This is a genomic window from Streptomyces fulvoviolaceus, assembly GCF_000718165.1.
Lineage (GTDB): Bacteria > Actinomycetota > Actinomycetes > Streptomycetales > Streptomycetaceae > Streptomyces > Streptomyces fulvoviolaceus.
In genome coordinates this window covers 115,344-227,435 of the sequence record NZ_JOEY01000007.1, presented here as the reverse complement: position 1 = coordinate 227,435, position 112,092 = coordinate 115,344, and the positions used below count along the sequence as shown (strand labels likewise).

102 protein-coding genes, 1 other RNA gene, 2 pseudogenes and 1 riboswitch (2 of these 106 running past the window's edge) are annotated in these 112,092 nt (G+C 70.5%); of the genes and pseudogenes, 44 read left to right on the top strand and 61 right to left on the bottom strand.

Going from position 1 to position 112,092, the window contains the following annotated elements:
• Together IG08_RS0109625 and IG08_RS0109620 are read right to left on the bottom strand one after the other, a co-directional pair.
• Window positions 1–901 carry the beginning of a glycine--tRNA ligase gene (locus tag IG08_RS0109625; protein WP_234342840.1) on the bottom strand. It extends 2,117 nt beyond the left edge of the window, so the window shows 901 of its 3,018 coding nt (coding positions 1–901); the start codon lies at window positions 899–901; its stop codon lies off the left edge, out of view.
• 106 nt (window positions 902–1,007) lie between these two features.
• Window positions 1,008–2,243 carry a cytochrome P450 gene (locus tag IG08_RS0109620; RefSeq protein WP_030598851.1) on the bottom strand — a complete coding sequence of 412 codons (1,236 nt, stop codon included), beginning with the start codon at window positions 2,241–2,243 and terminating at the stop codon, window positions 1,008–1,010.
• Between the two features lie 235 nt (window positions 2,244–2,478).
• Here IG08_RS0109620 and IG08_RS0109615 point away from each other — a divergent pair, with 235 nt between their 5' ends.
• The gene (locus IG08_RS0109615; RefSeq protein ID WP_030598848.1) at window positions 2,479–3,648 is read left to right on the top strand and encodes a steroid 3-ketoacyl-CoA thiolase; all 1,170 of its coding nucleotides are present in this window, start codon (window positions 2,479–2,481) and stop codon (window positions 3,646–3,648) included.
• Here IG08_RS0109615 and IG08_RS0109610 read toward each other — a convergent pair.
• On the bottom strand, window positions 3,632–3,889 hold the full coding sequence (locus IG08_RS0109610; RefSeq protein ID WP_030598846.1) for a DUF397 domain-containing protein: 258 nt from the start codon (window positions 3,887–3,889) through the stop codon (window positions 3,632–3,634). The two genes, IG08_RS0109615 and IG08_RS0109610, sit on opposite strands and share 17 nt — an antisense overlap.
• Window positions 3,870–4,697: a helix-turn-helix domain-containing protein gene (locus IG08_RS0109605; protein WP_030598844.1), complete on the bottom strand. Its 828-nt coding sequence runs from the start codon at window positions 4,695–4,697 to the stop codon at window positions 3,870–3,872. Before IG08_RS0109605 ends, IG08_RS0109610 begins: the two co-directional genes overlap by 20 nt.
• 92 nt (window positions 4,698–4,789) lie before the next feature.
• On the opposite strand from IG08_RS0109605, the gene IG08_RS0109600 reads away from it, so the two are divergent.
• Both IG08_RS0109600 and IG08_RS0109595 read left to right on the top strand, forming a co-directional pair.
• Window positions 4,790–5,182 carry an ATP-binding protein gene (locus tag IG08_RS0109600; protein WP_030598842.1) on the top strand — a complete coding sequence of 131 codons (393 nt, stop codon included), beginning with the start codon at window positions 4,790–4,792 and terminating at the stop codon, window positions 5,180–5,182.
• 7 nt (window positions 5,183–5,189) lie between these two features.
• A complete protein-coding gene (locus IG08_RS0109595) occupies window positions 5,190–5,816 on the top strand; it encodes a DUF6461 domain-containing protein (protein ID WP_030598840.1) in 627 nt (208 codons plus the stop codon).
• Here IG08_RS0109595 and IG08_RS0109590 read toward each other — a convergent pair.
• Window positions 5,801–8,314, bottom strand: a complete 2,514-nt coding sequence (locus IG08_RS0109590; protein WP_052424566.1) for an ATP-binding protein — start codon at window positions 8,312–8,314, stop codon at window positions 5,801–5,803. The two genes, IG08_RS0109595 and IG08_RS0109590, sit on opposite strands and share 16 nt — an antisense overlap.
• Before the next feature lie 188 nt (window positions 8,315–8,502).
• On the opposite strand from IG08_RS0109590, the gene IG08_RS0109585 reads away from it, so the two are divergent.
• The 3 genes from IG08_RS0109585 to IG08_RS0109575 are packed head-to-tail and all read left to right on the top strand — an operon-like array spanning window position 8,503 to window position 10,018.
• Window positions 8,503–8,985: a hypothetical protein gene (locus IG08_RS0109585; RefSeq protein ID WP_030598833.1), complete on the top strand. Its 483-nt coding sequence runs from the start codon at window positions 8,503–8,505 to the stop codon at window positions 8,983–8,985.
• Window positions 8,986–9,045: 60 nt separating this feature from the next.
• A complete protein-coding gene (locus IG08_RS0109580) occupies window positions 9,046–9,558 on the top strand; it encodes a hypothetical protein (protein WP_199820835.1) in 513 nt (170 codons plus the stop codon).
• Window positions 9,545–10,018 carry a pyridoxamine 5'-phosphate oxidase family protein gene (locus tag IG08_RS0109575; RefSeq protein ID WP_052424565.1) on the top strand — a complete coding sequence of 158 codons (474 nt, stop codon included), beginning with the start codon at window positions 9,545–9,547 and terminating at the stop codon, window positions 10,016–10,018. Before IG08_RS0109580 ends, IG08_RS0109575 begins: the two co-directional genes overlap by 14 nt.
• Here the strand turns inward: IG08_RS0109575 and IG08_RS61205 are convergent.
• Window positions 9,999–10,631 carry a Fic family protein gene (locus IG08_RS61205; RefSeq protein WP_052424564.1) on the bottom strand — a complete coding sequence of 211 codons (633 nt, stop codon included), beginning with the start codon at window positions 10,629–10,631 and terminating at the stop codon, window positions 9,999–10,001. The two genes, IG08_RS0109575 and IG08_RS61205, sit on opposite strands and share 20 nt — an antisense overlap.
• A complete protein-coding gene (locus tag IG08_RS61200; protein ID WP_052424563.1) occupies window positions 10,628–11,434 on the bottom strand; it encodes a hypothetical protein in 807 nt (268 codons plus the stop codon). Before IG08_RS61200 ends, IG08_RS61205 begins: the two co-directional genes overlap by 4 nt.
• 68 nt (window positions 11,435–11,502) lie before the next feature.
• On the opposite strand from IG08_RS61200, the gene IG08_RS0109560 reads away from it, so the two are divergent.
• The gene (locus IG08_RS0109560; RefSeq protein WP_030598814.1) at window positions 11,503–11,832 is read left to right on the top strand and encodes a hypothetical protein; all 330 of its coding nucleotides are present in this window, start codon (window positions 11,503–11,505) and stop codon (window positions 11,830–11,832) included.
• A gap of 14 nt (window positions 11,833–11,846) precedes the next feature.
• Here IG08_RS0109560 and IG08_RS0109555 read toward each other — a convergent pair whose 3' ends face one another.
• The 7 genes from IG08_RS0109555 to IG08_RS0109525 form a co-directional block, all read right to left on the bottom strand.
• Window positions 11,847–12,533, bottom strand: coding sequence for a YoaK family protein (locus IG08_RS0109555; protein WP_030598812.1), 687 nt, complete (start codon window positions 12,531–12,533; stop codon window positions 11,847–11,849).
• A gap of 141 nt (window positions 12,534–12,674) precedes the next feature.
• Window positions 12,675–13,094 carry an aggregation-promoting factor C-terminal-like domain-containing protein gene (locus IG08_RS0109550; RefSeq protein WP_030598809.1) on the bottom strand — a complete coding sequence of 140 codons (420 nt, stop codon included), beginning with the start codon at window positions 13,092–13,094 and terminating at the stop codon, window positions 12,675–12,677.
• Window positions 13,095–13,379: 285 nt separating this feature from the next.
• On the bottom strand, window positions 13,380–14,201 hold the full coding sequence (locus IG08_RS0109545; RefSeq protein WP_030598808.1) for an ECF transporter S component family protein: 822 nt from the start codon (window positions 14,199–14,201) through the stop codon (window positions 13,380–13,382).
• Complete coding sequence (locus tag IG08_RS0109540) at window positions 14,198–15,967, bottom strand: ABC transporter ATP-binding protein (RefSeq protein WP_030598806.1); 1,770 nt, start codon at window positions 15,965–15,967, stop codon at window positions 14,198–14,200. Before IG08_RS0109540 ends, IG08_RS0109545 begins: the two co-directional genes overlap by 4 nt.
• Window positions 15,964–17,133, bottom strand: coding sequence for an energy-coupling factor transporter transmembrane component T (locus IG08_RS0109535; protein WP_078655510.1), 1,170 nt, complete (start codon window positions 17,131–17,133; stop codon window positions 15,964–15,966). Before IG08_RS0109535 ends, IG08_RS0109540 begins: the two co-directional genes overlap by 4 nt.
• Window positions 17,126–17,764, bottom strand: coding sequence for an SCO2322 family protein (locus IG08_RS0109530; protein WP_030598801.1), 639 nt, complete (start codon window positions 17,762–17,764; stop codon window positions 17,126–17,128). The genes IG08_RS0109535 and IG08_RS0109530 overlap by 8 nt, the downstream gene beginning before the upstream one ends.
• Window positions 17,761–18,972 (bottom strand): prenyltransferase/squalene oxidase repeat-containing protein, encoded by a 1,212-nt coding sequence (locus IG08_RS0109525; RefSeq protein WP_030598800.1) that lies wholly within the window; start codon window positions 18,970–18,972, stop codon window positions 17,761–17,763. Before IG08_RS0109525 ends, IG08_RS0109530 begins: the two co-directional genes overlap by 4 nt.
• 136 nt (window positions 18,973–19,108) lie before the next feature.
• Window positions 19,109–19,174, bottom strand: a riboswitch (cobalamin riboswitch).
• A gap of 90 nt (window positions 19,175–19,264) precedes the next feature.
• Here IG08_RS0109525 and IG08_RS0109520 point away from each other — a divergent pair.
• Entirely contained in the window at window positions 19,265–19,924 is a 660-nt protein-coding gene (locus IG08_RS0109520) for a phosphotransferase (protein WP_030598798.1), read from the top strand.
• Here the strand turns inward: IG08_RS0109520 and IG08_RS0109515 are convergent.
• Entirely contained in the window at window positions 19,918–20,367 is a 450-nt protein-coding gene (locus IG08_RS0109515) for a nuclear transport factor 2 family protein (RefSeq protein ID WP_030598795.1), read from the bottom strand. The genes IG08_RS0109520 and IG08_RS0109515 overlap by 7 nt on opposite strands.
• A gap of 43 nt (window positions 20,368–20,410) precedes the next feature.
• Window positions 20,411–21,436, bottom strand: a complete 1,026-nt coding sequence (locus IG08_RS0109510) for an MBL fold metallo-hydrolase (RefSeq protein WP_030598792.1) — start codon at window positions 21,434–21,436, stop codon at window positions 20,411–20,413.
• A gap of 177 nt (window positions 21,437–21,613) precedes the next feature.
• Between IG08_RS0109510 and IG08_RS0109505 the strand changes: the two genes are divergently transcribed.
• Window positions 21,614–23,071 (top strand): aldehyde dehydrogenase, encoded by a 1,458-nt coding sequence (locus IG08_RS0109505; RefSeq protein WP_030598789.1) that lies wholly within the window; start codon window positions 21,614–21,616, stop codon window positions 23,069–23,071.
• A 6-nt stretch (window positions 23,072–23,077) separates the two neighbouring features.
• Window positions 23,078–23,311 (top strand): ferredoxin, encoded by a 234-nt coding sequence (locus tag IG08_RS0109500; RefSeq protein ID WP_030598787.1) that lies wholly within the window; start codon window positions 23,078–23,080, stop codon window positions 23,309–23,311.
• Between the two features lie 269 nt (window positions 23,312–23,580).
• Here IG08_RS0109500 and IG08_RS0109495 read toward each other — a convergent pair whose 3' ends face one another.
• Window positions 23,581–24,045 (bottom strand): Lrp/AsnC family transcriptional regulator, encoded by a 465-nt coding sequence (locus tag IG08_RS0109495; protein WP_030598783.1) that lies wholly within the window; start codon window positions 24,043–24,045, stop codon window positions 23,581–23,583.
• A gap of 79 nt (window positions 24,046–24,124) precedes the next feature.
• Here IG08_RS0109495 and IG08_RS0109490 point away from each other — a divergent pair, with 79 nt between their 5' ends.
• Window positions 24,125–25,162 carry a Glu/Leu/Phe/Val dehydrogenase dimerization domain-containing protein gene (locus IG08_RS0109490; RefSeq protein WP_030598780.1) on the top strand — a complete coding sequence of 346 codons (1,038 nt, stop codon included), beginning with the start codon at window positions 24,125–24,127 and terminating at the stop codon, window positions 25,160–25,162.
• On the opposite strand, the gene IG08_RS0109485 is transcribed toward IG08_RS0109490, so the two are convergent.
• On the bottom strand, window positions 25,137–25,787 hold the full coding sequence (locus tag IG08_RS0109485; RefSeq protein ID WP_030598778.1) for a TetR family transcriptional regulator: 651 nt from the start codon (window positions 25,785–25,787) through the stop codon (window positions 25,137–25,139). The genes IG08_RS0109490 and IG08_RS0109485 overlap by 26 nt on opposite strands.
• 208 nt (window positions 25,788–25,995) lie before the next feature.
• Between IG08_RS0109485 and IG08_RS0109480 the strand changes: the two genes are divergently transcribed.
• Genes IG08_RS0109480 through IG08_RS0109470 form a run of 3 tightly spaced genes read left to right on the top strand, consistent with a single transcriptional unit; the run spans window position 25,996 to window position 29,182 of the window.
• Entirely contained in the window at window positions 25,996–27,387 is a 1,392-nt protein-coding gene (locus IG08_RS0109480; protein WP_030598777.1) for a glycosyltransferase family 4 protein, read from the top strand.
• Entirely contained in the window at window positions 27,381–28,115 is a 735-nt protein-coding gene (locus IG08_RS0109475; protein ID WP_030598774.1) for a class I SAM-dependent methyltransferase, read from the top strand. The genes IG08_RS0109480 and IG08_RS0109475 overlap by 7 nt, the downstream gene beginning before the upstream one ends.
• Window positions 28,112–29,182 carry a prenyltransferase/squalene oxidase repeat-containing protein gene (locus IG08_RS0109470; protein ID WP_030598772.1) on the top strand — a complete coding sequence of 357 codons (1,071 nt, stop codon included), beginning with the start codon at window positions 28,112–28,114 and terminating at the stop codon, window positions 29,180–29,182. Before IG08_RS0109475 ends, IG08_RS0109470 begins: the two co-directional genes overlap by 4 nt.
• Window positions 29,183–29,234: 52 nt before the next feature.
• On the opposite strand, the gene IG08_RS0109465 is transcribed toward IG08_RS0109470, so the two are convergent.
• Entirely contained in the window at window positions 29,235–29,528 is a 294-nt protein-coding gene (locus tag IG08_RS0109465; RefSeq protein ID WP_030598771.1) for a hypothetical protein, read from the bottom strand.
• Between the two features lie 420 nt (window positions 29,529–29,948).
• On the opposite strand from IG08_RS0109465, the gene IG08_RS62430 reads away from it, so the two are divergent.
• The 3 genes from IG08_RS62430 to IG08_RS0109445 all read left to right on the top strand — a co-directional run bounded on the left by IG08_RS62430 (window position 29,949) and on the right by IG08_RS0109445 (window position 31,776).
• On the top strand, window positions 29,949–30,077 hold the full coding sequence (locus IG08_RS62430; RefSeq protein ID WP_261724952.1) for a hypothetical protein: 129 nt from the start codon (window positions 29,949–29,951) through the stop codon (window positions 30,075–30,077).
• On the top strand, window positions 30,074–31,303 hold the full coding sequence (locus IG08_RS0109455; RefSeq protein WP_030598770.1) for an MFS transporter: 1,230 nt from the start codon (window positions 30,074–30,076) through the stop codon (window positions 31,301–31,303). Before IG08_RS62430 ends, IG08_RS0109455 begins: the two co-directional genes overlap by 4 nt.
• A 146-nt stretch (window positions 31,304–31,449) precedes the next feature.
• Window positions 31,450–31,776, top strand: coding sequence for an ArsR/SmtB family transcription factor (locus IG08_RS0109445; protein ID WP_030598769.1), 327 nt, complete (start codon window positions 31,450–31,452; stop codon window positions 31,774–31,776).
• A gap of 2 nt (window positions 31,777–31,778) precedes the next feature.
• Here the strand turns inward: IG08_RS0109445 and IG08_RS0109440 are convergent, their stop codons facing one another.
• The 5 genes and pseudogenes from IG08_RS0109440 to IG08_RS54020 form a co-directional block, all read right to left on the bottom strand.
• A complete protein-coding gene (locus IG08_RS0109440; protein WP_030598767.1) occupies window positions 31,779–32,789 on the bottom strand; it encodes an LLM class F420-dependent oxidoreductase in 1,011 nt (336 codons plus the stop codon).
• A gap of 101 nt (window positions 32,790–32,890) precedes the next feature.
• Window positions 32,891–33,745 carry a DUF5336 domain-containing protein gene (locus tag IG08_RS0109435; protein WP_052424562.1) on the bottom strand — a complete coding sequence of 285 codons (855 nt, stop codon included), beginning with the start codon at window positions 33,743–33,745 and terminating at the stop codon, window positions 32,891–32,893.
• Between the two features lie 162 nt (window positions 33,746–33,907).
• The gene (locus IG08_RS0109430) at window positions 33,908–34,831 is read right to left on the bottom strand and encodes an N-acetylmuramoyl-L-alanine amidase (RefSeq protein WP_030598762.1); all 924 of its coding nucleotides are present in this window, start codon (window positions 34,829–34,831) and stop codon (window positions 33,908–33,910) included.
• Between the two features lie 22 nt (window positions 34,832–34,853).
• Entirely contained in the window at window positions 34,854–35,507 is a 654-nt protein-coding gene (locus tag IG08_RS0109425) for a class I SAM-dependent methyltransferase (RefSeq protein ID WP_030598759.1), read from the bottom strand.
• Window positions 35,508–35,703: 196 nt separating this feature from the next.
• Window positions 35,704–37,391, bottom strand: a pseudogene (locus tag IG08_RS54020) (MFS transporter).
• A gap of 237 nt (window positions 37,392–37,628) precedes the next feature.
• On the opposite strand from IG08_RS54020, the gene IG08_RS0109415 reads away from it, so the two are divergent.
• The 3 genes from IG08_RS0109415 to IG08_RS0109405 are packed head-to-tail and all read left to right on the top strand — an operon-like array spanning window position 37,629 to window position 40,528.
• Window positions 37,629–39,113 carry an MFS transporter gene (locus IG08_RS0109415; protein ID WP_063757757.1) on the top strand — a complete coding sequence of 495 codons (1,485 nt, stop codon included), beginning with the start codon at window positions 37,629–37,631 and terminating at the stop codon, window positions 39,111–39,113.
• 51 nt (window positions 39,114–39,164) lie between these two features.
• On the top strand, window positions 39,165–39,704 hold the full coding sequence (locus IG08_RS0109410; RefSeq protein WP_030598754.1) for a SigE family RNA polymerase sigma factor: 540 nt from the start codon (window positions 39,165–39,167) through the stop codon (window positions 39,702–39,704).
• On the top strand, window positions 39,704–40,528 hold the full coding sequence (locus IG08_RS0109405; RefSeq protein WP_199820834.1) for a hypothetical protein: 825 nt from the start codon (window positions 39,704–39,706) through the stop codon (window positions 40,526–40,528). Before IG08_RS0109410 ends, IG08_RS0109405 begins: the two co-directional genes overlap by 1 nt.
• On the opposite strand, the gene IG08_RS0109400 is transcribed toward IG08_RS0109405, so the two are convergent.
• Window positions 40,525–41,157, bottom strand: a complete 633-nt coding sequence (locus IG08_RS0109400; protein WP_030598747.1) for a response regulator transcription factor — start codon at window positions 41,155–41,157, stop codon at window positions 40,525–40,527. The two genes, IG08_RS0109405 and IG08_RS0109400, sit on opposite strands and share 4 nt — an antisense overlap.
• A gap of 312 nt (window positions 41,158–41,469) precedes the next feature.
• On the opposite strand from IG08_RS0109400, the gene tnpB reads away from it, so the two are divergent.
• The 4 genes from tnpB to IG08_RS0109380 all read left to right on the top strand — a co-directional run bounded on the left by tnpB (window position 41,470) and on the right by IG08_RS0109380 (window position 46,449).
• The gene (gene tnpB / locus IG08_RS0109395) at window positions 41,470–42,897 is read left to right on the top strand and encodes an IS607 family element RNA-guided endonuclease TnpB (protein WP_030598745.1); all 1,428 of its coding nucleotides are present in this window, start codon (window positions 41,470–41,472) and stop codon (window positions 42,895–42,897) included.
• Between the two features lie 604 nt (window positions 42,898–43,501).
• Complete coding sequence (locus IG08_RS0109390) at window positions 43,502–44,377, top strand: MaoC/PaaZ C-terminal domain-containing protein (protein ID WP_030598742.1); 876 nt, start codon at window positions 43,502–43,504, stop codon at window positions 44,375–44,377.
• A gap of 29 nt (window positions 44,378–44,406) precedes the next feature.
• Window positions 44,407–45,483, top strand: coding sequence for a Zn-dependent alcohol dehydrogenase (locus tag IG08_RS0109385; protein WP_030598739.1), 1,077 nt, complete (start codon window positions 44,407–44,409; stop codon window positions 45,481–45,483).
• 27 nt (window positions 45,484–45,510) lie between these two features.
• Entirely contained in the window at window positions 45,511–46,449 is a 939-nt protein-coding gene (locus IG08_RS0109380; protein WP_030598737.1) for a 3-oxoacyl-ACP reductase, read from the top strand.
• A gap of 54 nt (window positions 46,450–46,503) precedes the next feature.
• On the opposite strand, the gene IG08_RS60610 is transcribed toward IG08_RS0109380, so the two are convergent.
• Both IG08_RS60610 and IG08_RS0109370 read right to left on the bottom strand, forming a co-directional pair.
• Window positions 46,504–46,659 carry a hypothetical protein gene (locus tag IG08_RS60610; RefSeq protein WP_199820833.1) on the bottom strand — a complete coding sequence of 52 codons (156 nt, stop codon included), beginning with the start codon at window positions 46,657–46,659 and terminating at the stop codon, window positions 46,504–46,506.
• 95 nt (window positions 46,660–46,754) lie between these two features.
• Window positions 46,755–47,966: a hypothetical protein gene (locus IG08_RS0109370; protein WP_030598735.1), complete on the bottom strand. Its 1,212-nt coding sequence runs from the start codon at window positions 47,964–47,966 to the stop codon at window positions 46,755–46,757.
• A gap of 207 nt (window positions 47,967–48,173) precedes the next feature.
• On the opposite strand from IG08_RS0109370, the gene IG08_RS0109365 reads away from it, so the two are divergent.
• Genes IG08_RS0109365 through IG08_RS0109355 form a run of 3 tightly spaced genes read left to right on the top strand, consistent with a single transcriptional unit; the run spans window position 48,174 to window position 51,034 of the window.
• Window positions 48,174–49,031, top strand: a complete 858-nt coding sequence (locus tag IG08_RS0109365; RefSeq protein WP_030598733.1) for a Nif3-like dinuclear metal center hexameric protein — start codon at window positions 48,174–48,176, stop codon at window positions 49,029–49,031.
• Window positions 49,028–49,771, top strand: coding sequence for a zinc ribbon domain-containing protein (locus tag IG08_RS0109360; protein ID WP_199820840.1), 744 nt, complete (start codon window positions 49,028–49,030; stop codon window positions 49,769–49,771). The genes IG08_RS0109365 and IG08_RS0109360 overlap by 4 nt, the downstream gene beginning before the upstream one ends.
• Before the next feature lie 12 nt (window positions 49,772–49,783).
• Window positions 49,784–51,034, top strand: coding sequence for a bifunctional RNase H/acid phosphatase (locus IG08_RS0109355; RefSeq protein WP_030598728.1), 1,251 nt, complete (start codon window positions 49,784–49,786; stop codon window positions 51,032–51,034).
• Here IG08_RS0109355 and eda read toward each other — a convergent pair.
• A complete protein-coding gene (gene eda / locus IG08_RS0109350) occupies window positions 51,009–51,653 on the bottom strand; it encodes a bifunctional 4-hydroxy-2-oxoglutarate aldolase/2-dehydro-3-deoxy-phosphogluconate aldolase (RefSeq protein WP_030598726.1) in 645 nt (214 codons plus the stop codon). The genes IG08_RS0109355 and eda overlap by 26 nt on opposite strands.
• 70 nt (window positions 51,654–51,723) lie before the next feature.
• The gene (gene yaaA / locus IG08_RS0109345) at window positions 51,724–52,506 is read right to left on the bottom strand and encodes a peroxide stress protein YaaA (RefSeq protein ID WP_030598723.1); all 783 of its coding nucleotides are present in this window, start codon (window positions 52,504–52,506) and stop codon (window positions 51,724–51,726) included.
• A gap of 75 nt (window positions 52,507–52,581) precedes the next feature.
• Here yaaA and IG08_RS0109340 point away from each other — a divergent pair, with 75 nt between their 5' ends.
• The 5 genes and pseudogenes from IG08_RS0109340 (at window position 52,582) to rnpB (ending at window position 56,897) form a co-directional block, all read left to right on the top strand.
• The gene (locus IG08_RS0109340; protein WP_030598720.1) at window positions 52,582–54,015 is read left to right on the top strand and encodes an RNB domain-containing ribonuclease; all 1,434 of its coding nucleotides are present in this window, start codon (window positions 52,582–52,584) and stop codon (window positions 54,013–54,015) included.
• Window positions 54,016–54,109: 94 nt separating this feature from the next.
• Window positions 54,110–54,688, top strand: coding sequence for a Uma2 family endonuclease (locus IG08_RS0109335; protein ID WP_030598718.1), 579 nt, complete (start codon window positions 54,110–54,112; stop codon window positions 54,686–54,688).
• Between the two features lie 45 nt (window positions 54,689–54,733).
• Window positions 54,734–55,558: a helix-turn-helix domain-containing protein gene (locus IG08_RS0109330; protein ID WP_030598714.1), complete on the top strand. Its 825-nt coding sequence runs from the start codon at window positions 54,734–54,736 to the stop codon at window positions 55,556–55,558.
• An 18-nt stretch (window positions 55,559–55,576) separates the two neighbouring features.
• A pseudogene (locus IG08_RS62980) lies at window positions 55,577–56,359 on the top strand (DMT family transporter); the annotation flags it as partial.
• 133 nt (window positions 56,360–56,492) lie between these two features.
• An RNA gene (rnpB, locus tag IG08_RS55735) (RNase P RNA component class A) lies at window positions 56,493–56,897 on the top strand.
• Window positions 56,898–57,667: 770 nt separating this feature from the next.
• Here rnpB and IG08_RS0109315 read toward each other — a convergent pair.
• The 7 genes from IG08_RS0109315 to IG08_RS0109285 are packed head-to-tail and all read right to left on the bottom strand — an operon-like array spanning window position 57,668 to window position 64,213.
• Window positions 57,668–58,342 carry a 4-carboxy-4-hydroxy-2-oxoadipate aldolase/oxaloacetate decarboxylase gene (locus tag IG08_RS0109315; protein WP_030598708.1) on the bottom strand — a complete coding sequence of 225 codons (675 nt, stop codon included), beginning with the start codon at window positions 58,340–58,342 and terminating at the stop codon, window positions 57,668–57,670.
• A gap of 9 nt (window positions 58,343–58,351) precedes the next feature.
• Window positions 58,352–59,557 carry an aspartate transaminase gene (locus tag IG08_RS0109310; RefSeq protein ID WP_030598705.1) on the bottom strand — a complete coding sequence of 402 codons (1,206 nt, stop codon included), beginning with the start codon at window positions 59,555–59,557 and terminating at the stop codon, window positions 58,352–58,354.
• Entirely contained in the window at window positions 59,557–60,300 is a 744-nt protein-coding gene (locus tag IG08_RS0109305) for an SDR family oxidoreductase (RefSeq protein WP_030598703.1), read from the bottom strand. The genes IG08_RS0109310 and IG08_RS0109305 overlap by 1 nt, the downstream gene beginning before the upstream one ends.
• Window positions 60,301–60,330: 30 nt before the next feature.
• Entirely contained in the window at window positions 60,331–61,647 is a 1,317-nt protein-coding gene (locus IG08_RS0109300; RefSeq protein WP_030598701.1) for an MFS transporter, read from the bottom strand.
• Window positions 61,644–62,696 carry a 5-oxoprolinase subunit C family protein gene (locus tag IG08_RS0109295; protein WP_052424560.1) on the bottom strand — a complete coding sequence of 351 codons (1,053 nt, stop codon included), beginning with the start codon at window positions 62,694–62,696 and terminating at the stop codon, window positions 61,644–61,646. Before IG08_RS0109295 ends, IG08_RS0109300 begins: the two co-directional genes overlap by 4 nt.
• Entirely contained in the window at window positions 62,689–63,429 is a 741-nt protein-coding gene (locus tag IG08_RS0109290) for a 5-oxoprolinase subunit B family protein (RefSeq protein WP_030598695.1), read from the bottom strand. Before IG08_RS0109290 ends, IG08_RS0109295 begins: the two co-directional genes overlap by 8 nt.
• A 1-nt stretch (window position 63,430) precedes the next feature.
• On the bottom strand, window positions 63,431–64,213 hold the full coding sequence (locus IG08_RS0109285; protein ID WP_030598692.1) for a LamB/YcsF family protein: 783 nt from the start codon (window positions 64,211–64,213) through the stop codon (window positions 63,431–63,433).
• 273 nt (window positions 64,214–64,486) lie between these two features.
• Between IG08_RS0109285 and nac the strand changes: the two genes are divergently transcribed.
• From nac to IG08_RS0109265, 4 genes are all read left to right on the top strand, one after another.
• Entirely contained in the window at window positions 64,487–65,404 is a 918-nt protein-coding gene (gene nac / locus IG08_RS0109280; RefSeq protein WP_030598690.1) for a nitrogen assimilation transcriptional regulator NAC, read from the top strand.
• 99 nt (window positions 65,405–65,503) lie between these two features.
• Window positions 65,504–66,490 (top strand): 2-hydroxyacid dehydrogenase, encoded by a 987-nt coding sequence (locus IG08_RS0109275; RefSeq protein ID WP_030598688.1) that lies wholly within the window; start codon window positions 65,504–65,506, stop codon window positions 66,488–66,490.
• Window positions 66,491–67,672: 1,182 nt separating this feature from the next.
• A complete protein-coding gene (locus tag IG08_RS0109270; protein ID WP_199820831.1) occupies window positions 67,673–69,124 on the top strand; it encodes an AAA family ATPase in 1,452 nt (483 codons plus the stop codon).
• A gap of 18 nt (window positions 69,125–69,142) precedes the next feature.
• Window positions 69,143–69,331, top strand: a complete 189-nt coding sequence (locus tag IG08_RS0109265; protein ID WP_030598685.1) for a hypothetical protein — start codon at window positions 69,143–69,145, stop codon at window positions 69,329–69,331.
• 174 nt (window positions 69,332–69,505) lie between these two features.
• Here the strand turns inward: IG08_RS0109265 and IG08_RS0109260 are convergent, their stop codons facing one another.
• The 5 genes from IG08_RS0109260 to IG08_RS0109240 form a co-directional block, all read right to left on the bottom strand.
• The gene (locus tag IG08_RS0109260) at window positions 69,506–70,576 is read right to left on the bottom strand and encodes a LacI family DNA-binding transcriptional regulator (protein ID WP_030598683.1); all 1,071 of its coding nucleotides are present in this window, start codon (window positions 70,574–70,576) and stop codon (window positions 69,506–69,508) included.
• A 47-nt stretch (window positions 70,577–70,623) separates the two neighbouring features.
• A complete protein-coding gene (locus tag IG08_RS0109255; RefSeq protein ID WP_030598681.1) occupies window positions 70,624–71,568 on the bottom strand; it encodes a carbohydrate ABC transporter permease in 945 nt (314 codons plus the stop codon).
• Between the two features lie 11 nt (window positions 71,569–71,579).
• The gene (locus IG08_RS0109250) at window positions 71,580–72,488 is read right to left on the bottom strand and encodes a carbohydrate ABC transporter permease (protein WP_030598678.1); all 909 of its coding nucleotides are present in this window, start codon (window positions 72,486–72,488) and stop codon (window positions 71,580–71,582) included.
• A gap of 97 nt (window positions 72,489–72,585) precedes the next feature.
• On the bottom strand, window positions 72,586–74,010 hold the full coding sequence (gene ngcE / locus IG08_RS0109245) for an N-acetylglucosamine/diacetylchitobiose ABC transporter substrate-binding protein (protein ID WP_030598676.1): 1,425 nt from the start codon (window positions 74,008–74,010) through the stop codon (window positions 72,586–72,588).
• 90 nt (window positions 74,011–74,100) lie between these two features.
• Entirely contained in the window at window positions 74,101–75,111 is a 1,011-nt protein-coding gene (locus tag IG08_RS0109240; protein ID WP_234342837.1) for a hydroxyacid dehydrogenase, read from the bottom strand.
• Window positions 75,112–75,448: 337 nt separating this feature from the next.
• Between IG08_RS0109240 and IG08_RS62425 the strand changes: the two genes are divergently transcribed.
• From IG08_RS62425 to IG08_RS0109225, 3 genes are all read left to right on the top strand, one after another.
• Entirely contained in the window at window positions 75,449–78,328 is a 2,880-nt protein-coding gene (locus IG08_RS62425) for a polysaccharide lyase family 8 super-sandwich domain-containing protein (protein ID WP_063757755.1), read from the top strand.
• A 65-nt stretch (window positions 78,329–78,393) separates the two neighbouring features.
• On the top strand, window positions 78,394–80,145 hold the full coding sequence (locus tag IG08_RS0109230) for a DUF2264 domain-containing protein (protein WP_158812199.1): 1,752 nt from the start codon (window positions 78,394–78,396) through the stop codon (window positions 80,143–80,145).
• Between the two features lie 55 nt (window positions 80,146–80,200).
• A complete protein-coding gene (locus tag IG08_RS0109225) occupies window positions 80,201–80,875 on the top strand; it encodes a ThuA domain-containing protein (RefSeq protein ID WP_030598665.1) in 675 nt (224 codons plus the stop codon).
• Window positions 80,876–80,945: 70 nt separating this feature from the next.
• Here the strand turns inward: IG08_RS0109225 and IG08_RS0109220 are convergent, their stop codons facing one another.
• The 12 genes from IG08_RS0109220 to IG08_RS0109165 all read right to left on the bottom strand — a co-directional run bounded on the left by IG08_RS0109220 (window position 80,946) and on the right by IG08_RS0109165 (window position 92,584).
• Window positions 80,946–82,007 carry an acetamidase/formamidase family protein gene (locus IG08_RS0109220; RefSeq protein WP_030598663.1) on the bottom strand — a complete coding sequence of 354 codons (1,062 nt, stop codon included), beginning with the start codon at window positions 82,005–82,007 and terminating at the stop codon, window positions 80,946–80,948.
• Window positions 82,004–82,756 (bottom strand): cysteine hydrolase family protein, encoded by a 753-nt coding sequence (locus IG08_RS0109215; RefSeq protein WP_030598661.1) that lies wholly within the window; start codon window positions 82,754–82,756, stop codon window positions 82,004–82,006. Before IG08_RS0109215 ends, IG08_RS0109220 begins: the two co-directional genes overlap by 4 nt.
• A complete protein-coding gene (locus IG08_RS0109210) occupies window positions 82,749–84,272 on the bottom strand; it encodes an amidase (protein WP_043453678.1) in 1,524 nt (507 codons plus the stop codon). Before IG08_RS0109210 ends, IG08_RS0109215 begins: the two co-directional genes overlap by 8 nt.
• Entirely contained in the window at window positions 84,269–84,697 is a 429-nt protein-coding gene (locus tag IG08_RS0109205) for a cupin domain-containing protein (RefSeq protein ID WP_030598658.1), read from the bottom strand. Before IG08_RS0109205 ends, IG08_RS0109210 begins: the two co-directional genes overlap by 4 nt.
• A 47-nt stretch (window positions 84,698–84,744) precedes the next feature.
• Window positions 84,745–85,518, bottom strand: a complete 774-nt coding sequence (locus IG08_RS0109200; protein WP_030598656.1) for a creatininase family protein — start codon at window positions 85,516–85,518, stop codon at window positions 84,745–84,747.
• Between the two features lie 2 nt (window positions 85,519–85,520).
• Window positions 85,521–86,918, bottom strand: a complete 1,398-nt coding sequence (locus tag IG08_RS0109195) for an FAD-binding oxidoreductase (RefSeq protein ID WP_106980900.1) — start codon at window positions 86,916–86,918, stop codon at window positions 85,521–85,523.
• Window positions 86,918–88,087 carry a substrate-binding domain-containing protein gene (locus tag IG08_RS0109190; RefSeq protein ID WP_030598652.1) on the bottom strand — a complete coding sequence of 390 codons (1,170 nt, stop codon included), beginning with the start codon at window positions 88,085–88,087 and terminating at the stop codon, window positions 86,918–86,920. Before IG08_RS0109190 ends, IG08_RS0109195 begins: the two co-directional genes overlap by 1 nt.
• A gap of 55 nt (window positions 88,088–88,142) precedes the next feature.
• Entirely contained in the window at window positions 88,143–89,153 is a 1,011-nt protein-coding gene (locus tag IG08_RS0109185) for an ABC transporter permease (RefSeq protein WP_078655508.1), read from the bottom strand.
• Window positions 89,150–89,896: an ABC transporter ATP-binding protein gene (locus tag IG08_RS0109180; protein WP_030598648.1), complete on the bottom strand. Its 747-nt coding sequence runs from the start codon at window positions 89,894–89,896 to the stop codon at window positions 89,150–89,152. Before IG08_RS0109180 ends, IG08_RS0109185 begins: the two co-directional genes overlap by 4 nt.
• A 101-nt stretch (window positions 89,897–89,997) precedes the next feature.
• A complete protein-coding gene (locus IG08_RS0109175) occupies window positions 89,998–91,200 on the bottom strand; it encodes an amidohydrolase family protein (RefSeq protein WP_030598647.1) in 1,203 nt (400 codons plus the stop codon).
• Complete coding sequence (locus IG08_RS54015; protein WP_052424559.1) at window positions 91,197–92,084, bottom strand: MBL fold metallo-hydrolase; 888 nt, start codon at window positions 92,082–92,084, stop codon at window positions 91,197–91,199. The genes IG08_RS0109175 and IG08_RS54015 overlap by 4 nt, the downstream gene beginning before the upstream one ends.
• Window positions 92,081–92,584, bottom strand: a complete 504-nt coding sequence (locus IG08_RS0109165) for a flavin reductase family protein (protein WP_078655506.1) — start codon at window positions 92,582–92,584, stop codon at window positions 92,081–92,083. The genes IG08_RS54015 and IG08_RS0109165 overlap by 4 nt, the downstream gene beginning before the upstream one ends.
• Before the next feature lie 105 nt (window positions 92,585–92,689).
• Here IG08_RS0109165 and IG08_RS0109160 point away from each other — a divergent pair, with 105 nt between their 5' ends.
• Window positions 92,690–93,283 (top strand): helix-turn-helix domain-containing protein, encoded by a 594-nt coding sequence (locus IG08_RS0109160; protein WP_052424558.1) that lies wholly within the window; start codon window positions 92,690–92,692, stop codon window positions 93,281–93,283.
• A 51-nt stretch (window positions 93,284–93,334) separates the two neighbouring features.
• On the top strand, window positions 93,335–93,589 hold the full coding sequence (locus IG08_RS62975) for a helix-turn-helix domain-containing protein (RefSeq protein ID WP_390898569.1): 255 nt from the start codon (window positions 93,335–93,337) through the stop codon (window positions 93,587–93,589).
• Window positions 93,590–93,675: 86 nt separating this feature from the next.
• On the opposite strand, the gene IG08_RS0109155 is transcribed toward IG08_RS62975, so the two are convergent.
• The 3 genes from IG08_RS0109155 to IG08_RS0109145 form a co-directional block, all read right to left on the bottom strand.
• Window positions 93,676–95,040, bottom strand: a complete 1,365-nt coding sequence (locus tag IG08_RS0109155; protein ID WP_030598640.1) for a nucleobase:cation symporter-2 family protein — start codon at window positions 95,038–95,040, stop codon at window positions 93,676–93,678.
• A 15-nt stretch (window positions 95,041–95,055) separates the two neighbouring features.
• Window positions 95,056–96,078, bottom strand: a complete 1,023-nt coding sequence (locus IG08_RS0109150; RefSeq protein ID WP_052424557.1) for an isopenicillin N synthase family dioxygenase — start codon at window positions 96,076–96,078, stop codon at window positions 95,056–95,058.
• Between the two features lie 226 nt (window positions 96,079–96,304).
• On the bottom strand, window positions 96,305–96,772 hold the full coding sequence (locus IG08_RS0109145) for a hypothetical protein (RefSeq protein WP_158812198.1): 468 nt from the start codon (window positions 96,770–96,772) through the stop codon (window positions 96,305–96,307).
• A gap of 867 nt (window positions 96,773–97,639) precedes the next feature.
• On the opposite strand from IG08_RS0109145, the gene IG08_RS0109140 reads away from it, so the two are divergent.
• The 3 genes from IG08_RS0109140 to IG08_RS0109130 are packed head-to-tail and all read left to right on the top strand — an operon-like array spanning window position 97,640 to window position 101,501.
• On the top strand, window positions 97,640–98,524 hold the full coding sequence (locus tag IG08_RS0109140; protein ID WP_030598634.1) for an FAD binding domain-containing protein: 885 nt from the start codon (window positions 97,640–97,642) through the stop codon (window positions 98,522–98,524).
• Window positions 98,521–99,063 (top strand): (2Fe-2S)-binding protein, encoded by a 543-nt coding sequence (locus tag IG08_RS0109135; protein ID WP_078655505.1) that lies wholly within the window; start codon window positions 98,521–98,523, stop codon window positions 99,061–99,063. The genes IG08_RS0109140 and IG08_RS0109135 overlap by 4 nt, the downstream gene beginning before the upstream one ends.
• Window positions 99,063–101,501: a xanthine dehydrogenase family protein molybdopterin-binding subunit gene (locus IG08_RS0109130; protein ID WP_030598629.1), complete on the top strand. Its 2,439-nt coding sequence runs from the start codon at window positions 99,063–99,065 to the stop codon at window positions 101,499–101,501. The genes IG08_RS0109135 and IG08_RS0109130 overlap by 1 nt, the downstream gene beginning before the upstream one ends.
• Window positions 101,502–101,528: 27 nt before the next feature.
• Here IG08_RS0109130 and IG08_RS0109125 read toward each other — a convergent pair whose 3' ends face one another.
• The 5 genes from IG08_RS0109125 to IG08_RS0109105 all read right to left on the bottom strand — a co-directional run.
• Complete coding sequence (locus IG08_RS0109125; protein WP_234342836.1) at window positions 101,529–104,441, bottom strand: SpoIIE family protein phosphatase; 2,913 nt, start codon at window positions 104,439–104,441, stop codon at window positions 101,529–101,531.
• A 293-nt stretch (window positions 104,442–104,734) separates the two neighbouring features.
• Window positions 104,735–105,643: a restriction endonuclease gene (locus IG08_RS55725; RefSeq protein ID WP_078655518.1), complete on the bottom strand. Its 909-nt coding sequence runs from the start codon at window positions 105,641–105,643 to the stop codon at window positions 104,735–104,737.
• Between the two features lie 444 nt (window positions 105,644–106,087).
• Window positions 106,088–106,987 (bottom strand): replication-relaxation family protein, encoded by a 900-nt coding sequence (locus IG08_RS0109115; protein ID WP_030598622.1) that lies wholly within the window; start codon window positions 106,985–106,987, stop codon window positions 106,088–106,090.
• 583 nt (window positions 106,988–107,570) lie between these two features.
• Entirely contained in the window at window positions 107,571–108,839 is a 1,269-nt protein-coding gene (locus IG08_RS0109110) for a TIGR02679 family protein (protein WP_052424573.1), read from the bottom strand.
• A protein-coding gene (locus tag IG08_RS0109105; RefSeq protein WP_078655504.1) for a TIGR02680 family protein crosses the window boundary here: on the bottom strand, window positions 108,836–112,092 show its 3' portion. The gene runs 949 nt beyond the window's last position; the window shows 3,257 of its 4,206 coding nt (coding positions 950–4,206); its start codon lies off the right edge, out of view; the stop codon is at window positions 108,836–108,838. The genes IG08_RS0109110 and IG08_RS0109105 overlap by 4 nt, the downstream gene beginning before the upstream one ends.

Sequence of the window (112,092 nt, the reverse complement as noted above, 5' to 3'; positions counted from 1 at the left end):
GCGTCACCCCGAGCGGGTGCTCCAGAGTCGCGCGGCGCTGCTCCCACAGCTTTGCCGACTCGTGGGTGAGGCCACGCATCAGCGAGAACGCCTTGGCACGCTCGGTGGTGCTGATCGCACCCCGCGCGTCGAGCACGTTGAAGGTGTGGCTGCACTTGAGCACGTAGGTGTAGGCCGGTACGGGCAGTTCGAGATCCAGCATGCGGCGCGCCTCGGCCGCGTACGCCTCGAAGAGCCGCTGGTTGGTCTCGATGTCGGCGTCGTCGAGGTAGTAACGGCTCATCTCGTACTCGTTCTGGCCGAACACCTCGCCGTAGGTGATGCCCGGCGCGTAGACGATGTCCTTGAAGTGGGACACGCCCTGGAGGTTCATCAGGATGCGTTCGAGACCGTAGGTGATCTCCACCGACACGGGAGACAGGGCGACTCCGCCGACCTGCTGGAAGTACGTGAACTGGGTGATCTCCATCCCGTCCAGCCAGACCTCCCAGCCCAGGCCCCAGGCGCCGAGCGCGGGCGAGGCCCAGTTGTCCTCGACGAACCGCACGTCGTGCGCGTTCAGGTCGATGCCGAGCGCCCGGAGACTGCCCAGGTACAGCTCCTGCGGGTTGCCCGGGTCGGGCTTGAGGATCACCTGGAACTGCGTGTGGGTCTGGAGCCGGTTCGGGTTCTCGCCGTAGCGCGAGTCGTCCGGCCGCACGCTCGGCTCCACGTAGGCGACGCTCCACGGCTCGGGACCGATCACCCTCAGCGCTGTGGACGGGTTGGCCGTACCGGATCCCACCTCCGTGTTCAACGGCTGCGTGATCATGCACCCGTTGTCGCTCCAGTACTTCTGCAGGGTGAGGATGGCGTCCTGCATGGTCAGCGCCGTTTTGCCGTTATTCATGGTGATCGTCATGATGCCATACCCCAACTGCCCCTGACGTGCAGTTATTTGGCGCGGAACGGGCCGACGGCGCCGGGAAGCCGTCGGCCCGAGTAACCGGGGGTACGTGGGGCCTACGTCAACTCACGCTGACCTGAAGTTCCTTGACGCCGTTGATCCAGGCCGACCGCAGCCGACGCGGGTCGCCCGCCGGCTTAAGTCCCGGCATCGCGTCGGCGATGGCGTTGAAGATGAGGTCGATCTCCAGGACCGCCAGGGACTTGCCGAGGCAGTAGTGGGGGCCTCCGCCGCCGAAGCCGAGGTGGGGGTTGGGGTCGCGGGTGATGTCGAAGGTGTCGGGGTTCTCGAAGACCTCGGGGTCGTGGTTGGCGGCGGCGTAGAAGATGCCGACCCGGTCGCCCTTCTTGATCTGCTTGCCGCCGAGTTCGGTGTCCTGGGTGGCGGTGCGTTGGAAGGAGTTGACCGGCGTCGCCCAGCGGACGATCTCCTCCGCCGCCGTCGCCGGGCGTTCTGCCTTGTACAGCTCCCACTGGTCGGGGTGGGTCAGGAAGGCGTGCATGCCGTGGGTGATGGCGTTGCGGGTGGTCTCGTTGCCGGCCACCGCCAGCATCAGGACGAAGAAGCCGAACTCGTCGGAGTTCAGGTTGCCTTCGTCCTCGGCGGCGACCAACGTCGTCACGATGTCCTTCGCGGGGCACTGCTTGCGGGCGGCTGCCATGTTCATCGCGTAGGCGATGACCTCCATCGCCGACTCCTGGCCGACCTCCTCGGAGATGCAGAGCTCAGGATCGTCGTACGCGATCATCTTGTTGGACCAGTCGAAGATCTTGGCGCGGTCGTCCTGGGGGATGCCGATCAGTTCGGCGATGGCCTGGAGGGGGAGTTCGCAGGCGACCTGGGTGACGAAGTCGAAGGAGCCGGTGCGGGCGCGGGCCTCCGCGACGATCGCGTGGGCGCGGTTGCGCAGCCGTTCCTCCAGGGCGCGGATGGCCCGTGGCGTGAAGACGCGCTGGACGATGCCGCGGACGCGGGTGTGTTCCGGCGGGTCCATGTTCAGCAGGATCAGGCGCTGGGCGTCTATCGCGTCCCGCTCTATGTGCTCGTTGAAGCGGATGATCGCGGTGTTGAGGTACGACGAGAAGATCTCCGGGTGGGTGGAGACGTACTTGACGTCCGCGTGCCGGGTGACCGCCCAGTACCCCTCGTCCTGGAAGCCGGCGATGTTCTCCGGCTGGGGGATCCAGCGGACCGGTTCGGCCCGGCGCAGTTCGGCGAACTCCGGGAGCGGTACGCGCGCTTGCAGCAGATCGGGGTCGGTGAAGTCGAACCCGTCGGGGAGCGCTGGACAGGTCATAGGCAACTCACTCCAGCTTTCTGACGGTCCATCAGGAACAGAGCTGCCGTGAAGGTAGTAACGGGTTCTATAAGTAGCAAGGGGCGCGACACCCTCAATTGCCTGCACGACCCTTGCGGTCTCGGGCGGCGGGTCAGCAGACTGCATGTGGAACTAGAACACGTACTAGTTCCGCGTGGCGGGCCGGGCCGGGACGCCCCCGCGCCGCGCGGGTACCGGAGGAGAGGAACTCCCCATGGCCGCGGAACCCGTGATCGTCGAGGCCGTACGCACCCCCATCGGCAGGCGCGGTGGCGCGCTCGCCAATCTGCATCCCGCCTATCTCCTGGGCGAGACCTATCGTGAACTCCTGGGCCGCACCGGCATCCCCGCCGACGCGGTCGAACAGATCGTCGGCGGCACGGTGACCCAGGCCGGCGAACAGTCCGCCAACCCTGCGCGCACCGCCTGGTTGACCATGGGGCTGCCGTACGAGACGGCGGCGACGACGGTCAACTGTCAGTGTGGCTCCTCGCAGCAGGCCTCCCACATGGTGGCCAACATGGTCGCCGCGGGCGTCATCGACGTCGGTATCTCGTGCGGAGTCGAGGCGATGACGCGTGTGCCGCTGGGGTCCGCGTCCAAGCACGGGCCCGGGAAGCCGTTCCCCGACGAGTGGAACGTGGATCTGCCCAATCAGTTCGAGGCGGCGGAGCGAATCGCCCGCCATCGGGGGCTGACGCGCGAGAACGTCGACTCGCTCGGGCTCATCTCGCAGGAACGGGCCGCCGTCGCCTGGGCCGAGGAGCGGTTCAAGAGGGAGACGTTCGCCGTCCAGGTGCCGACCACGGAGGACGAGCAGCGGGCCGGGCAGGGCATGTGGCGGCTCGTCGACCGGGACGAGGGGCTGCGGGACACGTCCATGGAGGCGCTGGCCCGGCTGAAGCCCATCATGCCGACCGCCGTCCATACGGCGGGCAACTCGTCCCAGATCAGCGACGGTTCGGCCGCGATCATGTGGGCCTCGAAGCGGATGGCGCGGGCGCTGAAGCTGCGGCCGCGGGCGCGGATCGTGGCTCAGGCGCTGGTCGGTTCCGACCCGCACTTCCACCTCGACGGGCCGATCGACGCGACGCGGGCCGTGCTCGGCAAGGCGGGCATGTCCCTGAAGGACATCGACCTCGTCGAGATCAACGAGGCCTTCGCCTCAGTGGTGTTGAGCTGGGCGCAGGTCTTCGAGCAGGACCTGGAGAAGGTCAACGTCAACGGCGGTGCGATCGCGCTCGGGCACCCGGTGGGGTCCACCGGGGCCCGGCTCATCACGACGGCACTTCATGAACTGGAGCGTGCGGACAAGGAGTTCGCGCTGGTGACGATGTGCGCGGGTGGTGGCTTGGCCACCGGGACGATCATTCAGCGGCTGTAGTCGTCGTCCAGCTGACGAAGGTGGTGAACGCGGCGGGGTCGAGGGTGAGGATCGGTCCCGCCGGGGTCTTTGAGTCGCGGACTGCGACGGTGGCCGCGGTCTCGGCGATCTCGATGCAGTCGCCGCCCTGGTCACTGCTGTACGTCGACTTGCGCCATGCGAGTTGGCCGAGCGGCGCGCATTCGACACACTCGCCGCCCTGGTCACTGCTGTAGCTGGACTTACGCCAGTTGCTCTCCATAGCGGTCCTCCATTACGCGCCGGATCAACTCCGCCGAGTCTTTGAGGGATAGAGCGGCGGCCCGGAGATGATCGTAACGGAGTGAGTAGTCCTTGACGGTGTCCGGATTCGCGGTCGGATGCCCGCTGCCGTACCCCTCGGTGTAAACGATGGTTGGATCGCTCGCGAAGCGGTAGAGGTTGAACGAGCCTGTCAGCCCCGCGTGCGCTCCCGCCGAGAACGGCAGCACCTGGACGTTGATCCTGGGGTTCGTCTCGAAGTCCAACAGATGGGCCAGTTGGCCGCGCATGGTTTCCCGGCCGCCGATCTCCTGGTACAGGGCAGCCTCGCTGATCACCATCCAGAAGACCGGCGGCTCCTCCTTCTCGAAGATGCGCTGACGGGCCAGTCGTACGGCGGTGCGGTCATCGAGGTCGGTCTGGTCCAGCGTGCCGAGGGTGGCACGTGCGTAGGCGTGGGTCTGGAGAAGGCCGTGGACCATGGTCGCCTGAAACGTACAGATCTCGACCGCCCGCGCCTCCAACTCCGCCACCTGCTGAAACCAGGCGGGCAGTTGACTTCGCATCACCAACTCGACGAGCCGCGACAACGCCCCGCCCGTCCCCAGCGCCGCATCGGCCCGCTCGCTGAAGTCCTGTGTGGGTAGCTTCCGGGCCGTTTCGATCTGCCCGACCATCGAACCGGTGTAGTTGACGATGTCCCCGAGCTGCCGTTGCGTCAGCTCGGCGGCCTCGCGGTACCGGCGCAGCTCATAGCCGTAGTAGTCGAGCGGCGAGGCGCCGGGGTCGAGGGCGTGGATGTTGGTCACGCGGGGTCCCCTCTCGGGCAACTCGGTCCACTGCGGAACCTGTTGTGTTGGTTCGGTAGCCCAGCGTAGTCACGCCAGGTCACCCTCGTCCTGTGAACGCATACATTCCCCAGTACCGCCTGACCCTCACCGCAGGCGCCCACTCCGCTCGCCACATCCGCCGTATCGTCCGCTCGCTGCTGGACGAGTGGGAGCTGCAAGAGCTGTCCGACGCCGTGGAGTTGGGCGTGACGGAGCTGGTCACCAATGTCGTACGACATGTCCCGGACCGGCGGTGTGCGTTGCTGGTGCTGCGGCTCGCGGGGGCGGTGCGGGTGGAGGTGGCGGACGGGGTGCCCGAACTGCCGTACACGACACCCCAGTTGTCCGCGGAGGCGGAGGGCGGTCGCGGGCTCGTGCTGCTGGACGCGGTCGTCGACAAGTGGGGGGTGGGGGCGAGATCGGGCGGCGGCAAGACTGTCTGGTTCGAGTGCGGGACCCCATGATGACGGCATGACCGACGGACTTCGGTGGGTGTTCGAGGCATACCCCTTCGGCTGCAGCCTGCTCTTCTGCGAAGGTCTCACGCCGGAGGAGGTGCTCGTGCGACTCGGCGCCCGGCGCGAGTCCGTCTGCCCGCTGACCCGGACCGAGGCCCAGGTGGTCGAGGTCCGCAACGCGGCGGACGAGCCCTTCGACCTCGACCACCTGGAAGACCTGGACGTGGCGGCGGTGGAGGAGCTGGGGTTCCTGCGGCGCGAGACCGACGCCGTCGTCCGGGCCGGGGCGATCCAGGGGTGGTCCTTCGCGATCCAGGCCTCCACCTCGTACGTCTCCGCCCGGAACTACCTTTTCGACCTCTCGCGGGGCACGCGTGTCGTCGTCGCCGGCATGGACGTCAACGCCACGCAGCGGGTGGCGTACGCGGTCGACGGGCAGGTCCTGTCCGCCTTCGACCCCGGCATTCCCGTGTACGACGACGGCACCGACCCTCCGGCACTGGGCTGGCCCTCCGACGGTGAGGGAATGACCCCGCTTCAGGTGCTGGGGCAGCTGGAGACGCGGTTCGGGCTGTGGGTGCCCAAGGACTCGGAGGGCGAGCGGCTGCCGGCGGCCGCCTTTTCTCAGCGCGGGACCTGAGCGTCTCGCGGGACCTGAGCGTCCAGGTCGCGGAGTCGGGCCCGGAGAGTGGCCGTGGTGACCTGTGGGTCCCAGGTGCGGTCGTGGCCGTGGGCGGTGAGGATGTCCAGGGCGTCCTGCCAGTGGCGAGATGCGTGGTCGGGCCGGCCGAGGGCGTGGTGGGCGTGGGCCAGGCCGTCGTGGGCGCGGGCCCGGTCGGCGGGATGGCCGAGTTCGGTGGCCAGGGAGAGTGCGGTGCGGTGGCAGGCGAGGGCCTCCTGGTGGCGGCCGAGGGCCTGGTGGGACCGGCCCAGTCCGTCACTGGCCTCGATCTCGCCGCTGCGGTCACCGATGGTCCGGGCGATGTGCCACGCCTGCTCGTAGTGCGCCATCGCCTCCTTGTGGAGGCCTTGGGCCCGGCAGACGTCTCCCAGGCCGGCCCGTACGTACAGTTCGCCGCTGCGGTCACCCGCTGTGCAGGCGAGGTCGAGCGCCTGGCGAAGACAGTGCTCGGCCTCCTCGTACCGGCCGAGGGCCCGGTGGACATGACCGACACCGGCCAGGGCGAACAACTCGCCGGCGCGGTTCCCGGTGGCGCGCGCGAGGTCGAGCCCCCGCCCGTAGGAATCGCCGGACTCCGCGTAGTGGCCGCGTGCGCGATGGACGTAGCCGAAGCCGAACAGCGCGGACAGTTCGCCGGCACGGTCGCCCGAGGTGCGCGCGAGATCCAGCCCGCGCCGGAAACAGCGCAGGGCCTGCTCGTACCGGCCGATCATGTAGTGGATCTCGCCGAGGCGGTTCAACGCGTCCCGTTCGCCGGTGGGGTTGCTCGTGGTCGAGGCGACGTGGACGGCGCGTTGGTGGAGGGTGACGGTGTCCTCGTAGCGGCCGCGGGCGCGCAGGTGGCGGTGCAGGGTGGCGGACTGGTGCAGCGTGTGGTGTGGCCTGCGGTGAGCGGTCGCGGCGAGCAGGTTGTCCAGTTCGGTGTCCAGCCAGGTCTCCGCCTGTCCGGGATCCGCGAAGTAGGGGGTGGGCGTGGTGGCCGTCGGGGTGCCGGGGCGCTCGTCCGTCTCGTACGGGTACACGGCGTTCATCGCGACCGACGAGGTGTGGGCGTAGTGGCCGAGCAGGCGGTCGAGGGTGGCGTGGCGCTCCGGCTCGGTGTCCTCGGCGGTGGCTGTGGTTCTGGCGTGCGCGCGGACGAGATCGTGGAAGCGGTAGCGGCCCGGGGCCGGTTCGGTGAGCAGGTGGGAGTCGACGAGGTCGTCGAGCAGCCGGACGGTCTGCGCCACGGAGCCGGTGTCGGCGAGGGCCGTGGCCGCGAAGGCGTCGACATCGATGCCGGGGTGCAGGCTCAACAGCCGGTAGACGCGCCGCTGTTCGGGTGTGAGATGCCGGTAGGACAGATCGAGGGCCGCGTTCACACTGCGCCGGCCGTCTCGCGGTTCCGTCAGCCGGTAGTGGTGGCCGGCCAGCCGCTCGGCCAGATCGGCCAGGGTCCAGGCGGGTCGGGAGTTCAGCCGGGCGGCGGCGATGCGCAGGGCCAGCGGGAGCCGTCCGCACAACTCGACCACCTCCGCCAGGCGTTCGGACGCTTCGGCGGCCAGGCGTGTGGCATCGAGGGGATGGGTGAACAGGGTGATCGCATCGGAGGGCGGGAGGACATCCAGGGACACGTGCCGGGCGTCGGTGATGCCGATGAGGCGTCGACGGCTGGTGATCAGGACCGAACAGCCCGGTGCGGCCGGGATCAATGGGGTGATCTGGGACTCCCGGTCGGCGTCGTCCAGCACGATCAGCATGCGTCTGCCGGTGAGCCGGGTGCGGTAGAGGGCGGAGCGCTCGTCCAGCCCGGGCGGGATCCGTTCGCTCGCGATCCCGAGGGCGCGCAGCATGGCCTCCAGCGCGATGGCGGGGTCCATCGGCTCGACGTCGTCCGTGTGCCCGTGCAGATCGACGAACAGCTGGCCGTCGGGAAAGGCGGGGGCGAGTCGGTGGGCGGCGTGCACGGCGAGCGCGGTCTTGCCGACGCCCGCCATTCCGTCGAGCGCGTGGAGCGTCAGGGCCGCCGGATCCCGGTCGGGCACGGGGGAGAGAATCCGGGCGAGTTCGGTCTGGCGGCCCGTGAAAGCCGGGGAATCCGAGGGGAGTTGAGCGGGAACGACGGGAAAACCGGCTGGGGGGAGGCCCGCGGGAGGTGAGGGCGTGCTCGGCGAGGGGGGACGGTGGGTCGTGCGTTCCTCGCTGATCCGCCGGTGAGCCTCCAGCCAGTCGCGGTGCTCCTGCCCCGAGCGCCCGCAGGCTCGTACGAAGGCCGACACGAGCTCCGCCCGGGGCAGCGACCAGCGCGTCAGCGCACCGGCCAGGGTGCTGCGCGACAGCACGTCACCGTGAGCGGCCGCACGTTCCTCCAGCTGCCGGTAGGTCAGCCCCGTTGCTTCCTTCAGGTGCCGCAGCGACGCGACGAACGTGGCGGCATCGTGTGCCCCGTGAGGGGCGAACTCCCCCAGGTCCCCCATGGGGGTCATTCTCGCCAGGGCGGTGTTCCCTGGCAGTGCGGAATCCGGACATCAATCCGGACGCGTCGGTGACCAGGAGGAACAAGGGGCGCTCTGTCCGGGACAGCCCCCTGAGGTTGTCCCGGCCCACTTCGGCTCCACAGACTCCTTGCTCGACCACTCCGTCGGCCGAGGGGGAAGAACCGCTCGTGAAGAACCTGCTTCGCAGAACATGTCTCGCCCTGACCCTGGGTCTGGGCGTGTCGCTCGCCGCGCCGGGCCTCTCGACCGCCGCGCAGGACGCCTCCGGGTCCGAGACGGGCGCGGCCGCCTGCCCGGTGTCGGGGCAACGGGTCAAGACGGCGACCAGCAGCGCCGTCTTCCTCGTCGGACCGTCCAACCGCCTGTACTGGATCACCAACGAGGCGACCTATTTCCGACTGTGGGACAGCTGGAACGGTATCGCCACCGTCCCCGACAGCGCCCTCTCGTGCTGGGAGGACTCCTATCCGCTGACCTACTCGCTCCTCGCCAAGACGAGCACCAGTCCCCGGGTCTACATCTGGGACGACTCGTACGACGACTACCGCTGGATCACCAGTGAGGCCGTCTTCAACAAGTACGGCTTCTCCTGGTCGAAGATCATCACGTCGTCGTCGGTGCCCGCCTACGGCCCGAACTGGTCGAGCTGAGCGCACGCGGGGCCGGGACGCCGATGAGTTTCTCCTGTCGTCGCCGTCATCACTACCGTCATGCGGCTGTACGAGGTGGAGGTGTCCGTCATGGACGGAGCGGCACGGCAGGAAGCTCTGGGGCGGTTGGACGTCCTGGTCGGGGAGTGGGTGGTGGAGGCCGGGCTTCCCGGTGTGGACGTGCCTGCGGGACGCAGTGTGTTCGAGTGGGCCCTGGACGGGAGTTTCCTGGTTCAGCGCAACGAGGTGCCGGTTCCCGAGGCCCCGGACAGCATGGCGATCATCGCCGTGGACCCGGAGACGGGCGCGTACACGCAGCACTACTTCGACTCGCGGGGCGTCGTACGGGTGTACGCGATGACCTTCGCCGACGGGGTGTGGGAGCTGCTGCGGGAGGAGGCGGACTTCTCGCCGCTGTCGTTCCGGCAGCGGTTCACGGGGCGGGTGAGTGCGGACGGCGACACCATCCGGGGCGGCTGGGAGCTGGCGAAGGACGGGGCGGCCGCGTGGGAGAAGGACTTCGAGCTGACGTATCGCAGGAAGCACTCAGGGGGCACTGATGAAACCCGGTGAGATCGCGTGGGACATCGTGGAGGCGAGCCGGTACCTGGTGCTCTCCACCGCCGACCGGGACGGACGGCCGTGGGGGTCCCCGGTGTACTTCGCGCATGCCGACTGCCGTGAGTTCTTCTGGGTGTCCTCGCCGGAGGCGACTCACTCGCGGAACATCGCGGTGCGGCCCGAGGTGGGGATCGTCGTCTTCGACTCGGCGGTGGAGATCGGTACCGGGCAGGGGGTGTACATGGCCGCTGTGGCCGAGGCGGTGGCGGACGGGGCGGAGGCCGAGCGGGGGCTCGACGTCTTCTCCCGCCGCTCGGTCCGGCACGGCGGCCGCGTCTGGACGGCCGACGATGTTCGGGGCGACAGCGGTATCAGGCTGTACCGCGCGGTGGCCGAGGACCACTCGATGCTGGCCAAGGACGGGCAACCGGATCACCGGGTCCCGGTCGACCTCACCGGCCGGCGCGTCTGACGGTGCCCGTGATGAGTACGGCCAGCATGTCGGCCAGCGCGAGCGCTCCCTCGGGGTCGTCGGCGCGGCGCTGTACGCGTCGTACGGGGGCGACCTGGTCGAGGGTGACTCCGGCGCGGGCCAGGACGAAGGTCAGGGTCAGGAAGGCGGAGCGGGCGTTGCCGTCGGCGAAGGGGTGGAAGAAGCAGACGTCGAGGTGGGCGCGGGCGGCCCGGGCGGTGAGGGGGAGGGCGGGGTCCTCGGCCTCGGCCAGGCAGGCGTCGAGGCGGGCGGGGAGGTCCGGGGCGGTGCCGTAGCGCTCGCGGCCTTGCTTGGCGTAGGCAGGGTGGCGGCGGCAGGGGGCGTCCTGCACGCCCAGGACGTGACGCTGCCAGGTGCTGAGCAGGGCGAAGGTCAGCGGGGTGCCGGATGCGGCGTCGGTGCGGGCCCGGGCGAGGGCCGCGAGGAGGCCTTCGGCTCGCTGGGGGGAGCGGGCGTGGTCGCGGGTGCGGATGTCGTGGGCGGCACCGTCCCGGACGGGGCGGCCCACGGGGAGGGGGACCGTGCGGGCCCGGTGCCAGGGCACCGTGGCCCGCACGGTGAGCCACGTCCGCAGATGGTCCGGGGCGGTCACTCGTCGACGTACGACTGGACGTGGGCGGAGGTGTACCGGTAGCCGTCGATGTCGACCGGGGGCTCCGCGTCCGTCTCCAGCGAGGCGGCCAGCTGCTCCGCCACGTCGTTCACCAGCTGCTCCTTCGGTGCGATCCAGCTCTCGAAACGGCCGCCGATCGCCTCCTCCACCAGGTCCCGAGCGGTCTGCGGGTCCACGTCCCAGCGGGTGAGGAACCAGGTCAGGACCTGTCGGCAGTGGGCGTACCAGGCGTCTCCGGAGCCGGTGCGGTCCAGGACCTGGAGGATCAGGTGGTGGGTGGCGTGTTCCCAGGCGTCCCGGCGGTCCTCCGCGGACAGGGCGCTCAGGGGGTGGCGGTCGAACCACCTGGACAGGTACTCCAGCCACTCCCGCCACTCGCGCAGGGAGGAGGCGACCCGTTCCAGGGTCTCCTCGGGGGTGGTCATCGAGTGCAGGGTGCAGCACCAGGCGCCGACCGGTCCGCCGCCGAGGTCCCCCTCGTCGTGCGCCCAGCACCAGCCGGTGCTCCAGTGGCCGTACCGCTCGACGAGTGCCCGGGTCATGGCCTTCCGCCAGTCCCAGCCCTCGCTGTAGGACCAGTCGCAGAGCTTGTAGTACTCCGCGAGGGCCTCGTCGCGGTCGGTCGTACGCTTTCGCGCCGGCGGTACCGGCACCCGGCTCGCCGGGCCCAGCGCCCGGACGGCATCGAGCGCGCCGGCGCTGTCGAAGGGGTGCAGCCGGGGGTCGACCTCGGGCCAGGTGAGGTCGTAGGGGAGCAGTTCCGGAAGCGATTCCTGAGGCATCGAACGAAGGTTCCATGACAGACTGCGCTGCCCTCAACCGAATTACCGGCCGGCCCAGGAGCGGAGCGATGGGTGTCGACGTGCTGCTGATGCGGGTCCATCAGCCCGGAACGAGCCCCAGGCGGCGCCGACTTACGGAGGTGGCCGCCTTCGTGGACGACACGGACGCCTTCGCCCGCCTGTGCACGGGCAGCGGCCTGCCGATGCTGGGCCGCGTCGACCCGTACGGATCCCTGAGGCTGACGTCGGTGGAGATGGACCAGCTGACCGGCGAACTCGGTGTCCTTCAGGGGCGCGTCACCGACGCCACGGACCGGCGGATCCTCGCGGAGGTCTCGGAGCTCGGCCTCAGGTGTGCGGCGAACGGGTCAACGGAGCTGTATTTCGAGGGGGATTGAGGGGAGCCGGGTGACTACTCCCGTCCGGACGCCACGACTGCCAGTACTCCCACCAGCGCCGCCGCGACCAGCAGCGGAATGGCCAGCCCGTGATGGAGCACCAGCCATGCCCCGAGCACGGCACCCGCGACCATCGCCACGACGGACGCCGTACGCCGCGGAGAACGCGTCCCCGGGCCCCCGCCCGCGCGGGAGTCCGAGGCGAGGCCCGTCAGGGTCATGGTGAGGACGGTGGTCGTGAGGTCGGGGATGCCGAGTTTGCGGACCGTGGCGTTGCGCAGGCCCATCGCGAAGGCCGTGACGGCGATGAGGGTGTAGACGGTGGCCGTGGCGTCGGGGGCGGCGAAGGCCACGACGGCGCAGGCGCCCACGAGGACCGCCTCGGCGGCGAGCGTGAGCCGGGCCCACGTCCGGCGCGAGCCCCCGCCGAGCCGTACGGCGACCCGTCCGCCCGCCGCCGCGCCCACGACGAAGGAGCCCAGCGAGGTCAGCGTGTGCGCTACCGAGAAGCCCGGCGCCCCGGCCGCGGCGAAGCCGAGGACCACTACGTTGCCGGTCATGTTCGCCGTGAAGACGTGCTCGAGGCCGAGATAGCTCACCGCGTCGATCAGCCCGCTCACCACGGTCAGCCCCAGCAGGACCGCCACCAGCCGCAGCCCGCGGTCCTCCCGGGACCTCGCCTGCGTGCTCTCCGTACTCATGCGGCCTCCGGTCGGCGGGACGGGCGCGGGTGTGGATGAGGATGCGCCCAAGTCCATCACGGCCGGCTCCGGGTACGACGAAGGCGGCGGCCCCCGTCATCGGGGACCGCCGCCTTCGCGTCAGCGTGTGCGGGGCCGGGCTCAGTACCAGCCGTTGGCCTGCCAGAACGCCCACGCGGCCGTCGGGCTGCCGTAGCGGTCGTTCATGTAGTCCAGACCCCACTCGATCTGGGTCTTGGCGTTGGTCTTCCAGTCGGAGCCGGCGGCGGCCATCTTGGAGCCGGGGAGAGCCTGGACCAGGCCGTAGGCGCCGGAGGAGGCGTTGGTGGCGTCGACGTCCCAGCCGCTCTCGTGCTCGACGATCTTGCTGAAGGCGTTGTACTGAGCGGTGTTCGGGATCATCTGCTTCGCGATGGCCTTGGCCTCGGCGACGGAGTTGGTGGTGGCCGCCTGAGCGGGCGCCGCGGTCAGGACCAGGCCGGCGGTGGCGGCAGCCATCGCGACGGTGGTGATGGCCTTCTTCGGGGAAGAGATGCGGCGGACGATGCGGGAGACGGACACGGAGAACCTTTTCTTCGGGGACGGGGGCGTCGCCTGCAGACCCGGGGGGCATGCGTCGGCGCCGAGGCCCGTGGGCTTGTCGGCGCCGTGCGACGTTGTCCAGAGAAACAGGCTCGACAGGTGTCCGCAATGACCCCCTTTACTAGTTGTGGTCGAATCGAGGGGAAAGGTCGCTTCTGTGACCTGGCTCTCAAAGTGCAGGTCAGAGGGGGTGGAGTGTGGGCCTTATGTCTGAAATGTTCCTACTGTTCCGCTTAGTAGGTGACATGGGCCATGTGGGCCGGTTCACCGTGTGGGCGCCTCGAAAGTGACCTGGGTCTCGAAGGCCGCCCGCCGGGTCGCCCGCCGCAGCGCCCTGAGGATCGCCGGGCCGAGGAGGAAGGTCAGTGCGACGGTGCTCAGGGCCCGGCCCAGGTCCCAGCCCAGCGAGGTGGCCAGGCAGTAGACGACGAAGCGGGCCAGGTTGGCCGGGACCGAGCCGTCCGGGTCGAAGGCGATGTTCGAGGCGTTGCCGCCCATGAAGGGCCAGCCGGCGAGGTTGGTGAGCGCGCCGTAGGCGAAGGCGGCGAAGAAGCCGTAGCCGGAGAGGAGCGCCAGCTCCCCCCGGCCACGCAGCCGGTCCGGCCCCGGCAGCAGGCCCGCGCCCATCGCGAACCAGCCCATGGCCAGCATCTGGAACGGCATCCACGGCCCCACCCCGCCCGTGAGCAGCGCCGACGCGAACATCGACACCCCGCCGAGCACGAAGCCGAACCCCGGTCCGAGGACCCGGCCGCTCAGCACCATCAGGAAGAACATCGGCTCGATGCCGGCCGTCCCGGCGCCGATCGGCCGCAGCGCCGCTCCTGTCGCCGCCAGCACCCCGAGCATCGCCACCGCTTTCGGGCCGAGCCCCGATTCGGAGATCGTCGCCGCCACGACCGGGACGAGCAGGATCAGCAGCCCCGCGAACAGCCACGGGGCGTCCTGCGCGTGCGCGCTGACCTGGGAGTCGGGCGGCGCGAGGAAGGGCCAGCCGAGGGCGGCGACCCCTACGGCGCTGACCAGGGCGAGCGCGGCGATGGAGCGGGGGCCGAGGCGGATGGGTCGGGCCTGAGCGGTCTTCACGGCAGCGCCTTCCTCACCTGCGCCACCGTGAGCCACTTCTGCGGCGCCAGGATCTTCGTCACCTGCGGGGCGAAGGACGGGGAGGCCACGACCACGTCCGCCGTCGGGCCGTCGGCGATCACCTCGCCGTCGGCGAGGAGGACGACCCGGTGGGCGAGCTCGGCGGCCAGTTCCACGTCGTGCGTCGCCAGGACGATGGCGTGCCCCTCGGCGGCGAGGCCCCGCAGGACGGTGACCAGGCGGGCTTTCGCCGCGTAGTCCAGGCCGCGGGTCGGCTCGTCGAGGAGCAGGAGGGGAGGGCGGGCCGTCAGGACCACGGCCAGGGCGAGGGTGAGGCGCTGCCCCTCGGACAGGTCCCGGGGGTGGATCTCGTCGGTGATCCCGGGCAGCAGCTCCGAGACCAGGCCCCGGCAGGTGCCGGGCGCCGCGCCCGCGTCCCGGTCGGCGGCCTCGCACTCGCCGGCGACCGTGTCGGCGTACAGCAGATCGCGCGGCTCCTGCGGTACGAGACCCACGCGCCGTACGACCTCGCGGGGCGCCGTGCGATGCGGTGCGGCTCCGCCGACCGTCGCTGATCCGGCGGAGGGTGCGATCAGTCCGACCAGGGCCGCGAGCAGGGTGGACTTTCCGGCGCCGTTGCGGCCCATGAGGGCGATGGTTTCGCCGGGGGCGATGGTGAGGTCTGCGTGGCGTAGGGCCTGGACGCGGTCGCGGGTGACGGTGAGGGCGTGTACTTCGGCGGCGTAGGGGGAGGTCGGGGTGGCGGGGGTGGGCTTGCGCCGGAACCAGTGTGAACGGCTTCGGCCGGGCGACGGAGCGCCCAATAGCTCGGGAGTTGCGGGCTGTTGGCGGCTGCGGGCCGTTTGTGGCTGGTCGCGCCCCGCGGCGGAGCCGCTGATTGATACAGCCCCGCGCCCCTGGAGGGCGTCTGCCGCCGGCCTGTCGATCCGTTCCGCCAGTCGTTCGCGCAGCCCCGCCGCCCGCCGCCTTGCGTCCCGCACCGTCAGTGGCAGCGGGGACCAGCCGGCCAGCCGGCCCAGGCCCACCACCGGCGGGTACACCGGAGATACGGCCATGATCTCGGCCGGGGTGCCGAGGACCGGGGCCGCGCCGGGCGAGGGGAGGAGGGCGACCTGGTCGGCGTACTGGATGACGCGCTCCAGGCGGTGTTCGGCCATGAGGACCGTCGTGCCGAGGTCGTGGACGAGGCGCTGGAGGACCGCGAGGACCTCCTCCGCGGCCGCCGGGTCGAGCGCGGAGGTCGGCTCGTCGAGGACGAGGACCCGCGGGTGCGGGGTGAGGACCGAGCCGATCGCGACCCGTTGCTGCTGGCCGCCGGAGAGCGTGGCGATCGGGCGGGCGCGGAGGTCGGTGAGGCCGAGGAGGTCCAGGGTCTCCTCGACGCGGCGGCGCATCACGTCCGGGGCGAGGCCCAACGACTCCATTCCGTAGGCGAGTTCGTCCTCGACGGTGTCCGTGACGAAGTGGGAGAGCGGGTCCTGGCCCACCGTCCCCACCACGTCGGCGAGTTCGCGCGGCTTGTGCGTACGGGTGTCGCGGCCTGCCACCGTGACGCGGCCGCGCAGGGTGCCGCCGGTGAAGTGCGGCACGAGACCGCTCACCGCGCCGAGGACCGTGGACTTGCCGACCCCCGACGGGCCGACGAGCAGCACGAGTTCACCCTCCGGGACCTCGAAGTCCACGCCCTGGACGCTGGGTTGGGCGGCGCCGTCGTAGGTCACCGAGACGTTCTCGAAGCGGATCACGACGGCTCCTTGGGGGCGGGGGCGAGGAAGGCGGGCAGCAGGCCGAGGAGTACGGCGGCCGCGGGCCGGAGGGGGAGAGTTGGGGCGACGAGCGGGACGACTCCTGGGTGCAGGGCTTCGGGGTCGTACACGGAGGCGAGGGCCATGAGTACGGCGACCGCCGCGCCGGAACCCGCCACCAGCCAGGCCCGTACGCCCCAGCGGTCCGGGCGGTACCGGGTGCGCAGCGAACGGCGGCCGCCCAGGCGGAGTCCGGCCAGGGCGGCGGCGAGTCCGGCGAGGAGTACGGGGAGGCCGTAGGTGCCTCCCTCCGCCGTCAGTACTCCGTACGTTCCCGCGCAGACGCCGAGCAGGCCGCCGAGGGTGAGGGCGGCGGTCGTACGGCGGACGGGGGCGGGGACGTCGGCGGTACGGCCGTAACCGCGGGCGTCCATCGCTGCGGCGAGCGCGACGGAGCGTTCCAGCGCGCCCTCCAGGACCGGGAGGCCCACTTGCAGCAGACCGCGAACTCCGCTGTCCGGGCGGCCTCTCAGGCGGCGGGCGGCGCGCAGGCGGTGGACGTCGGCGATGAGATTCGGGGCGAAGGTGAGTGCCACCACCACCGCCACGCCCATCTCGTACAGGGCGCCCGGGAGGGACTTGAGGAGCCTTGCCGGGTTCGCGAGGGCGTTCGCCGCGCCTACGCAGATGAGGAGCGTGGCCAGCTTCAGGCCGTCGTAGAGCGCGAAGAGGAGACCCTCGGCCGTGACCTTTCCGCCCAGGCGGATGCCCTGCGCCCAGGGGGGGAGGGGGACTTCGGGGAGGGTGACGATCACGTGGGTGCCGGGAATGGGGGAACCGAGGGCGATGGCGAAGGCGAGGCGGATGAGGAGGACGGCGAGGGCGAGTTTGACGAAGGCGGAGTAGGAGCGGGACCAGGGGGTGTCGGGCCGGCAGGTGACTACGACGTAGGCGGAGGTGGCGATGAGGAGGGCGAGGAGGAGGGGGTTGGTGGTGCGGGTGGCCGCGGTGCCGAGGGAGAGGGACCAGAGCCACCAGGCGCCGGGGTGCAAGGGCGCGCGGGGTTGGCGTGGGCCCAGGGGCGCTTCGCCCGCCCGCCCTTGCGGGGTGGCGCTCTCTTCGGGGCGTGAGTCGTCCCGGCGGCACGACTGCCCGCAGCTACGCATTTCGGCGCCGCCGCGCCTGCCAAACGGCTGCCGCGCCCAGTGCTGCCACCGCCGCCGCCCCCGCGAGCAGCCCCACCGACGGGCCGCTGTCGTTCGTGTCCTTCGTCCCGGTGGCCGTCGGCTTCTTGCCTGCGGCCACCGGCTCGCCGCACCCCGTCCGCGGATACCCCGCGATCGCGCACAGTAGGGCGTTGGTGTCGTAGCGGAGGGGCTTTGCCACTGTCGCCAGGGCCTCCGCAGTAGTCGCGTCGTCGGCCACCACCGCGCACGCAGTGCGCCGCGCGGGCGGGGTCTCGCCGGACGGGGCATCGGGCGTCGTGCCGAAGTCGATGACCAACCCGACCCGCTTCCTGCCGTCCTGCGCGGGCGTCTTCGCGCAGATCGTCGTGAACGTCGCCGTGCCGCGTGGCTGTGTCGCGTCGCCGGAGTCCTCGCTGACCGCGAAGCGGAAGCCCTGGACGTCGCCGTCGGAGGGGCGGGTGATCGACGGGCCCTGGTTCGCGTAGGTCCACCGGTCGCCGTTCCGCTCCCAGAAGGACCAGTAGCGGTAACCGGCGGCCTGCGCCTGGCCCGCAGTGCCCGTCAGGACGAGCACGGCCAGGAGCAGCGAGGCGGCACGGCGGCGGATCACGGCTGCTGCTTCTTGTTGCGGCCGCTGATCAGGAAACCGACACCGATGCCGGCGACGAGGCCGACGCCGATGATGTACCAGACGTTGTTGCCGGAATCACCGGAGTCGTCGCTCTTCTCGGCGGCCGCCGTCTGCGGGGCCGGTCCCGTCGCGTTGAGCTGCGTCACGAGGTTCGCGCCGCCGAAGTCGCGGGGGTCGGTGCCCGTGGCGTGGGCTGCGAAGACCAGCTGGGCGTACGCGGCGGGGCCGCCCTTCTTCGCCCAGTCCGCGGAGTTCTGCTCCAGCCACTGCAGGGGCTTCTTCGCCTGCGCGGCCCCACCCTGGGCGGCGAGCGCGACGACGGCGTCGGCGGTGTTGCCGTAGTCGGGCTGGTCCGGGGCGCCGGCGAGGGGCGCGATCACGTAGCCGTCCTTCGCGACCGCCTTCGCCAGGTACGCGGCGCCGTTGGCGGCCGCCTGCTGCGGGGCCGGGTAGCCGCCGTCGGCGCAGGCCGCCGGTTCCGCCGTCTTGCCGGGCTTCACGACGAAGCCCTTGCCGAGCGCGCCGAGGACACCCGCCGCCGTCGCGTCCTCGTTCGCGTTGGTGGCCAGGTTTCCCTTCCCGTCCGGCTGGTAGGCGAAGGCGCCCGCGTCGTCGCCCTTGCACGGCAGGGTGAGCTTCAGCAGGGCGTCGTACGGGGACTGGCCGTCCGTCAGCACCTCCGCAGGCTTCTCCCCTACGGCGGTCAGCGCCCCGATGACGACGGACGTCGAGTTGGTGTCGCTGGCCCCGCCCGCGTTGTAGCCCCAGCCGCCGTCCTTGTTCTGCACGGACTTCAGCCAGGCCACCGCCTTGCCGGTCTCCGTGTCGTGACCGCCGAGCGCGGTGAGGGCCTGGACCGCGGCGCCCGTGCTGTTGGTGTCGACCATGAGCCTGGCGTCGCAGGCCCCCGAGGCATCGGCGCGGAAGGCGGCGAACGCCCCGTTCGCGCACTGCTGGCCGGTCAGCCAGTCCACCGCCTTCGCCGCCGGCTTCACACCCACGGTGTCCTGCGCGAGCAGCGCGAGCGACTGACGCCAGACGCCGTCGTACGTCGGGTCCGTGCTGCCGTACAGCCCGGAGGGGATCACCACGGAGGGCGACGGTGACGGACTGGCGGCGACGGCGGGTGCGGCCGCCCCGATCGCGGTGGCGGCGGCCAGGACCGCGGCGCTGCGGCGGACGTTCATGATCGGCGGGTGCCTCTCCCTGAAGGGAGCCGGACAGCACGGGAGAACCCCCCGGGCGGCTCGGCTCCGTATACCTCGACGGTGCCGTACACCGGCCGGATGCCGGTGCGCGTGAGCCGGTCACGATTCCGTGCGAGGCAATCCGGCTTGCCACTGCGTGACTTACGGCTGCGGGTCAGCGCCGGATTTGCACCGGCTTCCCCCCGTACGGGTGTGATGACGACGCGGCCACTCTACCGGCCCGTAGGGAACGACCTGAGGGCCGCCTGTGCGCCCGGGTAGGTTCGGGCCCATGGGGATCACGGGGAGTACGGGGAGACTGATCGGCTCGGGGCGTGCGTCCGACGTGTACGAGATCGACGAGGCGTGGGTGCTGCGGCGGGCCCGGGACGGGTACGGGGACGCGCTGGCCGAGGCGGCCGTGATGGAGCAGGTGCGCGGGCACGGGTACCCGGTGCCGCGGGTGCGGCTCGACGACTCCTCGCGGACCGAGCTGGTGATGGAGCGGCTGCACGGGCCGACGATGCTGGCCGCGTGCGGCGCCGGGCGGATCGGCGCGCGGGAGGCGGGGGAGGTCGTCGCCGGGCTGCTGCGGCGGCTGCACGCCGTCCCCGGGCGCGTGATCCACCTCGACCTGCACCCGGACAACGTGATGCTCACCCCCGACGGCCCGTACGTCATCGACTGGGCCAACGCCGAAGAGGGCGACCCGGGGCTCGACTGGGGCATGTCGGCGGTGATCCTCGCGCAGGTCGCCGTGGGCGACGAACCGATCGCCGAGCCGGCCCGCGCGATGCTGACCGGGCTGCTCGCGGACCCTTCGCACCTGACGGAGGAGGGGCTGGCGGAGGCGCGGCGCCGGCGGGCGGCCAATGTGACGATGAGTGCGCGGGAGACCGAACTCCTCGGTGAAGCGGAGGAGTTGATCCGGTCCGTGGCCCTGCCTCACTGACGGGGCGTAGGCCCGCCGAACGGCAGGTGCAGGACCCGCGACGCCAGCAGCCACGCGCCGTCGGCCGAGCGGCGGAACGTGTCCTCGTAGTGCCCGACCTGGATCGGTGGACCCGACGGGACCGGGGCCGTGCCGCCGTCGTGGCCGTCGATGCGGTACGTCGTGAAGTACGACGTCGCCGTCGCCGTGTCCGAAGAGGCCACCGTGACAAGGACGTTGGACATCAGGCGGCGGGAGAGGCGGTCGTCGGGACGGGAGCCGAAGTACTTCCGCAGCGCGTCCCGGCCCACGAAGCGCCGCCCGTCCACCGGCCACTCCCAACTGCCGTCCTCGGTGAACAGCTCGGCCACAGAGCCTGGTTCACCGAGGTCGAGGCGGTGGACGAAGTCGAGGATCAGGCGCTCACAGGCGCGTTCGGCGAGGAGTCGCTCCAAAGGGTCCATGTGATCGTTGGTATCAGCGGCGCCCCGTGACGCGCGACCCGATTCACACCGCCACGTACGTCACCGGATCGCTCCCCGCCACCGCCTCCGCCCGCCCCAGCTTCACCAGCCGCCGCAGATGTGCCTCGGCCTCCGAGACGGCGATGTTCCTTGATCCGTAAGGGATCTGGGCCCAGGGGCGGTTCCACTCCATGCGCTCGGCGAGCTGCCAGGGGGTGAGGGGCTCGGCCAGGAGGGAGCGGAGGTCGGTGAGCCGTTCCTCGTGGTGCGTGAGCAACTCCTCCACGCGCGCGGCCGCGTCGGTGAACACGTACTGGTGGGCGGGGAGGACCTCGGCGGGGGCGAGACGGCCGATCCGTTCCAGGGAGTCGAGGTAGTCGCCGAGCGGGTCGGTGACGGTCGCGTCGTCGGGGTCCTCGTACAGGCCGATGTGCGGCGTGATCTTGGGGAGCAGATGGTCGCCGGAGAACAGGCGTCCGTGGCCCGGGAGTTGGGCCGGGTGCTCCTCCTCCAGGTGCAGACAGACGTGGCCCGGCGTGTGGCCCGGGGTCCAGATCGCGCGCAGGCGGCGGCCCGCGAGGTCGAGGAGTTCGCCGGGGACGATCTCGCGGTCGGGGAGGGCGGGGGCGAAGCCGGGGAGGGTGCGGCGGCGGACGGTGCGCAGGGGCGCGATGTGGTCCTCGGGGGCGCCGGCGGCCATGAGCTTGGCCGTCATGTAGGCGAACCAGCGCTCGGGTCGGGTCTCACGAGTGCGCCGTACGATCGCGCCGTCCGCCTCGTGCATCGCGATCCAGGCGCCGGACGCGTCGCGGACCTTGCCCGACAGACCGTGGTGGTCGGGGTGGTGGTGGGTGATGACCACGCCGTGGATCTCGGTGGGCGAGGTGCCGCAGCCCGCCAGTCCGTCGGCCAGGGTGTCCCAGGACGCCGGGTCGTCCCAGCCGGTGTCGATCAGCACCGGTCCGCGGTCGGTGTCGACGACGTACACGAGCGTGTGGCCGAGCGGGTTGTCCGGGATGGGGACCTGGATGGACCGGACGCCGCCCCCGTGCTCGTACACCTGCGTCATGGGCTCCCCAATCGCCGCGTTCCCGTCACTATAACTAGAACGGGTTTCGATGGGAGCCCGAGTCATCCGTCCGCCCGGTCAAGTCGTGTGAGGCCCGTGGACTCCTCCGGGAGGAGCTGGTATCAGTGCCGTATCTGATGAACCGTCAGAGACAGTCGCTCCGGGGAGGCAGTCGCCATGACCGAGCTCGTGGAACACGGACAGCTGTTCATCGGCGGGGAGTTGACCGACCCCTTGGGCAAGGACGTCATCGAGGTCATCTCCCCGCACACCGAGGAGGTCTTCGGCCGGGTGCCGCACGCCTCGACGGCGGACGTGGACCGGGCGGTCGCCGTCGCGCGCACCGCGTTCGACGAGGGGCCCTGGCCGCGGATGTCGCTCGACGAGCGGATCGAGGTCGTCACGCGCATCAAGGACGGGATCCTCGCCCGCCACGAGGAGATCGCCCGCGTGATCTCCTCCGAGAACGGGTCGCCGTACTCCTGGAGTGTCCTCGCGCAGGCCCTCGGCGCGATGATGGTGTGGGACGCGGCGATCACGGTCGCGCGGAACTTCACCTACGAGGAGACGCGTGACGGAGTGCTCGGCCGCATCCTCGTCCGGCGTGAACCGGTCGGGGTCGTCGCCGCCGTAGTCCCTTGGAACGTCCCGCAGTTCGTGGCCGCGGCCAAGCTCGCGCCGGCGCTGCTCACGGGGTGCACGGTCGTGCTCAAGCCCTCGCCCGAGTCGCCCCTCGACGCCTACATCCTCGCCGACATCACGCGCGAGGCCGGGCTGCCGGAGGGCGTGCTGTCGATCCTGCCCGCCGACCGCGAGGTCAGCGAGTACCTGGTCGGGCACCCGGGCGTCGACAAGGTGTCCTTCACCGGGTCGGTGGCGGCGGGCAGGCGCGTCATGGAGGTCGCCTCCCGCAACCTCACCCGCGTGACCCTGGAGTTGGGCGGCAAGTCGGCGGCGGTCGTGCTGCCGGACGCGGACGTCGAGACGACGGTGGCGGGTGTCGTCCCGGCGGCCTGGATGAACAACGGGCAGGCCTGTGTGGCCCAGACCCGCATCCTGCTGCCGCGTTCCCGCTACGACGAGTTCGCCGAGGCCTTCGCGGCGGCGGCGGGCGCGCTGGTGGTGGGCGACCCGCTCGACCCTGCCACCCAAGTGGGCCCCCTGGTCGCCGAGCGCCAGCAGCGGCGCAACCTCGACTACATCCGTATCGGTCAGGAGGAGGGCGCGAAGATCCTCACCGGTGGCGGGCGTCCGGCGGGGCTGGAGCGCGGCTGGTATGTCGAGCCGACGCTCTTCGGGGACGTCGACAACTCGATGCGGATAGCGAGGGAGGAGATCTTCGGCCCGGTGATCTGCCTGCTGCCCTACGGCGAGGAGTCCGAGGCGCTGAAGATCGCGAACGACTCCGACTACGGGCTGAGCGGCAGCGTGTGGACGGCGGACGTCGGGCACGGCATCGAGATCGCGCGGCAGGTCCGTACCGGTACGTACTCGGTGAACACCTTCAGCCTCGACATGCTCGGCCCCTTCGGCGGCTACAAGAACTCGGGGCTGGGAAGGGAGTTCGGGCCGGAGGGCTTCGGCGAGTACCTGGAGCACAAGATGATCCATCTGCCGGCCGGCTGGGAGGCGTGAGCGGCGATGGGTGACCGCTGGCAGGTCGAGGTCGACCGCTCCCTCTGCATCGGCTCCGCCCAGTGCGTCCACCACGCCCCGGACGGCTTCCGCCTCGACACGGGCCGCCAGTCCCACCCCGTCGACCCGGAGGCCGACGCCAACGAGAAGGTGCTGGCGGCGGCGGAGAACTGCCCGGTCGAGGCGATCATGATCACGCTGCTGGGGAGCGGGGAGCCGGTGTTTCCGCCGGAGGAGTAGCCCATGGCTCGGCGCCGCAAAAAATCCCGATTCAGGGGGTTATTTCTGCGGACGAAAGTTCTATTCTGGAAGTGGCCTACGGGGCGAGTGAGGGAGTCCAACCGGAGTAGCCGACTTTGGCGTGATGCTCAGGCATCCGCTGAGGCCGACGTCGACGGTCGGGCTGAGAGGCCGGAAGGCAGCAGTCGGGCCGGAAGGCGACCCCCAGTACCTGATCCGGACCATGCCGGCGAAGGGAACCCGTCTCGTAGGTTTTTCATGTCCGAGAGCTATGGCGTCGGTGGCAGCGGGTCCAGTATCGGGTTCGTCAGGTGCTGGAAGATCATCGACGTGCGGAAGCCCAGGATTTCGCGGCGGTTGGTGAAGCGCTCCAGCAGGAACGCGTGAAGGTGTTCGATGTCCTGGGCCGTGACGTGGACGAGGAAGTCGTCGCTGCCCGCCATCGTGTAGACCGACAGCACCTCGGGCAGTTCGGACACGGAACGCTCGAACCCCGCCACAACGTCCCGGTTCAGCGGCCGGACCTGCACCGACACCATCGCCTGCACCCGGCGGCCCAGCGCGGGCAGATCGACCTGCGCGTGATAGCCCCGGATCACCCCACGCTGCCGTAGGAGGCGGATCCGCTCCAGGCAGGTCGACGGCGCGATGCCGACCTTCTCCGCGATCGCCCGGTTCGATTGCCGCGCATCCTCCTGCAGATGCCGCAGGATCGCCGTATCAAGTTCGTCCACGATCGCCTTCCTCCGAGTGCTGCCGAATTTTGTTCGGGATCATCGCGACGGGCCGGAACTTCAACCTACCGTCCGGCCCATGACGCAAACACTCGAACACGAAGAGGTGGCCGTCCGAAGCGGCCGGCGTTCGGGGCTGACCCTGGTCGTCGCCCTCCACTCCCGCACCCTGGGCCCCGCCGTCGGCGGCTGCCGGATGCGGCGCTACGACAGTTGGTACGACGGTCTCGCGGACGCCCTGCGCCTGTCCGAGGCGATGACCCACAAGTGCGCCGCCGCCGGTCTCGACTTCGGCGGCGGCAAGAGCGTGATCGTCCTCGACCGGGACACCGACCTCACCCCCGCCCTGCGCGAGGCGGCGCTCGCCGACCTGGGGGAGCTCATCGCCTCCTTCGAGGGCTCCTACCGCACCGGACCGGACATCGGCACCAGCCCCGCCGACATGGCCACGCTGCGCCGCTGGACGCCGTACGTCTTCTGCCTGCCCGAGGAGCACGGCGGCACCGGCGACTCCGGCATCCCCACGGCCACCGGCGTGTTCGCCGCCCTGCGCGCGGGCGCACGGCACGTGTTCGGGACCGGGTCACTCGAGGGGCGCACTGTCGTGGTCAGTGGCTACGGCTCCGTCGGCAGCCGGGTCGCCGCCGGGCTGGCGGCGGACGGCGCCCGGGTGCTGGTCTCCGATGTGGAGGAGGGCAAGCGGGACGCCGCCCGGCGGGCCGGGCTCGAATGGGTCGAGCCCGACAAGGCGTTGGGCACATCGGCGGACGTCCTGGTGCCGGCGGCCGTCGGGGGAGTGCTGACCCCGGAGACGGCCGCCGGGATCGACGCGCGTCTCGTCGTAGGGCCGGCCAACAACCAGCTCACCGACGACCGGGTCGCCGACGCGCTCGCGGCCCGCGGGATCATCTGGATCCCTGACTTCGTCGCCGGTGCGGGAGGCGTCGTCTACACCCTCACCCGCGAGATCGAGCACCTGACGCACGAGGAGGCGGTACGACGGGTGGAGGGCATCGGCGACACCGTGAGCCGGCTCCTCGACACCGGCACGACCCCGCTGCACGAGGCGAAGAACCTGGTGGCGGACCGGCTCAGCGCGGCTCTTTCGGTTCCGTGAGGTCGATCAGCCGGCACACCGTCTCGATGTCGATCTTCACCTGAGCGATGGAGGCCCGGCCCGAGAGCCAGGTGATCAGGGCCGAGTGCCAGGTGTGCTCGATGACGCGGACCGCGGAGAGCTGCTCGGGGGTGGGATTCTCCAGGCCCATCGCGTCCAGGACGATCGCCGTGGTCTGGTGGGAGACCTGGTCGACCTCGGGGCTCACACTGCGGTCCGCGAAGGTGAGGGCGCGGACCATCGCGTCGGCCAGATGCGGCTCGCGCTGCAGTGCGCGGAAGGCGCGCATCAGCGTCTCCGCCACCCGCTCGGCCGCCGTGTCCCCCTGCGGCGGCTTCTTGCGCAGCGTGCCGTGCATGTGTTCCAGCTGGTCCTGCATGGTGGCGACGAGCAGATGGATCTTGGACGGGAAGTAGCGGTAGAGGGTGCCGAGCGCCACCTGCGAGGACTCCGCGACCTCCCGCATCTGCACCGCGTCGAACCCGCCCCGGCTGGCCAGCTGCGCGCTCGCGTGCAGGATGCGGCGGCGCCGCGCCTCCTGCCGCTCGGTGAGGGGCGCGGAGTCCGGTCGCGCGCTACTGGCATCCACCTTGGCCACCTTGTTCACCCTGGTTTCCGCGGGCATGGGTCCCGTTCCGTGACAGTCCGTGAGGGCTTGCGATCACTCAGCATGGCAGGGTGCCGGTCGTGGCGTGAATCACCTGATCCACCGCTCACAGGGGCCTTACCTGCCGGTAGATTCAGAGCCTCCTGAACGATCAAGTCTGAAACTTGTTCTAGATTACCGTCACGGCGTAATCTCGCGGGACAGTGCAGGCAGAAGGGGGCTCAGAGTGACCGCTGAGGCCAGTCAGGCGGGGTCTTCCGAGGACCTGGCCGCCGACGGCGAGCGACCGCTCCGTATCGCGCTCCTCACCTACAAAGGGAACCCGTTCTGCGGTGGCCAGGGTGTCTACGTACGGCACCTCTCCCGCGAACTCGCCCGCCTCGGCCACCGTGTCGAGGTCATCGGCTCCCAGCCCTATCCCGTCCTCGACGAGGGGCACGACGACCGCCTGAGCCTCACCGAACTCCCGAGCCTCGACCTCTACCGCTCCCCGGACCCCTTCCGCACCCCGAAGCGCGACGAGTACCGCGACTGGATCGACGCGCTGGAAGTGGCGACCATGTGGACGGGCGGGTTCCCGGAACCGCTGACCTTCTCCCTGCGGGCCCGCCGCCATCTCCGCGCCCGGCGCGGTGAGTTCGACGTCGTCCACGACAACCAGACGCTGGGGTACGGCCTGTTGGGCGACGTCGGCGCCCCGCTGGTCACCACCATCCACCACCCCATCACCGTGGACCGGCAGTTGGAGCTGGACGCGGCCGAGGGCCGGGTCCAGCGGCTGGCCAAACGGCGCTGGTACGCCTTCACCCGCATGCAGAAGCGCGTCGCGCGCCGCCTGCCCTCCGTGCTCACCGTCTCCGGCACCTCCCGCCAGGAGATCATCGACCACCTCGGTGTCCGCGACGACCGCATCCACGTCGTCCACATCGGCGCCGACACGGATCTCTTCTCGCCGGATCCGTCCGTGCCCGTCGTACCGGGCCGGATCGTGACGACCTCCAGTGCGGACGTCCCGCTCAAGGGCCTGGTCTTCCTCGTCGAGGCGCTGGCCAAGGTCCGCACCGAGCAGCCCGAGGCCCACCTCGTCGTCGTCGGCAAGCGGCCCGAGGAGGGGCCGGTCGCCCAGACGATCGAGCGCTACGGCCTCGAAGGCGCCGTCGAGTTCGTGAAGGGCATCTCGGACGCCGCACTGGTCGACCTGGTCCGCTCGGCCCAGGTCGCCTGTGTGCCGTCCCTGTACGAGGGGTTCTCGCTGCCGGCGGCGGAGGCGATGGCGACGGGCACGCCGTTGGTCGCCACGACGGGCGGGGCGATCCCGGAGGTCGCCGGCCGCGACGGAGAGACGTGCCTGGCGGTACCGCCGGGCGACCCGGGCGCGCTGGCGGCCGGCCTGAGCCGACTGCTGGGCGACCCCGAGCTGCGTGCGCGCCTCGGTGCGGCGGGACGTGAGCGGGTGCTGGAGCGCTTCACCTGGGCGCGGGCCGCCGAGGGCACGGTCTCCCGTTACCGCGAGGCGATCGGCCTCCCCGAGGGCGCGGCTCCCGGCCCCTCCGTGGTCCCGACACCCACCTCCGCCGCCCCCACAAGCAACTATTCCGAAAGCAGGGCCACGTGCTGACCGTCGACTTCTCCCGGTTCCCGCTCGCCCCGGGCGACCGTGTCCTGGACCTCGGGTGCGGTGCCGGCCGGCACGCGTTCGAGTGCTATCGGCGCGGCGCCCAGGTCGTGGCGTTGGACCAGAACGGCGAGGAGATCCGCGAGGTCGCGAAGTGGTTCGCGGCGATGAAGGAGGCGGGGGAGGCCCCCGAGGGCGCCACCGCCACGGCGATGGAGGGCGACGCGCTCGCGCTCCCCTTCCCCGACGAGTCCTTCGACGTCGTCATCATCTCCGAGGTCATGGAGCACATCCCGGACGACAAGGGCGTACTCGCCGAGATGGTACGGGTGTTGAAGCCCGGCGGCCGGATCGCGATCACCGTTCCGCGCTACGGCCCGGAGAAGGTCTGCTGGGCGCTGTCCGACGCCTACCACGAGGTCGAGGGCGGCCACATCCGCATCTACAAGGCCGACGAGCTCCTCGCGAAGATGAGGGAATCCGGACTCAAGCCCTACGGCACGCATCACGCGCACGGGCTGCACTCGCCGTACTGGTGGCTGAAGTGCGCGTTCGGCGTAGACAACGACAAGGCGCTGCCGGTGCGGGCGTACCACAAGCTGCTGGTCTGGGACATCATGAAGAAACCGCTGGCCACGCGGGTCGCCGAACAGGCGCTGAACCCGCTGATCGGCAAGAGCTTCGTGGCGTACGCGACCAAGCCGCATCTGCCTGCCGTGGATGCGCGGTGACCACTCCCCGCACCGAACACCTCGTCCTGCCCGGAGTCCTCACCGCCGAGCAGGCCGTCGCGACCGTCGCCGGCATCCTCGCCGTACAGCGGGAGGACGGTGCGCTTCCGTGGTTCCGGGGACACCACCTGGACCCCTGGGACCACACCGAGGCCGCGATGGCGCTGGACGCGGCGGGTGAGCACGAGGCCGCCGAGCGGGCGTACGAGTGGCTGGCCCGTCACCAGAACGAGGACGGGTCCTGGTACGCGGCATACCAGGACGGGGACTTCACGGACGTCACCGACCGGGGGCGCGAGACGAACTTCGTCGCCTACATAGCCGTAGGCGTCTGGCACCACTACCTCTCGACGGGCGACGACACGTTCCTCGACCGCATGTGGCCGGCGGTCTACGCGGCGATCGAGTTCGTGCTCCGGCTGCAGCAGTCGGGCGGGCAGATCGGCTGGAAGCGTGAGGACGACGGTACGGACACGTCGGACGCGCTGCTGACGGGGTCCTCCTCGGTCCACCACGCGCTGCGGTGTGCGCTGGCGATCGCCGAGCAGCGTGAAGAGCCGCAGCCGGACTGGGAGTTGGCGGTCGGGGCGCTGCGGCACGCGATCCGCCGGCACCCGGAGCGGTTCCTGGACAAGGACCGCTACTCGATGGACTGGTACTACCCGGTGCTGGGCGGCGCGTTGACCGGCACGGAGGCCAAGTCCCGTATAGAGGCGGACTGGGACCGCTTCGTGGTCCCCGGCCTCGGGGTCCGCTGCGTCATCCCCAACCCGTGGGTCACGGGCGGCGAGTCGGCCGAACTCGCCCTGGCCCTCTGGGCGATGGGCGAGTCCGACCGTGCGCTGGAGATCCTCCAGTCGATCCAGCACCTGCGCGACGCGGAGTCGGGCCTGTACTGGACGGGCTACGTCTTCGAGGACGGAGCGATCTGGCCGCGCGAGCTGACCACGTGGACGGCCGGCTCCCTTCTGCTCGCCGTGGCGGCGCTGGGCGGCCACGAGGCGACGTGCACGGTGTTCGGCGGCGACCACCTGCCCCGCGGCCTCGACCCGGACTGCTGCGCCTGAGAACCTGGTCGGTTTCGGTGCGCCCCTGGGGGCTGCAGTGGACCTCGGTTGTTCAGTGTCGGTGTGCGCGGTTGGCTATTGCATGGCCTATGAACAGGTAGACGACTGCTGCCAGGCCGTAGCCGGCTACCACTCGCGCCCATGCTTCGTCGAAGGTGAACAGGTCGTAGGACCAGCCGGCGAGCCAGCGAGCCGCGTCGTGGATGAACTGCACGAAGTCGTTCCCGCGGTTCGCGTCCAGCAGGTACATCAGGATCCACAGGCCCAGAATGAGGGCCATGATGTCGGCGACGATCGCTATGACCGTCCCGGCGGAATTGGCACCACGGCGAGTTTCAGTGGACATGTTGTTCGAATGGCCCCGAATCCCTGACTGAAACCTGCCAGTGCGTCGAGCGCGTTCCGGGTGACTTCTTCGGGCGTACGGCCGTCGGTGGCGACGGCAGCCGTGGCGGCAGTTGGGCGTGGCGGCGGTCTCCGCGCTCGGCCCCGCCGCCGACGGCACAGCGGTGCGGCGCACCTCCGCCGTGCGCGTACAAGGAGTACGTCATCACCTGCGACGACGGTGCGCGGCTGTACGTCCACGAGTAGTTCAGCACCGACCGCATCCGTCCGCTGCCGGACGCGGGACGGCCCGGCCCGCTGCCGCGCACCGGCCAGGCTCTAACCCTCCCTGGTCCAACGGCTTCCGCCCTGCTAACATCCCGACTTATTCGATGTTTCACGAACAACGAAGATGCTTGTGACGACGAGGAGTCCCACCTGCATGAGCACCCCTCCCCGCGACGCCGCCGACGTGATCACCCCCGACCGCACCCTGCGCGATGCGGTGTTCGCCCTCGTGGCCCGCCCGGCCCCGACGACTGCGACCTCCTGGGCGGTGATGGCGACATGACCGATGTCTCCTCCACTCCGACCGCCACCGTCTCCGAGACCGCGGGACCCTCGCCGAGAACGGTCTCCCTGCTGGCCTTCGCCACCATGTTCGTGATCGGCACGGACACCTTCCTCGTCGCCCCGCTGCTGCCCACCCTGGCCGACACCTTCCACGTCTCCGGTGGCGTCTCGGGCTGGATGGTCAGCGCCTACGCGCTCGGCTACGCCCTGTTCGCCCTCGTCGCCGGACCGCTGTCCGACGGCCGGGACCGGCGCCGGGTGCTGCTGGGCGGGCTCGTCGCCTTCACCATGACGACCGCGCTGTGCGGCTTCGCCCAGGGCTTCTGGACGATGATCCTCTTCCGGTTCCTGGCCGGGGTGAGCGCCGCGATCGTCTCCCCGCAGATCTGGGCCTCCATCCCGGTCCTGGTCCGGCCGGAGCTGATCGTGCGCACCATGGGCTTCGCCACTGCCGGCCTGTCCATCGCGCAGTTCGCCGGCATCCCGCTCGGCAGCTGGCTCGCGGCCGTCTCCTGGCACCTGCCGTTCTGGGTGATCGGCGGCGTCTCGGCCCTGCTGTGGCTGCTGCTGGCCCGCTTCTTCCCGTCGGTGCCCGGCCGCCCCGGCGCCGCGGGCACGGGAGCGCGCCACATCACGCGCACCTACGGCACCGTCCTCGGCCCCGGCCGGCTGCGCTGGTACCTGCTCGGCTACCTGGTCTTCCAGACCGGCAACTTCGAGGCCATCTCCTTCTTCGGCTCCTGGTTCACCAAGGACTTCGCGCTGGGCGTCGGATCCGTCGGCACGGCGATGATGGCCGTCGGCGCGGGCAACGTCGTCGGCTCGCTGTTCGGCAGCAGGCTCGTCCAACGCCTGGGCCTGTACCGGTCGTTGCTGTTCGCCGTCCTCGCCATGGGCGCCCTGTACTGCGTGGTGCCGCTCTCCCCGGACCTCGCCACCGCACTCGTCCTGCTGGCGCTGGTCATGATGGTCGCCGGGTTCGTCTTCCCGGTGTTCATGAGCATCCTCCAGCAGCAGACCGAGACCGCCCGCGGCACCGTCTCCTCCCTCGCCAACGCCGCCATGTACGTCGGCACGACCATCGGCGGCGCGGTCGGCGGCGTCCTGCTCGCCAAGGTCGACGGCTTCTGGGGCATCGCCGCGTTCACCGTCGCCGCCTACCTGGTCTCGCTGGGCGTGTACACGGCGGCCGGGGCGTTCCGCCGGCAGGAGACCGCCGTATGAGCACGGCCGTCCCGTTCGATCGCTACGGCACACCGGACGAGCCCTACGTCACCAACCTGCCGGTGCCCCACGCATGTTCTATCATCGTAGAACCTTGAAAGAAGGTGCGTCGGGGGATCAAACGGACAGAGACGAGGAGGGTGGGCATGCGCGCGGAACTCTTCCACCCCGACCGGGACGAGATCTCCCTGGACCGGGTGCTGCACGCGCTGAGCGATCCGATCCGGCGGGACGTCGCCCGGGTGCTGCACGAGGAGGGCTCGCGGGTCTGCGGGCAACTGGACTACCCCATCGCCAAGTCCACGCTCTCCCACCATCTGAAGGTGCTCCGCGAGTCCGGCGTCATGCACACCGAGGTCCGCGGCACCACCCGCGTCATCACCCTCCGCCGCGACGACATCGACACCCGCTTCCCCGGCCTCCTGGACGCGGTCCAGGTGACGACCCCGGCCCCGGCCCTCACTGACGCCTGAGTTCAGGAGTTCAGCTCCGCCAGCACCCGCAGACTGTGCGGGTCGGGAGCCAGCGCCAGCAGGTCCGTCACCGGGCCCTTGCGCCACAACTCCAGCCGCTCGGCGATGCGTTCACGCGGGCCGACCAGCGAGATCTCGTCGGCGAACGCGTCCGGCACGGCCAGTACGGCCTCCTCCCGGCGGCCTTCGAGGAACAGTCGCTGGATCCTCCGTGCCTGCTCCTCGTACCCCATGCGCGCCATCAGGTCGGCATGGAAGTTGCGGGCCGCGTGGCCCATGCCGCCGATGTAGAAGCCGAGCATCGTCTTGACGGGCAGCAGCCCTTCGGCGATGTCGTCGCAGACCCGCACCTGGGCCATGGGGGCGATCAGGAAGCCCTCGGGCGCACCTTCGACCGAAGGGCCGTACACCTCCGGCCGGGTCGGCGACCAGTACAGCGGCAGCCAGCCGTCGGCGATTCGGGTGGTCTGGGCGACGTTCTTCGGGCCCTCTGCGCCGAGCAGGATCGGCAGGTCGGGGCGGAGGGGATGGGTGATCGGCTTGAGTGCCTTGCCGAGGCCCGTGCCGTCCGCGCCGCGATAGGGGTGGGAGTGGAAGCGGCCGTCGACTTCGACCGGGGCTTCCCGCCTGAGGACCTGCCGTACGACCTCGACGTACTCCCGGGTCGCGGTCAGCGGCGACTTCGGGAACGGACGGCCGTACCAGCCCTCGACGACCTGCGGTCCGGACAGCCCGAGGCCGAGCATCACGCGCCCGCCGGAGAGGTGGTCGAGCGTCAGCGCGTGCATCGCGGTGGTGGTGGGTGAGCGGGCCGCCATCTGCGCAACCGCCGTACCCAGCTTGATGGTTGAGGTCTGGGCGGCGATCCAGGTGAGGGGAGTGAAGACGTCGGAACCCCACGACTCCGCGGTCCACACGGAGTGGTAGCCGAGCCGCTCGGCCTCCCGGGCCAGCGGCAGGTGATCGGGGGAGGGGCCGCGGCCCCAGTAACCGAGCGCAAGGCCGAGTCGCACAGCGCCTCCTGACGGGATGTCAGACACGGGAGGGCTGCGACTGTACGACAACGGCCCCTCGCCCGGAAGGGCGAGGGGCCGTTGTCAGGGCCTGGCGGACGTCAGCCGCGCTGGATGCCGCTCGTGTCCTGCAGCACACCACGACGGCCGTCCTGCGTCTGGGCGACGAGGGCCGGGCCGCGCTGCTCGACGGCCAGGTACCAGGTGCCCGGCGCGAGTTCGGCGATCGGCGTCGGCGTACCGTCCTCCGCGAACAGCGGCCGCGGCACCGGCACGGCGAACCAGAACGGCGCGAACTCCGGGGCGGCCGGCTGTGGGGCGGCCGGCTGCGGGGCCGGAGCCTGGGCCTGCGGCTGCGCACCGAAGGGCTGACCGGCCTGCGGCTGACCGCCGTACGGCTGACCGGGCTGCGGCTGCCCCGGCTGCGGGGCGCCCGGGTAGCCGTAACCGGCGGGCGGCTGGGCGCCGTAGGGCTGGGGCTGCGGGGGCTTGGGGGCCGGGATGAGGGCGGCCTTGAGGGCCGGGACGAGCGGGGTGGCTACCGCGGCACCGGCCATGACCAGGGTGGCGACGAGCGCGAGGATCAGGCCGAGACCGGCGCTGACGCCGTTGTCCGAACCGGAGCCGACGTTGTCCGTGCCGCCGAGCGGGTCGAAGATGTTCCCGAGTGCGCTCCAAGCGGCGAAGACCGTGAACGCGATGCCGAACTGGCCGAGGTCGAGGCCGGCCACCTTGGGGACCTGCGGCAGGCCGTGGGAGACGACGACGAGTGCGGCGCCGATGATGCCCGCGAGGACGACACTCAGCAGGACCGGCCCGCTTCCCCAGGAGTTGGGGAGTTCAACGCTGTCGGAGGCCCCGTCGATCGCATAGATGTCGAGGAACGACGCGATCAACAGCAACACCGCTGCTCCGATCACCACGCCGTCGCCTCTAGTGAGTGAGCGGATATTCACTTCAGTCGGTCCTTCGCAGGTCGTCTCGTCGTCGGTCAGGAGGCGTCGCCGTCACCATGTCGCCCTCAGGCCCCGGTGTGAAGCGCGGGGGTGGCCCCTCATAGTAAGGACGACACTATCGTCCGCCCGAACAGGGTGTCCGCCCGGATCAGCCGCTGATCACTACCCGCGCAGGAAACTCACAATTCCCTCAGAGACCCCTTGTGCCGCTTTCTGTCGCCACGCGCCGCTGGTGAGCAATGCCGCGTCCTTGCTGTCGCGCATGTTGCCGCACTCGATGAACACCTTGGGAACCGTTGACAGATTGAGGCCGCCCAGGTCCGTACGCGTGACCAGTCCTGTTCCGTCACCGATGTAGTTGGAGGGCGCACTGCCCGTCGCGCGCACGAAGTTGCCCGCGATGCGCTCGCCGAGCTCGGCCGAGGGGGCGACGATCTTGCGGGTGTCGGCGGCGCCCTTGTGGACGCTGCCCGGCAGGATGACGTGGAAGCCGCGCTGGTCAGCCCCCGCGCCGTCCGCGTGGATGGACACGACGGCGTCCGCGTGCGCCTTGTTGCCGATTCGGGCCCGCTCGTCCACGCAGGGGCCGTAGGTCCGGTCGCCGTCCTGCGTCAGCTTCACCGTCGCGCCCTGCTTCTCCAGCAGTGTGCGCAGCCGGTGGGCGACGTCCAGCGTGAACTTGGCTTCCGCGTAACCGGAGTTGGTGGACGTGCCGGTCGTGTCGCACTCCTTCCAGTTCGTACCGATGTTCACCTTGCGGTTGATCTCGGCCGTGTGCTGGAAGTTGGTGGGGTTGTGCCCCGGATCGATGACGACGACCTTGCCCTTGAGGGAGCCGGAGCCGGAGGCGGTGGGCGTCGGGCTCGGCTTCTTGTCGTCCTCGGTCGAGTCGTCACTCGTCGAAGAGACTGTCGGTGTCCCCACGGCCGCCGTGTCCGAACCGTTCCCGTTCGCCGACGCGCCCACCCCCTCGTACACCAGCCACCCGAGCAACACCCCCGGCACGAGCGCGGCGGCGATCCATGTGAGGCGGCGACGGGGACGGCGGGGCTGGGGAGGATCGAAGTCCGGACCTACGTACGACATGTCAGCGACTCTAGACGCGCCCTCAGATCCCCGCCCCCGTCCGCCGCAGCACCCGCAGCGAGTCGGTCACCGAGATCTCCGTGAAGGCGCCGGACGCGAGGGCCCGGAGGTAGACGCGGTACGGGGCCTGGCCGGTGAACTCGTCGGCCGGGTCCGGGTGCACGTCGTGGATGAGGAGCAGGCCGCCCTCGGCCACATGGGGGGCCCAGCCCTCGTAGTCGGCGTTCGCGTGCTCGTCGGTGTGGCCGCCGTCGATGAAGACCAGGCCGAGGGGGGAGTGCCAGATCTTCGCGATCTGCGGGGAACGGCCCACCAGGGCGACCACGTGGTCCTCCAGCCCGGCCCGGTGCAGCGTGCGGCGGAACGTCGGCAGCGTGTCCATCAGGCCCAGCTCGGGATCCACCGTCTCCGGGTCGTGGTACTCCCAGCCCGGCTGCTGCTCCTCGCTGCCCCGGTGGTGGTCGACGGTGAGCGCGGTGACGCCGGCCTCGTGGGCCGCGTCGGCGAGCAGGATCGCGGAGCGGCCGCAGTAGGTGCCGACCTCCAGGAGCGGGAGCCCGAGGCGCCCGGCCTCCACGGCCGCCGCGTACAGGGCCAGGCCCTCGTCCGTGGGCATGAACCCCTTCGCGGCCTCGAAGGCTGCCAGGATCTCGGGCTTGGGGGCGGCCGCGGGCATGGGGGTTCCTCCCGGTCGTACGACGCTTTCCGCGCCCCATGCTGCCGCACTCCCCGTCGGCTGGGCGACAGGGGGTGCGGCAGCACCCTCAAGGGGCGCGGGACTGTATCGATCTGCGGCTCCGCCGCGTGGGCGCGACCAGCCACGACGAAGCCGCAAGACGCCATCCGGCACCACATGGCACCCCCGCGGAGCGCTACGCAGTCACCGTCTCCCCGGGCAACGACAGATCCAGGTCCACCGCCCGCTCCGCACCGGAGTGCGTGGCAGAAGAGGCAAGCGGCGCATGCCCCGTGGCCCGTGCGGCCAGCACATACGCGCCCTGGGCCGGGACGGCGAGGGCGTATGTGCCGTCCTCCTCGGAGAGCGTCGCGCCCGCCTGGCGGCCGCGGCGTCCAGGACGCGGCCGCGGAAGCCGCGCAAGGCCTCCTCGGCACGCTCCAGGTTGGCGTCCTCCTCGCTGCTGGCGCGCAGCTGCGGAGCCCGGTTCGGCTTGGGCAGGAACAGGGCCAGCAACAGGCCGATCGCCACCGCGCCGGTCGCGATAAGGAAGGAGACGCGGAAGCCGTGCATGGTGGGGATCTCGACGCCGCCGACGTTGTTCGCCGTGTTGGCCAGCACCATGCCGATGACGGCGCTGGAGACGGACGTACCGATCGAACGCATCAGGGTGTTGAGGCCGTTCGCCGCACCCGTCTCCGACGCCGGCACCGCGCCGACGATCAGCGCGGGCAGCGAGGAGTAGGCGAGGCCGATGCCGGCGCCCAGGAGCACCGCGATGACGAGGCTCTGCCAGGCGGCGCTCATGAGGCCGAGGCCGGCGCCGTAGCCGATCGCGATGATCAGCAGGCCGAGGATCAGGGTGAACTTGGGGCCGTACTTCGCGGAGAGGCGGGCGTAGACGGGCGCGGTGAACATCATCGTCAGGCCGAGCGGCGCGACGATCAGACCCGCGACGACCATCGACTGACCGAGGCCGTAGCCGGTGCTCTTCGGCAGCTGGAGGAGCTGAGGGAGGACCAGGGAGACGACGTAGAAGCTGACGCCGACCATGATCGAGGCGAGGTTGGTGAAGAGGACGGCGGGGCGGGCCGTGGTGCGCAGGTCCACCAGCGGGGCCTTCACCCGCAGCTCCATCACGCCCCACAGGAGGAGGACGACCGCGGCGGCGGCGAACAGGCCGAGCGTGGTGCCGGAGGTCCAGCCCCAGTCGCTGCCCTTGGTGATCGGCAGGAGGAAGAGGACGAGACCGGCGGAGAGGCCTATCGCGCCCAGGACGTCGAAGGTGCCCTCGGCGCGCGCCGGAGACTCCGGTACGACGAAGAGGGTGAGCGCGATGGCGAAGACGCCGACGCCCGCGGTGCCGTAGAAGAGGGCGTGCCAGTCGGCGTGCTGCGCGACCAGGGCCGCGACGGGCAGCGCGAGGCCGCCGCCGACGCCGATCGAGGAGCTCATCAGGGCCATCGCCGAGCCGAGCTTCTCGCGGGGCAGCATGTCGCGCATCAGGCCGATGCCGAGGGGGATCGCGCCCATCGCGAAGCCCTGGAGCGTACGGCCGGCGATCATCGTGAGCAGATCGCTGGTGACCGCGCTGACCAGCGCGCCCACCACCATCACGGCGAGGCTGAAGATCAGCATGCGCCGCTTGCCGTACAGGTCGCCGAGGCGGCCCATGATCGGCGTGGCCACGGCGCCGGAGAGCAGGGTCGAGGTCAGGACCCAGGTGGCGTTGCTGGGCGCGGTGTCCAGCAGCTGCGGCAGGTCCTTGATGACCGGGACGAGCAGGGTCTGCATCACCGCGACCACGATGCCCGCGAAGGCGAGCACCGGGACGACGGCTCCGCTCGCTCTGCGGTCGGGCCGGTCGGTCGGCGTGTGCGTCATGAAGTAAGGCCTCCAGGCCTGAAAAAAGGGGGGCTGTGCCGGTGGTGCCGTGCGGGAGCTGTGTGCGGTACCAGATACGTGCAGGTTGAACCCGTGCGCCTGGGCAACTATTCCGATGCTTTGGCGTACTAACGATTTCTTTATCTTCTCTTGGGGAAACGGGGTCTTCTCCTGGGGAACCAGGTCCGGCGGTCTACGCCGAAATCCCGATGCAAGGGGCACCGGCCGGTTGAGACCATGACGCCCATGCTCGAAGCCGCTGACACCACCCGCCGGTCCCGTCCGCGTACCGTGCCGCCCACCTGGCTGGTGGTGGCACTGGCGTGTGCCGGACAGTTCCTCGTCGTGCTCGACGTGTCCGTGGTGAACGTGGCCCTGCCGTCGATGCGCGCCGACCTGGCAATGAGCGCTTCCGGGCTGCAATGGGTGGTGAACGCCTACGCCATCGCCTTCGCCGGCTTCATGCTGCTCGGCGGCCGGGCCGGCGACCTCTACGGCCGCAAGCGGATGTTCCTGGTCGGGCTCGGCCTGTTCACGGTGGCCTCGCTGGCCGGCGGGCTGGCCCAGGAGGGCTGGGAACTGCTGCTCGCGCGGGCCGCGCAGGGGCTGGGGGCGGCGGTGCTCGCGCCCTCGACGCTCACGATCCTCACGGCCGCCGTCCCGGAGGGGGCCGCACGCGCGCGTGCCATTGCGACCTGGACGGCGGTCGGCGCGGGCGGCGGCGCGGCCGGCGGGCTCGTCGGCGGTGCGTTGGTGGAGACGCTGTCCTGGCGGTGGGTGCTGCTGATCAACGTGCCGATCGGGGCCGCGGTGCTGCTCGGCTCCGTACTGCTGCTCTCCGAGAGCCGGGCGGGGGACGGGCGGCGTCTCGACCTGCCGGGTGCGCTGCTGGTGACGGCGGGACTGGCCACCCTGGCCTACGGCATCTCGCAGACCGAGGCGGAGGGGTGGACGGCCGCGGCCACCCTGGTTCCGCTGTGCGCCGGGCCCGGGCTGATCGGCCTCTTCCTGCTCGTCGAGTCCCGTACGGCGGCCCCGCTGATGCCGCTCGGACTGCTCAGGGTGCGGTCGGTGGCGTCGGCGAACGTGGCGATGTTCCTGTGCGGCTCCGCGATGTTCTGCATGTGGTACTTCATGACGCTGTACGCCCAGAACGTCCTCGGCTACTCCCCGCTGGACGCGGGGCTCGCGCTGGTGCCCAGCTCCCTGGCGGTGGTGCTGGGGTCGAAGCTCGCGCCGCGGTTCATGCGGGTGGCCGGGGCGCGCCGGGTGGCCGCCCTGGGCACGGTGGTCGCGGTGGTCGGGTTCGGGTGGCAGTCGACGATGACGGCGGACGGGGGTTACGTCGTCGGGATCATGATTCCCGGGATCCTGATGATGCTGGGGGCCGGGCTCGCCGCCACCCCGCTCGCCGCGCTGGCCACGTCGGGGGCGGCGCCGGGGGAGGCCGGGCTGGTGTCCGGGCTGGTCAACACCTCCCGCACGATGGGCGGTTCGCTGGGGCTCGCGGTGCTGTCGACGATCGCGGCGGCCCGTACGGCGGGGAGCGGTACGCCCGAGGCGCTGACGGAGGGGTACGCGCTGGCGTTCCGGGTGGGGACGGGGGTGCTGTTGGGTGGGGTGGTGTTGATGCTGGTGTGGCTGCCGCGGCAGCCGGGGGAGCAGCGGGTGCGGCGGTCGCAGCGGTCGCAGCGAGGAATTTCTTCGAAGTCGGAGAAGTGAGGCAACGGTCCGGGCGGTTCATGGACTCCTTTAGACATCTAGGAGGTGCCCATGGGGGATCGCAAGGAGGCTCGGGACGACGAGTTCCAGAGCTTTGTCATCGGCCGCTGGCCACGGTTGATGCGGACGGCATTTCTCCTCACGGGGGAGCAGCACGCCGCGGAGGATCTGGTCCAGTCGACGCTCGAACAGGTCTATGTGGCCTGGCGCAAGGTCGGCTCGGCGGACGATCCGGAGGCGTATGTACGGCGCGTGATGATCAACGCGCATGCGCGCAGGCACCGACGGCGCCTCAAGGAGTTCCTGGCGCCCAAGGACGACTCGGGAATCGTGCGGGAGGTCGCCGACACCGGTGACCGCATCTCCCAGGCCGAGGACCGCAGCGCCCTGTTGAAGGCGCTCGCCCACCTGCCGCCGAGGCAGCGGGAGGCGGTGGTCCTGCGGTACTGGGAGGACCTGTCCGAGACCCAGACGGCCGAGGCGATGGGCTGTTCGGTGGGCTCGGTGAAGAGCAACGCGGCCAAGGGGATCGCGAAACTTCGCGCCATACCCGGCCTGGCCGACATGGTGACGCAGGGAGGGCGGAAGTGATGAGCGCGGACCGAGAGACGAGCCACGACATGACGAACAGCGACATCTCCCTCCTGCTGGCCGACGCCGCGGACGAGGTCGAGATCGGCATAGCCCCCTACCAGGCGGTGATCCGCGGCGGACGCCGTCGCCGGGCACGGCGCTGGGCGGTGGCGGCGGCCACGGCACTCGTGCTCGCCGGGTCGTCGGCGACGTTGGCGGTGGCGGGGCTGCCGGGCGGGGACGGGGGGCGGGTGGCACCGGCGGCGACCCAGCCGTCGCAGACGCCGAAGGCGGACGTGTCCGCACCTCAGCGGACCACGCTCGCGACCGGAACCGACCAGGGCACGAAGTGGCAGGTCACCCTCGACGTGTGGTCGCCGCCTGGCAACGAGGCGGAGGCCGAGGCCCAGATGAGCGCGATGGCCCTGTACGGCGAGAACCCGCCGGACGCCGACAAGGCCTCCGACCTGATCGGCAAGATCACGTACTTCGTGCACCGCACCTACGGCGAGAAGAGCTCGCCGGTCATGGAGAACACGGTCCCCAAGTCGGACACCCTGTCCGGCACTGACCTCATGTCCGGGGCGCTGCCGCTCAAGCCCGGCGGCGACAAGGCCGAACGCCTCCTGATCGGCTACGTCGCCAAGACCGCCCAGCGCGTCACCTGCACCTGGAAGGACGGCACGGCGACCCAGGTGGAGAGGGAGCCTTCGAACACCACTGTCAGCACTGACGAGCCGGCGATCCGGTCGGCCGACGGATCCCCCTACGACTGGTTCGTGTGCGTCGCGCCGAAGGGCACGGCGTACAAGTCGGCGGAGGTGACGCTGCCCGGCGCCTAGAGCCACCCCTGCTGCCGGGCCTCCCGCATCGCCTCCATGCGGTTGCGGGTGCCCGTCTTGCCGATGGCCGAGGAGAGGTAGTTGCGGACGGTGGACTCCGAGAGGTGGAGCTTGTCGGCAATGTCGGCGACCGTCGCACCGTCCGCGGAGGCGTTGAGGACGTCGCTCTCACGGGCGGTGAGGGGGTTGGGTCCGGCGCTGAGCGCGGCCGCGGCGAGGGCGGGGTCGATCACGGTCTCGCCGGTGAGGACCCGGCGGATCGCGGCGGCGAGTTCCTCCACGGGGCCGTCCTTGACGAGGAATCCGGCGGCTCCGGCCTCCATGGCCCGGCGCAGATACCCGGGCCGGCCGAAGGTGGTCAGGATCAGCACCCGGCAGTCGGGCGCCTCGTCGCGCAGCTGGGCGGCGGCGTCGAGGCCGCTCATACCCGGCAGTTCGATGTCGAGGAGCGCCACGTCCGGGCGGTGGGTGAGGGCTGTGTCCACGATCACGTCCCCGGCCGCGATCTGGGCCACCACCTGGATGTCCGGCTCCATCCCGAGCAGCAGGGCGAGTGCCCCGCGCATCATCCCCTGGTCCTCGGCGAGCAGAACCCTGATGGACTTGGCGGGCCGGTGGTCCCGGGGCATCTCGTTCACGGCCCCAGCGTAGGTCGCACAGGCTCGGTCGGCGTTCCGTGCGACGTAGGGCGGCGCGGACAGACATTCGGTCAGGCAGGCCGGTTCGTCGCAGTGGGGCCGTGCCTCTCCGCCCCTTTGGTCATCTGGGACCGTCGGCCGAGGCGGTGTCCTGCGAGATTCCCGACGCAACGGGTGAGAACAGGAGTCCGTGCATCGAATGCGTGACCTTCATGAGCGGTGCTCGTTGGGTGCGGTGAGGGGATCTTCGAAGCGGGGGGCTGCAGAGTGGGTGGGAAGTTCAGGTCGCGACCTGGTTGCGTGATGCAGGCCTACAAGTTCGCTCTCGATCCGAACGCCGGGCAGGAGCAGGCGCTGCGTTCGCACTGCGGTGCTGCCCGGGCCGCCTTCAACTGGGCCGTGTCGTGGGTGACGGCCTCGTGGTGGCAGCGCAAGGCGGAAGCCTCGTACGGCATCGTTGAGGAGGAGTTGACGCCGTGGCGGCCGTGGTCACTGCCCCTGCTGCGCAAGGAGTTCAACCGAGTCAAGACCACCGACCCGAGATTCGCCGGCTGGTGGCAGGAGAACTCCAAGGAGGCCTACAACACCGGGCTGGCGAACGCGGCTTCCGCGTTCGACAACTACGCCAAGTCCAAGCAGGGCAAACGCAAGGGTGCCAGGGTGGGCGTCCCGCGCCGCAAGCCGAAGCGGAAGGCCCGCCCGGCCTGCCGGTTCACCACCGGCACGATCCGCGTCGAACGTGACGGTCGGCACGTCACCCTGCCCCGGCTGGGCACGATCCGTACGCATGAACCCACAGCCAAGCTTTTGGTCCGCATCCAGGCCGGGACGGCGCGCATCCTCTCCGTAACCGTCCGGCATGAGCGCGGGCACTGGTTCGTCTCTCTCCAGGTCGAGACCGCCCGGGAGATCACCCGTGTCGACCGGCCGGACACTGCGGTCGGGATCGACCTGGGCGTGAAACACCTGGCGGTCCTGGCCGACAGTTCCGGAGAGATCCGCTACGAGCCCAACCCGAAGTACCTGGACGGCGCCCTCAAGCTGCTGCGGGTCCACTCCCGCCGAGCCTCCCGGAGGCAGGGACCGGACCGCAGAACAGGGCAGAAGCCGTCGAAACGCTGGGAGAAGGCCAACGCCGAGCGGAACAAGATCCACCACCGCGTGGCGAACCTGCGCACCGACGCGCTGCACAAGCTGACCACCCGTGTACGCGCCGAGTACGGCACGGTGGTGGTCGAAGACCTCAACGTCGCGGGCATGCTCCGCAACCAGCGGCTCGCCCGCCGCGTGGCCGATGCCGGGTTCGGAGAGATCCGGCGCCAGCTCACCTATAAGGGCCGACGCAACGCCTGCCCCACTATCGTGGCCAACCGCTGGTACCCCAGCTCCAAGACCTGCTCGAACTGCGGCGCGGTGAAAGCCAAGCTGCCGCTGCACGTCCGAGTCTTCACCTGCGACGCCTGCGGCCTGGTCCTCGACCGCGACGAGAACGCAGCCCGCAACCTGGTCGCCCTCGCGGCGGCCTGCACCACTGGTACCGGAGTGGCCGGAGACCAGGACACGCCACGCGTGTCGAAACCCCGCGGAGCCGACCGTAAGACCCGCCGCCAACGCCCCGACCGGAACACCGGACGAGGCGGGCGGGCAGGTGGCGCAAGCCTGCCGCACCAGCGGCGGAAGGAAACGGGAGACCGTCGTCAGGACACCGAAGCGCCACCCGCGCTGCGGTGACACCGTCACGGACCTTCTCGGTAGAAAGGCCGGGAACGTTGAGAGACGCTCAAGTTTTCAGCGACGGAGTTGAAGGTGAGCAGCCCCTGGGGGCGTCACCCTGGAAGAGATTTCAAGAAGGCGCCTAGTTCCAGTAACAGAGTGAAGGCGGTGGGATGGGGCGGGGTTTCCCGGGACCGTCCCGGCCTTCCGCAGCCCGTCACTCGGCCTTGAGGCGGACCTTGTTGGCCCCGTGCTCCCTGTAGCACCGTCGTTGATCCCACGAATCCCGGACCGCCCCCGGGGTGCTCCTCCAAGCGGCACTAGACCTTGCGCAATCAGGACGCTTACCCGCTCCTCTGTGTCATGGCTCCCACGCTACGGATCCCGCCTGCCCGCCCGGCAGATCCGCTTGTACGGACTCCGGCAGGACAAATGTCACGGGCCTCGCCCTCGACCGGCCAACCGACCTGACACCCCGTCAGGAGCCTTCACAAGTAAGGACTGCTGGGCTATACAGAGGGCGCCGGACTGGAACGCGTTCTAGATCGGCCCGCTAGCGACCTCGGTGCGGCCGACGGTGCGGACGGCCGTACCGAGGTCTCCGATCCTTCAGGGAGCCGCATTGCCCATCGACGAAGCCGTGGCCCTCGCCGCCGAGCCCCGGTCCGGCGAGATCTCCTGGAACTCCAAGGACGTCCAGCTCTACCACCTCGGTATCGGAGCAGCTGCAAATCCTGACAAACGCAGCCCCGCCACCGACCCCGACGAGCTGCGCTACACCCTGGAGTCCCGGCTGCACGTCCTGCCGAGCTTCGCCACCGTCGCGGGCAACGGCTCGCCCGGCGTGATCAGCGGCCTGTCCATGCCGGGCGTGGAGGTCGACCTCGCCAAGGTCCTGCACGGCGGCCAGTCGCTGACCGTCCACCGGCCCCTCCCCGTGCAGGGCACCGCGACCGCCACCGGCCGTATCGCCGCCGTGTACGACAAGGGCAAGGCCGCCGTCCTCGTCATGCGCACCGAAGTCGCGGACGCCGAGGGCCCGTTGTGGACGAACGACGCCCAGATCTTCGTACGGGGAGAGGGCGGCTGGGGCGGCGACCGGGGTCCGTCCACCCGCCTTGAACCACCCACCGGCGAGCCCGACCGGACCGTCGAGCGCCCGGTCCGCGAGGACCAGGCCCTGCTCTACCGCCTCTCCGGCGACTGGAACCCGCTGCACGCCGACCCGGAGTTCGCCAAGGTCGCCGGGTTCGAGCGGCCCATCCTGCACGGACTGTGCACCTACGGGATGACCCTCAAGGCGGTCGTCGACACGCTGCTCGGCGGGGACGTGACCCGGGTGCGGTCGTACGACACACGGTTCGCCGGAGTCGTGTACCCGGGGGAGACCCTGCGCATCCGCATGTGGGACCGAGGGGGCTCGGTCCGGGTCGCCGTGAGCGCGGTCGAGCGGGACGACGCGCCCGTGCTCGCCGACACCATCGTCGAACACTCCTGAGTCAGCCCGTTGTCGAGGGGAGCCGCACCATGCGCGCAGCCGTACTGCACGAGATCGGCCAGGACAAGCTGGAGGTCCTCGACGACGTCGAGGCGGTGGGCTTCGGCCCAGGCAGGGTGAGGGTCCGGGTGAGGGCCGCCGGGCTGTGCCACTCGGACCTGTCCGCGATGGCCGGCGTCCTGCCGCAGCCGGCGCCCTTCGTACCAGGGCACGAAGGCGCGGGCGAGATCCTCGAAGTCGGGGAGGGAGTGAGCAACCTGAAGCCCGGCGACCGGGTGGTCGTGTGCTGGCTGCCCGCCTGCGGTGCCTGTCCTGCCTGTAGGCGCGGCCAGACCGAGCTGTGTCTGGCCGGGTTCATGAACGCGGGGACGCCCAACTTCAAGCGCCCCGGCGGCGACGTCTTCGGCATGGCCGGCACCGGGACGTACACCGAGGAGGTCGTCGCCGACGCGGGGTGCGCGGTGCCGATCCCGGACGACGTGCCCTTCGACATAGCCGCCCTCATCGGCTGCGGGGTCACCACGGGCCTGGGCGCCGCCCTGAACACCGCTGACGTGGAGGCCGGTTCGTCGGTCGCCGTCATCGGCTGCGGCGGCGTCGGCATCTCCGCGATCCAGGGCGCGCGGCTCAAGGGCGCCGCCGAGATCGTCGCCGTCGACCCGGTTGCCTCGCGCCGTGAGGCCGCGCTCGAGTTCGGCGCCACCCGCGCGGTCGCGCCGGACGAACTGCCCGACGCCAAGCAGCAGGTCACCGCCGGCGAGGGCTTCGACTACGTCTTCGAGGTCGTCGGCAAGTCCGCGACCGCCCGCACGGCCTACGACAACACCCGGCGCGGCGGCACCCTGGTCGTCGTCGGCGCGGGCGCCATGGACGACCTCCTTCAGCTCAACATGTTCGAGCTGTTCTTCGACGAGAAGCGGATCCTGCCCTCCCTCTACGGCGGCGGGGACGTCCTGCGCTCCTACGAGCGGACCATCGCCCTGTGGCGGGCCGGCCGCGTCGACCTGGAGGGCCTGATCACCCACCGGGTGCCGCTGAGCGAGATCAACGAGGCGCTCGACCAGATGCGCACCGGGACCTCGCTGCGCACCTGCATCGAGATCTGAGGGATCTGAGGGATCTGAGGGAGTCGTATGTCACTGCCACTGGAGGGGCTCTCCGCGATCGTCACCGGCGCCGGCCGCGGACTCGGCCGGGCGGAGGCGCTCGAACTCGCCCGGCTGGGCGCGGCCGTCGTCGTCAACGACTACGGCCAGCCGGGCCGGGACGGGTCCGGCGTGGCCTCCGCCGGACCCGCCGAGCAGGTCGCCGACGAGATCCGGGCCACGGGCGGGAAGGCGCTCGCCCACACCGGGGACGTCGCCGATTTCCAACAGGCCCGTAGGCTCGTGGAGTTGGCGATCGCCGAGTTCGGCAGCCTGGACATCCTGGTCAACAACGCGGGCATCCTGCGCGACCGCATGGTCTTCTCCATGACCGAGGGCGAGTGGGACGCGGTGATCCGGGTCCACCTCAAGGGCCACTTCAACACGACCCGTTTCGCGGCCGAGCACTGGCGCGAGCGGTCGAAGGCGGCCGGCGGGCCGGTGTTCGGGCGGATCGTGAACACCTCGTCGGAGGCGTTCCTCGCGGGCTCCGCCGGACAGCCCAACTACGCGGCCGCGAAAGGGGGAATCGTCGGGCTCACCACGTCGACGGCCCTCGCGCTCGCCAAGTACGGCGTGACCGCCAACGCCATCTGCCCGCGCGCCCGCACCCGGATGACCGAGGACGTCTTCGCGGGATTCGAGCAGCCGGACGAGGGACTCGACCCGCTCGCCCCGGAGCATGTCGCCCCGCTCGTCGGCTACTTGGCCTCACCCGCCGCCGCAAACGTCAACGGCCAGCTGCTCGTCGTACACGGAGGGATGGTGGCCGTCGTCGAACGGCCGCGGGTACAGGCGAAGTTCGACAGCAAGCAGGACGCGTTCACGTACGACGAGCTGGATGCCGTCCTGACCCCGCACTACGCGCGGCGGCCGTCGGGAGAGACGTTCGGCGCGGCGGAGGTCCTGGGACTCAAGCGCGGGTAGGTACGTGGAAGGGGCCCGCGCGTCCACTGACACGCGGGCCCCTTCGACATACCGTCAGGCAGCCGTCTCGGCTTCCTCGACCGGCTTGCGGTGACGGCCGCGAGGGGCCGTCTCACCGTCGTGGACCGAGACCGGACCCCGGTGCCGGCCTTGGCCGGCGTCTTCCTGGGTCTCGGTGCGCAGCGGCTGCATGGTGGTTGCGTCGCTCATCGGAAGGTTCACCCCGTCAACATGATCTTTCTAACAGCCGGGCGAGTTTAACCGGGCTGCGGAGGGGTGAATCCAGACGGCCACGCCAACCGCCACTACTTCGTTACAAGATTGCCCAGAGGTGCTTGCTGCAAAGGCACAGGACGGGGTGCGACAGGCTCCGGAGGATCCGATTCCGGCGACTTGGCGGCCGTCCCGCCGTCCCCGGCCGGATCCTCCGGGCCTGCGTCCCCCGACCCCGTGGCCCCCGTATCCCCCGTTTCCCCCGGCCCCCCGGCTTCCCCCGAAGGTGCCGCCATCCGTGCCACCCCGCACGGTGCCGCCGCTGTGGCGTACGGCAGTTGGAGCACCCCGTCCTTCGTCCACAGCCCGGCGCCCGCCAACCACCCTTCGGGCGCCGGGAGATGGTGGACCTGTCGTTCGGCGGGCCGCCACACGCCCACCCAGCTGCCGAACGGGCCGTCGACGCGCAGCGCCACCGCACAGCTCTCCGGCATCAGCACCTGCCCCGGCTGGATCGCGAACGGCGTCACCGCGCAGTCGGGCACCCGCAGGCACTCCGGGAAGCGCACCGGCAGCGTGCTGCCGAGCACGCCCCAGCCGAGCCGGTCGTGCCCCGGCGAGGGCGCGTCCGAGCGGATCAGCAGCAGCCCGCTGTCCGGGTCGGCGAGCAGCAGCCGGTCGTTGCTGCCGGACGCGATCTGCAGCAGCGCGGAGACCTCACCGGCCCGTTCCAGGTCCACCACGATCGCCTTGGTGCACCCGCCGACCTCCCGGTCCAGGGCCAGCATCCGTCCCGTGCGGTCCAGCCACACCCCGCCCGAACAGCGCCCCGGGATCTCCGCCAGGTGCTCGGGCCCGAAGGCCCCGCCCGCCACCTGCCACACGGCACTGGAACGCCGGCCCACGGCGAGGGCGTACGCCGTCTCGCCGCCCGGCGCCGGCGGCAGCAGCCGTAGGACCGTGCCCTCGTCGGGGCACTCGACGGCGCCCAGCGGCAGCTCGCCCGTGTCGGGTCCGGTCGGGTAGAGCAGGGAGAAGTTGTGCCGCCCGTCCGCGAACCGGCGGATCAGCACCCGCCCGTCGCCCATCGGCTGCACCTCGGTACCGGGCTCCTCGGGCTGGTTGCCGGGCAGCGGCACCGCGTACGGCTCGGGGCCGTCCAGCGTCCAGCGCTCCGGGAACCAGGAGTCGCCGGACGGCGCGAGGCGGGCGGCGTAGGAGCCGTCGACGGTGATCACGCATCCTGCCTCCGAGGGCCACCCCTCTTCGTCCGCCGTCGTGGGCTCGATCGCACAGGCCGTCATCGTTCGGTCACCTCCGGCGACGAAACTAGTTTTCGCACGCACACGCGTGGGACCGGCCGCATCCTCTTCACACATAAGGGTGGCCAAGAATCGATTCGCCTGAGGAAACGGGGGCGGGTGTGCTGAGCGGCACCGCAAGTGGTGCCCCGGGTGGCCCCGGAAGCGGTGGCGGTTCATCGGCACAGGCCAGCCAGGTAGCCTTTAGCCGTGCCCCGTCTGTCTGAAGTCATTGCCGCGCTGGAGAACCTGTGGCCCGCCGAGCGGGCCGAGTCCTGGGACGCGGTCGGCACTGTCGTGGGCGACCCCGACCAGGAGGTCGACAGGGTTCTCTTCGCCGTCGACCCGGTCCAGGAGATCGTCGACGAGGCGGTGAAGCTGGGCGCCGGCCTGCTGGTCACCCACCACCCGCTCTACCTGCGTGGTACGACGACGGTCGCGGCGACGCACTTCAAGGGCAGGGTCGTCCACACCCTCATCAAGAACGACATCGCGCTGCACGTCGCCCACACGAACGCGGACACCGCCGACCCGGGTGTCTCCGACGCCCTCGCGGGCGCGCTGGACCTTCGTGTCGTACGACCGCTGGTGCCGGACCCGTTGGACAGGGAAGGTCGCCGGGGCCTCGGCCGTATCTGCGAGCTGGACCATCCGCTGTCCCTCGGTGAGTTCGCTCGGAAAGCCGCCGCACGCCTGCCCGCCACCGCGCAGGGCATCCGGGTGGCGGGTGACCCCGGGGCGACGATCCGTACGGTCGCTGTCAGCGGCGGCTCCGGCGACAGCCTCTTCGACCAGGTTCGCGCGTCCGGCGTCGACGCCTTCCTCACCGCGGACCTGCGTCACCACCCGGCCTCCGAGGCCGTCGCCCAAAGCCCCCTCGCGCTGCTCGACGCGGCGCACTGGGCCACCGAGTGGCCCTGGTGCGAGCTGGCCGCAGCCCAGCTCGACGAGATCTCCGACCGCAAGGGATGGGGCCTGAGGGTCCACGTCTCCAAGACGGTCACCGACCCCTGGACCGCCCACGCGGCGTCCACCATCGCCACCGAAACACTGGGAGCCCCCAACTGAACGCCGCGCCCGCCGACCAGATCCGACTCCTCGACGTCCAGGCCCTCGACGTACGCCTGCAGCAGCTCGCGCACCGGCGGAGGTCCCTGCCCGAGCACGCCGAGATCGAGACGCTGACCAAGGACCTGACCCAGCTGCGCGACCTCCTGGTGGCCGCGCAGACCGAGGAGAGCGACACCACCCGCGAGCAGACCAAGGCGGAGCAGGACGTCGACCAGGTGCGCCAGCGCGCCGCCCGCGACCAGCAGCGCCTGGACTCGGGTGCCGTGACCTCCCCCAAGGACCTGGAGAACCTCCAGCGCGAGATCACCTCCCTCGCCAAGCGGCAGGGTGACCTGGAGGACGTCGTCCTGGAGGTCATGGAGCGCATCGAGTCCGTGCAGGAGCGGGTCGTCGAGCTCACCGGGCGCGTCTCGTCCGTCCAGTCGAAGATCGACGACGCGACCGCGCGCCGTGACGCCGCGGTCGAGGAGATCGACGGCGAGGTGGCCACCGTGACGAAGGAGCGTGAGGTCATCGCCGGCACGATCCCCGCGGACCTGCTCAAGCTCTACGACAAGCTGCGCGAGCAGCAGGGCGGCATCGGTGCGGCCAAGCTGTACCAGCGCACCTGCCAGGGCTGCCGCCAGGAGCTGGCGATCACCGACATCAACGAGATCCGCGCGGCCGCACCGGACACGGTTGTCCGCTGCGAGCAGTGCCGCCGCATCCTGGTGCGCACGTCCGAGTCCGGCCTCTAGGAGCCTGCTGCCGTGCGGGAGTTCATCGTCGAGGCCGACGGCGGGTCACGGGGCAACCCGGGGCCCGCGGGCTACGGATCCGTGGTGATCGACGCGGCGACGGGGGAGACCCTGGCCGAGGCGGCCGAGTACATCGGCGTCGCCACGAACAACGTGGCCGAGTACCGGGGGTTGGTGGCCGGCCTGCGCGCCGCGCATCAGCTGGACCCCGCCGCGTCGGTCCATGTCCGCATGGACTCCAAGCTCGTCGTCGAGCAGATGTCGGGCCGCTGGAAGATCAAGCACCCGGACATGAAGCCGTTGGCGACGGAGGCGGCCCGTATCTTCCCGCCGGACCAGGTCACCTACGAGTGGATCCCCCGGGAGAAGAACAAGCACGCGGACCGGTTGGCCAACGAGGCGATGGACGCGGGGAAGCGGGGGGAGCAGTGGTCGGCGTCGGAGTCGACGGCGGAGCTGGACGCGCGCGCGGCCAGGGCGGCGGCTCCTGAACCGTCCGGCCCACCGGGCGACGCGGCCGCAGGCGCGGCGCGGGCACGCGCGGCGCTGGCTTCTTCGTCCGGTGGAACCAAGAAGGCCGAGGCCGACGTACGCGCAGCGAGCGTCGTCGCGAGCCCCGGCTGGGCCCCCGCCGACATGGGCGCGCCGGCAACCTTCGTACTGCTGCGGCACGGTGAGACCCCGCTGACCCCCCAGAAGCGGTTCTCGGGCAGCGGCGGCACCAACCCCTCCCTCTCCGACGTCGGCCGGGACCAGGCCGAGCGGGTCGCCGCGGCACTGGCCAGGCGCGGCACGATCCAGCACATCGTCGCCTCCCCCCTCGCCCGTACCCGCGAGACCGCCGCGGCCGTAGCCGCCCGTCTCGGCATCGAGGTCACCGTCGAAGAGGGCCTGCGCGAGACCGACTTCGGCGCGTGGGAGGGCCTCACCTTCGGCGAGGTCAGGGAGCGTTACCCCGACGACCTGAAAACCTGGCTGTCCGACCCGGAGGCCGAACCGACCGGTGGCGGCGAGAGTTTCGCGGCCACCGGGACCCGTATCGCCGCCACCCGCGACAAGCTGGTCGCCGCGTACGCGGGCCGCACCGTCCTGCTCGTCACGCACGTGACCCCGATCAAGACGTTCGTACGGCTAGCCCTCGGCGCCCCGCCCGAGTCCCTGTTCCGCATGGAACTGTCGGCGGCCTCGCTGTCGGCGGTGGCGTACTACGCGGACGGCAACGCGAGCGTACGGCTGCTCAACGACACGTCGCACCTGCGCTGAGCCCCGCGGCCGCACGGGCCAGCGCCTCGATCCGGCCCCAGTCGCGCGCGGCGATCGCGTCCGCCGGGAGCATCCAAGTCCCGCCCACGCAGCCGACGTTGGGGAGGGCCAGATACTCGGGCGCGTTGCCGGGACCGATCCCCCCGGTCGGACAGAACCGGGCCTGCGGCAACGGACCGGCCAACGACTTCAGATACGCCGTACCGCCCGCGGCCTGCGCCGGGAAGAACTTCATCTCCCGCACCCCACGCTCCAGCAGCGCCACGACCTCCGACGTCGTCGACACCCCCGGCAGGAACGGCAACCCCGACGCCCGCATCGCCTCCAGCAGTACGTCCGTCCAGCCGGGGCTCACGAGAAAACGCGCCCCGGCCGCCACGCACTCCGTCACCTGCTCCGGCGTGATGACCGTGCCCGCCCCGACCACCGCGCCCGGCACCCCGTCGGCGATCGCCCGGATCGCCTCCAGCGCGACGGGCGTCCGCAGCGTCACCTCGATCGCGGGCAGCCCGCCGGCGACCAGCGCCCGGGCGAGCGGTACGGCGTCGGCCGCGTCGTCGAGGACGACGACGGGGACGACGGGCGCGAGGTCAAGCAGAGATGAGGCCATGGCGTCCATGACCTCATCCTGCCCAAGCGGTGCACTGTGCGCAAAGAGCGTTGCATCCTATGCAACGGGCGTGACGCCTCTAGTGGATCTCATCCACCAGCACGTCCAGCGACCACGCCTTCCCGGCCCCCTTCGGAGGCTCGACCTCCACCACGTACCCGAGGTCCCGCAGCGCCTCGACCAGCTCGGCCGGGCCCTTCGGTGCGATTCCGGATGTCAGCAGGCTCCGCACGATCCGCCCCTTGGTCGCCTTGTTGAAGTGGCTGACCACCTTGCGGGTGGGCGCGTGCAGCACCCGCACGCTCGCCGTCCGCCCGGCCACCTCGCCCTTCGGCTTCCAGGCGGACGCGTACGCGGAGGACCGCAGGTCCAGCACGAGCCCGGCCCCGGCCGCCTCGGGAAGCGCCGCCGCCATCGCCGTACGCCAGAACGCGCCCAGCGCCCCGAGCCCGGGCAGCTTCACGCCCATCGAGCAGCGATAGGAGGGGATCTTGTCGGTCACCCGGACCGCTCCCCACAACCCGGAGAAGACGAGTAGCGAGCGGGCGGCGCGCTTCTTCGCGGCGGCGTCCAGGGACGCCAGGTCGAGGGCGTCGTACAGCACACCCGTGTAGATCTCCCCGGCGGGCCGCGCCCCGGCCGTCCGCAGCTCCGTGTTCTTCGCGACCTCGCCCCGCAGGCCCTCGCTCAACCCGAGCACCTCGCGCGCCTTGTCCTCGTCGCCGACACACAGCTCGACGAGTTCGCCGAGGATCGCCTCACGGGCGGCGCTGAGTTCCGGCAGCGACAGCGACTCCAGCTTCAGCGGGGCGCCACGGCCGGAGGATGCCTTGCCTTCGGAAGGCGGCAGCAGGACAAGCACGGATGATCTCCTTCGGTAGAGCTCTGCGACAGCGTACGGCGTGCCACCCGCCCGCCCCCGCCCTACGCTCGCTGTATGCCCCGCCGCCACATCCGCGTGACCGGCGCCCCCGAAGCCCTTCTCCGGGCGGCCCTCACCGCGCTGCGTACCGAACTAGGTGTGCCCGAGAGCTTCCCGGCCGAGGCGATGGCCGAGGGGGAGCGAGCGGCACGGATGTCTTTCGGGACGGTGTATGACGCCACCGACATCCCCTTCTTCACCATCGACCCGCCCACCTCCACCGACCTGGACCAGGCGATGCACCTGTCCCGGCAGGGCGCCGGCTACCGCGTGCGGTACGCGATCGCGGACGTCGCCGCCTTCGTCGTACCCGGCGGAGCGCTGGACGAGGAGACGCACCGCCGGGTGATGACCCTCTACTTCCCGGACGAGAAGACCCCGCTGCACCCCACCCTCCTCAGCGAGGGCGCCGCGAGCCTGCTCCCGGACCAGGTGCGCCCGGCGGCCCTCTGGACGATCGACCTCGACGCGGACGGCCGTACGCGCGACGTCGACGTCCGCCGCGCCCTCGTCCGCAGCCGGGCCAAGCTCGACTACGAGGGCGCGCAGAAGGAAATCGACGGCAAGACGGCTGAGGAGCCGCTCGCGCTGCTCGCAGAGGTCGGGCAGTTGCGCGAGGCGCTGGAGGTCGAGCGAGGCGGAATCTCCCTCAACGTCCCCGAGCAGGAGATCGTAGAGCGGGACGGTACGTACGAGCTGACCTACCGCGCCCCTCTCCCCGCCGACGGCTGGAACGCCCAGATCTCCCTGCTGACGGGGATGGCGGCGGCGGATCTGATGCTGGCGAGTGGCACGGGTGTGCTCCGCACCCTCCCCGCCGCACCGGACGGCGCGGTAGGCCGCCTCCGCCGTATTGCCCACGCCCTGCACATCGACTGGCCGCACCACGTCTCGTACGCGGCCCTCATCCGCTCCCTCGACCCGCACCGCCCCCACCACGCGGCCTTCCTCCAGGAGTGCACGACCCTCCTGCGCGGCGCCGGCTACACCGTCTTCCGGGACGGGGTCCTGCCGGACATCACCACGCACGCCGCGGTCGCCGCGCCGTACGCCCACTGCACGGCCCCGCTGCGTCGCCTGGTCGACCGGTACGCGTCGGAGATCTGCCTCGCGGCCGCCGCCGACGTCGCGCCGCCCGACTGGGTGCTCGCCGCCCTCGACGCGCTGCCCCACGAGATGGCCGGGGGCGGTCGGCTCGCGGGCACGGTCGAGCGCGAGTGCGTCGACATCGTCGAGGCCGCGCTGCTGAAGGACCGGGTGGGGGAGGAGTTCGACGCGTGCGTGGTGGAGGTGGAGGAGCGCCAACCGGACGTGGGGACCGTGCAGTTGGAGTCGCCGGCGGTCATCGGTCGGATCGAGGGGGAGCATCTGCCGCTGGGGGAGCGGCTGCGGGTGCGGCTCACGCAGGCCGATCCGGGAGCGGCGAAAGTGCGCTTCGCGCCTGCGTGATGGTGTGCCACGATCGAGGGAACGGGTCCCGATCTCTTGGACAGGTGATCTTCCGATGTCTCAGTCTGGCGAGCGACCGAAGGAGGGGCGTGACATGACTGCCATGGCCCACGAGCCGCTCACGCAGGCAGAGGTTCTGCTGGAGGGTTTTCTCGCCCTGGACACCCCTGAGGGTTTCCGGGCCGAGCTGATCGAGGGGGAGATCGTTGTGACGCCGCCGCCGGACGGGGATCACGAGGACTACATCAGTCTGATCGTGGACGACGTGATCAGGAAGTCGCGAACCCGCATGCAGTTCTCCGGGAACAAAGGCCTGAAGCTGAAGAGCGGGGGCGGCTTTCCCAAGGATCACGCAATCCCCGACGGTACGTTCGCCCCTAGGGAACTGCGGCTCTACAGGGGCGCCGACTCCTGGATGCCCTGCGAGGGCGTCGCCGTGGTGTTGGAAGTGACCTCCACCAAGCCCAAGGCCGACCGCGAGGCCAAACGCCGCTGCTACGCCCGCGGCGGCATCCCCCTCTACCTGCTTGTCGACCGTGAGGCTTCCTCGATCACGCTGTTCAGCGACCCGGAGAGGGACGACTACCGCGAGCAGTGCACCCGCCCCCTCGGCAAACCGCTCACCCTCCCGGAACCCTTCGCCTTCGAGCTGGAGACCGCGGACTTTCTCTGAGCCCCCCGGCGTTGCACCCTGCGGACGACGGACAGGGGGCGCCGCGTGGAACAGGCATTGTGGACCAGGGCGCGGCTCGGCCGGTGCGGGCCGCCGCTCGACCTGCTCACCGCCCGCTTCGACAAGCATGTCTACGCCCCGCACGCCCACGACGAGTTCACCATCGGCGTGTGCGTCGGCGGCTCCGAGCTCATCGACTACCGCGGCGGCCACATCCGTACGGGCCCGGGCTCCATCGTCGTCCTCGGCCCGGGCGAGATGCACACCGGCGGCCCCGGCAACGCCACCGACGGCTACGCCTACCGCGCCCTGTACGCCGGGCCCCCGCTACTGACCGACGGCACCCTCGCCGGCGGCCTCCCACACTTCCGCGAACCCCTCCTCGACGACCCCGAACTGGCCGCCGCCCTCCGCCTCACCCACACCGAACTCAGCGCCTGCCCCGACCCGTTGGAGACCGAGTCCCGCCTCCCATGGCTACTGACGGCGCTGGCCCGCCGCCACTCCACGGCCCGAGCCGCCTGCGACCTGGTCCCCGGCGCCGACCGCATCGCCCAGGCGATCCGCGACCGCCTCGCCGACGAACTCCTGGACCCACCCTCCCTCGCCGACCTCGCCGCCGACCTGGGCCTGTCCCGCTACCAGCTCCTGCGCGCCTTCCGTACGACGATGGGGATACCGCCGTACGCCTGGCTGGCGCAGTACCGGGTGGGCCGGGCGCGTGGGTTGCTGGAACGCGGCTTGAGGCCGGCGGAGGTCGCGGGCCTGGTGGGCTTCGCCGACCAGGCGCACCTGACGCGGTGGTTCCGGCGGGTGCTGGGGGTGACGCCGGCGGCGTACCGCAACAGCGTTCAAGACGGGCGCCGTTGATGTGGTGAGCATGGCCGCATGACTGCACGCGGCTGGTTCCTGTTCTCCCTGATGGGAGTGGTCTGGGGCATCCCCTACCTGCTGATCAAGGTGGCGATGGAAGCGGACCTGTCCCCGTCGATGGTGGTGTTCACACGCTGCGCGCTGGGCGCCGTACTCCTGCTCCCCTTCGCGATACGGCAGGGCGGTCTGACGGGGGCGGTCCGGACCCACTGGAAGGCGATGCTGGCCTTCGCGGTCATCGAGATCATGGGCCCCTGGTACACGCTGACGGACGCCGAACGGCACCTGTCGAGCTCCACAGCGGGGCTGCTGATCGCGGGCGTACCGATCGTGGGGGTGGTCCTGGCCCGCTTCTTCGGCGATACGGAGAAGCTGGGCGTGCGGAGGGTGACCGGTTTGGGACTGGGGCTGGCCGGGGTGGGCGTCCTCACGGTCCCGCACCTGACCGGCGGGGACGTGAAGTCGATGGCCGAGGTACTCGTGACAGTGCTGGGCTACGCGACGGCCCCGCTGATAGCCGCCCGCCACCTGAAGGATGTCCCGTCGCTCCAGCTAACGGCGCCGTGCTTGGCGCTGGCGGCGGTGGTGTACGCCCCCGCGGCGGCGGTGACCTGGCCTTCCACTGTCCCCTCGGCCGAGGTGTTGGCCTCCCTGGCCGGCCTGGGCGTGATCTGCACCGCGCTCGCCTTCATCGCCTTCCTGGAGCTGATCAAGGAGGTCGGCCCGACCCGGGCGACGGTGTTCACGTACGTCAATCCGGCGGTGGCGGTGGCAGCGGGCGCCGTGTTCCTGGACGAGCCGCTGACTCTGGGGATCGGGGCGGCCTTCGCCCTGATCCTGGCGGGCTCGGTGCTGGCCACGGCGGGCCCGGCCCGCGCAACGGCGGAACCAGTCTGCCCCGATCGCCCGGTAACATGGTCGACACGGCAGACGAGCCGGGCGGACGGCCGCGTGGAGTCCCCTCTAGGAGGGCTCCCCGAGGAACGTCCGGGCTCCACAGGGCAGGGTGATGGCTAACGGCCACCCGGGGTGACCCGCGGGACAGTGCCACAGAAAACAAACCGCCCGGCGCTTCGGCGCTGGGTAAGGGTGAAACGGTGGTGTAAGAGACCACCAGTGCCCAGGGCGACCTGGGCAGCTAGGTAAACCCCACCCGGAGCAAGGTCAAAAGGAAACACCCCGGTGTTTCTGCGCGGACGTTCGAGGGCTGCCCGCCCGAGTCCGTGGGTAGACCGCACGAGGCCGGCGGCAACGCCGGCCCTAGATGGATGGCCGTCTCCCCGGCCGCCGCGAGGCGACCGGGCGACAGAACCCGGCGTACAGCCCGACTCGTCTGCCGCTACCTGCGGCTTTGCCTTGGGAAGGGCCTCTGATCTGCGACGGAGGCCCTTTCCGGTCTTTCGGGGGCTTGTCGTGTTAGGCGGCGAAACGTTCCTCGGAAGTCCCTCAGGCAGAGCTGAAAGTCCCTGAAAAGTCCCTGGAGCGGAGGGGCGGATGACGCCTCTGAGCTGGTTCGGGTCGATGGGAGTTCACGCTGTCGCTCTACCCCGCAGTTTGTAACTGCCGTGAGGTAGGAGGTGGTCTGCGGTGGAGTGTTCGTGGTCTGGGGCCGGTGCACTCGTAATGCGTAGGTCTCGGGTTCGAATCCCGAAGGCGGCTCCATGGGAAACCGCAGGTCAGGCCTCTGACCTGCGGTTTCTTTATTGGGTTGGCCTTGGAATGTGCGTGCCGAGGGCTTCTCCGGGCTGTGCATGGAATGCGTAGGCCAGCGGTTTCACTCCTTGGGTTCGGTGGGGGTGTGCTGGCTCCCAATAGTGCTGCTGACGTGCGGTTTTCTGAAGCGCTACTGATGCGCTGGTCAGTATCGGCAGGGGGAGGGGTGGCCAACGGGTGGCCATCCGTGCAGCGGCGGTGCACGGAGCGGGTCGGGGGTTGCGTTGGCGGAGGTTGCGATGGGCTTACCGCTGTTGTGGGGGCTCAACAATGCGGCTGGTCTGCGTGCATGGTTCGTGGCGCCCGGCGGGGATCAGGAACAGACCGTTCCGCGGCCCGGCCTCTGCCCATGTCTGTCTCAGTCGCGTTCCGGTCAGCCGGTCGCCAGGAGCACTACGCGTCGATGGCCAGCCCCTTTGCTTCCAGCACGGCGGCCAGGTTGCTCACCTCGATCGTGCTCTTTCCGGAGCGGTAGGCGGCGATGTAGGCGTCCTCGGCCTCGATCCGCTCCTGCGACTTGCGGATGACGTCCGCCACGTCCTCGCGCCGTACGACCACCACGCCGTCGGCGTCCGCGCGCACCACGTCTCCGGGGTGAACGATCTCGCCGCCGATCAGCACCGGCTCGGCCATCGGCCCGACGGTCTCCTTGACGGTGCCCTTCATGCAGACGCTGTAGGAGAACACCGGGAAGCCGAGTGCGCGCAGGTCCTGCGTGTCGCGGACCCCGGTGTCGGTGACCAGGCCGCCAAGTCCCTTGGCCACGCAGGCGTTTGCGAGGACGTCGCCGAAGGATCCGGCCTCCGCGTACTCGCCGGCCGAGACCACGATGACGTCGCCGGGCTGCGCGTGGGCGATGGCCACCTGCAGCATGATGTTGTCGCGGGGCGCGCAGCGCACGGTGAACGCGGGGCCGCACAGGGACATGCCGGGGTCGACCGGTTTGATCGTCGAGTCGAGTGCGCCGAGGCGGCCCTGTGCCTCGTGGATGGTGGCGGCGGAGTATGCGCTCAGCTGCTTGACGAGCGCCGGGTCCGGCCGGTCGAACTTGGTGTTGACGCGGATCATGTCGCTCCTTCAGTACAGGGCCGCGCAGGCGCGGGCGATGCGCTCGCAGGCCTCGGTGAGGACGTCGGTCGAGGTGGCGAAGGAGATGCGGAAGTAGCCCGGTGCGCCGTACGCGCCGCCGTGGATCACCGCTACCTGCTGCGACTCCAGCAGGTAGCGGGTGAACTCCTCGTCCGTGCCGATCACTTCGCCTGTGGGGGTCTGCTTTCCGAGTACATCCGCGCAGTTGACGAAGGCGTAGAAGCCGCCGCTGGGTGGGGTGCAGGACAGGCCCCGGATGTCGTTGATCAGCTTCAGTGTCACGTCGCGGCGGCTGCGGTAGACGGCGACACACTCGCGTACGAAAGCCTGGTCGCCGGTGAGCGCGGCGGCGGCGGCGGCCTGGCTGACCGACGACGGGCACGACGAGATCTGCGACTGCAGGGTGTTGATCGCGGCCACCAGCGAGGCGGAGCCGACTCCGTAGCCGATACGCCAGCCGGTCATGGCGTAACTCTTGGAGACGCCGTTGGTGAGGAACACCCGGTCGGTCAGGCGTGGTTCGGCGGCGGCGAGGCTGGGGACCTGGCCCGGTTCGTACCAGATCTCGTCGTAGATCTCGTCCGTCAGGACCTGGACGTGCGGGTGGGCGAGCAACACGTCGGCCAGGGCTTTGAGTTCGCCGATGGTGTAGGCGGCGCCGGTGGGATTGCTCGGGGTGTTGAGGATCACCCAGCGCGTCCGGTCGGTGATCGACGCCTCCAGGCGCTGCGGGGTCAGCTTGAAGCCGTCCGCTTCCGGGCAGTCGACGACGACCGGCGTGCCGTCGTTGGCGAGGACCATGTCCGGATAGGACACCCAGTAGGGAACGGGGATGATCACCTCGTCGCCCGCGTCCAGCGTGGCCATCAGCGCGAGGAAGATGACCTGCTTCGCTCCGCCGCCGACGGTGATCCGGTCGTCGGAGCAGGGGAGTCCGTGGCGCTCCGCCAGCTTGTGCGTGATGGCGGCGCGCAACGCTGGTGTTCCGTTGACCGGGGTGTACTTGGTCTCGCCCTGCCGGATCGCCTCGATCGCGGCTGCCTTCACATGGTCGGGGGTGTCGAAGTCCGGTTCGCCGACGGTGAGATCGAGGATGGCGAGACCCTGGGCCTTGAGCTCGCGTACGCGCTGGGCGGCCGCGGTGCTCGGTGACGGCTTGATGCGCCGTACGCGCTGGGCGGTCGTCGTCCCCATCAGTCGGCCCGCCTTTCGAAGTTGAGGCCGCCCGGCACCTGGAACGTCGGCAGGATCTCCACATGCCCGATGTTCACGTGGCGCGGTGAGTCGATGGCGAACTCGATGGCGTCGGCGATGTCCTCCGGCTTCAGCGACTCGTAGCCGTCGTAGAACTGCCGCTGTGCCTCCTCCATGTCGCCGAGGAGACGGCCGAAGATCTCCGTCTCCACCCGGCCCGGGCAGATCTCGGTGACGCGGATCCGGCGGCCGTATCCGTCGACGCGGAGCTGACGGGAGAGCGTGTGCACGGCCGCCTTGGTGGCGTGGTAGATCGTGTTGCCGCCGAAGTTGTAGACGCCGGCGATCGAGCTGATGTTGACGATGTGCCCGAGGTCGCGTTCCACCATCCCCGGCATGACCAGGCGTACGAGGTGCAGCACGGCCTGGATGTTGACGGCGATCTGCTCGTCGACGGCGAACTCGTCGGCGGTGAGGATGTTCCCGGTGCGGGAGACCCCGGCGTTGTTGACCAGGACGTCGACCTTCAGGCCCCGCAGGGTCTCGGTGAGGGCGGCGGTGTCGGTGATGTCGATCGCGTGCGGGGTGCAGCCCGTACGCCGGGCGAGGTCGTCGAGGCGCTCGGCGTTACGGGCGACGGCGTGGACCTGGAGCCCTTGTTTGGCGAGCCGCTCGACGACCACCGCTCCGATTCCGGTGGAGGCACCGGTCACCAGAGCAGTCCTGTAGTCGGAAAAGGGCATGTGGATGTACTCCTAGAGAGATGTGGGGGGTTATGCGTCGCGCAGCGGCAGGTGTGCCCTGTCCTGCACCCGGGACACCGCGATGAGCGTGCCGAGGGCGGTGAGGACCGCGTAGAAGGCGGGCATGTTGGTGTTGCCGGTCTTGTCGATGAGGTACGTCATCAGCAGGGGTGCCGTGCCGCCGAAGAGGGCGGCGGAGACGTTGTAGCCGAGCCCGTAGGCGGAGTAGCGCACCCGGGTCGGGAAGAGCTCGACGAGCAGGATGTGGATGACGCCGGTGTGGCCGGCGAAGACGACCGCCATGATGCAGGCGCCGAGGATGGCGAGCGGGACGCTGCCGGTGCCGATGAGCAGGTAACAGGGGATGCCCACGACGGCCATGGCGATCGCGGCGCCCGAGAGGACCTTCTTGCGCCCGACGCGGTCGGAGAGGCGGCCCATGTAAGGGATCGCCATACAGATGGCCACCAGGCTGGTCGCGGTCACGAGCAGGCCCTGCACCTTGCTGAAGTGCAGCTCGGTGTTCATGAAGGTCGGCATGTAGCTGAACAGGACGTAGTAGCCGGAGCCGTTCATGAGCGGGATGAACAGGGCGAGCAGCATCGCGCGGCGGTGTTCGGCGGAGGAGAAGGCCTCCTTGAGCGGGTTCTTCGACAGGCCGCCCTCTTCCTTCAGGCGGTTGAAGTTGGGGGTGTCGCTGATCCGCTTGCGGATGTAGATGCCGGTGATGCCGAGCGGGACGGCGAGCAGGAACGGGATACGCCAGCCCCACGACTCCATGCGGTCCGCGCCCAGGCCGCTGGTCATGGCGGCGGCGATCAGCGTGCCGGTGAGCAGGGAGAGGAACGAGGCGATCTGGGCGTAGCTCGTGTAGAGGCCGCGCTTGCCCTCGGGGGCGTGCTCGGCGAGGAAGCTCATCGCGCCGGAGGCCTCGCCGCCGACCGAGAAGCCCTGGGCGACGCGGAGCAGGATGAGCAGGGCGGGGGCCGCGATGCCGATGCTCGCGTAGGTCGGCAGGACGCCGATCGCCGCCGTGGCGACGCTGATCAGCATGATGACGAAGACGAGCATGCGCTGGCGGCCGATGCGGTCGCCGAGGTGGCCGCAGATGATCCCGCCGAGGGGGCGGAAGAAGAACGAGACGGCGTAGCCGAGGAAGACGAACTGGACGGCGGTCGCGTTGTCGGTGTTCGGGAAGAAGACGACGGCGAGGGTGCCGGCCATGAAGCCGAAGATGCCGTTGTCGTAGAGCTCGGCGAAGATGCCGACGCATCCGGCGAGGGTGACTTTTCGCGCTGTTCTCGGATCGACGGTGCCTGGCACCGGCTGAGCGGCCACGGTACTCATGACGTTCTCCTGTCTGCTGGCAGGTGATGAGGAGTGGGGACGGGGCTGACGGTGCGTGCGGGGCTTGTGGGGATGCGCAGGACGTCGAAGACGGTGCGCACCCGGTTCTTGAGGGCGTGGACGGCGCCGCGCTGGGCGCGGTGGGCGGCCACCGCCTCGGCGACGGTCCGGCGCCGGAAGCGGACGGACTGGCCCGGTCCGACCTGGCCGAGGGCCGACAGGCCGGTGGCGGTCACGACCGCGAGCACGGGATAGCCGGCGGTGACGCCGCGGCCGCGGTGCAGGACGAGCAGTTCATCGCCCGCGGGGACCTCGACGGCTCCGACGGGGACGCCGCGCGAGAGGACCTCGCCGGTGGCGACTCGCCTGGGGACGTCACCGGGGGAAGAACCGGCCATCCGCAGTCCGATGTGGTTGCTCTGCGGGCTCACCGTGAACTCCGAACGGAAGAGCCTGTCGGCCGTGTCACCGAACTCGGTGAGGTCGGGGCCGTCGGTCACGTCGATCGTCCACAGCGTGGGGAAGTGGTGGGCCGGTGCGCGCAGCCGGAACAGCGGGATGCGGAACTCCGGGTGGTCGACGGGCGGGCAGTGCCGCTGGAGGCCGAGCTCGTCGCCGTCGCGCAGGGAGCGGCCGAAGCCGAGGATCGTGTCGGGGGCGCAACTGCCTTGCAGGGAAGGGGCGTTCACCGAGCCGAGCACGGCCAGATAGACGCGGATGCCATGCCGGATGCCGCTGATGCGGATCGTCTCGCCGGACCGTACGGAGAGGGGTTCCCATTGCGGTCGTACGACGCCGTCGACGGTCAGGTCGGCGGGCGCGCCGGTGACCGCGACGAGTACGTCGGTCGAGGGCGTACAGCTGAAGTCCAGTGCGGTGATCTCCAGCAGCGGCGCGCCCTCGTCGTTGCCGCAGAGCACGTTGGCGACGCGGGCGGAGTGCTGGTCGAGGGCGCCGTTGACGGGGAGGCCGTAGCGGGAGCGTCCGAAGCGGCCCAGGTCCTGCACCGACGCCATGCCGGCCCGATGGATGGTGAGGGTGTCAGCCATGCGTCGCCGCCAGGGGTCGGCCCGCGTGGTCGTCCCACTGCTCGGGTGCGATCGGTACGAAGCGGAAGGTGTCGCCGGGCCGGTACGCCGTCAGCGGGTCGGCGTCGAGGTCCTCGAGGACGCGCAGGGGAGTGCGACCGAGCAGGGGCCAGCCGCCGGGCGACGGCATCGGGCAGATCACGGCCTGCCGCCCGGCCACCGCGACCGATCCGGGCAGCACGTGTGTCCGCGGCGACGCCAGCCTCGGCACCGGCCTGGGGAACGCCGGGCCGTCCATCATGGGAGCGCCGGCCGGTGCGCCGAGGCAGCGGACGGTGAGGTCCGCACCGCAGTGCAGCTCCACGACCTCCCGCTCGCTCACCCCCAACTGCTCGGCGACGACGGGCAGATCGGGGCCGAACTCGCCGCCGTACACCACCGGGACGACGAACCGCCGCGTGCTGGAGGGCCGTACCGGACCCGTGCCGAGCCGGTCGGCCTCGTGCCGCAGGACGCGTCGTACCGTCGCGTGGTCGGTGTCGGTGCAGTCGAACTCGACGAGCAGCGAGTCGTACGTGGGCACGATGCCGTGCACTCCGTCGAGGCGTATGGCGTCGAGCGCGTCGGCCAGGGCGTGCACGACCTGCCAGGCGCGCTCGGCGTCCATGCCGACGGCCTTGGCCACGACGGCCGAGTCGCCGCAGTCCACGATGACGACGCTGCCGCCGTCCGGAGTGACCTCGCTGCCGTCCATGTCAGGCGGCCTTGTGGTCGAGTACGTCGACCAGGGCGGCGATCTTGACACCCGCGGCGAGCAGGTCCTCGCGCACGCGGTGGGCGAGGGCGATGGCACCCGGGGTGTCGCCGTGCAGCAGTACGGTGTCGCAGTCGACGGGGAGGTCACGGCCGCCGACGCTGCGGATGACGCCCTCGGTCACCATGCGGATCGTGCGCTCGGCGATCTCCTTCTCGTCGTGGATGACCGCGCCGGGCTCGCTTCTCGGCACCAGCGTGCCGTCGTCGCGGTAGGCCCGGTCGGCGATCCCGACGATGCCCACCCGCAGGTCGCGGGCGCGGGCGGCGTCGGCGAGTTCGCCGTCCTGCGCCAGCACGATCAGCGACGGGTCCAGCGAGGCGACCGCGTCGGTCACGGCCTGCGCGTAGTCGGGCCGGGTCGCGACCAGGTTGCCGAGCCGGCCGTGCGGTGCCACATGGCGTACGCGGGTGCCGTGCGCGGCGGCGAACGCCTGGAGCGCGCCCACCTGGTAGAGCACGTCGGTGCGGACCTCGTCCGGTGTCAGGTCCATCGCGCGGCGGCCGAACCCGACGAGATCCGGGAAGCTGGGGTGGGCGCCCACGGCCACGCCGCGTTCCACGCAGTGGCGGACGGTGGCGTCCATGATGCGCGGGTCGCCTGCGTGGAAGCCGCACGCGATGTTGGCCGAAGTCAGCACGTCGAGGAGGGCCTCGTCATCGCCCATGGTGTAGGTGCCGAACCCCTCGCCGAGGTCGGCCACGAGATCAACCATGTGCGTCATGACGTCCTCCGGATACCGGGTGAATGAAGAAGAAAACGGCGCCCGTAAAGGGGAATTAACTACGTCGTTACAATTCCCGTGGGACAAGCGGTCCGTGCGGTCGAGTGACCGGGGAAATCGCGTTTCGGTGAACGTAATCGGAAGGCGCGGGGGCGGCAAATATGCGTTGTGTGTGACGCAATCGCCGTTGGCTATGACCCGGTGCGCGCACGCCAAGGTCCGCCGGACGGCCTCGCGCCTACCATGAGGCTCCGCCCCGTGGAAGGCCCGCACATGGACACCAGGCGTCTCTACTCGTTCGTAAAGATCGTGGATGCCGGGAGCATCACGCGCGCGGCCGACATCCTGCACATCGCGCAGCCGGCGCTCAGTCAGCAACTCTCGGCGCTGGAAGCCCAGTTCAAGCAGCAGCTGTTGATCCGCAGCAAGCGCGGCATCGCCCCGACCGAGGCCGGCCGCGCGCTGTACCGTCACGCGCAGCTCATTCTGCGCCAGATCGACCTCGCGCACGCTGCGGTCGACGTCTCCGGACGGGCACCCGCGGGCAGCGTCTCGGTGGGGCTTGCCCCCTACAGCATGGGCGCGGCGCTCGCGCTGCCGCTGCTCAGGAGCGTGCGCGAGCGCTACCCCGACATCCTGCTGCACATCAACGAGAACTTCGGCGGCGTGATCAGCGAGGCGATCATGACCGGCCGTATGGACATGGCGTTCATCTACGGGGCCGGGCCGCTGCGGGGCGTGCAGTTCGAGCCGCTGCGCACCGAGGACCTGTTCCTGATCGCCGCGCCGGGCGGAGTCGTGCCACCCGGCGACGGCGACGTCCCCCTCGAAGAGCTGGCCGGTGTCGGCCTGTTGCTGCCCAGCCGCATCCACACCATCAGGCAGGTCGTCGACGCCGCGTTCCAGCACGCCTCGCTCGAACCCAAGGTGGTCGGTGAGATCGAGTCGGTCCTGACCTTGGTCAGCGCGGTGGGCGCCGACCTCGGGGCGACGGTCCTGCCCTGGTCCGCGGCGCGCGCGATCCTCGACGTGCGGAATCTGGTGGTACGGCGGATCGCCGACCCGGCGATCCAGGTCAAACTGTCCCTGTGTACCTCCGACCATCAACCGTTGTCGGAGCCCGCGCTCGCCGTGCACGACCTGTTCCATGAATTGATCACGGAATTCGGTGAAGGTGACACCTCAACGTAATGCATTCCAGTTTTCGATGGCGTCATGTAAAACGCCTATTTGCCCCCCGGATGCGTGCTGACTAGCTTTTTCGCGAATCGACGTCACCGGGAGAAACAGATGAAGCAGCGTGTGCTCACCACCCGGGCGGACCTCCCCGGCGGGGGTCTCGCCCGCCTGGAATCCCAGGCCCAGGTCGTGGGTTGGGCGGGCACGGGCAGTCCCGGTCCGGCGGATCTGGCCGTACTGGCGAGGGGCGTGAGCGCGATCCTGGCCCTGGGCAACGACCGGGTGGACGCCGCACTGCTGGACGCGGCCGGGCCCACGCTGCGCGTCATGGCGCTGGCGAGCATGGGCTACGACGTGGTCGACCGGGACGCGGCGGCCGAACGCGGTGTCGTGGTCACCCACACCCCCGGCGTTCTCGCCGAGACCACCGCCGACCTCACTTTCGCGCTCATCCTCATGGCGCGCAGACGGCTCGGCGCGGCACGCGACTCACTGGCCGCCGGTCGGTGGGACCTGTTCCGGATGGACGACTACCTGGGCCTGGACGTGCACGGTGCCACGCTCGGCGTGATCGGCTACGGCCAGATCGGACGAGCGGTGGCGCGCCGTGCGCAGGGCTTCGGCATGCGGCTCCTCCACCACGACCCGAGTGCACCCGACGACACCCTCTCCAGGTCCGTGGACCTACCCGCCCTCCTCGCCGAGGCCGACGTCGTTTCGCTGCACGTCCCCCTCACCCCGCAGACGCGTCACCTCATCGGCGCTGCCGAACTGGCGGCCATGAAGCCCACCGCCACCCTCGTCAGCACCTCGCGCGGTGGCGTCGTCGACGAGGACGCCCTGGTACGGGCACTGCGCGCCGGGGCCATCCACTCGGCGGGTCTGGACGTCTTCGAACGCGAACCCATGGGACGTGACCTCTCCCCGCTGGCCGGGGAGCCCCATGTGATCACGCTTCCGCACATCGGTTCGGCCACCGAGACCACGCGGGCCGCAATGGTGGACCTCGCGGTGGACAACATCCGGGACGTACTCACCGGAGGGCCGGCGCGCACTCCGCTGCCGGGCAGCTCGGCCACCCCGGGCTTGCGCCGCTGATGGAGAGCTTCGCATGCCGGGCAAGGGACCGAGCCAAGCTCTCATGAGGCGCTTCCCGAGCTGGGCGTCACTCTGAATGGTCTGTCGAAGACCGACAACTGCTATGTGTAAGTGCTGAGGTGCAGCGTTGGTGGCCCGGGGCGGCCAAGGGGTGGCCGGACGCCTTTGGACGGTGCAGCACCAGGTACCAGCGTCGATTACGGCGCATGCGGTCTGATCAGGCCAAACAGCATCCCGCAGCACCATCCGCCACCAGTCGGCATGATCACTCGTGGCCTCGTAATGCGTAGGTCTCGGGTTCGAATCCCGAAGGCGGCTCCAGCTGAGACCAGGTCAGATGCTCTCTGACCTGGTCTTTTGTGTTGCTCCCTGATGGTTGGTCAGCTTGCGGGGTGGACGTCCGAGGAGGGGAGCGCAAGGGGAGCGCATCGGGATTCGGTGATCCAGGTCTGTGACCTGGTCTTTTGTAGTGGGTGGTGATTCCGCTGTTGAATTCCTGCGGGAGTCCGCAAGCCGGAGGCTGGGGTCCGTCGTCGAAACAGCCAATAAGCAGGCCGCGCATCGGTTCCTGTGTGCGAGCAACGATGAGTGCGGAGCTTCTCCCCGACCGCAGCTGCCCTGAACCCTGAGTCCATGAAGATCCAGCGACCAGGAGCTCCTGTTGGGGTCCCACAAGTACTCGGCTGTGTTCCGAATTGATGCCGTCGCGCTGTACCGCCCCAATCCTGGGTGCCCGGTGGCGGCCGCGACCAAAGGCCTGGGGGTGGATCACGAGACGCTGCGCCTGTAGATCAGGCCGTCGAGGGGCCTGGACGCTGGTGATGAAGGGGGGAGGCGGACAGAGACGCCGAGATCGCCGCTCTGGGCAGGCGTGCGAGCTGGAACTGGAGCGCTAGATTCTGTGCCGGGCGGCCAAGTGCTCCGCGGGACACCAGGAGGACAAACCCGCCGAGGAGTGCGGCACGTACCTCCGCCCGGAGACCTGGGGCAAGCTTCCGGAGGCCGACGCGGACCGTGCGACACTCGCCGCGCTGAACGTCTCACAGCCCCCGGGTCGAGTCACGGGGGAGGTGGCAGCGTGTGCTAAGTCAGGACTGGAACCGGCACCTGTGGCGACCAATAAACCAAGATATAATAACTGCACCTATATATGTCAGGGGTGCTGTGGACAAGCCTGCTGAGATGTTCGACCGTGACTTCGAGTGGGCCGAGCTGACTCGGTTCGCCGCCTTGCCCGGTCCGCGGGCCACGCTCGGAGTGGTCTCCGGCCGTCGCCGTCAGGGCAAGACCTTCCTGCTCGACGCGGTCACCCGTGCCGGTGGCGGTTTCATGTTCACCGCCACCGAGACCACCGAGGCGGACGCCCTGCGCCAGTTCGGCGAGGCCCTGGCTCGGTATCGCGGTCAGCCCACCCCGTTCCGCTTCACGCACTGGGACGAGGCGGTCACCGAGCTCATGCGGATCGCCGACGCGGGCGGTCCCACCGTGGCGGTCATCGACGAATTCCCCTTCCTCGCCAAGGCCTCCCCCTCCCTGCCCTCGATCATCCAGCGCGCCCTGGACCCCGCCGCCCAGCACACCAACACCCCCGTACGCCTGCTGTTGTGCGGCTCCGCACTGTCATTCATGGGCAAGCTCCTGTCCGGCAACGCCCCGCTGCGCGGCCGCGCCGGCCTCGAACTCGTCGTCCCCACCTTGGACTTCCGCCTCGCCGCCGAGTTCTGGCAGATCACCGACCCGCGCACTGCCCTGCTCACCAACGCCATCGTCGGTGGCACCCCCGCCTACCGCCGTGAGTTCACCCAGGGCGACACCCCCGCCGACCCGGACGACTTCGACGCCTGGGTCACCCGCGCCGTCCTCAACCCGGCCCGCCCCCTGTTCCGCGAAGCCCGCTACCTGCTCGCCGAGGAACCCGAACTCCACGACACCGCGCTCTACCACTCCGTACTGGCCGCCATTGCCGCGGGCAACGCCGCACGCGGCGGCATCGCCGACTACCTCGGCCGCAAATCCACCGACCTCGCCCACCCGCTCGGCGTTCTCCAGGACGTTGGCATGATCACCCACGAAGCGGACGCCTTTCGCCGCAACCGTTCCGCCTACCGCATCGCCGAACCGCTCGTCACCTTCTACCACGCGGTCATGCGTCCGTCCTGGGGCGATCTGGAACGCCCCGGGCGGGCGCCCGATGTATGGCGGCGCGCTCAGTCCACCTTCCGCAGCAAGGTCGTCGGCCCGCACTTCGAGCAGGTCTGCCGGGAATGGGCCCGCTGGCACGCCGCGCCCGACACCCACGGCGGCCAGGTCACGCGGGTCGCCAGCGGCATCGTCAACGACCCCGCCGCCAAGACCAGCCACGAAGTCGACGTCGCCGTCCACGGCGAGACCGACGGCGGCCGCGAAACGCTGCTTTCCATCGGCGAAGCACAGTGGAACGACACGATGGGGGTCGGCCACCTGGAACGCCTCCGGCACATCCGCACCCTCCTGACCACACGCGGCACGGCCATCGAGGCAACGCGGCTGCACTGCTTCAGCGGCACCGGATTCACCGACGAACTGCATCACCTCGCCAAGGACGACCCCACGGTCCAACTGATCGACCTGCCCCGCCTCTACCAAGGCGAATGACCGTCTGCCGTCGCCTTCATGTTCGGCGTCAAGCGGAGCTTCACCCACGTCGCCATGGTCATGGGGCTCACCGCGCTCATCACCTTGACCGTGCTGCTCGGCAACCAGTTGAATCTGCCGTTCAGCGGCCTCCTCGCCGTCGACGCCTTGTCCTGCGCCCCCGTACTTCCTGGGCGTGTAGCGCTCGACGACATGCCGCCCCGCTAGCCGATCGGCTGCCGCTGACGTGTGCCGGGGCCACTCGCTCCCTGATGTGAGTTCAAGCTGGCGGTACCCGGCCAGGGGGAGCACCGCGGCGCCCGCGGCCCTGCTCCGCCACTCGGCCGAGGTCCCGCAGGCTGCCCCGGATCTTCCGGCGCGGGTGCCGGTCCAGATGCCTGCCTACGGTCTCGCGCGGGCGGAGCGCACGCTCTGGCGCATGACCAGGTGCGTGCCCAGCATGACGTTCTGGTCGCTGTACATCGGGTCGTCGCGGTGCAGCGCCATCCGCACCGCGGTGCGGCCCAGTTCGTCGAACGGCACGTGCACCGAGTTCAGCGGTGCGTGGAGATCGGCGCAGATCGGCTCGTCGTTGTAGCCGATGAGCGACAGGTCGTCCGGCAGCGACAGACCGCCCTCACGTGCGGCGGTCATGGCGCCGGCCGCGAGGTAGTCGTCGAAACAGAAGGCCGCGGTGTACGGCAGGCGCCCGGCGGCCAGATGGGACCGCACGGTCTCGTAGCCGAACGTCCGGTCGGTCCCTCCGAGGTGGAGGAGGCCTGGATCCGGAGCGATGCCGTGGTCCTCGTGCGCGCGGCGGTAGCCGGCGAGGCGCAGGTCGGTCGTGGTGTGGTTGGGCGTGCCGCCGAGGAGGGCGATGCGCTGGTGGCCGAGGGACAGCAGGTGGCTGACGGCTGCGTGGGCGCCGCCTTCATGGTCGTAGTTCACGACCGTGATCGGCAGGTCGGGCGCCGGGGCGGGCCGTCCGCAGAGCACCAGCCTGGAGCCGCTGGCGTCGAGGACCCGGGCGAAGCGGGAGATGCGCTCGGCGTAGTGGGGTGTGACGACCGTCCCGCCGATGAGTACGACGGCCTCGGTGTTGTGCTGGCGCAGCGTCTCCAGCAGCGCGATCTCCCGGTCCGGGTTGCTTCTGGTGGAACAGACGGTGCAGAGCCGGCCTTCGTTGACGGCCTGTTCTTCGATACCGCTGGCGACCCGGTTGTGGAACTGCCAGGACAGCGCGGGAAGCAGGATCGCCACGGTGCGCGAGTGCGGGGCCGACAGGGCGCGCGCCTGGGCGTTGACCACATAGTCCAGCTCTTTGATGGCCCGCTGGATGCGCGCCTGGGCCGCGGAGGACACCGGGCGGCTTCCCGTCAGAACCCGGGAGACGGTCGCCGGGGAGACTCCGGCTTTTGCAGCGACGTCACGGATGGTGGCGGCTCGTGGAGGCGCGTCCTGAGGGTCGTGCATGTGTGGAGTATACGGTTGCCTGTGTGTTTCCTCGGAGGGCAACGGGCTCACTTGAGCATCCCTACGGTGAGACCGGCCTGGATGCGTCGCTGGAGTGCGAGATAGAGGCCGATCACGGGGACCGCCGCGATGACGAGTCCGGCGAACAGAGCGCTCCAGTCCGCCTCGTAACCCTGCTGGCTGGCAAGGTTCGCCAGACCCTGGGACAGCACGTACTTGTCGCGGTCGGTGTTGAGCGCGACCGGCAGCAGGTACTGGTTCCACATGCCGAGGAAGTTGAAGATGCCGACCGACAGCAGGCCCGGCTTGGCCATGGGCAGCATGACCCGGAAGAAGATGGCCTCCTGCGAGGCGCCGTCGATGAGGGCGGCCTCGGCCACCGCTGTGGGAAGCGTCCGGAAGAAGCTGGTCAGGAAGAAGACGGTGAACGGCAGCGCGTACGCCGTGTAGACGAGGATCATGCCGTGGTAACTGCCGAGCAGGCCGAGGTTCTTGACGACGAAGAAGAGCGGGACCAGGGCCAGTACGACGGGGAATGCCATTCCGGCGACGAACGCGTAGTAGATCAGTCGGCATCCGGGGAAGGTGAACCGGGCCAGCACATAGGCGACCATGGAGCCCAGGACCATCGTGAGGACCAGCGAACCGAGCACGACGATGAGGGTGTTGACGAAGTAGTCGCCGATGCTCGCCCTGGACCAGGCGCGGGTGAAGTTGTCGGCGTGCCAAGTGCTGGGCAGTTGCCAGGGGTTGCCGAACAGTTCCCGGTTGTCCTTGAACGCGCTGATCAGGGCCCAGAGCAGGGGCACGGTGGAAAGCAGGGCCCAGAGGACGAGCAGGGCGTGGGTCGCCCCCGTGGCCGCGGGAGCGCCAACGCGCTTGATAAGCGGGGGAGTTGGCGGCGTGGTGGGCTTCGGGGCCCGATCGTGCTCTTGGCGCGTGGGGCTCGGCAGGCTCGCGTCGGCCTGCGTGGGATGAGTCGAAGTCTTCATCGTGGTGGGCCTCAGAACTCGATCGTGTTCTTGTCGCGGGAGCCGCGGAAGGTGAGCGCCGTCAGCAGCAGGCTGAGCAGGCTCAGCATCACGCCGATTGCCGTGGCGTAGCCGAACTTGCCGTTCCCGAACGCGGACAGGTACAGGTACTGGGAGAGCACCATGGTGGAGTTGTCCGGGCCGCCGGTCGGAGTGAGGACCATGAACAGGGCGAACGCGTCGAGCGCGTGGATGCCCAGATAGATCCAGGCGACCTGGACGGACTCCCGCAGCAGCGGCAGGGTGATGCGGGTCAGCGTCTGGAAGCGTCCGGCGCCGTCCAGTTCGGCGGCCTCGAAGATGTCCCTCGGGATGGACTGCATCGCGGCGCTGAACAGCACGACGTAGAAACCGACACCCGCCCAGACCATCACCGCGATCAGCGACCACAGAGCGACGGCCGGGTCACCGAGCCAGGTGTGTGCCAGCCCGCCCAGACCGATCGCGTCCAGTCCGCCGTTGAGCAGCCCGATCTGCGGGTTGTAGATGAACTGCCACAGGATCGCCGTGATCACCACGGGGAGGATGTGCGGAAGGAAGTAGACCCGGCGGTAGAGGGCCGAGCCCCGGACTCCCGCCACCTTGCCGTCCGAGCCGCCCACGTTGAGCATGGCGGCGAAGAACAGCCCGAGCGCGATCGTGACCAGCGGAACCACCAGCAGGAGCAGCCCGTTGTGCCCCAGGGCCTGCCAGAAGTCCGGGTCCTGGAAGAGGCGTTGGAAGTTGTCGAAGCCGACGAAGGGCTTGTCGGCGGTGAACCCCGACCAACTGGTCAGGGAGATCGAGAACGCCTGCGCGTAGGGGGAGACCACCAGCGCCCCGTACAAGGCGAGCGGCAGTGCGAGGAAGAGAAGGATGATGCGGGTCTTTCCGTGGTTCACGAACGACTCCGGGGATGAGGGAGACGGGGTCCGCCGCTCGTGCGGGGCGAGGAACGGCGGATCCTCCGTGTCTGCGGCATGATCCGCCGGACAGGTCCTAGATCTTGAACTTCGTGATGGAGGGGTCGGCGGCGATGTCGTCGGCCTTGGCCTGCATCGTGGAGAGGAACTCGGCCGCGTCGATGCGCCCGGCGAGCAAGTTGGCGAACTCGGACTTCAGCGTGGTGGCCATGTCGGCGTACCAGCTCATGAACCGGTAGTTGAACAGGTCGTCCCCGGCCGCGGTGACGGCCTTCAGCACCGAGCCCAGCGCGGTGGAACCGAAGTCGTTGTCGCCCGTGGCCCCCTTGACGATGGTGAGGGCGTGGGTCGTCTCGGTGAAGTTGGACGCGGCTTCCTTGGAGAGCATGATGCGCAGGAACTCCTTGCCGCCGCGGAGGTTCTTGGCCTTGGCCGGTACGACGAAGATCTCTCCGGCGACCGCGTGCAGCGCGCTCTGGGGCAGGGCACCGTCGGCCGTGAGCGGGGGGACCGGGCCGAAGACCATGTCGAACCCGTCCGGGGTGATCGCCTTCATCTCGTTCTCGACGTACGAACCGGCGTGGTACAGCGCGGCCTTGCCCTGCACCCAAGCGGTCTGCGCCTGGGTGTGGTCCAGCCCCTCGCTGCCCTTGAGGAAGTACCCGGACGAGGCCAGCCCCGCGATCGCCTCGGCGGCGGCCTTGACCGGTTCGGCCTGCCACGCCTTGGCTTCCAGGTTGTCGATCGCCTTGATCACGTCGACGCCGCCCTGCTTGGCCGCGAGGGCCATGAGCGGGCTGAAGAAGTAGTCGGGCGCCGTCGTGCCGCCGTACGCGAAGGGGGCGATGCCCGCTTTCTTGATCTTGGCGGCCAGCTCGGTCAGGCCGTCCCAGGTGGTCGGCCAGGTCCAGCCGTGTTTGTCGAACAGCGTCTGGGAGTACCAGAAGCCGTTGACGGTGAAGACGTACGGAAGGCCCATCACCTTGCCGTCGAACGTGGTCACGTCCAGCGTGCTCGGCAGCAGCGTGTCCTCGACCGTGGTGTCCGGGTCGTCGGCCGAGGGGGCCTTCAGCAGGTCGGCCAGCTCGGCCAGTTGGTCGTCGGCGACCAGCGTGCCCATCGCGATCTTCTTGGCGCCGCTGTTGTCGATGACGTCCGGCGGGTTGCCGGCGACGAACCGCGGCTGCAACTCGGTCTGGATCTCGGTGATGCCGGAGTGGCTGATCTTCGCCTTGGGGTACTTCTCGGAGTACAGCTCTTCGTCGAACTTGGCGTATTCGTCGCTGTAACCGCCCTTGAAGACGACGACGTCCAGCGCGGCGCTCTCGTCGATGCCGAACGGGTTGGTGGCGGTGGCCTTGCCCTTGGCCGAGCCGGATTCGGCGTCGCCATCGGCGGAGGCACAGGCGGCCAGCAGGCCGGAGCCGGAAACGGCGAAAGCGGCGACGGCTGTCGCTCTCAGCAGGGATCGTCTGGAGAACGTCGGGGGCTGGGTGTTCACTGGTGCTCCTTTGTGCGGCGGGGTTCGCTGTGCGATGGGTTGGTACGGGCTTCGTTGTGGACGGGGCGATACGGGGAAGGCCGTTTCGGCTCAGGCGAGAAGCGCCAACTGGTCGGCGTGGATGCCCCCGTGCAGGGGCTCGTCGGCGTTGAGGCGTTCGATCTCGGTGACGGCGAACTCACCGAGCCGGCGTATCTCGGTGCCCATCGCCCCGGCCACATGGGGCGTGACCATGACGTTGGGCAGGGACAGCAGCGGGTGGCCGGCGGGCAGCGGCTCGGGGTCGGTCACGTCCAGGACAGCGTCGATCCGGCCGTCCACGCAGTGGCGGAACAGCGCCTCGGTGTCGATCAGTTGTCCACGTGCGGTGTTGATCAGGACGGCACCGTCGCGCAGCAGGGCGAGCCGGCGGTCGTCGAGCAGGTGATGGGTCTCGGGCAGGGCCGGGGCGTGCAGGCTGACGATGTCGCTGTCGCCCAGCAGGTCGTCCAGGTCGACCAGCTCCACCTGTCCGGCCGGATGCAGTCCGGCCGCCGCTCGCGCGTCCAGGGTCGGGTCACTGACCAGTAGCCGGAAGCCGTGCGGGGCGAGCAGCTCCAGCACGAGACGTCCGGTGCGGGACGCGCCGACGATCCCGACGACGCGCTCATGATTGCCGGTGTCGTCGGCGAGCTTGTTCTTGTACCGGCCCTGTGCGTAGTCGTGGGCCAGCCGGAAGGCACGCTTCCCCGCGAGCAGGATCGCGCCGACGGTGTACTGCGCGACGGGAAAGGCGTTGGCAGAGGCCGCCGAGGACACGAGGATTCCGCGCCGCCAGACCTCGGGTGTGAGGTGGTGCTTGACCGATCCGGCAGCGTGCACGATCGCGCGCAGCCGGGGAGCCGCGTCGAGGACGGCCTGGTCGATGAGAGGGCAGCCCCAGCCGGTGAGCAGCACGTCCACGTCCGCCAGCTGGCTGCGGGAGACCGGGGTCGCGAAGTCGACGATGATGCCGGGCTGGACGTCCACGCTCTTGTCCAGCCGAGCGGTGAGCTCTTCGGTGAGGGCGAGCGCGGCTACCTCTGGCTGCATCGCGATGGCGACGGTCGTGCGACGGCTCACCGGTTCACTGCTCCTTGGGGGTTCGGGATGGTGGGTTGTTTCACGGCGTGGGGTTGCTTCATGGCGTGCAACCGGTTTCACATGAGGTGGCCGTCAAGCTATTGAGCGTTGAGGTGATCCGTCAAGGGGCTCTCTGCAGAAATGGGCTTCCGGTGGTCAGAAAGCTGTGAGTCCGGGCGAGTTGAGGCCATAGGGGTTGCCCCCATGGATGAAACCGGTTTACCGTCCCCGCCCAACTGCCCCACCCGACAGGCGGGGGAGCCGGCCAACCACCCGACGACGGGCGCCCGCGTCCGTATGACCGCGCGCCCCGCACAGGGTGCGGAGGGGATCCCCGATGCTCACTCGCCGACAGTTGCTGCACCTCGCCACCGCCACGGCCGGCATCACCCTGGGCATGGCCGCGATCGGCTCACCGCCGGCCTTCGCCGCCGACGAGTACGACACCCTTCGCCTGCGCTGGATCGACAGGACCCTGCTGGGTACCGGCTACGACGCCACGCAGGAGCCGTTCGCCACCCTGTTCACTCGCACGGGCAGCACCGCGTCCGGCTTTCTGTCCGGCATGAACCCGTCGACGGCCTCGCTCTGGGACGACCTGCCGATCGGCAGCGTCAGCGCCAACGTCACCTCCAGCTACGTACGTCTGAAGTGGATGGCCCAGGCATGGGCCTTCGACGGCACAGGGCTGACGGGCGACGCCGATCTCCTCGACGCCGTCCTGACCGGCCTCGACTGGATGTACGCCAACGCGTACACGCCGACGACCACCACCTACGACAACTGGTGGGACTGGCAGATCGGCGCCTCGCGGCTCTCGCTCGACACCGCTTGCCTGGTGTATGCCGAGCTCAGCAGCTCCCAACTCGCCAACTACCTGGCGGCGATAGACGCCTTCGTGCCGGACACCGCGGTCGCCTCCTACAGCGGGGTCAGCACCGGAGCCAACCGTGTCGACCTGTGCCGCGTGCTCATCCTCCGCGGCATCCTCGCCAAGAGCTCGGCGAAGATCGCCACCGGCGTCGCCGGTCTCTCCGCCGTGTTCCCGCTGGTCCGCAGCGGCGACGGTCTCTACGCCGACGGCTCGTTCGTCCAGCACACCAACGTGCCCTACACCGGGTCCTACGGCTCCGTCCTGATCAGCGGACTGGCCGGGCTGCTCTCGCTCCTGGCGGGATCGACCTGGGAGGTGACCGACGACAACCGGCAGCTGCTCTTCGACGCGGTCACCGACGCGTTCGCCCCGTTCCTGTTCAACGGGCTGATGATGGACGGCGTGTCCGGGCGGGCGATCAGTCGCGGCGTCAAGACCGTGGACAATCCGCTGGGCATCCAGCAGGACGACCACGTACGCGGCCATCTCATCATCGGCAGCATCCTGATGCTGGCGGACGCGGCCTCCACCGACGAGGCCGCCACCTGGAAGGCGATGGCCAAGGGCTGGCTGGAGCGCGACTACTGGGCCCCGTTCCTGGAGGACTCCTACCAGACACTGCCCGTGCTGGCCCTGGGCAAGTCCGTCCTCGACGACACCGCCGTCACCGCGACCGCCGAGCCGGTCGCCTCCCGGGTCTTCGGCAGCATGGACCGGGCCACCCACCGCCGCGCCTCCTGGGCCCTGGCCGTCTCCATGTGCTCCGCGAGAACCGCGTTCTACGAGTGCATCAACGGCGAGAACCTGCGCGGCTGGCACACGGGCTCCGGGATGACCTACTGGTGGGGCGGCACCTACGGCAACGGCCAGTACTCGGACGCCTATTGGCCGACCGTCGACCCCTACCGCCTGCCCGGTACCACCGTCTCCCGCATCCCGCTGACGGACGGACAGGGAACCCCCAGGCCCACCCCGCCCACGGGAGCCGTCTGGGCCGGCGGCGCCACCGACGGAACGTACAGCGCGCTCGGCCAGGACACCCGCGGCCTCGGCTCCACCCTGGCTGCCAAGAAGTCCTGGTTCTGCCTCGACGACCAGGTCGTCTGCCTCGGCGCCGGGATCACCGCCGGCGACGGATACGCGGTCGAGACCACCGTCGACAACCGCAACCTGGGCTCCACCGCCTCCAACGCGCTGACCGTCGACGGCACCGCCCAGTCGACCACACTGGGCTGGTCCGGCACCTTCTCCGCTGCCTCCTGGGCGTCGATCACCGGGGTCGCCGGCTATGTCTTCCCAGGCGGGGCCACCCTGAAGGCGCTGCGCGAGGCGCGTACGGGAGCTTGGAGCGACATCAACACCGAGAGCTCCACGACATCCCTGACCCGCCGTTACCTGACCCTGTGGGTCGACCACGGCACCGACCCCGCCGGCGCCTCCTACAGCTACATCCTCCTGCCCGGCGCCACGCCGGCCCTCACCGCCGCGCGCGCGGCCTCCCCGACGATCACCGTCCTGGCCAACACGGCCTCCGTCCAGGCGGTCACCGACACCGCCACCGGCGTGACCGCCGCCAACTTCTTCGCCGCCGGCACCGCGGGCCCGATCACCGTCTCGGCCCCCTGCTCCGTCCTCGTACGGGAGTCCGCCGGCACGCTGTCCGTCAGCGTCGCCGACCCCACCCGCGCCGCCGCGACCGTCACCGTCACCATCGCCCGCAGCGGATACACCACGGCCACCGCGGACGACGGCGTCAGCGTCGTCGGCCTCGCTCCCCTCACCCTGGTCGTGGAGGTCGGCGGCACGCAGGGCGCCTCCCACACCGTCACGTTCGGCACCGGCGGCACGTACACGGCACTCGCCCCGACCGCCGACGCCTACGTCCGCGACGGCTCCTACGCCGACACCAACTACGGCAGCACCACCGACCTGGTCGTCAAGAACGCAGGCACCGGCTACCACCGCCGGTCCTTCCTCAAGTTCGACCTGTCCGCCCTGGCGGGCACACCCAGGCGCGCGGTGCTGTGGGTGCGCGGGGCCACCTCCGACTCCACCGGCACCCAGGCCACCCTCACCGGGTACGCGGTGAGCAGCGACAGTTGGACGGAGACCGGCCTGACCTGGAACAACCAGCCGACGCTCGGCGACGCGCTGTCCTCCGGTTCGATCGGCAACGCCAAGGACTGGATCCCGATCGAGGTCACCGGCCACGTGCAGACCCAGTACGCGGGCGACGGAACGGCGACCGTGGCCCTCGTCGAGAGCGCGGCCGGTGTCGCCGTTCTCCTTGCCGGCCGGAGCAGCTCGGCGAACCAGCCGTTCCTGCAGGTCATCACCGGTTGAGCAAGTTTTTATGAAACACATGAAACCGATTGCACACCCCGTAGTCGATCTCTACGATGACGGCCATGCCCACCCCGTCACAGCTGTTCGGCCCAGCCCCCACCACCAGGGAAGGCTGGGCCGACGCGCTGCTCGCCCTTGCCGCACCCGCCACGCGCACGGCGGCTGCCGGTCCCGGACGGATGGCGGTGCACGCGAGCATGAGCGACCACCGGGCGGTCTGGTTCGAACTCGTCGCCCGCCCCCTGTGGGGACTCGCTGCGCACGCCGCCGGCGGCCTGTCCGGCGCGGACCGGCAGTGGGAGGAGGCGCGCCACGCGCTGACCTCCGCCGTCGACCCCGAACACCCGTGGTACGTCGGACGGCCCGCCGACACCGACCAGCGCCTCGTCGAATCCGCAGCCGTCGGGTACGCGCTCGCCGTCGCACGGCACCAGCTCTGGGATCCGCTCACCGAACGGCAACGACAGCAGCTCGCCGACTGGCTGTCGGCGGCGGCTTCGGCGACGCCGTGGGACAACAACTGGTGCTTCTTCCCGGTGCTTGCCGCCGTCGGGCTGCGCTCGGTGGGCGTGCCCGTGGACGAGACACGGCTGGCCGCGCACCTGGACCGCATCGAGGACTTCGCCCTGTCCGACGGCTGGTACGCCGACGGGCCCGGCACACCGGAGCGCCCCGGCTCGCGTGACCACTACGTCCCGTTCGGATTCCACTTCTACGGACTGCTGCTGGCCTCGCTGAAAGCGGTCGACGAGGAGCGGAGCCGGCGCTACCGGCAGCGTGCCGCCGAGTTCGCCGGGCAGTTCCAGCACTGGTTCGCCACCGACGGAGCCGCCCTGCCCTTCGGACGCAGCCTCGGCTACCGGTTCGCCCAGGGCGCCTTCTGGTCGGTCCTCGCCGCGGCGGACCAGCCCGCCGTCGGCTGGAGCACCGCACGCACGCTGGCCCAGCGCAACCTCGCCTGGTGGTGGCAGCGGCCGGTCCTCGCCGAGGACGGCTCCCTGACCGTCGGCTACGCCTACCCGAACACCGGCGTCGTCGAGCAGTACCTGGCCGGCGGCTCCCCGTACTGGGGCACGAAGGTCTTCGCGAGCCTCGCCGCGACCGAGGACCATCCGTTCTGGACGGCGACGCCCGCGCCGGTACCGCCTCCCGGAATCAGCAGACAGCCCGCCGCCGCGATGATTCTCGCGCGGGACACGGCGGGGGACGTCGTCGCGCTCGCCGGGCAGAACGCGCCCGCCTGGAACCCCCGCGGCGGGACCGCCAAGTACGCGAAGTTCGCCTACTCCACGCTCGCCGCCTTCAGTGTGCCCACGGGCGAACCGACCCTGGAACAAGGGGGTTTCGACAGCGCGCTGGCCCTGTCCGACGACGGCGAAGGCTGGCGCACGCGTTCCGCCGGAGAGTCCCGGATCGACGGCGAGACGCTCGTCGTGCGCTGGCAGCCATGGCCGGACGTGACCGTCGAGACCCGGCTGCGGCACACGGACGGCGGGCACCTGCGCGAGCACCGCATCATCACCGGTCGCCGGCTGTACACGGCCGAAGGCGCCTTCTGCGTCCCGAAGACCGGCCTCGGAGCGACACCCCACAACTTCACGGAGCACCCCGGCTTGGCCAGGGCGACGGCCGACACCGCCGTAAGCGAGATCGTCTGCCTCGCCGACGACCCATCACCCCGCGAAGGCGTCGTCGTACTGCCGCTGCCGGGCTCGCATCTCCTGCACCCGCGCACAGCCCTGCCGACACTGCGCGGCGTACTCGATCCCGGCGAGCACGTCCTGCGCTGCCGGGTGTCCCTCACCCGCCGCTGACCACAGCGCCATCCGGAGGGTGGCGTCGACGACCGTTCCCCACACTGGAGCAAACATGTCCGCCAGCAAGATCCTCGTGTACACGGCGACCGCCGCGTACCGGCACGCGTCCATACCCTCCGGCGTGGCCGCGTTCGGCGAACTCGGCGCTGAACACGGGTTCAAGGTCCACGCCACCGAGGAGCCCCTGCGCTCCCTGGACGGCTATGACGCCGTCGTGTTCCTGTCGACCAGCGGCGAGGTTCTCGACGAACCGGGCCGGTCGGCGCTGTTGGAACACGTCGCGGGCGGTGGCGGATTCCTGGGGGTCCACTCCGCCGCCTGCACCGAGTACGAGTGGCCCGCCTACGGTGAACTCCTCGGCGCCCGGTTCGCCGGGCATCCGCCGGTGCAGCCTGCCGTCCTCACGGTCGACCGCTCGCACCCGGCCACCGCACACCTTCCGCGGCAGTGGCACTGGACCGACGAGTGGTACGACTTCCGGGCGCCCCGCGACGTCACGGTGCTGGCCACCGTGGACGAGACGACCTACACCGGCGGCGGCATGGGGGCCGATCACCCCCTCGTCTGGTACCGGCACCACGGCCGTGGGCGCAGCTTCTACACCGCACTCGGCCATGCGCCCGAGGCCTACGCCGATCCAGCCTTCAGGGCGCATCTCCTCGGCGCCCTGCAATGGGCGGCCGCCTGGCCGGAGGGCGATGCTCCGGGAGTTGACGAGAGGCCCTGACCTCGTGTCGGCGTGCCCATCGTCACCGCGCCACCGCCGGCACCGAGCCGGCTCGGCTGCCCACTCGGCGTCAGAAGGTCAGGTCCGCCTTGGAAATGCGGCAGTGGACGCCCTTGACGATGTCGACCACCTGGGAGACCTGGAAGTCGGCGGCCGCGCTGAGATAGGCGAGGGCAACCGGTCCGGGAACGGAGAAGCGCTCGTAGAGGAGGGTGAGGGCGTCGCGTACGGCATGGCGCATGGCCTCGTCGAGGTCGATGTCGAGGCCCATGACGATGTGCTCGGTGTCGGTCTCTGCGAAGGGGGCGCGCAGGCGGGATGCGAGTCGGCGCAGAGCGGGGTCGCGGTGGACGGTGAGGCGGAGGGTCGCGCGCAAAGGGGCTTCGAAGGCGGTGAGGGCCACTTCGCCGTCGCCCTGGGAGAAGTGCGGGTCGCCGGCGTAGAAGAGGGCGCCCTCGACGGCAACGGGCAGGAAGAGGCGGGCGCCGACGCCGAGGTGGCGTATGTCGAGATTGCCTCCGTGCGGGCCGGGAGGCACCGAGTGGACCGGGGCAACGGTGGCGGGGGAGGTGCCCATGATGCCGAGGAAGGGACGGAGCGGGAAGCGGATGTCGCGACCGTCGCCCACGGGGAGGCGGCCACGGCCGTCGTTGTCGACGGTGGCGACCAGGCTGACCGGGTGGGGGTCGGGGCCCTGAGGGTATTCGCCGGGGAGCGCGCCCTTGCCGTGGCGGTTGCTGATCACTCCGTAGGGGGCGCGGCGGCGCAGGCGGAGGACCTCCACTTCGAGTACGTCGCCGGGCTCGGCCCCCTGGATGTGGACGGGTCCTGTGACAACGTGCGGGCCGTGGGCGGCGGGGTCGTGAAGGCGGGTGGAAGCGGCGAGTTCGGCCGTGTCGTGGAGGATGCCGTGGATACCGGCCGCGGCGAAGAAGGCGGCCGGGTCTCGGCCCTGGTCGGCGAGGATGCCCTCGTGGCTGATGGTGTCGAGGGTGACGCTCGTGCCGGAAGGGACCGAAAGGGCCGGCTTGGAGCGGGCGTTGGGGAGCAGACCCCAGTGCACTGCGGCTGGGTCTGCGGGGAGGTAGTGGTCGCCGTCGACGGGGCCCCGGTGGGGTTGGAGGAGGGTCACAGGGCTTCCTGGAGGTCGGCGGCGGTGAGGGTGAAGCCGAAGCACTGGCGGACGTTGTAGACGGCGGCGTCCATGCAGTACGCGGGTGAGGTGGTGGCCACCGCGTCCTCCAGCATCAGCACGTCGTAGCCGAGGCTCGCCGCGTCCATGAGGGTGGCGAGGACGCACTGGTCGGCGTTGACTCCGGCGAACAGGAGTGTGTCGGCGCGGAGATTGCGCAGGACGCTGTCGAGTTCGGTGTCCTGGAAGCCGCTCATGCGGTACTTGGCGATGTGCAGGTCGCCGGGTGCCGCGAAGAGGGGTGCGGTGATGTCGGCGGACGCGCTGTCGCGTTCCAGAACCCTTGCCCCGGTGGGCAGTTGGGAGCCGAGGCCGCCTCCGGTTCCATCCTGGTCGTAGACGTGGAGGACGCCGGGCGGGAGGTTCGCGCGGTCGGGGCGGTTGCCCCAGTTGAGCCAGACGACGGGGACGTCGGCCGCCCGGAGCGCGGGGAGGAGCCGCTGGAGTACGGGGATGGGGGTGCGGGCCGGGGACACGTCCACGCCGATCGAGGCCAGCCAGCCGTCGGGCGAGCAGAAGTCGTTCTGCATGTCGATGACGACGATCGCAGCCCTGGCCAGGTCGAACGTCAGGATTTGAGGCTGAGCCTCCACGGTGACCGGGCGGGCCGGGCGTTGCGCGCGGCGGAGGTCGACGTGTGTGGCGTCCGCGCGCCAGGAATTGCGGGAGTTGGGGCCGATTTCATGCATGGGCCAGCTCCAGGAGGGCGTGGTCCGCACCCGGTGCGCCGATCGCGCAGAGGCCGACCGGGAGGTCGCGGACCCGCAGGCGGGGCATGGTGACGGCGGGCAGCCCGGCGAGCGAGGCAAGGCAGGTGAGGCGGAGGGTCGCGGCTCGTACGGTCTCGACCTCGGCCGGTGTCGCATCGGCGCGGGGGGCCGGGCTGCTCGTGGTGGGGAGAAGGAGCGCCGTGCCGGGCGGGAGGACTTCGACGACGACCGAACGGGCGGACAGGAGCTCGAAGGTGGCGTCACGCATTTCACCCTCCGTGACCTGACTCCCCCCGGCGAACCGGGTCTCGATGTCGGCCTCCAGCGCGCCTGGGTGCTTCTCGATCCACTCCCCGTGCGCGGCCCACGCCTCGGCCGCCTGGACCGTACGGAAGGCGGGCAGCCACTCCTCCAGGTGTGGGGCCATGCCGGTGTCGGTCCGTACGAGCTCCAGGCCGGTGCGGAGGGAGAGCGCCCGGCATGCCGCCTCGAAGGATGCCTGGACCTCGGGTTCGGCGAGCGCGGTGAGGGCGTCGTCGACCAGAAGCGTGGTCATCGGGGCTTCGCCGTCCCGGGGCAGGAGCACCTTTGCCGCTGTACGCAGCAGGTCCGGGTCCCGGGCAAGCAGTCCCGCCGTGTCGAAGGACGGGGCCAGCGGGAGCAGGCCGCCGGTGGGGACGGCTCCGTGGGTGGGGCGCCAGCCGTAGAGGCCGCAGTAGGAGGCGGGGACCCGGATCGAGCCCGCGGTGTCCGTGGCCAGCCCCAGATCCGCCCAACCGCGGGCGACCGCCGCCGCCGGGCCGCTGCTGGAGCCGCCGGTGATGCGGCCGGGGGCGGCGGGGTTGACGGGGGTGCCGTAGTGGATGTTGGTTCCGGCGAGACTGAAGGCGAGTTCGTCGGTCTGGGCGATCCCGGCGAGCTGGGCGCCGGCGCTGAGCAATTCCCGTACGGCGTCGGCGTGTTGGGGCTCCACTGGCGCTTCGGCCAGCCACTGCGGGTTGCCCCCGCCGATCCGCTGTCCGGCAACGGCGAAGAGGTCCTTGACGGCAGTACGTACACCGGCGAGCGGCCCCGCCTCCGCCCCGGTGGCCAGCGGCTCTCCCACGACCTGCCACACCGCGGGGTCCGGAGTCTCGTCCGCCACCGGATCCGGCACCGCGCTGACGTGCGCGGCCGCGATCCGCCAGCCCTCGCCCGTCAGCCGCCACACCTGTGTCTGCATCCCGCGCGACCCGTCGGCGCGCAGCGTTTCGGCGGTCAGTACGGCGACGTCCTCGGCGATCCGCACCTCATGGACGCGCTCGACCGTACGGGCCGGGGCTCCCCCGCCGCGGCCGCGACGGAAGTCCGAGATGGCCGCGTGCCCGCTCAGCACCATGGAACCCTCGGCGCGCACCGTGTCCGGGGCGTCCAGGAACCAGTGGTCGAGGCCCGCCACGTCATTGGCGCCGAGGGCCTGTTCGTACGACCAGAAGGCGTCGAGGAGTTCGCTCATCGGGCGGCTCCGAGGACGGCCAGGTCCGCGTCGTCGAGCACCGCGAAGGGGCCGCGCTGGATCAGGTCGGCGAAGCCCTCGTCGGGGGACATGACCGTGAGGGTGTAGAGCCGCTCGGTGGCCGAGGTGTTGGTGATCCGGTGCTTGGAGCCGAGGGGCAGGACGAGGACATCACCCGGTGCGAGGTCGCGTTCGTGCTCGTCGCTGACCGCGCGGCCCTCGCCCGCGAGTACCACGAAGGTCTCCACGGACTCGGGGTGCCAGTTGAGCGGCTGGGCGCCGCCCGGCTCCCACACCTCGAAGACGACGGTGGTCGGTGAGCCGTCGGCCGGTCCGGTGAGGACGGCGAGCTTGACCGTGTCGCCCGCGGTGATGTGGTGGGCGGCGATCGTGCTGAGCGGCTTGTGGAGCGGAGGGATGGCCATGGCGGGTGTCCTCGACGTCAGGCGGAAGGCGGTCAGGCAGCAGGCGGTCAGGCGGAAGGCAGGAAGCGGGCGCATTCGCGCAGTGCGGCCGCGTTGTTGGCGATGGCGGTGTCGACGAGCTTGCGGCCGAGTTCGGGGGTGGCTCCGGTGGGGTCGCCGATGACGCCGTTGCCCGTACCGAAGTCGTCGCTCGTCCAGCCGAAGGAGACGGACTTGCCGAAGCCGATGTGCTCGTAGGCGGTCAGGTGCTCGGGGACACTCCGCTCGGCCAGCGACATGTCCACCGTCTCCGGGTGGAGGTGGAGCATCGCCGCGGTCTCGTTCAGCCCGCCGTGCACCCCCAGACCCAGCTCGCCGGACGGGGACGCGCCGCCCTGGTCCGCGGGGAGCGCGGCGTGCAGAAGAAAGGTGAACAGACCGTATTTGGTGCGGAGTTCACGTAGAGCGACTCCCAGCAGCGCACTGTTGCCGCCGTGTGCGTTGAGGAACGCGAGCCGCCGGACGGGTCCCTTGGCGAGGGATCGTCCGAGGTCGTCCAGTACCGCGAAGAGCGTCGAGGCGCTGAGCCACAGTGTCCCGGGCGACCAGGCGTGTTCGTCGGACTTGGTGTACGCGAGGCCCGGCAGCAGTGTGATGTCGCAGCTGTCGGAGGCGGCCAGAGCCGCGCCCCGCGCTATCGCCTCCGCCATGAAGTAGTCCGTGGCGACGGGCAGATGGGGCCCGTGCTGCTCGATCGCGCCGACGGGAAGGACGGCGACGGTGTCGGCGGACAGGTCGGTGACCGACGGCCCGCTGAGGTCGGTGAAGCGGGTGAAGGTCATGGTCAGTGCGCTCCCAGAAGGTGGCCGGGGTTGAGCAGCCCCAGCGGGTCGGCCGTGCGGGCGGCGGCGCGGGCGAGGTCGAGGCGCCGGTCGACGTACCAGTTGTGGACGTCATGGACGCCGACGCCCAGTGCCTCAAGGGCGGCGATCCCCTCGTACACGGTGGCTTCGTCCTGGTAGTGCGCCATCAGCATGCCGACGGTCCCCGAGCGCATCCCCTCCAGGTGCAGCACCGTCCCGGGGAAGACGGCCTTGACCGCTGCCGGGTCGCCGAGCAGTACGTCGCCGCCGATCTCCAGGTGGAAGTAGCCGTCCTGGGCCTTCATCAGGTGGTACGTGGGGTGGTTGAAGGAGAGCGAGGAGATGAGAGCCGGGCCGCGCGGTGCGGGACGTACCTCGGTCACCCGGCCGCCGTGTTTCTCGATGATCGCCCGGGCGTCGTCCCCGGCCTGCTCCTCGATGATCGCGCGGACGCTGAGCGCGGCCGGGTCCAGGGCCGGGTCGGTCTCGAAGGTCTCGACGAGGCCGGGCTCGTCGAGGGAGACCAGGCGCGGGGCGGGCTCCAGGCGTACGAGGTCGCTGAGCGCGGCGGTGGCGGAGGTCCACGTGTCGAAGGAGGCGAAAAGGCCGGTCCAGACACGGGCCGGCTGAAGTGCGACGGTCGCGGTTGTGGTGATGCCGGTGGTGCCGTAGGCGTGGATGTACGGGAGGGCCTCCTCGCCGCGTACGGTGAAAGGCTCGGCCTCTTCCGTGCACGGGACGACGGTCAACTCCCGTACAAAGCCGTCCCCGTTGGTGCCGTTGGCCAGCGATCCCGTGCCGCCGTTCCCACCGCAGAGGAAACCGCCGAGCGACGTCCCGAAGGTGGAGGGGAACATCCACAGCTCCTGGCCCAGCGTGCGCGCGTGCGCCTCCAGGTCGGACATCTTTGCGCCTGCCTCGGCCCTGATCCACCCGTCGCCCGCGCCCAGGATGCGTCCGCATCCGGTGAGGTCGAGGACGGCGCCGCCGTGGAGCGGGATCGCCTGGCCGTAGTTGCCGGTGCCCTTGCCGCGCGGGGTGAGCGGGATGCGCAGGCGGTGGGCGAGGGCGACGAGGGGCTGGATCTGCTCGTACGACGACGGGCGCAGCACCACCTCGGCGCGACCGGCAGGGAGCTTGGCGGCGAGGATCGGCGACATGTGCGCCCAGTCGCGGGACGCCTTTTCGAGAGCGGAGTCCTCGCGTACGACGGCATCCTCACCCAGCAGTGCGGCAGCCTCCGTGCAGAATTCCTCGATGCCGGGGGTGTGGTGCGCAGTACCTGTTCCGGCGTCCCATACCGCCTCGTCCGCGACCAGTTCGGTCATCCGGCGCAGTTCGGCGGCGGAGAGGGTCGTGCCCTTGGGGTCGATGGCCATTACTTCATTCCGATCTCGGTGTCGATGAATTCGTTGGTCACCAGGTCATCGGCGCTCAGCCCGGCCGGGATCTTGACGCCGCTCTCGGTGAGGATCGGCCCGAAGGTCTTCAGGGAGTCGGTCACCCGCGTCTTGTCGAAGCTCGCGATCGATCCGTCGGCCTCGTTGCCGAGGATGCCGAGCTCGACCATCTCCTTGGCGGCGTACTGGCCGGTGCCCTTGGAGTAGACCCAGCTCGTGCCGTACTGCTTGACGATGTCGTCGATGAGCGTGACCGCGGTGTCCGGCGCGGCGGCGAAGTCGGCGGCCGACTGCTGGATGACGGGAACCAGCTTCTTCAGGCAGGGGCTGAGCTTCTTCAGCGCACCGGTGCGGACGGAGAGTGCCTCCGGGTAGACGGTGTAGCCGACATCGGAAAGCAGCTGGAACTTGACCGGCTTCTTCCAGGCGGCGACCTCGTGCTCGTAGAGGTACGGCTCCGCGGTGGCGAAGCCCTGCTGCGCGATGGAGGGGTCGGCGACGAAACGGGACGGGGCGCTGTCGTAACTCCCGTCCAGCTGGCTCTTCTTGATGAGCCCCTTCGCCACCAACATCGGGGCGAAGACCTCGCCGTCGCGGTACACGACCTTGGCGCCGCTCTTGCCGATGTCGGCGACGGTCTTCCAGTCCGGGTGGGTCTCGGGATCCCACATCAGGACCTGCGGACTCTTCTTCATCAGCGCGGCGACCGCGGTGACGGGCTGCTTGCCCGCCGACTGGATGGCACTGTCGGTGGTGACCATGCCGAGGGTGATGGACTGGTCGATGTACATCTGCGAGGCGGGGGTCTGGTACCCGACGGCCGAACCGCCCGCCCGTACCTGGATCTTGACGCCGGTGTCCTTGCCGCCGAGGACGAGGGGGCCGGTGACCCGCTTCTTGTCGGTGTCGACGGTGTAGCCGGGGCCGACGAGGTTGTAGATCGGACCGTGTTCGGCCTCGGGCTCCCAGTCGGCCTGGACGACGACGGTGGCGGGACAGACCTTGTCGAGGCGCTGGGCGGCGGGAGCGGGCTTGAGGTCGGCGGACGAACCGGCGGCGGTGGTGGCGCCGGCTCCGCAGCCGGTGGCGGCGAGAAGGAGCGAGGCGCTCAGTCCCGCAACAAGGCTTCTTCTGGCGGAAATTGGCATGACTGTCTCCCGGAAGGGGCTCTGACGAGGAAGCGGAGAGGGGGGTGGGGCCGGCTCAACTGCGGCCGGACGCGTGCCAGGAGCCGATGGCGAGTCGGGACAGGAACGTGAAGAGCGCGAAGACGGCGACCCCGAAGAGGGAGGCGAGGATGATCGCGGCGAAGAGGTCCTCGGACTGGAGCCGTGAGCGGTAGACGTCGAGGAGGGTGCCGATGCCGGCCGCGCCCTGCTTGAAGAACATGTCGCCGACGATCGCGCCGATGACGGAGAGCCCGGAGGAGGTACGCAGCCCGGTGAAGACGGCGGGGAGCGCCGCGGGCAGTTCCAGCTTGCGCAGGCGGTCCCAGCGGCTCGCCTTCTGGAGGGTGAAGAGGTCGTGGTGTGCGCGGTCCACGGACTGCAGCCCGAAGAGGGTGTTGGCGATCATCGGGAAGAGGGCGATGAGGACGCAGACCACGACCCGGCTGGTGAAGCCGAAGCCGAACCAGAGGCCGATGAGGGGGACGATGGCGAGGATCGGGACGGTCTGCAGGATGACGGCGTAGGGATAGAGGGAGCGCTCCAGCCAGCGGGCCCGGCTCATCACCACGGCCCCGGTGATGCCGAGGGCGGCGGCGATGGCGAGCCCGGCGAGAGCGACCTGCGCGGTGAGGGCGAGGGCCTGGAGCATGGGTTGCAGGTGGGTCCAGTCGAGGACGGCGACCTGGAGGACCTGATGCGGGGGCGGCACGAGGAAGCGGCGGGCGGGGGCGAGAAGCAGGTAACTCACCGCGTACCAGAGGCCGAAGGCGACGGCGAGCGAGCCGATGGGGGCGAACAGGGCGACGGGGCCCCGGCGTGTGCGGACGGATGATTCGGCGGTCGGGAAAGTCTCGACGGTGGCGGCATCGGACCGGTGCACGGGGGTCTTCGCCTCGTGGGCCGGAGCGGCAGCGCCAGGACCGGTGACGGCCGGTTCGGAAGCGGCAGACGGTTCGCCGCTCGGGCCGACCGCGACCGGGGCGGCAGTGGTCGCGTGGGCAGTCGGCGCGTCGGCGGGCGTGGCAGCCGGGGTGTTCGTGGTCACTGGGCGTCTCCTCGCAGGGCCTCGGAGACCGCGCCCGCGATCGCGGCGAACTCCGGTGCGTAGCGCAGCGAAGCGGGCCTGGGGTGGGCGAACGGGACCTCGAACTCGGCGGTGATGCGTCCGGGCCGGGCCGACATCACCACGACCCGGTTGGCCAGGAAGACCGCCTCGGTCACCGAGTGCGTGATGAAGAGACCCGCGAATCCCGTCTCGGCGAAGATCCGCTGGAGTTCCTCCTGCATACGAAGCCGGGTCATCTCGTCCAGCGCGCCGAAGGGTTCGTCGAAGAGGAAGAGCGCGGGGCTCATCATCAGCGCGCGGGCCAGCGACACCCGCATCCGCATCCCGCCCGAGAGCTGCCTGGGCAACTGCTTCTCGAAGCCGTCGAGGCCGACGAGACGGATGGCGTCCATGGCGCGCTCGTGCCGTTCGGCCTTGGGACGGCCGGCCAGTTCGGCCGGCAGCGCCACATTGGCGAGGACGCTGCGCCAGGGCAGCAGGGTGGCGTCCTGGAAGACGTACCCGACGTCGCCGCCCGGGGTGCTGATCTCGCCCGCGCTGGGGGCATCGAGGCCGGCGGCGAGCCGCAGCAGGGTGGACTTGCCGCATCCGGAGGGGCCCACGACCGCCACGAACTCCCCTGCCCCGACGCGGAGATCCACACTCGAGAGCGCGGTGGTTCCGCTGTCGAAACGCTTGTCGACGGCTACGAAGCTCAGCGCCGTCTGCACTGCTGTCGCCACGTCGGCTCCTTCCTTGAGGGCTGTGATGCATTCACTGATGTTCGTAGCATCAACATTTATTGTTTCGGAGGGATGTCCCGGGCGTTTACGCCCTGGACCAGTCAGAGCGCTTCGCGGACCACCGTGGTGCGGCTCACCGCTCGCCCGCCCTTGAAGACGATCCGGTCCGGGTACGAGGCGCCGACAGCCCCGGAGAGCGAGTCGGCCCGTACGGCGAGGAGGTCGGCGATCGCACCCTCGTACGGCCCTGCGGCGGGCAGCCCGAGGACCGTGCGGGCGCCGGTGGTCACCGCGTGAACGGCCTCGGGCAGCGTCAAATGACCTGCCGCGACGAGGAGTCCGGCGGTCTCCAGGGGGTCGGCCCTGCCCACCGGGTTGAAGGGGTCGCGGATGTTGTCGCCGCCCCCGGCCAGGGGCACGCCCGCGTCCAGGAGGGCGCGTACGGCGGTCAGACCGCGCGGGGTGCGGGCAGGGGTGTCGCGGCCCTGGAGGTAGAGGTTGGTGAGCGGCAGTGCGACGACCCCGATCCGGGATGCCGCCGCCTCCTTGGCGATCCGGGCGGCCTCGGCCGGGTCCAGGCCGCCCAGTCCCACGCAGTGGCTGGCGGTCGCACCGTGGGCGAAGCCCCGCTCCCGTACCGCCTGGGCGAGCAGCAGCAGATCCTTCGGGTCCGGACGGAGATGCTCGTCCGCATGCAGATCGACGCCGACGCCGTGCCGCTCGGCGATGGTCAGGGCGCGGGCGACAGCGGCCTGCGGGTCTTCGGAGAGGTGCGGGCAGCCACCGAGCAGGTCGGCCCCCAACTCCAGTGCCTGGTCGAGGACTTCGTCGGGCGCCTCGATGTGGAGTACGGCGATCTGCAGTGCAACCCGCTCGCTCAGCTCCTCGCGCAGCCGCAACAGCGCCCGCAGCCCCCGGAGCGGATCGGGGCCGGGCAGGATGTCGGCGTGGGTGCGGACGGCGGTCGCACCATTGGCGACCAGCTCGTCCAGAGCGCGGCGGGCCCTGACCAGCACGTCCTCCTCCGTCACCTGCTCGGCATACCCGCGCCAGGCGGCGACCGCCCCCGGCAGGTCGCAGGGCGGTGCACCGGCCAGGTCCCAGGTGAGGGCCTTGTCGAGGTGGGCGTGGGGTTCGGCGGGGGCGGGCAGCAGCATGAAGCCGGAGAGGTCCATCTCCTCACCTGCGGAGGGGAGTTGACCGGTCGGCGCAACGGCCGACACCCGCTCGTCCTCGATCAGTACGTCCCGGACCTGCCCTTCGGGCAGCCGCGCCCCGCGCAGCAGCAGTGCCGTCGCCGTCATCGTGCGTCCCCGTTCTCCGGTGCCGTGAGTACCGCGAAGCCGTCGAAGGCGTGCCACATCGCAGGCTCGCCGAACATGTCCTGGCGGCGGACCGGGCGGGTCCGTCCGCGTACCACCTGGTCGAAGGCTTCGGCGACCCGCCCCACGAAGTAATGGCCCTCACGGTGGCGGAGGTTGTGCCCCAACAGGGCTGTCCTGACCGGGAGTTCAGCCAGTCGTCGAGTCGATGCGGCGAAGGCGGGTACATCGGCGCCCGGCACATGGGCGAAGAAAGCACCGCTGATCAGGGTGTCGCCGGCGAGGAGCTGGCCGCTGTCCGGCTCCCAGAGGCAGATGCCGTCGGGGGAGTGGCCGGGGGTGTGCAGAACGTGCAGCCTCCGCCCGCCCAGGTCGAGCTGCTCCCCTTCCCTGAGCAGCCGGGTCGGTCGCACCGCGTCGATACGCCACTGGGTCAGTTCGGGGACGGGCCGCACCTCGATCCGCGAGTCGGTGAGGAAGAAGCCCTCGGCGGAGAGTGCGCTCAGCTCGGTGTAGCGCTGTCGCATGTCCTGGGCGATGTGCTCGTACGTCTCGAGCCACTCGCGCGGTGCGGGCTCGCCGTGCAGGTCTGCGCCCGCCTCGTGGACGGCGAAGTCCTTGGCCTCGCCCACGAGTGAGGCGTTGCCGCCCCGGTGGTCGTAGTGGTGGTGGGAGTTGACGACGAGCAGCGGCAGCGAGGTCAGTGCGCGCACCTCGCGCCCGATGTCCCCGATGCCCATCCCGGTGTCGTACAGCAGGGCGAGGTCGTCGCCCACGACGAGATAGCTGTTGACGTGCCCGGGCTCGGCGATGAGGAAGGTCCCGGGCCCGGTCTCCTGTACGGAGAACCAGTCGCGCCCGCTCATGCGCCGATGCCGTGATAGCGGCGGGCGTGGTGGACGAGAGCGCTGATCCGGCCTCGGCCGGGGATGATCTCCTCGATGTCGGCGATCAGCAGCAGGTGGTCCCCGGCCGCCACCTCTTCCCGTACGCGGCACACAACGGCGTACGTGCTCTGCGTGAGCAGCAGCGGCACACCTCCCTCTCCCGTCGTCCACTCAAGCCCGGCGAACCGGTCGGCGGCCGGATCGGCGAACCGCCGTGAGACGGATTCGCCGTTCGCGGCAAGGATGTTGAGGGCGAGCCTGCCGCCGTCCTGGAGCAGCGGCAGGGTGCGGCTGCCGCGCTGGACACCGATCGCTATCAGCTCCGGAGTGCGGCTGAGGCTCATCACGGCGGTGCTGGTGAATCCGGCAGGTGCGCCATCGGCTGCTGCGGCGGTCACGACGCAGACGCCGCCCGCGAGAGCGGCCATGGCATCGAGGAATCCGGCCGTGGCGGGTCGGTCGGCGGTGGTCGCGGTCATTCGGGCTCCTCGCCTAGAATGTTCATCACATCAACATTGAGCGTAAGAGATATGTGTTTCGCGGGAGTAAATCCCACCCCGAAGTGACCGCTTAGGATCTCCGTCATGGCAGACCGCCCCACCGAAACCCCCGCCGATCCGGACCAGCAGCTCGGCAACGCGATCCGACGGCTACGCAAGAACCGCGGCCTCACCCTTGTCCAACTCGCGGGCAGCGCAGGCCTTTCGCACCCCTTCCTCAGTCAGCTGGAGCGCGGTCTGACCCGCCCGAGCATGCCCTCGCTGCACCGGATCGCCCAGGCGCTCGGCACCACCCAACAGGCCCTGCTGGCACACTCGGCAACCTCCCCCGCCGACATCCATGTCGTACGGGAAGGGACCGGCACCCCCGTCGCCAACAGCGGCGGCTCGGCCCGGATGCTCGGGGCACCCCAATTCGCCGTCCATCCGGTGGAATACACGGGAGGACCCACCGCCTTCGAGGAGTACTACGACCACCCGGGCGATGAGTTCCTCTATGTGGTGCACGGCGCGATCGAGGTCGACCTACTGGGCCCCGGCGGCCGCGAACTGCACCGCCTCCACGCCGGCGACAGCCTGCTCTACCCAGGCGGAACCTCACACCGGTGGCGGGTTCTGACGGAAGATCAGGACCTCTCCGGGGTGCGCATCCTCACGGTACAGAACGCCCCTCACTAGAACGCCGAGCAAAGAGCGACAGGGTGCGCCGACGCTCCCGGCGACGCCGACCTGCGTACCGAACTCGGCGCCGCCATCCGGCGCCTGCGCATGGAGCGGGGCCTGACCCTCGTCCAGCTCGCGGGGCTGTCGCACCCCTTCCTGAGCCGGCTCGAACGCGGTCTGACCCGCCCCAAGCATGCTTTCGCTGCACCGCATCGCCCGTGCCCTCGGCACCATCCAGCAGGCACCGCCCCGCTCCACCTCCACCCGGTGGAATACGAGGATTCGACGCTGACTTCCGGGCTGTTTCGAGCACCCCGGTGACGAGTTCGTCTACGTGGTGGAGGCGAGACAGAATTCGAGGTGCACACTCCGTCCGGCGGCCCTGCGCGGTCGCCCTGGGGCCCGCGCTATGGGACGTATTCAGCAGGGGTGGTGGACGTCGGCCGAGTCTGCTTGTCTGCCTCTGCCTCGTCGTCCGCGGTGCGCGCCGGGCGGGTCCGGTTGAAGGCCAGGTTCAGCCCGAAGGCGATCAGGGTCGCGCTCGTCACCGGTGAGCCCAGCACGATGCGCACACCGTCCGGGAAACGGGAGTAGAGGTCCGGTGCCACGTCGGGCGCCATGCCCACGCCGATCGACACGGCGACGATCAGCAGGTTGTGCGTTCCCTCGAACTCGACCTTCCGCAGTGTGCTGATACCGACGGCGGCGACCGTGGCGAACATGACCAGTCCCGCCGCGCCCACGACCGGTCCGGGCAGCCCGGCCACCACCGCCCCCAGCTTGGGAACCAGGCCCAGGGCAACCAGGATGGCGCCCGCGACGGTGGCCACGTGACGGCTTCGTACCCGGGTCATCGACACCAGGCCCACGTTCTGGGCGAAGACGGTGTCGATGAAGGCGTTCATCACTCCGCCGAGCACCCCGGACAGTCCGTCGGCGGCCAGCCCGCGCGCCATGTCCGCGGTCGTCAGCTCCTTGCCGGTGAGTTCGGCGACCGCGATCAGGTCCGCGGTCGACTCGGCGAACAGGACCAGCATCACGACACACATGGAGATGACCGCGACGGGAGGGAACTCGGGCGCGCCGAAGTGGAACGGAGCGCTCACCCCGATCCAGTCGGCGCCACGGGCGGCGGACAGGTCCAGCATTCCCAGCGGTACCGCGACCGCGGTACCGGCCAGCAGCCCGAGCAGGACGCCGGTCTGAGCCAGAAAGCCCCGGCCGAACCTCGCCACCAGCAGGATCACGATGACGACGAGGGCGGCGAGGGCAAGGCGCGACGGCGCCGCGTAGTCCGCCGCCTTGGGGTCGCTGCCGACGACGAGGTTGACGCCGACCCCGATCAGCGCCAGGCCGACCACGGTGATCACCACACCGCTCACCAGCGGCGGGAAGAAGCGCGCCGCCTTGGCGAACGGCCAGGCGACGAGCAGGCCGAAGATCCCGGCGGCGAGCATCGAACCGTATACGGCCTGGAGCCCGTACTCACCGGCGATCAGGATCATCGGCGTCACGGCGGTGAAGGCCGCGCCGGCCATCACGGGCATGCGGACGCCGAGCACCCGCCCGACGCCCGCGCCCTGGATCATGGTGACGACGCCCGCGACCAGCAGGTCGGCGTTGATGAGCAGAGCGATGGTCGAGGCATCCAGCCCGGCGGCCGCGCCGAAGACGAGCGGCACCGTGACACAGCCCGTGTACATCACCAGAACGTGCTGGAGGCCCAGCACCGCGAGCCGCCCGAACGGCGCCCGCCGCTTCGCGGACATCATCACAACAAATCCCCTCTACCGTGCGAAGTTGGCGGCGATGCGCTGCTGGATGTACTGCTCCGCCGTGATCGGCGGATACCGGCCATCCGGCCCCTCGACCACCACGTCACGGTCGGCCTGGGCGAAGAAGGCGATGCTGTAGCGGGCGCCCCGGTCCTCGCCGGGGCCCGGGGACTTGACCCGGTGGAAGTTGGACGGAAGCCGGTCGTCGCTCCACCGCATCAGCATGTCGCCGATGTTGCAGGTGATGACGTCGGCCGACGGCGCCACGGGAGTCCACTCCTGTGCCTCGGCCTCCTTCCCCGGGCACACCTGCAACCCGCCCTGTCCGTCCCGCTGGAAGAGCAGTGTCAGACAGTCGAAGTCGGTGTGCGCACCGGCCCGCCACACGTTCGGGTCGGGCTCGGCGTCCTCGGGGAGCGCGAAGTAGTGCAGCATCCGCAGGGTGGACTGGTAGTGCTCGCTCCGCGGGTCGTGGGCGCGGGCGAAGAAGTCGCTGTCGAAGCCCAGCTTGTCGGCGAAGCAGGACAGGACCCGCATGGCCACCTCGCGGCAGCGCGTCTCGAAGTCGAGGGCGCGCAGCCGGAATTCGGGCAGCACGTCGTCGGGCCAGAGCCCCTCCATGTGAGGGCGGGTGACCTGGTACGACTCCTTCTGGTCCGGTGTCCTGACGGACGGCCTGACCTGGGTCATGGACTCCCACCCTGAGTTGAGGCCCCTCTTCAGCCCATGCCTGGCCTTTTGGGCCTCGGGCAGCGCGAAGAATCCCTCGGCGTTCGTGAACGCCTCGTCCACCAGGGCCTGTTCGATGCCGTGGTTGACCAGCTGGAAGAACCCGATGTCGGTGGCCGCCGCCCACAGCTCCTCGGTGATCTCGGCCTTGCGGGCCTCGAAGTCGGAGAGGTCGATGCGGCGGATCTCCCGCGCCGTGGTCTCGGTGCCGGCCCCGCCCATGCGGGTTTCCCTGTCGAGTTCGGCGAGGTCGTACGTCGATCGAGGCGTCGTGTGCGGCACAGCACGCGTCGTGATGTCAGTCATCGCGGCAAGTACTCCTGAGTACGTCGGAGTGGTGTTCTCCGAGTCCTACGAGGTGCAGTCACCGCCCCTGCACCCCCACCGCGGACACACAGAGGTCCGCGGGCACGGTCGACCTCGGACCCGTCCTTGGGTCCGGCGCCGCGGGCTGGCATATGCCCCGTCGACAGGGGCCATGCGCGATGAAGTCAGCCTGGCGGCATCATGTTTCGTCCGAGAACCAGTTCTGTTACTGCGACAGCACGTCCACGAGGAACGCCGCGGGAAGGCGGGCACTGCGCCTGTCGCGTACCGGAAGGCACGCGTAGTCCCGGTCGAAACGCTGCAGCACGAGGTCGGCCCTGATCCCCGGCACCACACCGTCTGCGCAGGCGTCGAGCCCGAGCACCTCGTTGGCGCCGCGCCAGCAGGCCCGCATTCCGCCGGCCGTCGCCGCGGAGCGGCCCGCTGCGAAGGATCGGTGGCCAGTTCGATGGCTGTCCAGGCCATGCCCAGGCCGGCCGCCGTCGAGGACCGCGCGGTACGCCTGGGTGGTGACACCGGACCTGGCGAACTCGGGGTTGTGCATGATCGTGTCACCGCAGTCAGAGCCGATCGCGGGATGGATCGACGGGACGACGTGGGAGACGTTACCCATGTCGGTGGAGCCGCCGCGGAGCGTGGTCGTCACCGCCGACTTGCCCAAGTTGCTGCACATCGACGTACCGGAGAGCACAGGCACTGAAGACCCGGCCGACGTCCGAGGCGGAGACGGGCCGCTCGTGCTGCTTCTGCTGTTGCTGTGTGTGCCGCCGCGCTCGTCTGCGTGCGGGGTGTGAGAGAGGATCTGCGAGCGTTGGGCGCGTTGCCGCGCCTGTGCGATCTCGACAAGCTGTGCCAGCGTGGTGTCTGCAGGGGTCGTTCAGGCAGGTGTATTGCTTCGCCAGAGGGCGGGGAGCGCAGGGGGAGCGCATTCAGGATCGATGGCCAAGGTCTGTGGCATGGGGTTTTGTGGCCAAAGCGGCAGCCACGGCGGCCATCGCGCGTCGCTGTTCCCGCGCCAAGGCCACACTCGACTTCTGGCGCTGTGAGCAGGCAGAAGACGGGGATCCGGGGACTGTCCGTCGTGCTCTCGGTGGGTGTGAAGACAGGCGTCACCATCACGGCGAGCCCGAAACGGCCCTGTACGTGCTCGGCGGCGTCGGCCGTCGGTGGGTCGGCGACCGGCTGGGACCAGGTCCGCGAGCGTTCCGGGACACTTCGTCGTCGTTGCGCCAGGTGTGGTGCACTAGAAGGAGAACGGCAGTGACACCGGGCCGGTGTGGATGTGCGTCGTACACAGCACACAGGAGGCCATCGTCGTGAACCTTGATGACTGCCCCTGAACACCCGCGCATGGCTCGGACCCCGCCCAGGGCCGGAGGGCCCATGGGCATCCGCGTATGAACCGTCTCGGAGCCTGTGGAGCACCCACAATCACCTGACGAACCGCGCGACGCAATCTCGGGGTAACCGTCCGCAGCCGACCTCGGCTCCGGGCCTGGTCACCTGCTCCTTCCCCAGGAGCCGCAACCAAGGACAGGCGATGAAGCCGCCTCCATTCACGTACTGCGATCCCGAATCCGTCGATGAGGCCGTCGCGCTCAAGAGCGAGTACGGCAACGACTCCCTCGTCCTCGCGGGAGGACAGAGCCTTCTCCCCCTGCTCAACATGCGGCTTGCCAGGCCGGAGGCACTGATCGACATCAACAAGATCGGTGACCTGCAGAAGATCGAGCGCCGGGTCGGCATCCTGGAGGTCGGCGCCGGGGTTCGCCAGTACGAGCTGGAGGACCACCCGCTGGTCGGCGAACTGGTCCCGCTGCTACCGGAGGCCACCGGCTACATCGGCCACATCGAGAACCGGCACCGCGGCACGGTCGGCGGCAGCCTGGCGCACGCCGACTCCGCTGCCGAACTGCCGTGCACGGCGGTGGCACTCGACGCGACGGTGGTCGTGCAAGGGCCGTCGGGCACGCGCACCATCGCGGCCCAGGACTTCTTCCAGGGCTGGATGACCACGGCCCTGGAGCCCGAGGAGGTCCTCGTCGCCATCCGCTACCCGGTGACGCCGTGGACCGCGGGCCATGGCTTCGTGGAGGTGGCCCGGCGCGTGGGCGACCTTGCGCTCGCCGGCGCCGCCGCGGTGGTGAACCTCGACGAGGACGGCCGCTTCACCTCCGTCTCCGTCGGCGTCCTGGGTATCTCCGACACGACGGTCCGCGCCTCCGCGGTGGAGAGCGCACTGATCGGTGAGGCCCCGACCGAGGAGAACATCGCCAGGGCCGCCAAGGAGATCGTTCCCTCGGTGACCTCGGAGGACGACCTGCACGCCACGCGCGCCTACCGCCGGCACCTCGCCTCCGTCGTGGTGTCGCGCGCGATCACCGCGGCCGTGGCACGCGCCCGCGAGAGGAGCAACGGGAAGTGACGACCTCGACCGCCGCCAAGTACGGCATCGCCCGTCGGACCGTGACCATGCGCGTCAACGGGCGGGACGTGACCCGCGAGGTGTCGACGCGCACCACGCTCGCCGACTTCCTGCGCGACGAACTCGACCTGGTCAGCGTGCATCTCGGATGCGAGCACGGCGTGTGCGGATGCTGCAACGTCCTCTTCGACGGCCACTCGGTGCGCTCCTGCCTGATGCTGGCCGTCCAGGGGGACGGGCACACGGTCGAGACCGTCGAAAGCCTGTCCGTCGACCCGACGGAGCTGCACCCCATCCAGGAGTCCTTCGCCGAGGAGCAGGGGCTGCAGTGCGGCTTCTGCACGCCCGCGATGGTGCTGCGTACCAAGGAGATCATCGAGACCGGTCGTGAGATGACCGATGCCGAGGTGCGTCACGAGATCTCCGGGATCCTGTGCCGCTGCACCGGCTACCAGAACATCGTCAACGCGGTCCAGTCCGCCGGCGCCAAGCTTCGCGGCGAAGCGACGGCCGACGGCGCCGCGGGAGGTCGTTCCTGATGACCACCGAGCACACGGACACCGCCCAGAAGCCCGGTTACAAGTACATCGGCAAGGACCGCAAGCGGGTCGAGGACCCTCGGCTGCTGGTCGGCCGCGGCGGGTACATCGCCGACCTCAGACTGCCGGGCATGCTGCACGCCGCGATCCTGCGCAGCCCCGTACCGCACGCGTGGATCAGGTCCGTCGACGCCACCGAGGCACTGAGGCTGCCGGGAGTCGTCGCCGTGCTCACCGGCGAGGACTGCAAGGCGAAGATGAACCCCTGCATGAACTTCGGCCCGGCCACCGTCGCGCAGTACCCGCTGGCCGTGGACAAGGTCCGCTACGTCGGCGAGGCCGTGGCGGCCGTCGTCGCGGAGAGCAGGTACCTCGCCGAGGACGGCGTGGACCTGCTGGAGGTCGACTACGAGGACCTCCCGCCGGTCACCGATCCCATGGCGGCCATGGAGCCCGAGTCCGCCGTGCTGCACGAGGAGCACGGCAGCAACATCGGCTGCGAGCGGACCTTCGAGTTCGGCGATGTGAACGCCGCGTTCGCCGGGGCCGACCTCGTCGTCGAGGACACCCTGCACTGGGGCCGCTCCGCCGGAATGCCGATGGAGACAACGGGCGCGGTGGCCCAGCCCGGCTTCAACGGCGTACTGGAGATCTACTGCAACTCGCTCAACTTCAGCTACTTCGCCTTCCTGATCGCGGGCGCGCTGAGGCTCCCGTCGAACAAGCTGACCATGAAGCCGGTCCCGGCGGGTGGCAGCTTCGGCAGCAAGCTCGCCGCGCACAAGGTGCCCACCCTCGCCGGCTTCCTGGCCCTGCGGGTGGGTCGCCCGGTGTCGTACGTCGAGGACCGGATCGACCACATCGTGAACTCGGACCACCACGGGTGCGACCGCTACTACGAAGCCCGCATGGGCTTTCGTGCCGACGGCACGATCGTCGGTCTCGACATCGACGTCGTCGACGACTACGGCGCCTACATGCAGTTCGGCGTCGGCCACCACGGCAACGCTTTCTCGCAGGTCGTCGGCCCGTACCGGTTCCGGGACGTGAGGTACCGCCTGCGGGCCGTGCTCACCGACAAGTGCCAGCAGGGCGCCTACCGCGGCTTCGGCTCCGAGGTGCACAACTGGGTGCTGGAGCGGCTGGTCGACTCCGGGGCGGCCCGGCTCGGGCTCGCTCCGGAGGAGATCCGCCGCCGCAACTTCATCCAGCCCGACCAGTTCCCCTACACGATCCCCGGCGGCAACGTCTACGACAGCGGTGACTACCCAGCCGTACTGGACAAGGCACTGTCGATGATCGACCTGGACAGGTGGCGCGCAGAACAGAAGCGGCTGTGGGCGGAGGAGGGCCGCTGTATCGGCATCGGCCTGGCCACCACCCAGGAGCGCAGCGTCTTCAGCTCCACCGAGTTCTGGTCCCTGGTGGAAAAGCCCGTCCTGCCCGTCACCTCCAGTCCCGAGAGCGCGACGGTGACGATCGACCCCACCGGGCAGTTCCAACTCCTGCTGCACTGCCAGTCGATGTGGGGCAACAGCCCCGAGACGGTGGGCGCCACCGTCCTCGCCGAGGAGTTCGGGATCCCGCCGGAGAGCGTCAACGTCCGGTACGCCGACTCCGCCCACGCGCTTCCCAGCACGGGCCCGGGGGGCAGCCGCTACACCGTCATGGTGGCCGGTGCGATCCGGGGCGCGTCGCGCAAGCTGCGGAGGAAACTCATCCAGATCGCCGCGCACACCCTCGAAGTGGCCGCGGAGGACCTCGAACTCGTCGACGCGCGCGTGCAGGTCACAGACGCCCCGGAGACCGGGCTGACCCTCGCGGAGCTCGCGGGCACCGCCTACTTCTTCGCGCTCAGCCTGCCCGAGGGCACGACAAGCGGACTGGAGGAGTCCTACACCTACGATCATCCGTACACGACGCTGCCGGCCCCGGACGGCTCGGACTTCGGCGTCTTCTACCCGATCATGGGCCATGCCTGCCACATCGCGGTCCTGGAAGTCGACCCCGACACCGGGATCCCCTCCTTCCTCGACTACGTGGCCGTGCACGACGCCGGGACGATCGTGAACCCCAGGAGCCTGGGCGGCCACGTCACCGGCGGCGCCACGCAGGGCATCGGGACCACGCTCTACGAGGAGCTGGCCTACGACGAGGACGGGCAGTTCTTGTCCTCGACCTTCAGGGACTACCTGATCCCCACCGCGGGCGAGGTCCCGGCGTTCCGCATCGGGCACGTCGAGACGCCTTCGCCGTTCACCGAGTACGGCATCAAGGGCGGCGGCGAGGGCGGCCGCATGGTGGCCCCGGCGGCCGTGTCGGCGGCCATCGACGACGCTCTGCGGGAGTACGGGATGCGGGTTCGGCAGCTGCCGGTCAAGCCCTCGGACATCGTGGCAGCGGTACAGGCCGGCGCCGGCCGGGCGGAGGCGGGCTGATGTCCGCCACCGGCGCCGGTCGGCAGATCAATGGGCGAGCGGAAGGTCCTGCTCGGTCCAGATGCATTTGCCCTCGTCGAGATGGCGAGTGCCCCACCGCTGAGAGAGAGCGGCCACCAGGTGCAGGCCCCGGCCGCCTTCGTCGGTGTAGGCGGCGCGCCGGATGCGCGGGCTGGTGAGGCTGCCGTCATAGACCTCACAGATCAGCGACCGGCTGCGCAGCAGGCGCACGCGCATGGGGCCGCTGGCATGCCGGATCACGTTGCCGACCAGTTCGCTCACCAGGAGCTCGGTGGTCATGGCTAGATCGTCCAGACCCCAGACGGCCAGCTGGCTGCGGACGTATTCCCGGGCCTGGCCGGCTGCCCGCGGGTCGTCCGGAAGGCTGCACGAGGCGACGCTGTCGACAGGTGTGCCTCGGGTGTGGGCCACGAGGAGGACCGCGTCGTCGTTGGTCTGCTCACGGTCGGGCAGCAAAGCCGAGACGATGACGTCGCAAAGCTCATCGAGGCGCCTGGTGTCACCGTGCTGGGTGCCGGTCGGGAAGAACGAGGGCCGGGCCACAGCCTTCGCCAGCGTCTGCCTGAGCTGAGCCAATCCCTTGTCGATGTCCCGGGTGGCGGATTCGACGAGGCCGTCCGTGCAGAACACGAGAAGGCTCTCGTCCGGGAGATGCAGCTCGTGCGTCTCGAAGGGGGGTTCGGCGGCGCCCAGCGGCGGGTCGCTGGCCAGCTCCGGGCAGTGGACCGTCCCATCGGGATGGACGATGACAGGCGGGAGATGACCGGCCAAGGAGAGCGAGCAGATACGGGTGACGGGGTCGAACACGGCGTAGGAGCAGGTGGCGTACTTGTCGTCGCCGAGGCCGGAGACGAGTTCGTTGAGGTGGCTGAGCAGCTCGTCCGGACCCAGTTCGAGGTCGGCAAGGGCGCGGACCGCCGTGCGCAGCTGCCCCATGACGGCTGCTTCGGCGATGCCGTGCCCCATGACGTCGCCGATCACGATGGCGACCCGATCGCCGGACAGCGGGATCAGGTCGTACCAGTCACCGCCCACCTCTTCGCCTTTCCCCGCGGGCATGTAGCGAGCGGCGGCGCAGACGGCCGGCAGGGAGGGCAGTGTCCTGGGGAGCAGACTGCGCTGGAGTTCCTGGGCGCGGGTGTGCTCCACGTCGTACAGCCGGGCCCGATCCAGTGCCTGCGCGATCAGCCCGCTCAGGGCTATCAGCAGGGTGCGTTCCTCCTCGCTGAAGGAGCGCGGCCGAGAGAAGGAGACAACACAGCAACCGATCGCGTGCCCGGAGGCGATGAGAGGCAGGAACGCCCATGCGCTCTTGGTCGACGCGGCCACAAAGCCCTCGAACTGGGGATAGAGCTGGACATATTCGGCAGGCGACTCGACGAATCCGGGAGTGCGGGTGCGGAGCGTTTCGGCGATCGCCATGTGGCTCGTGAGCGAGATCCCGCTGATCTGGCGCAGGAATTCCTCTGTGTATCCGACGGATCCGACCACGTGCAGCCGGCCACCCTCAAGCGCGTTGACCACCAGCCCGTCGGCGCCGAAGGGCGGCAGGACACGCTCCGCGACGGCCTTTACCACGTCGCTGGATGTGACGGCTTCGGCCAGCGCCGCCGTCAGCTCACTCATCCGGGCGGTTCGCCCAGCCGCGACCCTCCCCCAGCCTCCGGCCGGGGGGACCCCCATCTCGCTTCGCTCGCCGGCCGATCGCTCGGCTCCCTCTGGTCGTTCGTCGGTGACGCCGGCGAAGTAGATCGTCAGCCCGCCGCCCTGCAAGGGGACCAGCCGGACACGGCGGACGCGCTGATCGGTCGGCCCGTGGAGATCGAAACCGATCGGCTTCCTCTCGGCGGACGCGCGCCGGCACTGGGCTTCGAGACCGGGTGCGCGGCCTACGGGAATATCCCAGAGAGCGCTGCCCAGCGGCGTCCGGCCGGGGCCGAGGAGACGCTCGGCCTCCTCGTCGACGAAGGTGATCCGCCAGTCCTCGTCTACCGCCAGAAATCCTTCGTCCATGTCACGAAGGGCGGCGACGGCCGGATCCCCCGTGGCTTGTGGGTGAGCCGGGCCCCACAGCGTGCCGACCATATGGGCAGAGGTGCCGTCCTCACCCGGCACCATGTGGCCGCGCGCTCGCACCCACCCGAATGTGCCGTCGCTGTGGTGCACTCGGTATTCGGTGTCGTGCGCCGTCCCGCTGTCGTACGCCTTACGGATGTCAGCTGTGAACGTCGGCAGATCCTCAATGCCCGGAAGGTGCCGGCAGAGGTCCGCGCTCTCGTCGACCGCTTGCAGCGACTCGCCGGACATGTCGATGACCGGCTGGGTGAGCGTTACGGAACCGGCCGCGGCGTCGTACTCCCAATGCCTGATCGCAACCGCGCGGGGCATCTCCCTACCGGGCCAGTCGATCGCCGGCGGTTCCCCGGGCGCCGAGACGACACCCGACGGCGTAGCGTGACGTTTTTCCAGGTGTCCGGCCGCCCACACCGCCACGGAGCCGAGAAAGGACCGCTGCGCGGGATCCGGCTCGTCGGGCCCCGCCATGAGCACGGACAGCGCACCGACTCGCCCGCTGGTACCGAGCAGCGGCACTGCCGCAGTGCCGGAGGCCCCGATCCCCAGGCTGTCCTCGGCCACCCAGACGAAGGCGCCGCTGCGCAAGGCGCGTGCGGGGGGCACGTCCTCGTCCGCACGGAGATTCGCCCATGCCCCGGCGAGTTCCGGCGCAAGTCCGCTGGCCGCCACCAAGCGCAACCGATCAGAACCGGGGTCGCGCCAGTGCACCAAGCCGCCGAGGCCACCCAGGTCAGCGGTCACCTGCTGAAGGGCCACGTTCAGTGCCTCGGCCATCGACAGATCGTGGTCGCTGGCCGCCAGCAACCGTAGCCGCATCGCCTCCGGCTGCTCGATGCGGCTCATGGGCCTCGCGTTCCCAGCCGTCACCGCATCTCCTGAAGGGTCGCGTGTGAAGCCCCGCCGTGAATTGGCCTACATACACTGTATCGCTGGCTCTGCCCCGTAATCGGTGGCAGCGGTACGTCACGCCGGGTCAGGCTGAGGGGCGCTTGAGGTCAATCGGGTGTGGCGGACAGGGAGGCCCTTGAACGGCTGCATGATGAGCCGTCGGGGCTGGAGGCCCGCCGGTGGTGTCGGCGTTCCCTCAATTCTGTTCGTTGCGCTGAATCGGATTCGTCACGGAGTGAGGCCGATCCTCAGGAACGTTTGTTGAGTTTCTTGGCTTCGGTAAGGACGCGGCCTCGTTCCATGAAGCCGACGCCGCGATCTCTGAGGATCTTGTCGACGTGGTGCTGCTTGCTGCCGGTACGGAGTAGACGTGCGGCCTCAGCCACCAGGCCGTCCTGCTGGGTTGTGGAGGACGCTGGGGCCAGGTCGTGCGTGGGGCGTGGCGCACGAGTCCTGCCCACCGTTGTCGCCGGGCCCGTTCCTGGCCGGGAAACGATGCCCGCTCGGAAGGGCCGGGTCTTGAGGGAGTTGCGGACGCCGAACCGTGTGGCTATCAGGAACGTGCCGAGCGCCCAGCACACCAGGAGGATACCGATGAACTTCAGGACGTCCAGGGCGAGCGGGCCGGTGTAGGTCTTCTCGTCTCCGATCGAGCCCAGCGGTGCCATGAGGAGACAAACACCCGCGACCACACGCCAGTTCCGCTTCCAGAACGTCTGCGCTTCGGCCGTTTCGGGGTTCCGAGCCGCTATGGGCACGGTGGATGCGGAGGAGCGGTGGATGCGGCGTGCCGTGTCGTTGACCGGCGTCATCGTGCCGTCCAGGCGGTACCTGAAGAGCGCGATGTTCCACTCCTGGGCGTAGGCCACGGCGGTGGGCGCGTAGTCGCTGCCGGTGAAGAAGATCAGCTGTGCGGTCGATCCGTAGGGGCGCGCCCCTACGAAACGTTGCAGTTCCGGACGCCCGACCTGGGCGGCCTGGTACTTGACCTGTCCCAGTGCGCCGGTAGCGCGGACGTCGATACCGGAGTCCGGGCCTCCGGGGCGTGCGGCGGCATCGGTATAGCCCCAGTGGCGCATCCAGCGGGCTGCGTTGTGCTCGGCCTGCTGCCAAGACGAAATCTGCATCGGCTGCGGCGGCACAGCCCTTTGCGGCATCTCGGCCACGTTCCCCCCTCATGTACTCGCTCCCGGCTCGGCAGGTCACTGCCCAAGGCAGAGCGGAACACACACCTGACAGAGGAAGAGCAGGCCGGCGCCGGGCTGCCCCATGGTATGCGGTGTCGTGGTGAGCGCAGTAGCCGAAAGCGGTGCAAAGCCAGCAGTGCGACGGCTGTGGTGGGCCCGTTGGCCGGGGCGACCATGCGCACGACCACGGCAGGTGGGTGAGCGGCTGCGCAGACTTCTTTTCGCCTGCGTGCGCTGACTGCGCAGCCGTCCACGCGTACTGCGCATGCGGTGTGCGCTCGGTGCGCAGTGGGTTGCGCATCGCTGTGGTCAGGGCCATGGTCGGGGTTTCGGGGTGGTGGCCGGTCCGTGGTCGGGTTCTGCGCAGCTGCCGTGCGTCGGCGGTGGTTGGTGTGCAGCGGCTGCGCAGGCCGTCTACGCATGCGGCGACCAGCTCCAGGCGACTCTGCGGTCGGGGTCCTGGACGGGGTGCCACACGGGCTGGGAGGGGCCTTTGGTGCGCAGGTCTGCCAGCGCCGCGGCCAGGACGGGGACGGTGTGCATGAAGAGGGGCAACGCCGGGTCTTTGGCGGCCGCGTGCAGGGCGTGGATGCGGGTGGTGATGCCGGCGGGGCCGGTGCCGTCCAGGACGAACAGCAGGCGGGGGAAGAGCGGGTAGTGCCGACGCCATGCTTCCTGCACCGGCTCCTGCCCCAGGGTCTGCCGGCGCTGCCCCGGGGAGGTGGGCACGTAGTTGTGGAGGCGGGCGTAGGCGGTGAGTTTCGCGGCGAGGCGTTCGGGGCCCATGGTGGCCCGGTCGACCTCGACGAACGCCCGCAGCATCGGCCCGTCGCCGCCCTCCCGGCCGCTCCGGTAGTACATGAGCGCGTCGGGGATGACGGCCTCACCGCCCCCGAGGGGGTGGTAGACCTCGGGGATCCAGTCCAGTGGCCGGCACAGTTCGCCGCGGCGGTGGGCGTCCTCGAGGAAGACCAGTGCGGTCTCGGTCACCGTCAGCGTGTGTCCGACCCGCAGCCGTGCGGCGGTCGGGTCGGACACTGTCTTCGGTGGCCGCCGGCCGCGCAACTCCGGCCACTCGCAGGCGACCTGCACGCCGTAGGAGGTGGGAAACCACACCCGCAGTCGGCCGGCCCTGGGCAGGGTGATGCGGTCGATCAGCCCCTCCTCGCGCAACTTGGCCAGCCTGCGCCGGGTCTGCTCGCTGCGCACTCCCGGGGCGATCACCCGGTGCATCTGCTCGGTGGTGGCCATCCGGTACTGCACCAGCACCGCCAACGCCAGCCGATCCCCACCGCCCGCATCCACGTCCGTCATCGCCGGCCCGCCTCTCCTGTACAGGGCGGCACCGTCCGGTACGGCGCCGCGCGTACCGGCCACGGCAACAGCCAACCCCGACCAGCCTTGCGACCATGAGGGCCCGACCACGGTCACGATGCGACAACACCGCCTTCGACCGGGCCGACATCTGCGTCGATATCCCCGCCGACATGTGCCCGCTCCTCCTCGCGCGGGGGCGGCGTATCCGCAGGTCATCATGGACTTGTCGGCGTGGTCGGCAGCCCGACATCCCCCTCTGCACACCCCCGCGCTCGCCCCCAAAGCAGAAGAAAAACAGGGGACGGCGGGTGAAGGGGCGGGTGCGTGCCGGCGGGGGATCGGGGCCGCTGCTGGTCGGGTTGCGCGTCGGCGGCCGCCTCCGCGCTCGTGCGCCGCAACAATGCGGCGCGCACCAGCAGCACCGCCAGGGCCTGGGGAGTGGAGCGGAGATGAAGGGGAATCTCCAGACCCGTCACCTGAACGAGCGCGTTGCCTTGGCGCATGGCTCAGGGACGCGTTACCTACCGGAACGGCCGGGCCGTTGTCGCGCGGTGTCCACGTTCCACCTGCGCGACGGGCTTCAGGGCGCGAGGTCGGCGAGGAGGGTGTCGAGGACGGCCTCTTCCTCGATGCGCACCCCGAGTTCGGTCAGGGCCGGGGACAGGTCGGGATCCCATGCGGCGTTGGCCGGTGTGCCGGTCAGGGCTGGGGCCAGGGGCGTGGCGGCGGCCGCGGTGCGGTAGTCGGCGGCGGTGTAGCGCCAGGGCTGCCAGGGGACGCGGCGCAGCAGGGCGTCGGCGATGCGCAGGCCGCCCCAGTCGAAGTCGCCGTGGTAGCGGAGCGTGGAACCGTGGGTGTGCAGGTGGCGCAGCAGGGTGAGGGCGGCGGCCGAGGGCTGGCCCTGGAGGCAGACCAGAGCCGGGCAGGTGGGGCCGTGGATGTCGGCCGCGGTGGCCAGGACGGTCGGGTTCTCGCACACGTACACGACGGCAGGTGCCGTACTCGGCGGGCTGTGGGTGAGCTGGCGCAGCGTCAGGACGGCCGGTTCGCCGGTGTCGGTCATCCAGTCCAGAGCGGCGGTGCCCTGCAGACCCAGGGTGAGGACGGTGGAGGACAGGGCGTCCCTGAGCACGCCGGCCGAGGCCCAGGCCTCGCGGCGCCATTCGGCTCCGCTGCCGTCCGGGAATCCGGTCAGAGCGCGGACGCCGGAGAGGACGATGGTGGCGAGCGGGGTTGTGTCGTCGAGCGCGTGGGCGTCGCCGAGCGCGGTGGCGGCGAAGGCGGGCAGGGACACGGCAGGGGTTGCGGGCAGCGCCCGTAGGGCCGTCGCGGCGTCGGTCAGCAGGGTCTTCGCCGCGTGCGGAGTGCGGGAGAGGCGGCGTACGAGGCCGTCCTTGCGCAACCGGTCGGCCCACTCGGACAGTTCAGGCCGCAGCGTGGCCAGTGGGGCGTAGGCGTCCTGCCAGGCGTTCGCCTCGCGTTCGCGTACGTCGGCGAGCCGGGTGACCGGGCCGGTGAGGGCGGTCACGGCCGTGGCGAGGCCCTCGGGGCTGATGCCGGAACGGCGCAGCACGGCGTTCACCGCGTCGAGGCGCACGGTCAGCGAGCGTCCGGCCCCCGGGCTGCGGCCCAGCAGGCGTTCGGCGGCGGCGCGCTCGGCGGTGGTGGGGGCGGCCAGCGTGACCGGGCCGGTGAGGGGTTCGTCCCGCTCCATGCGGCGTCGGACGCGCTCGACCAGCCAGGTGAGGTCGGGGTCGCCGAGCAGGCGGCCGAGACGGTCGCGATCGAGGCGCGCGCCGGGTTCCCCGAGGGGCGCTCCTGGGGGCGGGGGCTGCCCGGGCGTACTCATGCCCACAGCACGTCCTGGCCGGGGTCGCTGCCGTCGGCCGGCGCGGGCCCGGGTTCTGCCGCGCCGGTCGCGGTGGCCGAAGATGCCGGCCCGGGCGCCGCCGCGCCGACCGCAGTGGGCGAAGACGCCGCCTGGGCGGGGAGTACCGCCAGGGAGTGGTCCGGTTCGGTGCCCCGTACGCGCTCGGTCCCGTCCCAGTCCCAGCGGGTCACCAGGACCGCGGCGATCTCGTCGACGCGGGAGAGTTGGGCGATGGCGATGCCGGGGACCTGGGGATAGCAGGCCCATTCGCGTTCGCTGGTCATCACCACGTCCAGGTCGAAGGCATGCAGCAGGCCCAGGCACTTGGCCCGCGAGTCGTCGTCCACGCCCGCGAACGCCTCGTCCAGGGTGACCAGACGCGGGGCGTCGGGGGCGGCCGTGGCGTAGTGCGAGGAGGCGGCGGCGAACAGTGGCACGGACACGGCCAGGACCCGTTCGCCGCCGGAGGCGGGGCCGGTGGCCGGAACCCAGGTGCCGTGCTGGTGGCGTTCGATGCCGAACTCGTGCCAGGAGCGGTAGTCGAGCGCCGCGGTGAGCACCTCCAGCCAGCTGCCTGCCGCGTCGTCGGACTGCCGGCGGGCGATCTCGGCCTGCAGGAACTCCCCGACCGCCGCCCGGTCCTCGGACGCCCAGGCGTCCGCGGACTGGCGCAGGCGTTCGCGTGCCTGGGCCAGTCCGGCAGGTGCCTTGCGCGAGGGGCGCCACACCAGACGCAGTTTCATGCCGGTGGACGTGGGCCGCTCCTGAAGTTCGGCGTTCATGGCCCGCACCTGCCGCTCGGCGGCTGCGATCAGTTCCTGAAGGGTGCCCGCGACCTCGGTGAGCAGGTGGGTTTCGAGGATCTCGCGTTCGTGCGCGGACAGGATGCGCGCCAGTTCGGTCACCTCGGTGGCGAGGGCCGCGGCCAGCTCGGGCACGGTCCGCCGGCGGCCCTGGTAGACGATGTCGACGATCATGCCGTCCTCGACCATGCGGGCGGTGGCGCTGTGGCCGCCGCGGGAGAGGGCGTCCTGGAGTTTCTTGTACTCCTCGCTGAGCCGTTTTTGTACGCGTTCCCATGCGCCGTCGGAGTCGTCGGTGCCGGACGGGCCCGACAGCTGCGCCTCGATGGTGCGGGCGAGCGCGACGGCCGGGGTGGCCGCCCACGGTCCGCCGTCCGGCGGGGGCACGGCCGTCTCGGGCAGGGCGACGGTCAGCAGGCCGGTGGCCGCGAACCGCTGGAGCGAGGCGATCGCCTCGGCGCGGGAGGCGGCGGCCTCGCGTACGTCCTTCTCCAACTGCTCGATGCGGCCCTCCGCATGGCCGACGCGCCGACCGGCGGCGGTGTGCTCCTCGCGGGAGATGCGCTGGTCGCGGTCGCACGCGGCCAGGGCCTCGGCGGTGGCGGCCAGGCGCCGCTCCAGCTCCGCGACGGCGGCGCCGACGGTGGAGCGCAAGGTGGTGTGGCGTTCGTCCGCGGCGGCCGCGAGGCGGGCCGAGTCCTCGGCCCGCAGGGCCAGTTCGGCCACCCGGGTGCCGGCTCGTTCGGCTTCCGCGCGCTCGTCGGCGACCGTGCGCCCGGCGTCGGCGCGCTCGCGCAGGGCGGGCCACAGGGCGGCCAGGACGGCGGTGTAGTCGGCCAGCGCCTGGCGGACAGCGGCCAGTTGCGGCCGGTCGGCGGGCAGGTTCACGGCGGCTGCCGTGTCGGTGAGTTCGGTGGCGGCCTCGGCTTCCTGCCCGGCCGCCGCGGCCAGTTCGGCGGAGCGTTCGTCCTGGCGGGCCCGGGCGCGATGGGCGGCGTCCGCGGCCGCCGCGGCCAGCGCGTGCGCGTCGCGCAGGGCGGCGTCGTCGGGGACGGCGGCCAGTTCGGCGTCCAGGGTGCGGCGGCGCCGGGCCACCGTGGCCCGCTCGGCCTGCAGCTGGTCCGACTGGTGTGCCAGGGCCGCGAGTTCGCCGCGCAGGACAGCGATCCGGGCCCGGCGCGCCTCCTCGCGGGCGCCCTCACCCACGTACACGGCGGCCTGCTTCGACCAGCTGCCGGTCAGCGCTCCGACCCGGAAGCGGCCGTCCGCCGCCACCCAGGTGTCGCCGCCGGAGCCGAGACCCACGGCGGCCAGAAGGCGGGCCACCGTCTGCTCGCCCACCGCCATGGCACGTACGTCACCGTGGTCCACAGCCGGGCGCAGCACATCGGCAAGCACCGGCCCGGCGAGCGCGGCGCCCGGCGACAGCAGAATGTCGTGCCCGTCGGCGGACACGGCGGTACCGTCCGGGCACACCCAGGCATCCAGGAGCCCGGAGGCCTCCAACGCCGCCTCCAGACCCGCGCGTTCAGCGGCGGTGACGTGGTCGTGGAAGTCGACCAGACGCCACAGCGGCGCCCCGGAGGCCTGGTCGCGGACGCCGGGAGTACGCGTGTGGGGTGCCGTGGGACCGCGCTGGCCGCCCGCCTCCAGGCCGGCCAGCTCCCGCTCGGTCTCGGCGCGCCGGGCGTGCAGTTCGGCCAGCCGTTGACCGAGGGCGGCCGTCCGGTCGGCCAGGTGCGCGGACCTGGCGCGATGGGCGTCGGCGGCGTCCACGCGCGCGAGGGAGGGGCCTTGGAGGTGCGCGACCCATTCCTGCAGACCGTCCAGCAGGCCCGCCGGATCCCGGGGTGTCAACTCCTCACAGGTGTCGAGGTGTTCGCGTACGGCGGCGACCAGTTCCCGGCCCGCCTCGGCCGCAGCGGCCTCCGCCTGCGCGTGCCGTTCGGCGGTGTGCCCGGCCTCGGTCTGCGCCTCGTCCAGGCGGCGGGCGGCGGCGCGCCGCTCGGCGGCGGCCTGCTCGGCGCGCGTCGCCAGCTCCTCCACATGGTCGAGGGTGCGCCGCCTGCGGGCCACCGACTCCTCGGCCGCGTGGCGCAGTTCGGCCTCCGGCGCGCCTTCGGTGGGCAGATCACCGTCGAGGCGGGCGGCACAGGCCGCCTCCCGCTCGCGGGCGAGCGTGTCCGCGACCTGCTGCTCGGCCGCCGCGAGCCGCCTGCCGGCACTCTCGAGGCGGTCCAGGGCGCGGGTGTGGGCCTGGGCGGCCTGCTCCCGGTCCGCCTCGGCGCGGGCCTGGTCCCCGGCGGTGCGTCGGGCGTCGGCCGCCGCCTGCTCCAGCTCCCGGGCGCTGCGCATCTCCGGGCCCTCGCGCAGTGCGGCCTCCTGCGCCTTCAGCCGTGCGGCACTCTCCTCCAGCTCCGCGATCCGTC

Bases quoted from the DNA above. Each gene is read 5' to 3' on its own strand.
- IG08_RS0109425 (WP_030598759.1), bottom strand. From the start codon at position 35,507: ATGCCCGCGGCCGCCCCCAAGCCCGAGATCCTGGCAGCCTTCGAGGCC.
- IG08_RS0109370 (WP_030598735.1), bottom strand. From the start codon at position 47,966: ATGACGGCCTGTGCGATCGAGCCCACGACGGCGGACGAAGAGGGGTGG.
- IG08_RS60610 (WP_199820833.1), bottom strand. From the start codon at position 46,659: ATGAGCGACGCAACCACCATGCAGCCGCTGCGCACCGAGACCCAGGAA.
- IG08_RS0109155 (WP_030598640.1), bottom strand. From the start codon at position 95,040: ATGATGTCCGCGAAGCGGCGGGCGCCGTTCGGGCGGCTCGCGGTGCTG.
- IG08_RS0109595 (WP_030598840.1), top strand. From the start codon at position 5,190: ATGACCGACGGACTTCGGTGGGTGTTCGAGGCATACCCCTTCGGCTGC.
- IG08_RS0109160 (WP_052424558.1), top strand. From the start codon at position 92,690: ATGGCAGACCGCCCCACCGAAACCCCCGCCGATCCGGACCAGCAGCTC.
- IG08_RS0109110 (WP_052424573.1), bottom strand. From the start codon at position 108,839: ATGAGTACGCCCGGGCAGCCCCCGCCCCCAGGAGCGCCCCTCGGGGAA.
- IG08_RS0109575 (WP_052424565.1), top strand. From the start codon at position 9,545: ATGAAACCCGGTGAGATCGCGTGGGACATCGTGGAGGCGAGCCGGTAC.
- IG08_RS0109335 (WP_030598718.1), top strand. From the start codon at position 54,110: ATGACTGCCATGGCCCACGAGCCGCTCACGCAGGCAGAGGTTCTGCTG.
- IG08_RS0109175 (WP_030598647.1), bottom strand. From the start codon at position 91,200: ATGACGGCGACGGCACTGCTGCTGCGCGGGGCGCGGCTGCCCGAAGGG.
- IG08_RS0109125 (WP_234342836.1), bottom strand. From the start codon at position 104,441: ATGAGCCGCATCGAGCAGCCGGAGGCGATGCGGCTACGGTTGCTGGCG.
- IG08_RS0109260 (WP_030598683.1), bottom strand. From the start codon at position 70,576: ATGCACGACCCTCAGGACGCGCCTCCACGAGCCGCCACCATCCGTGAC.
- tnpB (WP_030598745.1), top strand. From the start codon at position 41,470: ATGCAGGCCTACAAGTTCGCTCTCGATCCGAACGCCGGGCAGGAGCAG.
- IG08_RS0109525 (WP_030598800.1), bottom strand. From the start codon at position 18,972: ATGAACGTCCGCCGCAGCGCCGCGGTCCTGGCCGCCGCCACCGCGATC.
- IG08_RS0109620 (WP_030598851.1), bottom strand. From the start codon at position 2,243: ATGACCTGTCCAGCGCTCCCCGACGGGTTCGACTTCACCGACCCCGAT.
- IG08_RS0109310 (WP_030598705.1), bottom strand. From the start codon at position 59,557: ATGGGGACGACGACCGCCCAGCGCGTACGGCGCATCAAGCCGTCACCG.
- IG08_RS0109305 (WP_030598703.1), bottom strand. From the start codon at position 60,300: ATGCCCTTTTCCGACTACAGGACTGCTCTGGTGACCGGTGCCTCCACC.
- IG08_RS0109275 (WP_030598688.1), top strand. From the start codon at position 65,504: ATGAAGCAGCGTGTGCTCACCACCCGGGCGGACCTCCCCGGCGGGGGT.
- IG08_RS0109590 (WP_052424566.1), bottom strand. From the start codon at position 8,314: ATGGGGGACCTGGGGGAGTTCGCCCCTCACGGGGCACACGATGCCGCC.
- IG08_RS0109485 (WP_030598778.1), bottom strand. From the start codon at position 25,787: ATGCCCGCGGAAACCAGGGTGAACAAGGTGGCCAAGGTGGATGCCAGT.
- IG08_RS0109515 (WP_030598795.1), bottom strand. From the start codon at position 20,367: ATGGACCCTTTGGAGCGACTCCTCGCCGAACGCGCCTGTGAGCGCCTG.
- IG08_RS0109465 (WP_030598771.1), bottom strand. From the start codon at position 29,528: ATGTCCACTGAAACTCGCCGTGGTGCCAATTCCGCCGGGACGGTCATA.
- IG08_RS0109580 (WP_199820835.1), top strand. From the start codon at position 9,046: ATGCGGCTGTACGAGGTGGAGGTGTCCGTCATGGACGGAGCGGCACGG.
- IG08_RS0109230 (WP_158812199.1), top strand. From the start codon at position 78,394: ATGCCCACCCCGTCACAGCTGTTCGGCCCAGCCCCCACCACCAGGGAA.
- IG08_RS0109285 (WP_030598692.1), bottom strand. From the start codon at position 64,213: ATGACGCACATGGTTGATCTCGTGGCCGACCTCGGCGAGGGGTTCGGC.
- IG08_RS0109340 (WP_030598720.1), top strand. From the start codon at position 52,582: ATGCCCCGCCGCCACATCCGCGTGACCGGCGCCCCCGAAGCCCTTCTC.
- IG08_RS0109615 (WP_030598848.1), top strand. From the start codon at position 2,479: ATGGCCGCGGAACCCGTGATCGTCGAGGCCGTACGCACCCCCATCGGC.
- IG08_RS0109210 (WP_043453678.1), bottom strand. From the start codon at position 84,272: ATGAGCGAACTCCTCGACGCCTTCTGGTCGTACGAACAGGCCCTCGGC.
- IG08_RS0109445 (WP_030598769.1), top strand. From the start codon at position 31,450: ATGCGCGCGGAACTCTTCCACCCCGACCGGGACGAGATCTCCCTGGAC.
- nac (WP_030598690.1), top strand. From the start codon at position 64,487: ATGGACACCAGGCGTCTCTACTCGTTCGTAAAGATCGTGGATGCCGGG.
- IG08_RS0109295 (WP_052424560.1), bottom strand. From the start codon at position 62,696: ATGGCTGACACCCTCACCATCCATCGGGCCGGCATGGCGTCGGTGCAG.
- IG08_RS0109290 (WP_030598695.1), bottom strand. From the start codon at position 63,429: ATGGACGGCAGCGAGGTCACTCCGGACGGCGGCAGCGTCGTCATCGTG.
- IG08_RS0109130 (WP_030598629.1), top strand. From the start codon at position 99,063: ATGACCACCGAGCACACGGACACCGCCCAGAAGCCCGGTTACAAGTAC.
- IG08_RS0109490 (WP_030598780.1), top strand. From the start codon at position 24,125: ATGACGCAAACACTCGAACACGAAGAGGTGGCCGTCCGAAGCGGCCGG.
- IG08_RS0109415 (WP_063757757.1), top strand. From the start codon at position 37,629: ATGACGCCCATGCTCGAAGCCGCTGACACCACCCGCCGGTCCCGTCCG.
- IG08_RS0109430 (WP_030598762.1), bottom strand. From the start codon at position 34,831: ATGTCGTACGTAGGTCCGGACTTCGATCCTCCCCAGCCCCGCCGTCCC.
- IG08_RS0109455 (WP_030598770.1), top strand. From the start codon at position 30,074: ATGACCGATGTCTCCTCCACTCCGACCGCCACCGTCTCCGAGACCGCG.
- IG08_RS0109140 (WP_030598634.1), top strand. From the start codon at position 97,640: ATGAAGCCGCCTCCATTCACGTACTGCGATCCCGAATCCGTCGATGAG.
- IG08_RS0109385 (WP_030598739.1), top strand. From the start codon at position 44,407: ATGCGCGCAGCCGTACTGCACGAGATCGGCCAGGACAAGCTGGAGGTC.
- IG08_RS0109560 (WP_030598814.1), top strand. From the start codon at position 11,503: ATGGGTGTCGACGTGCTGCTGATGCGGGTCCATCAGCCCGGAACGAGC.
- IG08_RS62425 (WP_063757755.1), top strand. From the start codon at position 75,449: ATGCTCACTCGCCGACAGTTGCTGCACCTCGCCACCGCCACGGCCGGC.
- IG08_RS0109315 (WP_030598708.1), bottom strand. From the start codon at position 58,342: ATGATCCGCGTCAACACCAAGTTCGACCGGCCGGACCCGGCGCTCGTC.
- IG08_RS0109190 (WP_030598652.1), bottom strand. From the start codon at position 88,087: ATGCCAATTTCCGCCAGAAGAAGCCTTGTTGCGGGACTGAGCGCCTCG.
- IG08_RS0109410 (WP_030598754.1), top strand. From the start codon at position 39,165: ATGGGGGATCGCAAGGAGGCTCGGGACGACGAGTTCCAGAGCTTTGTC.
- IG08_RS0109400 (WP_030598747.1), bottom strand. From the start codon at position 41,157: ATGCCCCGGGACCACCGGCCCGCCAAGTCCATCAGGGTTCTGCTCGCC.
- IG08_RS0109265 (WP_030598685.1), top strand. From the start codon at position 69,143: ATGTTCGGCGTCAAGCGGAGCTTCACCCACGTCGCCATGGTCATGGGG.
- IG08_RS0109505 (WP_030598789.1), top strand. From the start codon at position 21,614: ATGACCGAGCTCGTGGAACACGGACAGCTGTTCATCGGCGGGGAGTTG.
- IG08_RS0109270 (WP_199820831.1), top strand. From the start codon at position 67,673: ATGTTCGACCGTGACTTCGAGTGGGCCGAGCTGACTCGGTTCGCCGCC.
- IG08_RS0109150 (WP_052424557.1), bottom strand. From the start codon at position 96,078: ATGACTGACATCACGACGCGTGCTGTGCCGCACACGACGCCTCGATCG.
- IG08_RS0109510 (WP_030598792.1), bottom strand. From the start codon at position 21,436: ATGACGCAGGTGTACGAGCACGGGGGCGGCGTCCGGTCCATCCAGGTC.
- IG08_RS0109405 (WP_199820834.1), top strand. From the start codon at position 39,704: ATGAGCGCGGACCGAGAGACGAGCCACGACATGACGAACAGCGACATC.
- IG08_RS0109165 (WP_078655506.1), bottom strand. From the start codon at position 92,584: ATGACCGCGACCACCGCCGACCGACCCGCCACGGCCGGATTCCTCGAT.
- IG08_RS0109215 (WP_030598661.1), bottom strand. From the start codon at position 82,756: ATGCATGAAATCGGCCCCAACTCCCGCAATTCCTGGCGCGCGGACGCC.
- IG08_RS0109300 (WP_030598701.1), bottom strand. From the start codon at position 61,647: ATGAGTACCGTGGCCGCTCAGCCGGTGCCAGGCACCGTCGATCCGAGA.
- IG08_RS0109255 (WP_030598681.1), bottom strand. From the start codon at position 71,568: ATGAAGACTTCGACTCATCCCACGCAGGCCGACGCGAGCCTGCCGAGC.
- IG08_RS0109225 (WP_030598665.1), top strand. From the start codon at position 80,201: ATGTCCGCCAGCAAGATCCTCGTGTACACGGCGACCGCCGCGTACCGG.
- IG08_RS54015 (WP_052424559.1), bottom strand. From the start codon at position 92,084: ATGAGCGGGCGCGACTGGTTCTCCGTACAGGAGACCGGGCCCGGGACC.
- IG08_RS0109610 (WP_030598846.1), bottom strand. From the start codon at position 3,889: ATGGAGAGCAACTGGCGTAAGTCCAGCTACAGCAGTGACCAGGGCGGC.
- IG08_RS0109555 (WP_030598812.1), bottom strand. From the start codon at position 12,533: ATGAGTACGGAGAGCACGCAGGCGAGGTCCCGGGAGGACCGCGGGCTG.
- IG08_RS0109200 (WP_030598656.1), bottom strand. From the start codon at position 85,518: ATGACCTTCACCCGCTTCACCGACCTCAGCGGGCCGTCGGTCACCGAC.
- IG08_RS0109500 (WP_030598787.1), top strand. From the start codon at position 23,078: ATGGGTGACCGCTGGCAGGTCGAGGTCGACCGCTCCCTCTGCATCGGC.
- IG08_RS0109145 (WP_158812198.1), bottom strand. From the start codon at position 96,772: ATGTGCAGCAACTTGGGCAAGTCGGCGGTGACGACCACGCTCCGCGGC.
- IG08_RS0109205 (WP_030598658.1), bottom strand. From the start codon at position 84,697: ATGGCCATCCCTCCGCTCCACAAGCCGCTCAGCACGATCGCCGCCCAC.
- IG08_RS61200 (WP_052424563.1), bottom strand. From the start codon at position 11,434: ATGCCTCAGGAATCGCTTCCGGAACTGCTCCCCTACGACCTCACCTGG.
- eda (WP_030598726.1), bottom strand. From the start codon at position 51,653: ATGGACGCCATGGCCTCATCTCTGCTTGACCTCGCGCCCGTCGTCCCC.
- IG08_RS0109520 (WP_030598798.1), top strand. From the start codon at position 19,265: ATGGGGATCACGGGGAGTACGGGGAGACTGATCGGCTCGGGGCGTGCG.
- IG08_RS0109535 (WP_078655510.1), bottom strand. From the start codon at position 17,133: ATGCGTAGCTGCGGGCAGTCGTGCCGCCGGGACGACTCACGCCCCGAA.
- IG08_RS0109195 (WP_106980900.1), bottom strand. From the start codon at position 86,918: ATGGCCATCGACCCCAAGGGCACGACCCTCTCCGCCGCCGAACTGCGC.
- IG08_RS55725 (WP_078655518.1), bottom strand. From the start codon at position 105,643: ATGCCGCAAAGGGCTGTGCCGCCGCAGCCGATGCAGATTTCGTCTTGG.
- IG08_RS62430 (WP_261724952.1), top strand. From the start codon at position 29,949: ATGAGCACCCCTCCCCGCGACGCCGCCGACGTGATCACCCCCGACCGC.
- IG08_RS0109115 (WP_030598622.1), bottom strand. From the start codon at position 106,987: ATGACGGACGTGGATGCGGGCGGTGGGGATCGGCTGGCGTTGGCGGTG.
- IG08_RS0109380 (WP_030598737.1), top strand. From the start codon at position 45,511: ATGTCACTGCCACTGGAGGGGCTCTCCGCGATCGTCACCGGCGCCGGC.